This window comes from Nonomuraea sp. NPDC049141, assembly GCF_040648415.1.
In the GTDB taxonomy this organism is placed as follows: domain Bacteria; phylum Actinomycetota; class Actinomycetes; order Streptosporangiales; family Streptosporangiaceae; genus Nonomuraea.
On the sequence record NZ_JBEZDR010000016.1, the window covers coordinates 55203 to 168479 of the forward strand.

The window sequence follows — 113277 nt, forward strand, 5'->3', positions numbered from 1 at the left end:
CCTCGCGGACCTTGTCGCACAGGCTGATCAGGTGATCGAAATGGTGGTGGGCGACCGTATCCAGATGGCGTGGCCGTTGGCCGGCGATGTCGATGCCGTAGTGCTCGCGCAGGACTCGCACGGCGTTGGGGTGCACGTGTGGTTTGGGGTGGCTGCCGGCGCTGGCCGCCTCCACCTGACCGCTGGTGCGGTGGCGGAGCAGGGCCTCGGCGATGGGCGAGCGGGCGCTGTTGCCGGTACAGGCGAACAGCACGCGAGGCCGGGCCGAGAGTTCGGCGGTCGTGGCCGACGGTGGAGCGGGATCGAGGCGCAGCGCCGGGTGCAGGGCGGCACCGGCGGCGGTCAGCGCGTGCGCGCAGCGCTCCAGATCGAGGTGGTAGTAGCTGTCACGGGCGTCGAAGCTGCTCCGGTGGGCGGTGACCAGCCCGGCTCCACGCAGCAGTCGCAGATGGTAGGAGATCAGGTTCTGCGGGTGGCCGAGCAGGTCGACAAGCTCACGGACCCGGTAGTCGCTCGCGGCCAACTCGGTCAGCAGCCGCCACCGCAGCGGGTGGGCGGCCATGCGTACGAACGCCGGGGCCGTGCTATCCGTGGACACCACACTCAGCAGGTTACATCAAACCTGTTTGATGGATTTTCGTCCGGCCCGGCAACCAGGGGCTGTCCGGGCCGGACGTCAGCGCGTCAGTGAGTGGCTGTACCTAGGTCGACCGGCAGGGACAGCGGGCCGATCGTGAAGAACGACGGGGAGTACGGAATGTCGTCGGGGTCGATCGTGAGGCTGAGCTCCGGAAAACGCCGGTACAGCGAGGCGAGCGCCAAACGGCCCTCCATCCGGGCCAGCGGCGCCCCGATGCAGAACCGCGGGCCGTGACCGAAGCCGAGGTGTCCGGTCTGCTCGCGGGTGATGTCGAACTGGTTGGCGCTCTCGCCGTGCTCCGCCGGGTCGACGCCGGTCGCCTGGTAAACCACACCCACGGCGTTGCCTCGCGGGATGTGCACCCCGGCGATGGTCACGTCCTCCGCCGTGAAACGGAAGCTGGTCATCATCACCGAGTGGCGGTAGCGCACGGTCTCCTCGACCACGTCGGCCCACCGGTCCTCGGCCTTGGCGAGCTCCAACTGGCCGGGGTTCTGGGCCAGCGCGACGATGGCGTACCCGAGCAGGTGGACGGTGGTCTCGTGGCCGGCCACGAGCATGATCCACAGTACGCCGACCAGCTCGTCGGTGGTGAGGTGGTCACCCTCGTCGCGGGTCTGAACCAGGCCGGTGGTGAGGTCGTCGCCCGGTTCGCGCTGCTTGCGCTCCACGAGGTCGTGCAGGAAGGCCATGAGGTCGTTCTGCGTCGCGAACGCCACCTCCGGCGGAGTGGTGTGCGCCAGCAGTGTGGCGGTCCACTTTCGCAGCCGGAGCCGGTCCTCGGCGGGCACGCCGAACAGTTCGCAGATCACCCACATCGGCAGCGCCTCGGTGAAGGCGGGAACCAGGTCGACGCCGTCACCGGCGGCCGCCACCTCATCCAGTAAGTCATCGATCATCTGCTGGATCCGCGGCTCCATGGCCTGCACCCGGGCGGGCGTGAACGCCTTGCTGATCAGGCCGCGCAGCCGCCTGTGGTCGCCACCGTCCATCGTGGACAGGTGACCGCCCTGAATGATGGCGCGCAGCGGCCAGTCTTCGGGAATCGAGCCGTCGTGCAGCGCGGGCCAGTGCTGGGGATCCCTGAGGAAGGTCTTGTTGTCGCCGGCGAGGATCTCCCGTACCGCCTTGTGGGTCAGTGCCAGGTAGGCGGGTACGCCCCCCGGGAATTCCACCTCGACCACAGGAGCGATCTCCCGGAACCGGATGCAGGTGTCGAGCGGGTTTTCGCCCATGACCGGGAAGGAGGGGAGGCTAGTCGTCATTTGACCCCTTAGTCAGGAACTCGGTAAATATCCAGTGATCACATCACATAGCGGTTGGGGTCTACAAACAACAGATATCAGTGATCAGTAACGAGATGGTTACCTTGTGTCCACCCTAGAGCTGCCCGCGGTCACGGCTTTCAGCTCGTCCATCGACTCCCGGATGACTTGCGACAAGTCCGACTGGCCGGTCTCGTCGATCCAGCGGGCGAAGGCGATCCTGAAGACGGCGATCCCCGCCTCGGCGGCCAGGCTCGCGGCCGGGTCGGTGATGCCACGCAGGCGCAACGCGTCGGCCAGCGCCGAGGCGAGTGATACGAGCTTGATCAGCTCACGCTCTCGAAGCTCCGCGTTCGCGGCGATGATGGCCTGGCGCCGCTGGGAGTGTTCGCGGCGCTCCTGGAACAGGGCACCGGCGGCCTCCAGGGCCGCGGCTATCGCGTCGATCGGCGCCGCGGAATCAGGCGCGTCGGCGACGGCGTGCACAAAGAGCTCTTGAAGTGCGCCCTGCCCCCCGAACAGAACCTCGCGCTTGTCGGCGAAGTGCCGGAAGAACGTTCGCTCCGTGAGCCCCGCCCGCTTGGCGATCTCGGCGACTGTGGTCTGTTCGTAGCCGCGTTCGCCATAGAGCTCCAGTGCCGCCTGCTCAAGCCTGCCGCGCGCGTTCGGCTCCCATCGCCCCATGCCCAGATCATAGTTGATGACAGTGACTGACATGCCATACAGTGATGTCAGTACCTGACATCGGAGGTTCTCTCATGCATGTTTTCGTCACCGGCGCGTCCGGCTGGATCGGCTCCGCCGTCGTCCCCGAGCTCATCGGCGCGGGCCATCAGGTCACCGGGCTGGCCCGCTCGGACGCCTCGGCCGCCGCCCTCACCGCGGCCGGTGCGCAGGTGCATCGCGCAACGCTTGACGATCTCGACAGCCTGCGCAGTGCGGCTGCCGCGTCGGACGGCGTGATCCACCTCGCGTTCAAGCACGACATCGCCTTCTCGGGCGACTTCCAGGGCGCCGTCGACGCGGATCGGCGCGCTGTCGAGGCACTCGGCGAGGCACTCGCGGGTTCCGATCGGCCGTTCGTGCTCGCCTCCGGGATGCTCGGGCTGGCGCCGGGGCGAGTGGCGACCGAACAGGACGGGCGTGGTCCCGACTCAGGTGCGGCGCAGCCGAGCAGCGGCGCGCAGAGTGCCACCGCGCTGCCGGGCGGCGGTGCGCAGGGCCGGCTGGCCACCGCGCAGTTGACGCTCGCCCTCGCTTCCCGCGGCGTCCGCTCGTCGGTGGTACGACTCCCCCCGACGGTGCACGGCGAAGGAGACTACGGCTTCATGGCGATGCTGGTCGGCATCGCCCGCGACAAGGGCGTATCCGGCTACCCCGGCGACGGGGCCAACCGCTGGTGCGCCGCGCACCGGCTCGATGCCGCGCACCTGTTCCGCCTGGCGCTGGAGAAGGCCCCGGCGGGATCGGTGCTGCACGCCGTCGCCGACCAGGGCGTGCCGATCCGGACCGTCGCCGAAGTGATCGGCCGGCAGCTCGGCATGCCGGTGGCCGCCATCTCTCCCGAGGAGGCGGGCGCGCACTTCGGCTGGCTGGCCGGCCCCCTCTCGGCCGACAGCCCGGCCTCGAGCACGCTGACCCGGGAACTCCTGGGCTGGCAGCCGACTCAACCCGGGCTCATCGACGACCTCGAGAAGGGCCACTACTTTGATCTACCGACTCAGGACTGACGAGACGACCCCCGAAAGCGGACAATAGATACAAATCACCTAGGCGGTCGGGGGAACGCCAATGGTCGACATCGATGTTCCGATCTGGGCCGCGCGTCTGCGGGTCCTGCGCCGGGGACGGCTGTGGAGCCACCGGGAGCTCGGGAGGCGGCTGGCCGACGCGGCGGACGAGACGTCGCGCGATCAACTGCCCGAACCGGAGACGCTCAGCTCGATGATTCGGCTCTGGGAGAGCGGGGAGCGGCGGCCCGACGAGGCGTACGCGCAGCTGCTCTGCCGGGCGTTCGGCGTGGCGGAGTCGGACCTCTTCGTCGGGGACGCGGCAGGCACCACTCTGTGGCACTACCTCACCGGCATTCCGCTGCGGTCGGGGATGTTCACCGCCGAGGAGGAGGAGCGCACCGGCCGGGCGATCGAGGCACCTCAGCGGGCCGACGAAGGAACCGTCCAGTACTTCAAGGCCACCATCGACGCCTACACCCGGGCCGATCTCCGGCCCGCCGACCTGATCCACGTGCTGCGGCCGGTGTTCGCCGGGATCGAGGAGTTCCACCGCGAGGCCGGTCCGCCCGTCCGGCGGGCCTTCCTCATGCTCGCCGCGGAGAACGCGGAGCTGATCAGTCGCATGCACCATGAGGCCGGCGACCCCGACGAGGCGCTGGCGTGGTCGGACGAGGCCATCCGCGATGCGCGTGAGGCGGCGGACGCGCTGCTGGAGGCCTACACGCTCGCCCAGCGGGGCGGTCTTTCCGACATCGGCGATCCCGGCCGGCTCGTCCACCTCGCCGTCGCCGCCCGCGAACGCGCCCACCTGCCGCCGTGGGTGGACGCCCTGTCGCGGGACCACGAAGCGCAAGGTCACGCTCTCGCCGGGGACGTGGACATGTGTCATCGCCGCCTGGAGGAGTCGGCGCAGTCGCTGGAGGAATGCGGCGCCGAGCCGCCCTACCCGACAGAAGCGCACAACGCGCTGTGCGCCGGCTGTCTCGTCGATCTCGGCCAGGCCGGCGGCGCGATCGAGATCCTGGAACACGAACCGCCGAAGACGCAGCCGACCTATGCCGTCGCCTACGCCCTGGCCCGCATGGCCCACGCGTACGCCGACACCCACGAGAGGGAGCGGTCGGCCGAGACGGCCCGTCAGGCTCTTGCCCTGGCCAGGCGGAGCGGCGCGCTGCGAGCACTGCGCGAACTCGCCAGGGTCCAGCTTCCCCGCCAGGACGTGAGGCACAGACGCATCCTGCTGTAGGACGCGCGGGTAATGCGTTCTTTTCTCTTTGCTAGCTCCACCCAGTGAATTACCGGGCTTTGCTGGAAGGAAATAAAGATTTCTCCGGGGGGCCGTCATGGCTCGTTCTCGTATCGTCTTCTCGCTCTCACTGGTCGCGGCCATCGCGCTGGTGGCGCTGGTACTCGGGGTGGTGGGCGGCCGGGCGACAAGCTCGGCCGTACAGGCGTCGGGCGGCGGCAAGGGCGGGGTGGCCAGCGGCAAGAAGATCGACGTGGTCATCAAGGCGAGCGACTCCTCGTTCTGGCAGACGATGATCGCCGGCGCCAAACAGGCGGGTGGGGACTTCGGGCTCAATGTGAGCACCTTCGGCCCGACGTCCGAGACGAACATCGACCAGCAGGTCCAGCTGGTGGAGAACTCCATCTCCCGGGGCGCTGACGGGCTGGTCATCGCGCCCAACTCCTCCAGCGCCCTGAACTCGGCGATCGACCGGGCGCGCAAGGCGGGTCTCAAGGTCATCACCGTGGACAGCCGCGTGACCACCCCCTCGGAGGGGTTCATCGGCACCGACAACGTCAAGGCCGGGATGCAGGCGGGCAAGCGCATGTGCGCGCTGCTCAAGGCGCAGAACAAGACGAGCGGCAGCGTGATGATCGAGTCCTCCGTGGCCGGCATCCAGTCACTCGTCGATCGGGACGCCGGCTTCAAGCAGGGCATCGCGATCAACTGCCCGCAGGTCAAGGTGGCGATGCAGCGCTTCAACAACAACGACATCAACACCGCGGCCTCGCAGGTCAACGACGCGCTGACCGCCAACCCGAACCTGGCGGGGGTGTTCGCGGACAACAACACCTCAGGTGTCGGCGCAGCTCGGGCGATCCAGGACAACCACGCCGCCGAGACCGTCCCCGTCGTGGCCTTCGACTCCGACCCGCAGGAGAACGCCGCGCTGTCCGCCGGCACCATCGACGCGCTGGTGGTGCAGAACCCCTACTTCTTCGGCTACCAGGGCGTCCTGGCCGCCGGGATGGCCACGGTCAACCGCATCCCGCCGCGTGACATCGATCCCGGGGCGGTCGTGGCCGACAAGACGAACATGACCGAACCCGACGTCAAGCAGCTGCTCAACCCGCCGACGATGAAGGCGGAATGATGGCCGATCCCGTCGTCGAACTGCACGGCGTCTCCAAGGCCTTCGGCCCCGTCCAGGCACTCAATGACGTCTCGCTCCGGCTGATCCCCGGCCAGGTGAACTGCCTCGCCGGGGAGAACGGCGCCGGGAAGTCGACCCTGATCCGGGTCCTGACGGGCGCGCTGCGCCGGGACAGCGGCAGCTACGAGATCGACGGCCGGCCGGTCACCACGCCGACCCCGGCATCCGTACGCGCGGCCGGCGTCCAGGCCGTCTACCAGGAGCTCAGCCTGCTGCCCCACCTGTCGGTCGCGGAGAACCTGTTCATGGGCCGCCTTCCCTCGCGTACCGGGATCATCGCCAGGAGCCGGCTGCAGACCCGCGCCAGGAAGGCCCTCGACGAGGTCGGCCTGACGGAGCTCAGCCCGCAGGCGATCGTGGAACGGCTCCCGGCGGCCACCCGCCAGCTCGTGGAGATCGCCAAGGTGCTGACCGCGGACTCCGTCAAGGTGATCGTCTTCGACGAGCCGACCACGGCGCTCACCGAGGCGGAGTCGGAACGACTGCTCCAGCACATCCTGCGGCTGCGCGAGCGCGGTATCGCGATGCTCTACGTGACCCACCGGCTTGAGGAGATGTTCGAGATCGGCGACTGGGTGACCGTCCTGCGGGACGGGGGCCTGTCCGAGGCCGGGCCGATCAGCAGGTACGACGAGGACCGGCTGATCACCGCCATGGTCGGCCGGGAGATCAGCTCGCTCTATCCGGAGACCCACCGGCACGCGGGAACGCCCGCGCTCCAGGTCCGGGGGCTGCGCCGGTTCGACGGCTCGCCGAGCATCGACCTCCACGTCGGGGCCGGGGAGATCCTCGGCATCGGCGGGCTGCTGGGGGCGGGACGGAGCGGGTTGCTGCTGTCCATCTTCGGCGCCGCTCCCATCGTGGCCGGTCAGGTGGAGGTCGGGGGCAAGCCGGTGAAACCGTCCGGGCCGCGCACGATGATGAACGCCGGAGTAGGGCTCCTCACCGAGGACCGAAAGGTGCTGGGCCTGCTGCCGGAGCTGTCGATCCGGGAGAACGTCACCATCGCGAGCCTGCGCAGCGGCTCTCGCCACGGTCTGCTGCCCGGCCGCGAACAGGCCGAAGAGGCGGACCGGCTGCTCGACAGCCTGCGGCTGCGTGCCGGTTCCTACGACCAGCCGGTGTCGACGCTGTCCGGCGGCAACCAGCAGAAGGTCCTGCTCGCCCGATGGCTGCTCACCAAGCCGAAGGTGCTGATGTTCGACGAGCCCACGAAGGGCATCGACGTCGGGGCCAAGGGCGAGCTCTACACCGTCATCGGTGATCTGGCGGCGAGCGGGCTGGGGATCATCGTGGTCTCGTCGTACCTCCCGGAGCTGCTGGGGCTCGCCGATCGCATCCTCGTGCTGCGCGACGGGGCGGTCGCGGGCGAGCTGCCCGGCACCGCCACCGAGGAGGAGGTGCTCCACCTGGCGAGCGGCACCGGAGGCGCCGGGCCTCCGCCCGCCGCGGACGAGCATCCGGCCCCCGCGGACGAGAGTCCGGCCACCGCAGGCGAGAGCACGGGCGACCCAGGAGAGGTGAGCCGAGATGCCTAAGCTGATCTGGCGCGAGCCGATCGAGACCACGACGATCACCAACCGGCCACCCAGCGGCGCAACAGACGAGGCGGCGGCGCTGGAGACGGTGCCGCAGCCCAGGCAGGCGGCCGAGGCGAAGGCCGAGCCCAAGCGACGGGTCATCACGCTGGGAGACATCGCCGGACGGGAGAGCGGCGGGCTCGTCGTGCTGCTCGTGGCGATCGGCGCCCTCACGCTCGCCAGCGACGAGTTCCTCACCGGCAACAATCTGGCCAACCTCGCCCGTCAGGTCGCCATCTTCGGGATCATCGCGGTCGGCCAGCTCCTGGTCATCCTGACCGCCGGGATCGACCTGTCGGTCGGCTCGATTCTCGGCCTGTCCGGCGCCTCCACCGCGCAGTTCCTGGTCGCGGGCATGCCGATCCTGCCGTCGATCCTGCTCGGCGTGGCGATCGGCACCGTGCTCGGGATCGTCAACGGCCTGCTGGTGACCCGGGCCCTGCTGCCGCCGTTCATCGCGACGCTGGGCATGCTCGGCATCGCCCGCGGACTGGTCCTGGTCACCACCGACGCCCAGACTATTCAGGGCGTACCGGACGCATTCCAGGTCATCGCCAACGGCACGATCCTGGGCATCCCCAACCTGCTCATCATCGCCGCGGCGATCACCGCCGTCATGTGGTTCGTGCTCGCCCGGACGGTCTTCGGCCGCTACATCTACGCCGTCGGCTCGAACCCGGAGTCGGCCCGCCTCGCGGGCGTCCCCGTCCGGATGGTGACGATCTCGGTCTACATGATCTCGGGCCTGCTCGCCGGTCTCGGCGGGGTGCTGCTCGCCTCCCGCCTGGGAGCCGGCATCCCCACCGCCGGCACCGGCTTCGAGCTCAACGCGATCGCCGCCTGCGTCATCGGCGGCGCCAGCCTGTTCGGCGCGAAGGGCAGCGCTATCGGCGCCGCCACCGGAGCGCTGATCATGGGCGTGCTCAACAACGGCGGCAACCTCCTGGCGATCAACGCCTTCTACCTCCAGATCGCCATCGGCGTGCTCATCCTCGTCGCGGTCGGGTTCGACCAGCTCAACACCAGGCGGTCAGCCGCGAGCGGCTGACCACGCAAGCCGTATTTAGGACAGCAGATTTAACGATATTGACATCTCCACAAAACGGACTCTAGGTTGTGCGAAACGTTTCGACAACCGTACAGGCCGGTCATCGGCGGCCGGGCACAGGGCCGGAGTGGAATGTCTTCGATACATGACGTGGCCGAGCGGGCGCAGGTGGCGGTCAGCACCGTCTCCGCCGCGCTCAACGGCACCCGCCCGGTGGCCGCGGCGACCAAGCGGCGCATCGAGCAGGCCGCGGCCGAGCTCGGATACCGCCCGAACCTGCTGGCCCGGGGCCTGCAGAGCAAGCGGACGCGCATCCTGGCGCTGCTGTTCCCCGCGCCGCGCAGCGGGTTCGGGCTCACCGAGATGCAGTTCGCCACCGGTGCCGCCGAGGCGGCCAGCGAGCTGGGCTATCACCTGCTGCTCTCGCCCGAGAACGCCGACCCGATCGAGGAGCTGCGCCACCTCACCGGCTTGGGGCTGGTGGACGGCGTACTGCTGATGGAGGTGGGCCTCGACGACGAGCGGCCGGAGTTCCTGTCGGCGGCCGGGGTCGCGTTCAGCATGATAGGGCGGACCCGCGAGCCCGGCTCGATCGACTACGCCGACATCGATTTCGCGGCGACGGCCAGGGACGCCGTGGCGCACGTGGCCGGGCTGGGGCATCGCAAGCTGGCCTTCTTCAACCTGTCGACCGACACGTACGCGGCCCAGTACGGGCCCGCGATCCGGGCCGAGATCGAGTTCGCCGGGGCCGCCCGCGCGGCCGGGATCGGTTACGTGGACGACTTCCGCCCCGGCTCGGCCGAGGAGGGCCGGCAGGCGTTCGAGGAGCTGGTCGCCGCGCATCCCGACGTGACGGCGCTGGCCGTGATGGACGATCACGCGGCGGTCGGCGTGATCGCCGCCGTGGCGGCGCGCGGCTGGCGGATCCCCGCGGACCTGACGCTGCTGCTGGTGCTGTCGTCGGCGCGGGTCGCCGAGATGTTCCACCCCAGGCTCACCACGCTGGAGCCGCCCAGCGCCGAGCTGGGCCGGCTCGGCGCGCAAATGCTCATCGACCGGCTGCAGGGCGACGGCCCGCCACAGCAGCGGCTCGTGCCCTGCCGCCTGGTGATCGGCGACAGCTCCGCACCACCTCGCGAAGAGAGGACACCATGAGGCTGGGAACGCACACGCTGACCGACGGGCGTGGGCTGCTGTTCGGCGGGGACTACAACCCCGAGCAGTGGCCGGAGGAGGTCTGGGCCGAGGACGTCGAGCTGATGAAGGCGGCCGGGGTCAACCTGGTCACCGTCGGCGTGTTCAGCTGGGCGCGGATCGAGCCGGAGCCGGGCGCGCGGGACTTCGGCTGGCTGGACCGGGTGCTCGACCTGCTCGGCTCGGCCGAGATCGCGGTCGATCTGGCCACGCCGACCGCCTCGCCGCCGCCGTGGCTGGGACACCGCTGGCCGGAGACGCTGCCGGTCGACGAGTCGGGGCACCGCCTCTGGTACGGCTCGCGCAACCAGTTCTGCCCGTCGTCGCCGGTCTACCGGGAGCGGGCGCTGGCCATCGTGACCGACTTGGCCGACCGGTACGCCCACCACCCCGCACTGGCGCTGTGGCACGTGGGCAACGAGTACGGCCAGATCTGCCACTGCGACGAGTCCGCGGCGGCGTTCCGCACCTGGCTCCAGGACCGCCACGGCGACCTGGACGCGCTCAACGAGGCGTGGGGCACCACGTTCTGGAGCCAGCGCTACAGCGACTGGGCCGAGATCATCCCCCCGCGCCGCGCCCCGTACCTGATCAATCCCACGCAGCGGCTCGACTGGCAGCGCTTCTGCTCCGACGCGCTGCTCGCCCACTACCAGGCCGAACGCGACATCCTGCGCGGCCGCACCCCCGGCACGCCGGTCACCACGAACTTCATGGGCCTGTTCAAGCCGGTCGACTACTGGTCGTGGGCCGGCGAAGAGGACATCGTCTCCAACGACTGCTACCCCGACCCGGCGGACCCGCTCTCCCCCGCGCGGACCGCGCTCACGCACGACCTGATGCGCGGGCTCGGCCAGGGGCGGCCCTGGCTGCTGATGGAGCAGGCCACCAACGGCGTCAACTGGCGCCCGCACAACCTGCCCAAGCCGCCGGGGCAGTTCCGGCTCGAATCGCTGCAGGCGGTGGCCCGCGGCGCGGACGGGCTCTGCTACTTCCAGTGGCGGGCCTCGCGGTTCGGCGCCGAGCGCTTCCACGCCGCGATGGTGCCGCACGCGGGCCCGGACACGCGCCTGCACGCCGAGGTCCGCGCGCACGGCCAGGAACTCCGCCAGCTCGCCTCCGTGGCGGGCGAGCCGGTGCCGGCGCAGGTGGCGATGGTGTTCGACTGGGCGAGTTGGTGGGCGCTGGAGGAGCGCGGCCGGCCCAGCGACCGCCTCAACGCACCGGACCAGCTCCTGAGCTACTACCTGCCGTTCTGGGAACGCGGCGTGAGCGTGGACCTGGTGCCGCCCTCGGCCGAGCTGAGCGGTTACCCGCTGGTCGTGGTGCCGAATCTCTACCTCGTCAGCGATCAGGACGCCGCCGCCTTGACCGCGTATGTGCATGGCGGCGGCGTGCTGATGGTCGGGCCGTTCTCCGGGATCGTGGATCCGCGGGCGCACGTGCGTACCGGGCGGTTCCCCGCGCCGCTGCGCGAGGTGCTCGGCGCGTCCGGCGAGGAGTGGCTGCCCGCGCCCGATGACCGGCCCGTGCGCTGCCGGTGGACCGGCGGCGAGTTCGCCGCGCACGCATTGACCGGCGGCGCTGAGTTCATCGCGCACACCTGGACCGAACTGGTCGAGGCGGAGGGCGCCGAGACGGTGGCCGAGTTCGTCGAGGGCGATCTCGCCGGGCACCCCGCCGTGCTGCGGCACCGCGCCGGGCAGGGCGTCGCCTGGTACGTGGCGACCATGCCCGAGCCGGCCGCGCTCGGCGCGCTGGCCGGGCGGCTGCTGGCCGACGCGGACGTGCGCGGGGTCCTGCCCGACCTGCCGCCGGGCGTCGAGGCGGTACGCCGCGGCGACGTCCTGTTCCTGCTCAACCATGGCACCGCCACCGTACGGGTGCCGATCCCCCACGCGGCCGATGACCTGCTGACCGGATCCCCCGCGACGGGCCACGTCACGCTCACGCCGCGCGCGGTCGCCGCGCTGCGCCCCCGAGTTCAACCACCGTTTGGAGATCCCCTTGCGTAGAAGAACGTTCCTCGCCTCGTCGGCCGCCACGCTGCTCCTGGCCGGTTGCGGCAGCACCGACGACTCCGGCTCCGATGCCACCGCCCCGGCTCCCTCGCCCATCGCCGGGGACGAGAACGCCGCGGCCTCCCTGGTCTTCTGGAGCTGGGCGGAGAACATCCAGCGCGTCGTCGACCTCTGGAACAAGAAGAACCCCACCCAGCAGGTCACCCTCAGCGGGCAGGCCGCCAGTGACGAGCTGATCGCCAAGTTCCTGACCGCGGTCAAGGCGGGCAACGCGCCCGACGTCCTACAGGCGGAGTACCAGTCGCTGCCGACCCTGATCACCAACAACGCCCTCCAGGACCTGACCAATTCGATCACCCCGGTCAAGTCCGCCTTCCCCGAGGGCACCTGGAACCTGACCTCCTTCGGCGGCGCCACCTACGCGATTCCCGCGGACGTCGGCCCGATGATGCTCTTCTACCGCGCGGACCTGTTCGAGAAGCTGGGCCTTGCGGTGCCGCAGACCTGGGAGGAGTTCGGCGCGCTCGCCGAAACGGTCCGGCAGAAGGACCCCAAGCGCTACCTGACCACGTTCTCCCCCGGCGACGCCGGCTGGGTGGCCGGGTTCGCCCAGCAGGCCGGGGCCAACTGGTGGTCCAACCAGAAGGAGGCGTGGAAGGTCGCCATCGACGACCCGGCCACCCGCAAGGTGCTGAGCTTCTGGGGTGGGCTGGTCAACTCGGGCGCGGTGCTCGGCGACCCGATGTACACCCCGCAGTGGAACAGCCAGATGAACGACGGCACCATCATCGCCTGGCCCAGCGCGGTCTGGGGCTCCGGCGTCCTGGCGGGCGTCGCCCCCTCCAGCAAGGGCAAGTGGAAGATGGCCCCGCTGCCGCAGTGGAGCGCGGGCGAGAACGTCACCGGCTTCTGGGGCGGCTCGTCCACCGCGGTGAGCGCGACCTCCAAGCAGAAGGCGCCGGCGGCGAAGTTCGCCAGGTGGCTGAGCACCGACCCCGAGGCGCTGAAGGTGCTCGTCGAGATCGGCCTCTATCCGGCCGCCACGCTCGGCCAGACCTCCGGCGGGCTCGACGCCGCGCCCGCGTACATGACCGGCCAGCCCGACTACTACGAGTCGGCCTCGAAGATCTCGAAGACGGCGCGCGGCTTCGACAGCTGGGGGCCGAACACCAACGTCACCTACGGCCAGTTCGAGGACAAGCTGCCGACCGCGGTCAAGACCAAGGCCGACCTCGCGGCCGTGGCCACGCAGGTGCAGCAGGCGAGCGTCGCCGACCTGAAGAAGCAGGGCTACCAGGTCGTCGGCGGATGACCGGAAGGCAGAAACGCGCGCCCTACCTGATGGCGGCGCCGGCCGTCATCCTGTTCACGGTCTTCATCGTGGTGCCGATCGGATACGCCATCTGGCTGAGCCTGCACGCCATGCGGGTGCGGGGCGCCGGGTTCGGCATCCGGACCGAGGTGTTCATCGGCCTGGCGAACTACCTGGAGGCGATCCAGGACGCGGCGCTGTACGAGGCGATGCGGCGCATGCTCGGCTACGGCGTGATCATGGTGCCCGCCACCATGGGCCTGGCCCTGCTGTTCGCGCTGCTGCTGGACGCGCCCAGGGTCGGGGGCAAGCGCGCCTCGCGGATCACGATCTTCCTGCCGTACGCGGTGCCGGGCGTCATCGCCAGCCTGCTGTGGGGGTTCATCTACCTGCCGGCGGTCAGCCCGATCAGCGCCGCCCTGAAGGGGGCCGGACTGCCGGCCGCGGACTTCTTCGGCGATGTGTCGATCTTCTTCTCGGTGGCCAACATCGCCGTGTGGGGCTCGGTCGGGTTCAACATGGTGGTGCTCTACACCACGCTGCGGGCCATCCCCAAGGAGCTGTACGAGGCCGCCCGCCTCGACGGCGCCAGTGAGTGGCGGATCGCGCTGCGGATCAAGGTGCCGCTCCTGCGCCCGGCGCTCACCATGACCTCGGTCTTCACCCTGATCGGCATGCTGCAGGTCTTCAGCGAACCGGCCACGCTGCGGCCGATGACCAACGCCATCAGCCAGGACTGGGTGCCCCTGATGCGGATCTACCAGCAGGCGTTCGTGGACAACGACATCTACCTGGGCGCGGCCAGTTCGGTGCTGCTGGCCGGCGCGACGGTGCTGCTGTCGCTGGGCGCGCTGGCCGTCTTCAGGACCCGTAGCGTGAGGAGCGATCGATGAGAGCGCGCACCAAGATCGTGCCCACGCTGATCCTGGCGCTCGGCGGCGTGTACGCCCTGCTGCCCCTGCTGTGGGTGGTGATCGCGGCGACGAAGGGCCCGGAGGAGCTGTTCACCACGTTCTCCGGCTGGCCCAGCTTCAACGGCGGCTTCACCGGGAACATCGCCGCGCTCAGCGCGTACGGCAACGGGCGGTTCTGGCTGTGGATGCTCAACAGCCTCATCTACGCCGGCGGCGGCGCGTTCCTGACCGTGGTCGTGTCGGCCGCGTGCGGGTACGCCCTGGCCAAGTTCCGCTTCGCCGGGCAGCGGCTGATCTTCGGGGCGCTGCTGGCCGGGGTGCTGGTGCCGCAGATCACCCTGGCCATCCCGCAGTACCTGCTGCTGTCGGACATGGGGCTGGTCGGCACCTACTGGTCGGTCATCCTGCCCAGCGTCATCAGCCCGTACAGCATCTATCTGTGCCGCATCTACGCCGCCGCGGCCGTGCCGGACGAGATCCTCGAGGCCGGGCGGGTGGACGGGGCGGGCGAGTTCCGGCTGCTGTGGTCGGTCGGTGTGCCGATCATGACGCCGGGGCTGGTGACGGTGTTTTTGTTGCAGTTCATCGGCATCTGGAACAACTTCCTGCTGCCGTACATCATGTTGGCGAACGACGACCGCTTCCCGCTCACCGTAGGGCTCTACTCGCTGCTCAACCGGGGGGCCTCGCAGCCGGCCCTGTACAGCCTGGTGATCAGCGGCTCGCTGCTGTCGATCATCCCGATCATCGCGCTGTTCCTGTTCCTGCAGCGGTTCTGGCGGCTCGATCTCGTGGCCGGCAGCGTCAAGGGCTGACCACCCCACTCACGGACGGATCATCATGAAGTTCAAAGACGGCTATTGGCGGATGCGTCCCGGGGTGCGGGGCGACTACGCCACCGCGGCCCACGACGTGACCGCGGACGCCGCCTCGCTGCGGGTGCTGGCGCCGACCAGGCCGATCACCCGTCGCGGCAACACCATCGACGGACCGGTCCTGCGGGTGGACCTGTCGTCTCCCATGCCGGACGTGATCAGGGTCCGTACGGTGCACTTCGCGGGGTCCGTACCGGCCGCGCCGGTTTTCGAGGTGCGGGACGAGGCGCCCGCGGTGAAGATCACCGTGGACGGCGAGGAGGCGAGCCTGACCAGCGGCGCCCTGACCGTCAAGGTGCGCAGGGACCTGCCGTGGGAGATGTCGTTCAGCGCGGACGGCCGGGAGCTGACCCGCAGCGCCGGCAAGAGCCTGGGCGTCATGCACGATGCCGACGAACGGCACTTCATGGTCGAGCAGCTGCGGCTGAGCGCCGGGGAGCTGGTGTACGGGCTGGGCGAGCGGTTCGGCGCGCTGGTACGCAACGGGCAGTCGGTCGACATCTGGAACGACGACGGCGGCACCAGCAGCGAGATGGCCTACAAGAACATCCCCTTCTACCTCACCAACCGCGGTTACGGGGTGTTCGTCAACCATCCGGGGCGGGTCTCGTTCGAGGTCGGCTCGGAGACGGTGTCGCGGGTGCAGTTCAGCACCGAGGGCCACGATCTGGAGTACCTGATCATTCACGGGCCGACGCCCGCCGAGATCCTGCGCCGGTACACGGCGCTGACCGGCCGACCGGCGCTGCCGCCCGCGTGGTCGTTCGGGCTGTGGCTGTCCACGTCGTTCACGACCGACTACGACGAGGCCACCGTGGCGTCGTTCGTGGACGGGATGGCCGAGCGGGGGCTGCCGCTGAGCGTGTTCCATTTCGACTGCTTCTGGATGCGGCAGTTCCGATGGTGTGACTTCGAGTGGGATCCCGAGGTGTTCCCGGACCCGGCGGGGATGATCGCCCGGCTCAAGGAGCGCGGGCTGCGGGTCTGCCTGTGGCTCAATCCGTACATCGGGCAGGCGTCCGCGCTGTTCGACGAGGGGGCGGCGGCCGGTCACCTGCTGCGCCGCCCGGACGGCCGCGTCTGGCAGGACGATCACTGGCAGGCGGGGCGGGCGGTGGTGGACTTCACCTCCCCGGCCGCCCGCGAATGGTACGCGGACAAGCTGCGCGGGCTGCTCGACCTGGGTGTGGACGCGTTCAAGACCGACTTCGGCGAGCGCATCCCCACCGACGTGGTCTACGCCGACGGCTCGGACCCCGAGCGGATGCACAACTACTACAGCCTGCTCTACAACCAGACCGTGCACGACGTACTGGCCGAGCGGCGGGGCGCGGGCGAGGCCGTGCTGTTCGCGCGGGCGGCCACGGTCGGCGGGCAGCGGTTGCCGGTGCACTGGGGTGGCGACTGCGAGTCGACGTTCGAGGCGATGGCGGAGAGCCTGCGCGGCGGGTTGTCGCTGGGCCTGGCCGGGTTCGGGTTCTGGAGCCACGACATCGGCGGGTTCGAGGGGCGCCCGGATCCTGCCGTCTTCAAGCGGTGGGTCGCGTTCGGGCTGCTGTCGTCGCACAGCCGGTTGCACGGGAGCGGGTCGTACCGGGTGCCGTGGCTGTTCGACGAGGAGTCGGTCGACGTGCTGCGCTCCTTCACCGAGCGGAAGCTGCGGCTGATGCCCTATCTGTACGGTGTCGCCGTCCAGGCCGTCCAGGAGGGCCTGCCGATGATGCGGGCGATGCACCTGGAGTTCCCCGGCGACCGGGCCTGCGACCATTTGGACGCCCAGTACATGCTCGGGCCCGATCTGCTGGTGGCCCCTGTGCTGTCGGCGGATGGTGAAATTTCCTACTACGTCCCTAACGGCGTGTGGACCCGGCTGCTCGACGGCGAGACCGTCACCGGGCCCGGCTGGCGTACCGAGCGGCACGGGTTCGACAGCCTGCCGCTGCTGGTGCGGCCAGGAGCGGTGCTGGCGACGGGCGCCCGCGCGGACCGGCCCGACTACGACTACGCCGACGGCGTCACCCTGACCGCCTACGAGCTCGCCGACGGCGCGTCCCGTACCGTTACCGTGCCCGCCATGGACGGCGGCACCGGGGCCGTGTTCGAGGTGGCCCGCACGGGCGACCGCGTCCACGCCCGCCGCGTCCAGGGCGCGCCCGCCCCCTGGAACCTCCGGTACGCAGGGGTCCACGCCGCCTCCGACACCGACCACATCGAGATCACCCTCAGCTCGAAGGAGTGACATGCCCACCTTCCCCGAGAACTTCCTGTGGGGCACCGCCACCGCCGCCTACCAGGTAGAAGGCGCCTGGGACGAGGACGGCCGCGGCCCCTCCATCTGGGACACCTTCTCCCACACGCCCGGTCTCGTGACCAACGGCGACACCGGCGACCTGGCGTGCGACCACTACCACCGCCTGGAGGAGGACCTGGACCTCCTCGCCGGACTGGGCGTCGGCGCCTACCGCTTCTCCATCTCCTGGCCACGCGTGCAGCCCGGCGGTCGCGGAGCCGTCAACCGGCCCGGCCTCGACTTTTACTCGCGCCTGGTCGACGGGCTGCTGGCCAGGGACATCGCGCCGGTGGCCACCCTCTACCACTGGGACCTGCCGCAGGAGCTGGAGGACGCGGGCGGCTGGCCACACCGCGACACCGCGCTGCGCTTCGCCGACTACGCCACGCTCATGGGCGAGGCGCTCGGCGACCGCGTCCACACCTGGATCACCCTGAACGAGCCGTGGTGCTCGGCCTATCTCGGCTACGCCTCCGGCGTGCACGCGCCGGCCAGGACCGACCCCGCGGCCGCCCTGGCCGCCGTGCACCACCTGAACCTCGGCCACGGCCTGGCCGTCCAGGCCCTGCGTTCGGTCGCCGACCCGGCCGCGAAAATGTCGGTCACGCTCAACCTGCACCACGTACGCGGCGTGTCCGAGCGCGACGCCGACGCGGTACGGCGCGCGGACGCGCTGGCCAACCGGGCCTTCCTCGGCCCGATGCTGGAGGGCGCCTACCCGCGTGACCTCATCGACGACACCGCCTCGGTCACCGACTGGTCGTTCGTCCACGACGGCGACGAGGCCGCCGCGTGCACGCCGCTGGACCTGCTCGGCGTCAACTACTACAACCCCGTCCTGGTACGCCAGTGGGACGGGGTCAGTTCACGGGAGACCGCCGACGGCCACGCCGACGGCGCCGCCTCCCCGTGGATCGCCTGCGCGGACATCGAGTTCGTCCGCCAGCCCGGCCCGTACACCGAGATGGGCTGGAACATCGACGAGACCGGCCTGACCGAGCTGCTCCTGCGCCTGCACCGCGACTACCCTGACCTGCCCATGATGATCACCGAGAACGGCGCCGCGTTCGCCGACGTCGTGGACGATGACGGCCGGATCAGGGACGAGCGGCGCATCGACTACCTGCACCGCCACCTGACGGCCGTCACCGAGGCGATCGCCGGCGGGGCCGACGTGCGCGGCTACTTCGTGTGGTCGCTGATGGACAACTTCGAGTGGGCGCACGGCTACGCCAAGCGGTTCGGCATCGTCCGCGTGGACCGCGACACGATGGAGCGCACCTGGAAGGACAGCGCGTACTGGTACCGCGACGTGGTCGCCTCGGGCAAGCTGCCGGTGAGCTGAGCCCGGTCACGGCTGGGGTTCCTCGGGCGAAGGGACGCTGAGCGCGAGGATGGCGGTGTCGTCGTCCAGACCGGTGCCGAAGCCTTCGAGCAGATCGGCCAGGGCGGCGACGGCCGCGCTCGCGGTGGTGGGGGCGAGGCCCGTGGCGAAGGCGTGCAGGGCTTCGTCTCCGTAGCGGCCGTCGGGGGTGCCGGTACGGGCCTCCGTCAAACCGTCGGTGTACAACAGCAGTGTGTCGCCAGGCCCCAGGTGGATCACTCTGGAGGTGAACGTGGCGCTGGGCAGGATGCCGATGAGCAGGCCGTCCGGGGTGTGCTGGTAGTCGGCGGTGCCGTCGGCGCGCAGCAGCAGGCACGGAGGGTGGCCGCCGCTGGCCAGCGTGATGGAGAAGCCGTCGCCGTCAGGGGCGAGGATCCCGAAGATCGCGGTGCAGTAGCGGGGGTCGTCACCGCGATACTCCTGGTGCAGGGCGGTGTTGAGGGTGTCCAGTACGGTCACCGGGTCGGAGTCGTAGACCGCGGCCGCGCGCAGGGTGTAGCGGATCAGCGAGGTCACCGCTGCCGCCCCGGCGCCTTTACCGCACACATCTCCCAGGAAGAAGCCCCACCGCTCGGAGCTCAGCGGGAACAGGTCGTAGAAGTCGCCGCCGACCTCGTCGCGGGAGGCGGTGTGGTAGTGGGCGGCGGCCCGCAGGCCGGGCACCCGCGGCAGCGAGGACGGCAACAGGCTGCGCTGCAGGGTCGTGACCAGCCGTTGGAGCCGCTCGCGGTCGCGCTCGGCTTCCTGGCGGGCCCGCAGCAGCTCGCGTTCGTAGGCGCGGCGGTCTGAGGCGTCGAAGATCGTGGTGCGGATGACCTGGGGCCGTCCGTCGGCGCCGGACTTGACCTTGGAGGTGACCAGCACCGGCATTCGTTCGCCGTCGGCGGTCCGCAGTTCCAGGGCCACCCCGCCGACCTCGCCCTGCATCGTCAGCAGCGGTGCGAAATGGGTCTCGTAGTACAGCCGGCCGCCGACGGTGAGCAGGTCGGAGAAGGTTCGGCGGCCGACGAGTTCCTCGCGGGCGTAGCCGAGCCAGCCCAGCAGGGTGGCGTTGACCTTGGCGATCTGGCCGTTCAGGAGGGTGGACAGGTAGCCGCAGGGCGCGTTCTCGTACAGGTCCTCGGCACTGTCCTCCAGCAGCGAGGAGAACACCACCGCCTCCCCCCGCTCGCCGTGCCCGGGCGCGTTCATCACCGAGCGGCGAAGGAGGCGATCGCCTCGATGGTGACCTCCGGAGCGCTGAGCTGCGGGCAGTGACCGGTCGCGGGCAGCGTGACGAGCCGGCTCCCCTCGATCTGAGCATGGACGAACGCGCCGACCTCGCGGGGCGCGATCACGTCCTCCGCGCACTCGATCACCAGCGTCGGCACACTCACCTTGGCCAGCTCGGCCCGGTGATCCGACAGGAACGTCACCCGGGCGAACGCCCGCGCGATCAGCGGATCGGTACGGCAGAAGCTGTTTTTCAGCTCCTCGCTCAGCTCGGGACGGTCCGGATTGCCCATGATCACCGGCGCCATCGCCGCGGACCAGCCCAGATAGTTGCTGTCCAGCGACTCCAGCAGCTCGTCGATGTCGGCCCGGCTGAACCCGCCCCGGTAACCCTCGTCGTCGATGTAACAGGGCGAGGGGACCAGCAGCACCAGTTTGGCGAACCGCTGTGGCTCCTGGATCGCCGCGAGCACGCCCATCATCGCGCTGACCGAGTGACCGACGAAGATCACGTCCGACAGGTCCAGCTCCCGGCAGATCCGCAGGATGTCCTCGGCGTAGCCGTCCAGCGTGGCATAGCGCTCCGGCCGCCAGGCCGACAGATCGGACCGGCCCGCCCCCACATGATCGAACAGCACCACCCGGAAGTCACGGGCCAGCGCCGGCGCCACCAGGCGCCACAGGTTCTGGTCGCAGCCGAACCCGTGGGCCAACATCACCGTGGGCCCATCCGTACGGCCGCTCACCACCACATGGTTCCTGGCTCCGATATCCCCCATAACGGTCACCCTTCCGCCGGCAGGAGAACACTCGCTGGAACCCCCTTGCCCCCGGCAGTGACTTTTCACATCAAACCGGGGACAAGTTACGGTCTCTGACTATCTACCGCGGTCAAGCCGGGAAGTCCTTCGGATTGATGGAACTGGTCCGCGCGGTGCCGCCCTTGACCGGGTTGAGGGTCAGGGTCCAGATGCTCGTCGAGGTAGCGGTCGTGGCGAACTTCAGCCGATCGTTGAACCGCTGGTAAACGGCGTTCCGGCTGAACCTGCCCTTCGACGTGCTGAACCGGGAGCCGGTGGTGAAGTAGACCCGGTACGTCCCGTCCCTGACGTCCTTGACGCTGGCGGTGGATCTGGCGCGAACGTAGATGCTGACCGCCTTGGCCTTGCCCTTGACCAGCGTGACGACCCCGTCCCTGGGGGTACCGTTCTTGATCTTGAGAGTGCCCAGCCCACCGCCGAGGCGGTGGTAAAGGATCTTGCCATTGCCGGGGCGCGCCGCGGCGGTCGTCTGCACCCCCGAAACGACGGCACGCTCACCTGCGGTGGCGGGGGCGGCGACCAGCAGCCCACCGGCCAGCGCGACGGCCGCGACGACACCGGCACGTAACGGGGTTCCTTCGAGAAGTCTCTTCACAGTGAACATCTCCTTGGAGGGCGTACGTTCAGACCGAACATAGAAGAGCCCGGCGCGATCGCCTAGATGCCGGTGAAAGCCTTGAGGGTGGCCGTGCCGCCGGGGTCGCGGTCCGTGCTCACCGGTACCAGAGCCACCTCATCCACCCCGGCCTCGGCGTACGCGGACAACCGCGCACCGACCGTATCCACATCGCCGAGCAGCGCGACCGAGGCGACCAGCTCGTCGGGCACGGCGGCGAGCAGTTCCCGGGGATGCGGCCGGGTGCGGGCGAAGGCGACGACGTCGCCGAAGCCGGCCTCGGCGAACATCTCTCCGTACCCCGGAGCGGGCAGGTAGCCGACGACGGCCCGGCGGATCCGATCGATGGCTTCGCGGTCGGGATCCACGGCGGCGGTGACCCAGGCGGTCACGGAGGTGGCCGGGTTCACCGCACGCAACTGGGCGACCAGCCGCCCGGCCGACGCGGGCGTGATCAGGTTGAGCACCATACGGTCGGCCATGGCGGCGGTCCGGACGGCCGACGGCCCGAAGGCCGCGACGGACAGCCGCGACCGCGGGGCGGGCAGGCGGAGCCGGTAGCCGCTGCTCGCCACGGACGATCCGGCGAAGTCGGAGCGCTCGCCGTCCAGCAACGGGCGGAGGGCCTCGACGGCCTCCCGCAACGCGGTCGCGGATCGAGCGCGCGACCGCCCGTGCCACCCCTCCACGACGAGCGGGCTGGAGGTGCCCACGGCGACGTCCACCTGCCGCCCGGTCAGCCCGGCGACCGAGGCCGCGCCCATGGCGATCATCATCGGATCGCGTACGGCCACCGCCAGCGGCCCGATGGTGAGCCGGATCCGCGTGGTGGCCAGCCCGACGGCGGTGGCCAGCGCGAAGGCGTCGTACGTGGCCATCTCCCCGATCCACAGCGACGGATAGCCCAGCTCATCGGCGGCCCGGGCCGTCAGCAGGGCCTCCTCCGCGGGCCGGTCCTGCCACAACCCAAGAGATACGCCGAGCGAAGGGCTCACCGCAGTTGCTCCGCCCGTACCCAGGTGGCGTGGAAGCCGAGCGGGACCCGCCGCGGCAGCAGCACGCGGGCGATCGGTCCCTCCGCGAGCCGGGCGGCGTGCAGGATCTGCACCTCGGAGCGGCCCTCCCGCTCGTCGGTGACGAAGCTGACCAGGTAGCCGTCGTCCTCGGCGGTCGAGCCGTCGCGCGGGGCGAAGGGCGCTTCGCTGCCGTATCGGCCGGGGCCGTAGCGGTAGGTCTCCTTGGCGCCGGTGACGTTGTCGTAGCGGACCAGGCCGTCGAAGAGGTTGGTCTCGGCGTCGGCCACGGTGACGTTGTAGGCGTACCGCGTGGGGTATCCGGTGGAGCGCGCGTCGATCGAGGGGAACTCGGTGTTCTGGTCGGCGTCCACGTACCCCTCCGACGTGCGTCCCGTCCGCAGGTCGAAGCGGTAGCGGTACATCCGCGCGTCGAGCTTGAGATAGGAGATCATCCGCGCCAGCGGCGAGCCGGTCGTGGAAGGCGTCGGGCGCGAGACCCGGCAGACGTCCAGGGTGATCTCATCGCCCTCTTCCCAGGCGTTGACGACGTGGTAGATGTAGCACGGCTTCGCCTCGAACCAACGAATCGCCCGGCCCCGCCGCGGGATCACGCCGAAGCGCGCGGGCAGCTCCCGGTCGAAGGTCAGCTTGTAGCGCCCCTGCCGGGCGGCGTCGAGGTCCTGGTAGAGCGGCAGGTCCATGAGGATCGCGTGGTCCCGCGTGATCGCCATGTCGTGCGGCAGCCGCGCCCCCGGAAGGTCCAGCTCCACGCAGTGCTCCACTGCGCCGCCGGGTCCGACCACGCCGTAGCGCAGGTACGGCGGGCGCGGCCCGTAGTCGAACCAGAACAGCTCACCGGTGCGCTCGTCCACCTTCGGATGCGCCATGAAGTCACCGTTGAGCGTGTCGAGGAAGGTGTCGACGCCGAGCGTCTCCAGCGAGAGCGGGTCCAGACCGTACGGCGCGCCGCACAGGTACCACGAGGCCAGCACCTTGCCCCGATGGAAGATCAGATCGGTGTTGGCCGTGTCCTTGAAGGGCAGGCCGCGCGCGTTGCCGAACGGGTTGCCCTTCGGGTTCTCCATCACGCCGGTCCAGAGCGACCGGCCGGCGGCGGACTCGGCCTCGAAGGCCCTGGTACGCACCCAGCGGTTGCGGTAGCGGGCCCGGCCGTTCTCGAAGTGCATGGCGTGCACCATGCCGTCGCCGTCGAACCAGTGGTAGCGACCCTTGACCGGGAAGCGGGCGTTGGGCCCGTTGCGTAAGTAGACGCCGTTGAGGTCCGCGGGGATCTGCCCGATCACCGTGAGCTCGTCCGCGGTGACCTCGTCCTGGACCGGTGCGTAGACGCCCAGCAGGTACGGGTTTGACTCGCCGGATTCATCCACCATCACGACACTTTCGGCCATATCTGGAAGCTACGATAAGCGAAGTCAGGAGTCAATTGACGGCGTATTGTTGGGGCCATCACCCCCACGGGAGTCGCGATGACGCATTCCGCCGACCGGATCGCCCGCTACACCGCCAAGGGCTGGTGGACCGGTGACACGATTGACCGGCTCCTCACGACGCAGGTGGCGGCCCGGCCCGGCGACACGGCGATCGTGGACCCGCTCAACAAGCTCGACGGTCCGGTGAAGCGGCTGACCTGGGGGCAGCTCGGCGCGGAGGTGGACCGGGTCGCCGGGGTCCTGCACGCGCGGGGGATCGGCCCCGGCGACGTGGTGGCCGTACAACTCCCGAACAGCGTCGAGTTGGCGGTGAGCTTCCTGGCGATCGTCCGGCTCGGCGCGACCGTCACACCCTTCCCCGTGCAGTACCGCGAGTACGAGCTGGCCCAACTACTACCCCTGTCCGGCGCCGGGCTGCTCATCACCGGCCGGGAGTCCAGAGCGCCGGAGGGCACGCCCACGCTGTCGTGGCCGGGCGACCTGGAGGGCGTGACCGGCGCCGAGGCGCCGCGGCGTGCGGCCGACCCCGCCGAGCGGGTGACGATCTGCTGGACCTCCGGCACCGAGGCCACTCCCAAGGGCGTGCCGAGGTGCCACTACGACTGGCTCGCGGTCGAGGCGATCTGCACGGCCGCACCCGCGCTCACCGGCCAGGACGTGATCCTCAACCCGTTCCCGATGGTGAACATGGCCGGGATCGGCGGCGTCTTCCTGCCGTGGCTGCGGGTCGGCGCCACGCTCGTCCAGCATCACCCCTTCGACCTGTCCACCTTCCTGGCCCAGATCGCGGCCGAGCGGGTCACCTACACCCTGGCCCCGCCCGCGCTGCTCACCCTGCTGCTGCACCAGGAGGCGATCCTGGCCGAGGCCGACATCTCCTCGCTCACCCGCATCGGCTCGGGCTCCGTCCCGCTGCCGCCGCCGATGGTGCGCGGCTGGCAGGACCGGCACGGCATCGCGATCATCAACTTCTTCGGCTCCAACGAAGGCATCGCCCTGCTGTCGGACCCCGCGCACATGCCCGACCCGGAGGTACGCGCCCGCTTCTTCCCCCGTCCCGGAGCGCCGGGGGCACCGGAGTTACTCGACCGCGTACGCACCAAGCTGGTCACTCCGGACGGGAAGGACATCACCGAGCCGGGGATCCCCGGCGAGCTGCGGCTGATCGGCCCCACGGTCTTCGCGGGCTACCTGCCCGGCACGGCCGAGGCGGACCCGTTCGACGAGGACGGCTACCTCAGGACCGGCGACCTGTTCGAGATCGCCGGCGACCAGGGCCAGTACCTGCGCTACATCGACCGCGCCAGGGACATCATCATCCGCGGCGGCATGAACATCGCCCCCGCCGAGCTGGAAGCCCTGCTCGCCGGGCACCCGTCGATCGCCGAGGCGGCGGTCGCCGGCTACCCCGACGACGTGCTCGGCGAGAAGGTCTGCGCGGTCGTGGTCCCCAACGGGGAGATCGACCTGGAGTCGGTCGTCGCCTTCCTCAGGGACAAGGGCATCGCCTCGTACAAGCTCCCGGAGCGGCTGGAGATCGTCGAGGCGCTGCCCCGGAACCCCGTCGGCAAGGTGCTCAAGAGGGAGTTGAAGCTGTGATCCGCTCGGGGATGACGAAGTGCACCTCGGTCCGGCTGAGCGCCTGCCCGCACGACCGGCACCGTAGACAGGGACGGAACGGCTGCCCGCACGCGCGATGGGTGACGCGCAGGTCGGTGTCCGGCGGGCCGGTGTACCAGGTCTGCGCCCAGTCGACGATGAACGCGAAGACCCCGAAGAAGTCCATGCCCTTGTCGGTCAGCCGGTACCGGGGCCGCGTCCCGGGCTCTTCCACGGCGAGCACGCCCAGCTCCGTGAACAGACGCAGCCGGTTGGCCAGCACCGACGGGGCCACGCCGAGCTCCGCCTGGAAGTCGGCGAAGCGCCGTATGCCGAGGAAGGCGGCCGCGAGGATCACCGTGCTCCAGCGGTCGCCCAGCAGCTCGAACGTCTCGGGGAAATAGGACAGCGGGTCGCGCTCGGCCGCGCCGCGGACGGTCCTGCGGTGATGGCGCGGCACCGTCACCTGGGCGAAGGTGGCCGCGCCCCGCACGGTCTCGGTGTCACGGGCGGCGACCGGCGCCCGGCCGCAGCTCGCACAGCCCAGCTCCACGTCGGTACGGTTGCCGCAGACGTCGTGCGTCAACTCCGGCAGCCCCTGGCGTCGCGGCACCCACCTGCGTTCCCAGGACCAGATCTCCACCAGCATCGGCCACAGCTCGACCGCGCGCGCGGTCAGGAGGTACTCGGTGCGGGTACGGCCCTGCTCCCGGTAGGGGACCGGCCGCAGCAGCTCCCCCGCGACCAGCTCCTTGAGCCGGTTGGCCAGCACCGACTCGGACATGCCCAGCTCGTCCCGCCAGTCGGCGAAGCGCCGGACGTGCAGGAGGAAGGCCCGCTGCAGGATCAGCAAGGTCCACTGGTCACTGATCGCCAGCAGCGCCTGCCCGATCGCGCTGGGCCGCTCCGCTCCCGCCACCCGTTCCTCGCCTTCCTGCTCCTTCGACGATAAAGCTATCTCGGCCCGGCGCACGCCCGGCGCTTCGTTCTCCTCAACGACCACCTCCGTTCACAACCGCCCCATAGATTCCGAGACCATGGGATTCAATGACCTGTCCCGGCGGTCCCTGCTCGCCGGCGCGCTGTCCGGGGTCGGGCTCACTGTGCTGGGCGGTACCGCCGCACGGGCGGCGGCTCAGGCACCCCGCCGGGTACTGATCGCCACGAACGAGCCGTGGGGCACCTATCACGCGGCGCCGTTGCTGCCCGTCGAGGCGCCACGCGCGAAGGAGTTCCGCGAGCGGCTACGGGCGATCACCGCCTCGTCGCCCGCCGAGGCGAAGGTGTTCGACGACTACCTGGGCACGCGCCGCCCGATCACGGTCGTGGGCACGCCGCAGACCGACGACCTGCCCAGGCACGTCCCGGAAGAGGGCACCGTCCTGGTGCTCACCAGCGTGACCAAGTCCAGTGGCACCGGCGGTTCCGCCCCCGGCACGGACCTGCTGCTCGCCGCGGCGGAACGCCTCGCGGCGGCCGGCAAGCACATCCTGGTCGGGCTGCACCCGCGCGAGGACCGCTCGCTGTGGGAACGGTACGAGATCAGCGCGGTCCCGTCGGTCCAGGCGGCGGCACGGGCCGAAGCCGCCATCGGCATTCCCGGGACCGTTTTCCCGGTCGTCGCCGCGGTGGGCGTCCCGCTGGTCGGCTGTACGGACCCGCGCCTGCAGATCCCCGACTATCTGCTGAGCGTCTGCACGCACACGATCAGCAGCGCGGACGACGCGGTGACCGCCGTGAAAACGGCCGAGCCCGTCTCGCGGCAAGTGCTCTACGAGGCGGTCGGCCCGGTGGGTGGCTCCGCCAGGCGCCTGTTCAAGGTGTGGCGAAAGGCCGGCTTCCGGGCCCACGCTGCCCCGGTCACCGCCTTCCCGTGAACGTTCGGCGGAGCAGGCGTTCCAGGCTGTTGACCGCCTCGTCCGTGTCGGTGTCCGCGCGACGGGAGATCGCGACGTCGACCATCGGCACCGGCGGCAGCCCCTGCTGCTCGGACGGCCGGACGGCGCCGGGCGGGACGTTGCCGATCAACAGCGCCCCCACGCCGATCCCGGCCGAGACCGCCGCCTGGACGGCGTGCACGCTGGTGCTCTGGAACGCGATCCGCCACCGGCGCCCGTGGCGGCCCAGCGCGTCGAGCACAGGCTGCCGCCACTGGCAGGGCTGGGTGAACAGCACCAGGGGCAGCGGGTCGGTGAACGGGTCGAAGGCCGGAGCGCACGCCCATGTCAACGGCACCTGGCGCTGCCACCGCACCGAAGCGTCCGGCATCACCGACGGGTCGCCGAACACCAGGTCCAGCCGCCCCCGCTCGGCCGGCCTGCGCAGCGCCGCGGCGGGGCCGACGATCACCTCCAGGTCCACCTGCGGATGCAGCGTGGCGAAGTCGGCGAGCGCGGCGGGCAGCGTGGTGATCGCCAGGTCCTCCAGCAGCCCGATCGCCCGCCGTCCCGACGGGGCCGCGCCGCGGCCGTTGATCGAGGTGCGCGCCTCGTCATGCAGGGCCAGCATCCGCTCGGCGTAGGCGAGCAGCGTCTCACCCGCGGGGGTGAGCTTGGCCCCGTGGGGGTCCCGGATCAGGATCCGTTCACCGACGGCCTGCTCCAGGCGCTGGATCCGCTGGCTCACGGCGGGCTGGCTCACCTTCAACGCGGTGGCCGCGCGGGTGATGCTGCCCGCGCGCACGGTCGTCGTGAAGGAGCGCAGGTCGGCGATCTGGAAATCCTTCTCCATAAGCAACCATTATGCCTCCCACGGAATTATCGGCATTCTCAATGAAGAGACGGATCCTTACGCTGACCGCATGACCGGTTACCACCACGTCGACGTCTTCGCCGACCGGCCCTACACGGGCAACAGCCTCGCCGTCTTCGTCGATCCGCCGCCGCTCGACGCGGAGCGGATGCTCCGGGTGACGCAGGAGCTCCGGCACTTCGAGACGATCTTCGTGCGCACGCAGGACGCTCCCGGCGTCGTGCGGGCCCGCGTGTTCGACCTGCTGGAGCAGCTCGACTTCGCCGGGCACCCGGTGCTGGGGGCAGCGGCCGTGCTCCACGAGCTGGCGGGCGCCGAGCCGGGCGAGGAGCGGGCATGGACGTTCGAGCTGAAGGCAGGGACCGTGCGCGTCACCACGTCCGGCGAGCGGCCTGGCCAGGTGTCGGCGCTGCTGGACCAGGGGCGGCCCGTGTTCGCGGCGGAGAAGGCCCCGCTGGAGCGAGCGGCCGCCGCCGAGGCACTCGGCCTGGCCGAGGACGATCTCGACGACGAGCTGCCGCTGGAGATCGTCTCCACGGGCCTGCGCTATCTCGTCGTCGCGGTGCGCGACGGTGACGCGCTGGCCAGGGCCCGCATCCGCCACCCGGACTTCGGCGGATTCCTGGAACGGCTGGGCGCCCAGTTCGCCTATGTCCTCGACGCGGTGGCGGTCGAGGGCAGGCACTGGAACAACGACGGCGTCCTGGAGGACGTCGCCACCGGCAGTGCCGCCGGGTGCGTGGCGGCCTACCTCCTGCGGCACGGGAGGGCCCGCGACGGCCAGGAGCTGTCGCTGGCACAGGGACGCTTCACCGGACGGCCCAGCAGGATCGCCATCACCGCCCACGGGACGGCCGACGACGTGCGTCGCGTCACCGTCGGCGGCGGCGTGGCCGCCGTCGGCACCGGCTCGTTGCGGGTCCTGCCGTGAAGGTGTACGGCGCGGACGCCATCAGGGCCGCCATCGGCCTGGACGAACTCGTCGAACCCGTGGCGCGGGCCTTCGCCGACTTCAGCGAAGGGCTGGGCGAGGCACCGATCACGGTGTTCGCGCCGGCCGGCGACCAGGGCGACGTGCACGTCAAGTCGGCGTGGATGCCAGGCCGGTCCGTGTTCACCGTCAAGGTCGCGGCCTGGTTCGCCGCCCGCGCGGCCGGCGGTCTTTCGCCGTCCAGCGGGTTCGTCGCCGTCCACGACGCGACCACCGGAGACCTGCGCGCCCTGCTCGTGGACGAGCACCACCTCACCGACGTCCGCACCGCCGCGGCGGGAGCGGTGGCGACCCGGCTGCTGGCCCGGCCGGACGCCGCCACCGTGGCGGTCCTCGGCACAGGGGCCCAGGCGCGACTGCAGGTCCTGGCCGCGCGAGCCGTACGCCCGATCGAGCACGTGGTCGTCTGGGGCCGGCGGCCCGACGCGGCGCGGGCCCTGCGCGAGGCGCTACTGGCGGCCGGTCCGCCGCTCACGGTGTCGGTGGCCGACCATCCCAGCGACGCTGTACGGCGGGCCGACGTGATCGTCACCGCGACCGGCAGCCGCCGGCCCATCCTGGAGGGCGCCTGGCTGCGGCCAGGTCAGCACGTCACCGCCGTCGGCGCGGACGACGACACCAAGGCCGAACTCGACCCGGCCTGCTTCCACCGCGCCGACGTGCTGGCCGTCGACAGCCGGGAGAGCACCCCGCTGCACGCGGGAGACCTGCGGGCCTCGGGCAGGGCGCCGGACGTCGAACTCGGCGACCTGCTGCTCGGCCGCCACCCCGGCAGGACGTCCACCTCGCAGATCACCGTCGCCAAGCTCGTCGGCCTGGGCATCCAGGACCTCGCCGCCGCCGAGACCGCGCTCCGCCTGCTCGAACGGGAGACAACCCCGTGATCGCCCGCACCTGGATCGGCCGCGTCCCCGCCCGCCACGTCGAGCTCGTCCCCTCCTTCGTCGTCGAACACCACCACGTCACACACCGGAGCGGAGAACAGTGAACGTCGCCATCACCGGTGGACACGTCGTCCCCGTTGACGGTGCCCCCATCGACGGGGGCACCGTGCTCATCGCCGGCGGCCGCATCACCGCCGTCGGCCCTGCCGCCGACATTCCCGTGCCGGCAGGGACGCCCGTGCTCGAGGCGCGCGGGCAGTGGGTGCTGCCCGGCTTCGTCGAGGCGCACGCGCACATGGGCATCGGCGAGGAAGGAGAGGGTGACCTCGGCGAGGACCTCAACGAGAAGGGCGAGCGCAACGGTGCCCGCCTGCGCGCCCTCGACGGCGTCAACCCCGCTGACCTCGGCTTCCTCGACGCCCTGTCGGGAGGCGTCACCACGGCCGTGATCCTGCCCGGCTCCGCCAACCCCATCGGCGGCCAGGCCGTGGCCGTGAAGACCTGGGGTCGCACCGCCGACGACATGGTCCTGCGCGACCCGGTCGGGGTGAAGAGTGCGCTCGGTGAGAACCCCAAACGTTCGTACGAGGGCTCGACCAGGATGGGCACCGCGGCGGCGATCCGCGACGCCTTCCTGCGGGCGCGTGAGTACCTGGTCAGGCGCGATCCCTTCGACCCGGGGCTGGAGGTGCTGGTCAGGGTGCTCGATCGCGAGTTGCCCTGGCTGCAGCACGTCCACCGGGCCGACGACATCGCCACCGCCGTACGGCTGGCCGACGAGTTCGGCTACCGCCTGGTCGTCAACCACGGCACCGAAGCCCACCTCATGGCGGACCTGCTCGCCGAGCGGGACATCCCCGTGGTCAGCGGGCCGCTGATCGGTACCAGGAGCAAGGTCGAGCTGCGGCAGCGCACCCTGCGCAACCCGGGCGTGCTGGCCGCCGCCGGCGTGCGGGTGGCGATCACCACCGACCACTCCGTCGTCCCGATCCACTTCCTCGTCCACCAGGCGACCTTCGCCGTCAAGGAGGGGCTCGACCGCGACACCGCACTACGCGCCATCACCACCACCCCCGCCATGATCATGGGACTGGACGACCGGGTGGGCGCGTTGCGCCCTGGTCTCGACGGCGACGTGGTGCTGTGGTCGGGCGACCCACTCGACGTGATGAGCCGCGCACTGCGGGTGCTGATCAGCGGGCGCGAGGTCTACCGCTACGACCCGGGTACGGCGAGCGGGATCAGGACCGATCCGTCGACCGTTCAGGAGTCATACCGGCGCCTGGCCTCCTCCACCGCCGGCAGGTGATCGTCCCACCTGCCGTGGACTAACTCGGGCGGAATTCTCGACAACGTGCCACTTACGTGATCTGACGGAGTAAGAGCGCCGACGATCACGAACAGGAGCACCTGGAAATGAGCGATGCGCCACGACTGCACACCGCCGGCACCACACCGCTGAACCGAGCCCGCGACCTGCGCCCGCTGATCGAGCGCGAGGCGGCGGCCCGGCTGGGTGGTCATGGCCACCACCCTGGAGAACGGTACGGCCGGCGCCTACCTGGGCGACGAGGCCGTCGAACGGATCTTCCAGGGCCCGCGGATGCCAGTCTTCGCGGGCCAGGGCACCCGGCCGGGCACCGCCGTACGCGAGAACGGCGGTTTCCGCCTCACCGGTCAATGGGGCTTCGCCTCGGGCATGCCGCACGCACAGTACGTCCACAGCCTGGGCGTCATCGAAGGCACCGGCGAGGCCCGGATCTTCATCACCCCGCTCGAAGACGTCAAGCCGCTCGGCAACTGGGACGTCCTGGGCCTGCGCGCGACAGGCAGCATCGACTACGCCATCGACGGCGCCTTCGTACCGGAATCGCAGACGCACCTCTTCACCCAGGACGAGCCGCTGCGCGGCGGCGCGATCTACCGGCTCGGCGTGCTCGACCAGGCGCTGATCTGCCACTCCGGCTGGGCGCTTGGGGTCGGCCGCCGGCTGCTCGACGAGCTGATCCGCTACACCGGGGCGCGGTCCGGGCGGCCCGGCCAGCTCGCCGGCAGTGACGCCTTCCACGCCGACTTCGCCCGCGCCGAGGCGGCGTTCCGCGCGGCGAAGGCCCTGGTGCACGAGACATGGGACGACACGGAACGCACTCTGGACTCGGGCCGGCGACTCGACGTACGTCAGGAGACGATGGTGCGGCTCGCCCTGAACCACGTCACGTCGACGGTCTCCGAGGTGGCCCGGTTCGTCTACGCCTCGGGCGGCACCTCGGCGCTGCGGGATGGGCTGATCCAGCGGCTGTTCAGGGACGTCCACGCCGGCACCGCGCACATCACCTCGGGCCCGCAGGTGCTGCGGGAGTGCGGCCGTGAACTGGCCGGCCTGGCCCCGGATCAGTCGTGGCTGCTCTTCGCTCTCGAATAACGCGAGACCACCAGCACGACGCCCATGGCCAGCGCCGCCAGCAGGTGCAGGCCGTACCAGTGCAGTTGCCGCAGGAGCACACCGCCGCGCACCTGGTAACTGGTCGTCAGGCCAACTGCCGCGCTCGCTCCATTCGGCATATTTCACCATAAAACGACCAAGGCGGGGATGCGGCAACGGCATCCCCGCCTTGGTCGTTCAGTTCACGCGTCGGCGTTCTGGGCGTTCAGCTCGGCGTCCCGCTTGACCCGCTGGATCTGCGCGTCCGTGACGACGAGGTCACCGAACTGCTTGACCGCCTGGTAGTACGTCCAGGCGAGGCCGTCACAGGTGGACTTGGACAGTCCCGAGTATCCGGCGCACACCTGCTTCATATCGAAATAGAATGCGCTGTCGATGCGATCCTTGTTCGCCGGGAATTGGCTCACGGCCTTGTAGTTTCGATAACCGAAATCGTGTCGCCTGCAGGGCATCCGGAAATCGAAGCCGAGTGGCTGGTCCGGGCTGCTGGAGCACAGGTCGGTGGACCAGTCGAAGGCGTAGTCCGCCCACGCCGCCTGGTTCTGCCAGGCGGCCCGCCAGGAGGCGGCGCTTGCGGCGGTGGGCTGGGAGAATCCGGAGAGTGCGGCGAGTTTCTGCTCCAGAGTCACCGCGTAGGCTGGTAGTGCGAATCCGAGGACGGCGATCAGGGAGAGGGCGACGGAGGCTAACGGCACGAGGGATCGTCTGACCATGAGGACCTGCTTCTCTTGCCAAGGTGCACCTGACGGTCCAACGATGAAGCGAAATGCCGCCTGACGCAGAAGCAGATCCTGCTTAATTTACTCGGAAAAGTTCGCCGACAACGGACCTTTACATCGAGTCGACATTCTGCAAAGGCTCGATCAGGTCCACCGGCGGGGGCCGTTCACAGGTGCTGGTGATGTTCACCGCCGCGCCGGAGTGCGCCGAGGTCAGCAGCGACTCCATGACGTCGAGCACGTGGTACGCCAGTGATCCACTCGTACGAGGTTCCTCGCCCGCGGGGGTAGCCGCGAAGTCGGCCAGGCCCACTCCGCGCCCGGCCCCGACGTAGCCGGCCGCCGCCGGAAGAGTCTGCCAACCGTCCCGCGCCTCCGAGAACAGGACGGACCCATCGAAGTAGTTGGGGTCGGGGACGACGAGCGAGCCCGCCTCTCCGTGTACTTCGATGTTGGGCGCCTTGGTCGCCGTCCCGTCGAAGCTCATCACCAGCGTGGACAGCGCTCCCGAGGTGTGCACGAGCACTCCGGTGACGTGCGTGTCCACCGTCACCGGGATCTCCTCGCCCTGGCGGGGGCCCGAGCCGATGGTGCGCTTGGCCCGCGTGCGGCTGGCCGCGCCGATGACCGACGCTACCGGCCCGAGCAGCGTCACCAGGCTGGTGATGTAGTAGGGGCCCATGTCCAGGAGCGGGCCGCCGCCGGGGGCGTAGTAGAAGTCGGGGTTCGGATGCCAGCGCTCATGGCCGGGTGTCATCATCGTCGCGGTCGCCGCGACGGGTCTGCCGATCAGGCCGTCGTCGATCGCCTTGCGCGCCGTCTGCGTACCGGTGCCCAGAACGGTGTCGGGCGCGCAACCCACGCGGACCTGGGCGACTTCGGCCGCCCGCAGCATCCGCGCGGCGTCCTCGCCGGTCGCGGCAAGGGGCTTCTCGCAATAGACGTCCTTGCCGGCCGCGATGGCCTGGAGCGCGATCTCGGCGTGGGCGGCGGGAATGGTGAGGTTGAGCACGACGCCGACGCGCGGGTCCGCCATCAGCTCCGCCACGCTCAGCACGTCGACCCCCGCATAGGGCCGCACCGCCTCCCTCGCCCGGTCAAGGTCCAGATCGGCCACGGCGACGAGCCGCAACTGCGGCAATCGGTCGATGGTCTGGAGATACTGCGCCGAGATGGCACCGCACCCCACGATGCCCACGTTCACCGGCTGGCCCACAGCATGCCCCTTTCGATGATGGTGCGCACGTTCTCGTCCTGCAGGACGTCAAGGCTGTGCCCCGGGGTCGCGACGAAGATCCGCCCGCTCCCCCACCGCCGGGTCCAGATGGCCGGCGAGGTGACCTCCCGATGCCAGGGGTCCCATGGGCGGACCTTCTGCGTCGTGGTCGCCAGCACGTCGATGTAGTCGTCCGTCAGCACCCAGTACTGCTCGGTCACCAGGCCGAAGTCCGTGATACCCGCCGTGATGGGGTGATCCCCCGCCTCGGGCGGCAGGTTCACGGTGTACGGCACGTAGTTGTCGGCCTGCGAGCCTTCCCGCTCGGCCGGATCCTTGCCCGGATGGCAGGCGAACTGCCCGCCGATGAGATGCAGATAGTCGGAGGAGTTGCGGAAGGAGTCGGCGATGCCACCGTGCCAGCCCGCCATCCCGGTGCCCGACTCGATCGCGGCCCGCAGGCCGTTGAACTCCGCGGGCTCGATCGTGCCCATCGTGTAGCACTGCACGATGAGATCGACATCGGCCATGAACCCGGGATCCGCGTACGGCGCGGGCGACTCCGCCCGGTGCACCTCGAACCCCTGCTTTTCGAGGAAGGGGATGAACAGCTCGGTAGCCGCGACCGGAGCGTGCCCTTCCCAGCCGCCTCGCACCACCAGAGCCTTCCGGCCGTGATCGTCCGTCATGCTTCCACCCATCCGCTCGGCAATGGACGACTCTGATCATCGCATTCCATCCCAAAACGGCCTAAAGGGAGGTCACGGACACCCGGCCATCGGTCCGAAAGTTTCAAGCTTCTTGCCCTCGCTAGCTGAGCCTTCCCAGGTCACTTGCTCGCCAGATTCTACGGTCCACGTGGACTCTTGTCTCTCGAAATATTTTTGCGAATACTCCGAATATTTCGGGCCGCATCGAGAGAACGGGAAGCGGATGAGGATAACCACCAGAGTGCTCGGCGCCGCGATCGCCGCCGCGATATTCGTCGTCGCCTGGCTGACCATGGCCTCGCCGGCGTCGCCGGCCTCACTCACCGAGGTGACCAACTTCGGCACCAACCCCAGCGGCCTGCGCATGCACCTGTACGTACCGAACAACGTCGCGGCCCGGCCGCCGATCCTGGTGGCCGTGCACTACTGCACCGGCTCCGGGCCCGCCTTCTACTCCGGCACCGAGTTCGCCTCGCTGGCCGACAGGTACGGATTCATCGTCATCTACCCCTCCGCCACCAGGAGCGGAAACTGCTTCGACGTCTCCTCGCCGCAGGCGCTCAAGCACGACGGCGGCAGCGACCCGGTGGGGATCGTGTCCATGGTCAAGTACGTCGAGCAGCACAACAACGGCGACCCCGCCCAGGTCTACGTGACCGGCGCGTCCTCGGGCGGCATGATGACGAACGTGCTGCTGGGCGACTACCCCGACATCTTCAAGGCCGGGGCGGCGTTCATGGGAGTGCCGTTCGGCTGCTTCGCCACCACCGACGGCTCCGGCTGGAACAGCGCCTGCGCCAACGGCACCATCATCAAGACCCCGCAGGAGTGGGGTGACCTGGTACGCGGAGCCTTCCCCGGCTACACCGGGGCGCGGCCGCGCATGCAACTGTGGCACGGCACCGAAGACGCCACGCTCCGCTACCCGAACTTCCAAGAAGAGATCAAGCAGTGGACCAACGTCCACGGGCTCAGCCAGACCCCCGCCTTCACCGACCACCCGCAGTCGACCTGGACCCGGACCCGTTACGGCGGCACCGGCACCAACGTCGCCGTCGAGGGCGTCAGCCTCCAGGGCGTCGGGCACAGCCTTCCGCAGGGCGGCATGGCCGCGTCGGTCATCCAGTTCTTCGGTCTGGACGGCGGATCCCCCGGCACCCCGACCCCGACTCCGACGCCCACCCCGACGCCGGGCGGGGCCTGCCGCGTCACCTACACCATGAACACCTGGAACACCGGATTCACCGCGTCCGTCACCATCACCAACACCAGCGCGTCCCCGATCAACACCTGGGCCCTGGCCTTCACCCTCCCCGGCGGGCAGACGGTCACCTCCGCCTGGAGCGCCACCATCTCCCCCTCCAGCGGCCAGGTCACCGCCAGGAACGTCAGCTACAACGGCACCATCGCGGCCGGGGCATCCACCAACTTCGGCTTCCAGGCCACCCACAGCGGTAACACCGGCAAACCCATCTCGTTCGCCCTCAACGGCACAACCTGCGGCATCGCCTGACGTGGTGCGGAGCCGACGGCGTACCTCAGGGAAGCTTGACGAACTTGCCGAGGAACTGCCGGGCCGTGACGGTGTCCAGACGGTAGTCGAAGTTGGTCGCCTTGCAGAAGTCGTCGGCTCCGCTGACGGTGGTGGCGATGAGGAGGTGCGAGGTGGGACCGCCCAGGAAGTTCGGGCCACCCGAGTCGCCGAAGCAGGTGCTTCCGTCGCCCTTGGTGCGGTTCACCGACAGGTCGAGCCACTTGCGGGACAGAGCCTCGAAGGAGATGGAGGTCTGCTGGCGGACATCGGAGTAGGCGAAATGGCGCGCTTTCCGACCCACCGCGCCGTACCCGACGGGGGTGAACTGCGCCGTCTTCAGCTTGTTCTCCGCCTTGAGACGGCTGAGCAGCCCCGCCGCCGGCAAGGAAGCCGGCTTGATGCCCGGGATGGCCGTCTTGAAGATGACGACGGCCATGTCATGAAGCTCAGAGCTGTCCTTGAAGCGCGCGTCCTGCACATAGCGACCGGTGTACGTCTTGTCCCCACGCTGGTACTGGCCGTCGAAGGAGACCCGGGCGGTCTTCTGGCCGCGCTCTCCGCAGTGGGCCGCGGTGAGGAAGACGGTGGGCGAGATGAGCGTTCCGGTGCAGTAGCTCCACGTGCCGTCGGAGTGCGGCTTGCCGGCGATGAGGGCGCCCACCTCCGGATGGACGTTCCCGTCGGCGGAGCCGTGGGTGATGGCCGACGCGGGAGCGGCGATACCCACCATGAATGCCAGAGGAATTAGGACAAAGGGGACAAAACGCATGCGGGAACTGTAAGTTGTGTCCGGCCTCCGCGCCAAAGAATGTGGGAGAAGATTTACCTACGGACTGTCACACACGACGCGCTGCGAGCGGCGCTGCACACCGCTCGCAGTGGAAACCCTGTCGCTAGGACGACCTGGCGAGCATGCCGTGCGGGTCGAGCACGTACTTGCGCGCGGCCCCCTCGTCGAACTCGTGGTAGCCCCGCGGCGCGTCGTCCAGCGGGATCGCCGTGGCGTTGACGTTCTTCGCGATCTGCACCCGGTCGTTCAGGATGGCCATCATGAGCTGACGGTTGTACCTCATGACCGGGCACTGGCCGGTGACGAAGGAGTGCGACTTCGCCCAGCCGAGGCCGATCCGGATGGACAGCGAACCGTGCTTGGCCGACTCCTCGCGCGCACCGGGGTCGCCGGTGACGTACAAGCCCGGGATGCCGAGCGCGCCACCCGCCCGGGTGACGTCCATCAGTGTGTTGAGCACGGTGGCGGGGTGCTCCTCCTCCGATTCGTGTCCGTGACCGCGCGCCTCGAACCCGACGGCGTCGACGGCGCAGTCCACCACCGGCTCGCCGAGAATGTGCTCGATCTGGTCCTTCGGCTCGCCCAGGGCCACGTTGATGGTCTCGCAGCCGAAGGTGTGCGCCTGGTCCAGCCGCTCCTTGTTCAGGTCGGCGACGATGACCACGGCGGCACCGAGCAGGAACGCCGAGGTCGCGGCGGCGAGCCCGACCGGGCCGGCGCCGGCGATGTAGACGGTCGATCCCGGTTTCACCCCCGCGCTCACGCAGCCGTGGAACCCCGTCGGGAAGATGTCCGCGAGCATGGCCAGGTCGAGGATCTTCTCCATGGCCCGGTCCTTGTCCGGGAACTTGAGCAGGTTCCAGTCGGCGTACGGCACCAGGACGTAGTCCGCCTGCCCGCCTACCCAGCCGCCCATGTCGACGTAGCCGTACGCCGAGCCGGGCCGGTCGGGGTTGACGTTCTCGCAGACGCCGGTCTTACCCTCCTTACAGTTGCGGCAACGGCCGCAGGCGATGTTGAACGGCACCGACACGAGGTCACCGATCTTGATGAACTCCACGTCGGGACCGGTGTCGACTACTTCGCCGGTGATCTCGTGGCCGAGGATGAGGCCCTGCGGAGCCGTGGTGCGGCCGCGGACCATGTGCTGGTCACTGCCGCAGATGTTCGTCGCCACCGTTTTGAGGATGGCGGCGTGCGGTAGTTTGCGCCCTACGTTGGCCGGGTTGACACCCGGGCCGTCCATGAGCTCGAATTCGGGATAGTCGGTCTCGCGTACCTCGACCTTGCCTGGACCGTCGTACGACACGCCCCTGTTGCCGGGCATGACGATCCCTCCCTTGTACGAAATGACGGATATTCGTTCGCTCACTTGGTCACGAATCACCTCCTATGTCCGAGGTGCCAGCGGCGGCGGCCTCCGTGCCCCACCCGGTCACGGATCTCTTCGTCGTGCGGCTGCCGGGCCGCCGGGATGTCACCCGCGACACCCTGCGCGGCCTCGGCCATCTCGCTCCGCGGCTCCCGCGCGCCGACGATCTCTCCGGCCGTGCCCTGTTCGGCCGTCTCCGGCAGCTCCCGGAGCGGGCGCGCGACCACGTCGTACACCACGACGGCCAGCACCGCGCCGATGATCGGGCCGGCGACGTAAACGCCGTACAGCGCCCATGGCGCGCTACCGCCGAACAGAGTGGTCGTCAGGTACGGCCCGAACGTACGGGCCGGGTTGACGGAGCCGCCCGTCAGCGGGCCGAGCACGAAGATCTCGCACGCCACGGCCAGTCCGATCATCCAACCGGCCCAGCCGGACGGCGCCCGCCGGTCGACCGCCATCGCCATGATCGTGAGCAGCAGCAGGAACGTCCCCAGTGCCTCCAGCAGAATGCCCTGCCCGTAGCTCACGCCCGGGCCGAGTGCGGTCAACCCGACGCCCTGGGTGACGGCCCGCCGGCCGAACCCGCCCACGATCAGCAGGCCGCCGGCGAACGCGCCGACGAGCTGGGCGACGATGTAGAACGGCACCTCGGCCCACGGGAACCTGCGTCCCGCGGCCAGGGCGATGGTGACCGCCGGGTTGATGTGCGCGCCTGACGTGCTGCCGAACGCGTAGATGACGAGCGCGACCACGATGGCGAACGACAGCGAGATGATGCCCAGCGCGGCATAGTCCAACCGGCCGTTCCCCATGACCAGCGCGGCCACTACGGAGCCGGCACCGAAGAGCACCAGCAACATCGTTCCGATGGCTTCCGCGACGAGACGTCGCGGCAGGTCTCCAACCATCGCAACCCCCCGATGACGATGGTTTATCCCCAAATTCGAATATATACCTGACATCCTGAAAAGGAGCCGTGTCAGAGACAGCGGCGATGGACCTCGTCCACGCGCCGGGTGAGCCCGCTCCGGTCGAGGTGTTCGAGCAGCGGCACCGCGACCCGCCGGCTGGTGTCGAGGGCGCGCCGGGCCTGGCTCACGGTGAAGGGCTGCGGCAGATGGCTCAGCACCTCCGCCGCCCGGGCGTCCGCGCCGGGCAGCAGCACGATCCCGTCGGTGACGCGCAGCAGCCGCCCGGCCCGTACGGCCGCCGCCACCTCCCGCGAGCCCAGCCCCAGTTCGGCCAGCCGCCCGGCCTCCGGCGCCTGGAACGGGTGCGCCGACAGCTCCACCCTCAGCCGCTCGACCGCCCGGGCGACCGGCGCGGGCAGGCCGGAGGGCCCGGTCATGATCCGGCCCTCGGCGAGGGTGAGGGGTGGCCGCACCAGCGCGGCGACCAGTTGCCGGTCGGGCAGGCCGAGCTCGTGGCGGGCGGCTTCGAGGGGCATGCCGGTCTCCAGCGGGTGTTCCACGGCGTACCGCCGCGCCGTAGCCGTGAGCCGCTCGGCCAACTCGGCCCAGTGCTCGGGATCGGCGTACCAGTCCCCGCAGACCGGTCCCGCGCCGGACGTGCCGGTCATCGCGATCAGGTCGGCCGCGCGTAGAAGCCCGTGGATGTGCAGGGCAGAGGCGGCGTTCGGTGCGGCCGACTCCAGCAGCGCGGCGTGCTCCCGCGCCGCACCCCGGCGGTCGAGCGCCGGCGGGCGTACGTCGAGCACGCTCGCCCCCGCCAGCACCCGTACCTCCGCCCGGTCCCGGCCGGGGTCGCGCAGCAGCAGCACGTCTCCGAGGTGCAGCGGGAGCGGACGGGCCAGGCGCAGCCGTACGAGGCGCCCACCGAGCATCCGCACCTCACACCCCACCGCCGCCGACCCGATGTGCGCGATCAGCCGCCGAGGCAGCCGCCGCACGTCCCGAAAATCCCCGACGGGAGAGATCCGGACGTCGACCAGGTCCGTGTACGTCCACCGGCCGGGCGTGACCAGCGCCCGGCCTCGCTCAGGCAGCCCGTGACCACGCAGGTTGACCGCCACCCTGGCGACGCCGGCCACCGAGGACAGGGGCTCCTTCAGAGCCTCCAGCGCCCGCACCCGTACCGACTCCCCACCAAGCGCCAGCTCGTCACCCACCGAGATGGTGCCCGCAGACAGGGTCCCGGTCACCACCGTCCCACTGCCGGTCACGCTGAACGCCCGATCGATCCACAGCCGCACCGGCGCCTCCGGATCAGGCGCGGGAAGCCCGGCGACCAGCCGGTCCAGCGCCTCCCGCAGCTCCCCGAGCCCCTGCCCGGTCCGCCCGCTCACCACCACAGCCTCAAGCACACCAACGGTCAGCCGAGTACGCGCCTGTTCGAGAGCCGTCCCCGGATCGGCGAGGTCCGCTCGGGTGACCACGAGCAGGCAGTGCCGCACGCCGAGCGCCTCCAGCGCCACCACATGCTCCTCGGACTGCGGCATCCACCCCTCATCCGCGGCCACCACGAACATCACCGCCGGCACCGGTCCAACCCCGGCCAGCATCGTCCCGAGAAACCGCTCATGCCCCGGAACATCCACAAAGGCAAGGCGCCGCCCCGAGGGCAGCGTCGTCCACGCGTACCCCAGCTCGATCGTCAGCCCGCGCCGCCGCTCCTCCGCCAGCCGGTCGGGCTCCATCCCGGTGAGCGCCCGCACCAGCGTGGACTTGCCATGGTCGACGTGCCCCGCCGTGGCCACGACGTACATCAGCCGCCCACCCCGAGGATCGCCCGCACCACGTCTTCGTCGCGCTCACCGGGAACAGTACGGAGATCGAGCAGCAACCGCCCGCCCTCGATCCGGCCGACCACCGGCGGCTCACCGGTCCGCAGCGGCGCGGCGAGCCGTTCGGGCAGGCTCACGGCGGCGCTCGGCAGCGTCACGCCGGGCGCCCCGCCACCCCCGACGGCGGCCTGGCTCGGCACCGCCCGCGCGTCGACACCCGCGTCGGCGAGCCGCCCAGCCAGCACCGCGGCCCGGCCACCGAGCGCGGCCGGGTCGGCATTCAACGCCCGCCGAACGGGCACGGCGGGACCGCGGAGCGTGGCCTCCAGCGCGGCCAGCGTCAGCTTGTCGACCCGCAGGGCGCGGGCGAGGGGATGCCGCCTGCACCGTTCGACCAGGTCACGGCGGCCGAGGAGGAGACCCGCCTGCGGTCCGCCGAGCAGCTTGTCGCCACTCGCCGTCACCAGATCCGCCCCGGCCGCCAGTACGGTCGCCGCGTCCGGCTCGGCGGGCAGCAACGGCTCGCGAACGAGCAGGCCGGAACCGATGTCGGCGACAACCGGCACGCCAAGCCCGGTCAGCTCCCCCACCTCGACGGAGCCGGTGAACCCCTCGATTCGGAAGTTCGACGGATGGACCTTGAGCACGCATCCGGTCTCGGGCCCCACGGCCGCCGCGTAGTCCCGGTAGGAGGTGCAGTTGGTGGTACCCACCTCGCGCAGCCGCGCCCCGGTGGAGCCGAGCAGGTCGGGGATGCGGAACCCGTCACCGATCTCCACGAGCTCGCCCCGGCTGATCACGATCTCCCGCCCGGCGGCCAGTACGGTCGCCACCAGAACGAGCGCGGCCGCGTTGTTGTTGACGACGAGCACGTCCTCGGCGGCCGGCACGGCCCGGGCGAGCGCGTCCAGCGCACCCCGCCCGCGACGGGCCCGCGCGCCGCTCTCCAGATCGAACTCCACGTCGGCCGCACCGGCCGCGGCGACCATCGCCTCGATCGCGGCAGACGACAGGGGCGCCCGGCCTAGGTTCGTGTGGACCAGCACGCCGGTCGCGTTGATCACCGCCCGCAGGCTCGCGGCCTGCGGCGGAAGCGCCGCCACCGCCGCGTCGGCGACCTCCTCAGGCCCGATCTCGCCACTCCGCGCCCGCTGCTGCGCCCACGCCACCGCGTCCTTGACGACCGACCGCCCCAGCCGCCCGCCCGCCGCGACCAGCCGAGGATCGGCGAGTACGACATCGGTACGCGGTACGTGCCTTCGTGGGTCCACCATTCGAAAATAAGACGGAGGCGGACGGGAATCGAACCCGCCAGGCCGAGGACCTCGACCTCGTCGGTTTTGAAGACCGCGGGGGCCACCAGGCCCCAGACGCCTCCAAGGGGAAACCTACTCGTTCAGCGGGGTATGAGCTGAAGCGCCACACCCGTACCTGTGAGGACGCCATGACACGATCCACCGAGACGGTCCGGCTGACGCAGTACGCGCACGGTGGCGGCTGCGCCTGCAAGATCCCGCCGGGCGAGCTGGAAGCTGTGGTGGCGGAGCTTCACGCACATGACCCCGGCGCCGCAGGGGAGCTGATCATCGGGCTCGACGACGGGGACGACGCAGCCGTGGTCCGCATCGACGGCGACCGGGCGATCGTGGCCACCGCCGACTTCTTCACCCCCGTCGTGGACGACCCCTACGACTGGGGACGCATCGCGGCGACCAACGCCCTGTCAGACGTCTACGCGGTCGGCGGAGAGCCGCTGGTGGCGGTCAACCTGCTCGGCTGGCCCCGGGAGAAACTCCCCTTGGACCTGGCGAAGGAGGTCCTGCGCGGCGGCTTGGACGTGGCCCGGGCCGCGGCCTGCCACGTCGCGGGCGGCCACAGCGTCGACGACCCGGAACCGAAGTACGGCATGGCCGTCACCGGCCTGGCCGATCCCGCGCGCCTACTGCGCATCAACGGCGGCCGCCCCGGCCTGCCGCTCTCCCTCACCAAACCGCTCGGCATCGGAGTGCTCAACACCCGGCACAAGGCGACAGGCGAGGTGTTCCCGCAGGCGGTCGCGGCGATGACCACCCTGAACCGCGACGCTTCAAGAGCCGCACTGGCCGCCGGAGCGGGATGCGCCACGGACGTGACCGGGTTCGGCCTGCTGGGCCACCTGTACAAGCTGGCGCGGGCGAGCGGCGTCACGGCCGTCGTCGACGTGGCGGCCGTACCGTACCTGGAAGGGGCCCGTGAGGCGGTACGCGACGGCTACATCAGCGGCGGCACCCGCCGCAACCTCGACTGGGTCCGTCCGTGGCTCGACCCCGGCAGCCTTGGCGAGAACGACCTGCTCCTCCTCGCCGACGCCCAGACCTCCGGCGGCCTGCTGGTGGCCGGAGAGATCCCCGGCGCGCCGATCATCGGCGAACTGATCCCCCTGAACGGCCCCCACCTGCAACTCCGCTGACCTTATCCCGCGGTACTCGTGGTTGAGAGAATCTTGGGCAAGGAAGCCTGCACCTGGCCGCCGCCCAAGGCGATCCACGAAAAGCCGACACGTGTGATCAATCTGACATTCCTCTCAATAGCCACGCATTTCATACTGATCTTGCACGTAAACGATCTTTATCCCCCTGGAGACGAAAAGTGCATAAATCGGTATTCACCCTGGTCTCGGCCACCGTCCTGGCCCTGGCCGCCACCGGGATCGCCGTCATAGCGCAACCGACCCCCGCCGAGGCCGCCCGCAAGGAGGTGCAATGCACCGGGACGGACGACGCCACGACCATCAACAACGCCATCAAGGCCTCGAAGGCCGGCGACGAGATCGTGATCTTAGGCCGCTCGGTGACCGCGGACGAGCCGGCCGTGTGCGTCATCAACAAAACCATCGTGCTGCGCGGAGATCGCACGTACCGCGGTGACTCGCGCACCGGCCTGAGGATCAAGCAGGCCGACAGCGTAAACCTGCCCGCCCTGCTGGCTTCGGACACGTGGGACGCGGATCAGGCGTACTCCGGCAACCCCATTCGCGTCGAGCGGCTCACCCTGGACGGCAACCGCGCCAAGAACGCCACCGGGACCGTCGGCCTGATGCTGCGCTCCTGGGGCAGCAGGATCTCGGACATCCAGATCGAGCAGACCTCCTCGGACGCCATCCGTCTGAGCAACCCGTCGAAGAACGGGACGACCATCGACTCCGCCACCAACACGATGGTGAACGGGGTGATCAGCGACGTCTACATCACCGGCTCCGGCGGCGCGGGCGTCAAGGTCCTCGACCCGGACGGCGGCGTGATCACCGACTGGACGTTCACCCGCTCATGGGTACGCGACAGCGGCACCAGCGCCGTCGAATCGGACAACGCCGCCGGCTGGCTCCTCAGCGACCTGCACCTGTACGGCAACGCGAGCAGCGCCCTCGACCTCAACCGCTGCTTCGGCACGTCGATCCAGGGCAACTACATCGAGGACTTCGGCTACAAGGCCACCACTGCGGAGGCGTGGTTGTACGGCATCCGCTGCGTCGTACAGGAGGGGGCGACCACGACGATCTCCAACAACAAGATCCACAACTTCCGCGACGCGGGCAAGACGCCGCCGACGGGCCCCCATTACTACTACATCGCCGTGGATGGGGTGGAGTCGGGCGCCGGGAACGTGGTGGTCACCGGCAACGCCATCCTGGGCAACGGCACCGCCGATCAGACAGGGCTGCAGTACGAGAAGAAGAGCGGCGCGTCGCTGACCGTCGCCTCCACCGGGAACCTCGTCAAGAACGTGACCAAGCCCCTGGTCAAGGCGCCGAACGACGCGACGGTCACGGTGACCGCGGGCCTCTGACCCATCTGCTCTTCACGGCCTCCCGCCACGTGGCCAGCGCGCATGCGGCCGCACACGGCCACCCGCCGCATGCGCGCGGCCCCTGCCGGAGCATGACCCCATCGCGCTGTTCTAGGCGTCGAGGCGCTGCCGCTGCGGAATGACGGTGTATTTCGGGTCGGCGGCCGACGCTCTGCCCGCCTCCAGGATGCCGAACCGAGTACACAGCGCACCCGCCGTCAGGGCGAGACCGGAAAGCGCGGTGAGGGCACGGCCGCGCCCGGCGACCGCCGCGAGCAGCCCGCCACCGGCCGTCAGCACCCGGGCCGAGAGCATCATGCGCCCCGCCTTCCCCACCCGGTACGGCTCGCCGGCCAGCCCGAGCCGACGTTCCATCAGCATGCCCGCGACACTCTCCACGACGGCCCCGACCACCGCCACCACCCGAGCCGGCCCCGCCTCCGCCCGAGGGGTCGCCAGCATGCCCACCGCCCCGGCGCTGGCCAGCGCGCTCCCGGCGAACAAAAACGGCAGCTCCCGATAGGCCTCGTGCCAAGCGGGTACGGCGGTGTCGGCGACCACGACGGCGGTGTAGGTGGCGGTCAGCGGGCCGGTCAGGCCGGTGGCGAGGGCCGCCGCGTCGCCCACGACGGGCAGGATCCCGGTCAGCTCGGTCGAGGCCGCGACCGCCGACAGCCCGCCCTGGGCGGCCAGGAGCCAGGAGCCCAGGCTCATCGGCGAGGTGGGCTTGAACACGCGGAACATGTTGAGGAACCGTGAAGGCCTGCCCAGTTCGGCGATGAGGAACCCGGTTCCGGCGGCGGCGCCGATCGCCGCCGCGACCCGGGCGGTGCGCGCCAGCCGATCGTGCCCGGTGAACCCGGCCATGACCGCCATCACCGACGAAGCCCCCGACAAACCCCCCGCATAGAGATATGTCGGCATATGGGGCTCGTGCCAGACGGGGGCTTTGAGCACCGGCCGCCCGTAGTAAGACCGGAACTCCGCCTCCGGCACCATCGACCGCTCCCGCGTCACCGCCGCACCCCTTTGACCGAACCCACGAAGGCCACCGCCACCGCCCCGGCCAGGGACAGCGCCGCTGCCCCCGCCCAGCGCCACATGTCCGGCAGGTCGCGGGTGGTCACCACGGGATCCGGCGGCAGCCCGTACACCTCAGGCTCGTCCAGCAGGAGGAAGAACGCGCCCGCGCCGCCCACCCCGTCGTCCGGGCTCTCGCCGTACAGCCGGGCCTCGGTGTGCCCGTCGGCGCGCAGCCGTTCCACCCGCTCCTCCGCCCGGTCGCGGAGCTCGTCGAGCGGGCCGAACTGGATCGAGTCGGTCGGGCACGCCTTGGCGCACGCCGGTTCGAGGCCGCCGCGTTGCCGGTCGTAGCACATGGTGCACTTCCACGCCCGTCCGTCACCCTCCCTGCGGTCGATCACGCCGTACGGGCAGGCCGAGACGCAGTAGCCGCAGCCGTTGCAGATGTCCTCCTGGATCACCACCGTGCCGAACTCGGTGCGGAACAACGCGCCGGTCGGGCAGACGTCCAGGCAGGCGGCGTGCGTACAGTGCTTGCACACGTCCGACGACATCAGCCACCGCTCCACGCCGTCATCAGCGCTGTCGCCGGGCGCCCGGACCGACTGCTCGATGAAGGCCACGTGCCGCCAGGTGCTCGCCCCGAGCGCCCCGGTGTTGTCGTACGACGTCGCCTCGAACACGAACCCGTCGTCGGGCAGCTGGTTCCACTCCTTGCAGGCCACCTCGCAGGCCTTGCAGCCGATGCAGACGCTCGTGTCGGTGAAGAAGCCCATCCGCTCAGCCATGGCGGTAACCCTCCAGCAGATCGAGCATCGCCCGGCCCCTCGGCCGCCTGCCGGGCCGTACGTCGCAGGTCATGGCCTTGCCCTCCTGAATGTGGACGTTCGGGTCGAGCACCAGCGGCAGCAGGTCGTTGGCGACGTCGCCGGTCACCAGGCCGCCACCGCCCCAGCCCCAGTGGTACGGCAGGCCGATCTGATGGATCACCCGGCCCTGGATGCGCAGCGGCCGGACCCGGCCGGTGACCAGCACTCTGGCCTCGATCACGGTGCGGGTGGTCACGATCGTCGCCCAGCCGCCGTTGACCAGCCCCACCTCGGCGGCGAGCCGCGGGGACACCTCGCAGAACAGCTCCGGCTGCAGCTCGGCCAGGTAGGCCAGCGGCCGGCTCATGCCGCCCGCCGTGTGGTGCTCGGTGAGCCGGTAGGTGGTCAGCACGTAGGGGAAGCGCGGCGACTCCGGCGGGTTGTAGGGGCTCTCCGGCCGCGAGTAGATCTCGCGGGCGGGGTTGGCCTGCTGGGCGTACAACGGGTTGCCGACCGGCGACTCGTGCGGCTCGTAGTGCGCGGGCAGCGGTCCGTCGGCCAGCCCCGCCGGCGCGTACAGCCAGCCCTTCCCGTCGGACTGCATGATGAACGGGTCGATCCCGGCCAGCGCGGCCTCGGCCTTGGCGCCTTCGGGCGGCACGTAGTCCGGCGGCTTGCCCTTCTCGAAGTCGGGCACGTCGTGGCCGGTCCACTCACCGCGTTCGGTGTCCCACCAGACGTAGGCCTTGCGCTCGCTCCACGGGCGGCCCTCCGGGTCGGCGGAGGCCCGGTTGTAGAGGATCCGCCGGTTGGCCGGCCAGGCCCAGCCCCATTCGGGCGCCACGGGGGACTGCTCCCGCCCCGGCCGGCGCCGGGCCGCCTGGTTGACCTCGTCGGCATAGACCCCGCAGTAGATCCAGCAGCCGCAACTGGTCGACCCGTCCGGCTTGAGCTGGGTGTTGGCCGACAGAGCCCGCCCGTCCGGGCCGACCCCGTTGATCTCGCGGAGCACCGCCGACGCCGAAGGATCCCGGTGCACACCCTCCTCGGGATAGTCCCAGGTCAGCTCGCGCAGCGGCCGGTCGATCTCGTCGCCGGTCAGCCGCTGCCTGACCAGCCTGCCGAGGTGGTAGTAGAACCATAGGTCGCTGCGGCAGTCGCCCGGCGGGTCGAGCGCCTTCTCCCGCCACTGCAGCAGCCGCTGGGTGTTGGTGAACGTGCCTTCCTTCTCCACGTGGCTCGCGGCGGGCAGGAAGAACACCTCGGTGGCGATGTCCTCGGTCCGCATCTCCCCGGTCTCCAGCTCCGGGCCGTCCTGCCAGAAGGTGGCCGTCTCCACCAGCGTCAGGTCGCGTACCACCAGCCAGTCGAGGTTGGCCAGGCCGAGGCGCTGCGCCCGGCCGCCGGAGGAACCTACGGCGGGGTTCTCCCCGATCACGAAGTAGCCCTTCACCGTCCCGTCGATCTGGGCCATCACGGTGGCGTAGTGGCCGTGGTCGCCGGTGAGGCGTGGCAGGTGGTCGAAGCAGAAGTCGTTCTCCTCGGTGGCCGCCTCCCCCCACCACGCCTTGAGCAGGCTCACCAGGTAGGAGCGCCGGTGGCCCCAGAAGCCCTTCTCGCCGCCCTCGCGGGCCAGGTAGTCGGCCAGGCCCTCGTGCCGGTGGGCGTGGGGCATGGACAGGTACCCGGGCAGGAGGTTGAACAGCGTCGGGATGTCGGTCGAGCCCTGGATGCTCGCGTGCCCGCGCAGCGCCAGGATGCCGCCACCGGGCCGGCCCATGTTGCCCAGCAGCAACTGGAGGATCGAGGCGGCGCGGATGTACTGCGCGCCCACCGTGTGCTGGGTCCAGCCGACCGAGTACACCCAGGCGGTGGTGCGCTCCCGGCCGGAGTTCGCGGTGATCGCGTCGGCGAGCTCGGCGAAGTCCGCGCGCGAGATGCCGCACAGCCGCTCGACCAGCTCTGGGGTGTAGCGGGCGAAGTGCCGCCGGAGGATCTGGTAGACGCAGCGCGGATGACGCAGCGTCGGATCCGTCGCCGCGCTGGGATGCGCGGCGGCACCGCCGGAGCCGTAGGTGTCCGCCCCGGCGGCCGCGGCGTGGTGCCGGCCGCCCTCCAGGTGCTCGCCCGGCGCCTGCTCGCCCGTCCCCTCGTACGCCCAGCTGCTCGGGTCGTACGTACGCGTCTCCGGATCGAAGCCGGAGAACAGCCCGTCGAGGTCCTCGGTGTCCCGGAAGTCCTCGGACACGATCGTGGCCGCGTTGGTGTAGGCCAGCACGTACTCACGGAAGTCCAGCTCATTGCGCAACACGTGGCTGATCAGCGCCCCGAGCAGCACGATGTCGCTACCCGCGCGGATCGGCAGGTGGCGGTCGGCCAGCGCGCTGGTCCGGGTGAAGCGCGGATCCACGTGGAACACCTTCGCCCCCCGAGCCCTGGCCTCCACCACCCACTGGAACCCCACCGGATGGCATTCGGCCATGTTGGAGCCCTGGATGACGATGCAGTCCGCACCCGCCAGGTCCTGCTGGAAGGTGGTCGCGCCACCACGCCCGAAGCTGATCCCCAGACCGGGGACGGTGGAGGAGTGTCAAATGCGCGCCTGGTTCTCCACCTGGATCGCGCCGAGGGCGGTGTAGAGCTTCTTCATCAGGTAGTTCTCTTCGTCGTCGAGCGTCGCCCCGCCCAACCCGGCGATGCCCATCGTGCGGCGCACGACCTTGCCCTCATGGGTCTGCTGCCAGGTCTCGCGCCGGGTCCGCACCACCCGGTCGGCGATCATCTCCATCGCGGCGTCGAGGTCGAGCCGCTCCCAACCGGTGCCGTGCGGCCTCCGGTACAGCACCTGGGTCTGGCGCCCGGGATGGGTGACCAACTGCTTGCTCGCCGACCCCTTGGGACACAGCCGCCCGCGCGAGATGGGCGAGTCGGGGTCCCCCTCGATCTGCGTGACGCGGCCGTCCTTGACGTACACGAGCTGACCGCAACCGACCGCGCAGTAGGGGCAGACCGACCGCGCGACCTTGTCGGCCTCTTGAACGCGGGGAGTCAGCGCGTCGGTACGGGCGGAGCGCGCGGCGTCGCCCCTGCCGTCCTCTCCCTTGAGCTGCCGAACCACCGGCCACCGGGAGAACCATCCCCCACCGGACACAATGCGAGCCATGCCCCGATATGTCCGGCCTAACCTCAGGCATGGGTGTTGAATCCAGCGTGCCGCAACCACGATGCTGAGCGCATGCGCGCCAGGGGCAGGGGTCGTCGTAAGGTGCCGCCGGTCACGATCGCGGCGGCGAGCGTCGCGATCAGCCTGGTGGGGAACATGGCGACCAGCACCGTCGAAGTGGACGCGTGGTGGTGGAGCCCGCTCAACTGGCTGCTGACCGGCCTGTTCGGCCTGGTCATCGTGCTACCCGCGCTACGCGAGCGGGACACCGGCCAGGTCGCGCCACTGGAGCCCGCGCTCACAGCTCTCCGGACCATGGTGAAAGACCAGTGGCACAACGAGGCGGTCCGAGTGCTGGCGCTGGAGACGGACCCGATGCCCGTCCAGTGGAACATGATCGACGAGCCGCGCTTCCTCGACGGTCCTGATGGCATCGCCGTCGGCGGGGAGGTGACCTGGTCGGGATCGAGCGACCAGATCGAGGGTCTGGCCGACCGGTTCCGGGGGTCGGGCCGCCGCCTGGTGGTGCTGGGCGGCGCGGGAGCGGGCAAGACGACACTCGCGATCCAGCTCGTCCGCGAACTGGTACGGGACTCCGCCGGCCAGGAGCCGGTGCCGGTGCTGCTGTCGATGAACAGCTGGGACGTCAAGGAGTTCCCGCACTTCGACGACTGGCTGACCGATCGGCTGGAGCAGGGCTATCCGGCGCTGCGCGCGTTCGGCACCGACACGGTGCGCCTGCTCTTCCGCGACGGCAGGATCGTACCGGTCCTGGACGGGCTCGACGAGATGCCCGCCGCCTCGTTGCCGGCGGTGCTGACCGAGCTCAACCAGGCGCTGCCCGCGGAGACACGGCTCGTCATCACCAGCCGCACCACCGAGTACGCCGATGCGGCGCAGGCGCTGGACCGCGCGGCAGTGGTCGAGGCCGAGCCCCTGTCGGCCACGGCCGCCGCCGGCTATCTGAACAAGATCCTCGACCGGACCAAGCCGCATCCCGGCTGGCAACGCGTTCTGGAGCGGCTGCGGGACGGGCCCGTGACGCCGCTGTCGGAGACGGTCTCCAGCCCTCTGGGATTGTGGCTGCTGCGTACCGTCTACGCCGCCGCTCCGGCCACCGACCCGTCCCCGCTGCTGGATCCCGCCCGCTTCGCCACCGCGGCCGCGCTGCGCGCCCACCTGTTCAACCGGCTCATCCCCGCCCTCATCGAGGCCCGGCCGCCCGCGCGGGGGTCCGACGCCGACCTGTTCCGGCCGCACCGCCTCTACCGGCCAGAACAGGTCACCCAATGGCTCAGCCACCTGGCCGAACTCCTCGATCGCACCCCCGCCGAGGCCGACAGCGTGCAGGTGGGCGGCAAGAGCATAGGGGTCAGAGACTTCGCCTGGTGGCGGCTCGCGGCCACCACCCTCCGCCGGCCGCCCCCAGGACCTGGAGTCTTGCTCGCGCTGCTGCTGGCGAGCGCGGCGTGGGGCCTGATCCTGACGACGTTCCTGCTCAAGGACTTCACCTGGTGGTTCGCCGTCGGCGGCATGGGGATCGTGATCGCCTATCGGGAGGGGCCCAGCCACAGCGACCGCGGGACGTGGGCGCACGACCAGCCGGGTTATGTCGACCTCCGTCTCAGACGGCGAACCTTCTCACTGCTCAGCCAACTGCTGTCGGCACTCTCCCTCACCCTCGGAATAGTGATCTGGACGGCGCTGGTGATCGCCGCCGGGTACACGGTGTTCGACCTCGTCACCGGGAAGCCGCTCACGGACGCGCTGGCCGCCACGGTCGCCATGGTGGCGCTGTTCGGGCCCGCGTTGCTGCTCACCTCTCTGACCGACGCCGTGGTGGGCTGGGCCGAGGCGCCGGCCGTGGACGGGCGGGCCAGCACGCCGCTCACGAGCTGGCGTGCGGACCGGAGGCTCAACCTCGTGCGGCTGCTCGTCGGGGGGTTCCTCGGCGCGCTCATCGGCGCGGCCGCGATCGGGGCGGCGGGCGCGTCCCCGATCGAGGTGGCATGGGGAAGCCTGGTCCTGGCCACGGCCGGAGCGGCCTACGGAGCCGTGTCGGGCAAGCAGCACGCGTGGCCGGTCTACGTTCTGGCCACCATTCGCCTGGCACACGGGCGGCAACTGCCACGCCGGCTGATGGCGTTCCTGGACGACGCTCACCGCCTCGGGCTGCTGCGCGCTGTCGGCCCGCTCTACCAGTTCCGGCACGCCGAGTTCCACGACCACCTCGCCGGCCGCCACGAGCCGTCGCCCACCGGCGTGGCCCGGCCTGCCTTCGGCCCCCACCGCCCCGTGCCCCGCCGCGCGGGCCTGGAGCTCACCCCAGTGCTCTCGCGAACGATCGAGACCGCCCGGAAGGTCTCGAGCGTCACGTTCGGTCCGGACGGCGCCGGCCTGGCGTGGACCGGCGAGGGTACGACCACGCTGACGGACCTGACCGGCCGGCCCCAGCGCGTCTTCCGCCACGGCAGTGGCCTGACCGCCGCCCTCGGCCGCCTGTCCAGCGTGGGCTGGACGGCCGCGATCAGCCCCGACGGCCGGCGGCTCGCCGTCACCGGCGAACGCCTCGACCTCAGGACCAGGGATCTCACCGCCGGAAAGATCTGGATCGTCGACTTCGCCACCGGCGCCGAACTCCTGGAGATCACCCACGGCGGCGGCGTGTGGGCGGTGGCCTTCAGCCCTGACGGCGCCCGCATGGCGTCGAGCGGCACCGGAAACACCACCCGGATCTGGGACGCGACCAACGGCGCCGAACTCCTGCGCATCGCCCACCTGGTCGCCCCGACCGGCATCGCGTTCAGCCCCGACGGGACCCGCCTGGCCACCGCCACCTCCGGCGGATGGTCACAGGACCGGCGCTGGGAGGCCGAGATCTGGGACGCCCAGACCGGCGTGGCGCTTCAGCGGCTGTACGAACCGGCCCCCGGCCCCCAGTGGGCCTTCGGGACGCGCGACGTCGCGTTCAGCTCCGACGGCGCCCGTCTGGCCACCGCGGGCCATCACATCACCCGCGTCTGGGACACCGGCTCCGGCGCCGCTCTCGTGACGCTGCCCGAGGAGTCCAGGCACGTCGCGCTCAGCCCTGACGGCACCCTGCTCGCCGCCGCCGGTCCCGGGCCCGACGTCGTGCTCTGGGACGTAGACGCCGACACCGAGGTCCTACGGACAACGCACGGCCAGCGGGCCACCACCGCGGCCTTCAGTCCCGACGGATCCCTGCTCGCGACGGCCGGCGAGGACAAGACCGTCCGTTTATGGGAACTGCGGCAGGGCGTCTGATATATAGATGATCAGTATATATTGATCGCATGAGGCAAATGCAGGAACCCAGCTTCCTGATCTTGACCGCGCTCGCCGCCGGTCCCCAGCATGGGTACGGCGTCATCACCGACGTGGAGCGCATCTCCGACGGCCAGGTCCGCCTGCGCGCCGGCACCCTGTACGCCGCTTTCGACCGTCTCCAGGCGGAAGGACTCATCGCCGAGGACCGGGAGGAGATCGTGGACGGCAGAGTGCGGCGCTACTACCGGCTGACCGGCGACGGCGCGGCCAGGCTGGCGGCGGAGGCCGAGCGGATGCGCCGGCACGCGCGAGCGGCCACCACGCGCCTGCGCGCCGCCGGCGCGGGGGGCACGGTATGAGCCCGTTGGAAGCCCGCTACCGCCGCCTCCTGGCCTGCTACCCACGCGACCACCGAGCCCGGCACGAGGAAGAGATGATCAGCGTGCTGCTGGCCGGGGCGCGGCCGGGCCAAACCCGCCCGGATCCGGCCGACATGGCCGACCTGCTGTGGGGCGCGCTGCGCGTACACGGGCGGCGGGCCTTCGGCCCGGTCTCCGCGCCCGCCTGGCGGGACGGGCTGGCCCTAGCCCTGGCGCTGTGGCCGTTCCTGATGCTGGCCAGCGTGCTGGCGACCGAGTTCGTGGTGGCTGCCGAGGCCCTGCACAACCGCGGCCTCGCCGGCGTGCTGCGACAGCCGACCTGGATCCCGTTCGTCCCCGAGACGGCCGTCGTCGCGGCGCTGCCCGTGCTGGCCGTGCTGTTCGGTCGCCGGTGGATCGCCATGTTGGGCGCAGTCGCGTTCGCGCTTTATCTCTATAAGGCCGGTCACCCGTACCTGCTGGAGCAGGACGCACTGATGTTCCCGAGCCCCGGCCCCGTCTTGCTGGCCGAGGTGTCCGCGGTCGTCATCGCCTTCATCCCCGCGGCGCACCGTGCGATCACGTTCATCCCCTGGCGCGCCTTCCTGCTGTGGGGGCCGCTCGCGCTGGCAGGGCTGACCGCCGGCAAGGCCGTCATGCGCTGGGTGAACGTGATGATCTACCACGACATCATGACCTGGAAGCCCGTGCCCTGGCTCGTCGTGGTGGCGCTGGCGGCCGGATACGCGTGCCGATCGGTCGTGGGGCGACGGGCGGCGCTGCTGCTGTTCCTACCGGTGGCCGTCCTCGGCAACCTCGGCGACCTTCCGTACGTATCCACCCCGACAGCCTTCGCCCAGATCGGCTGCGCGGCCCTGGCCTTCGCCGCCGCGGCGGCCCTGACCTGGCGCCGGAGCGGTCCAGCTACTCCCGTCAGGAGCCGACCTTAGGGGCTTTCACGATCTTTGCGACATGAGTGCAATCGATTTCGACGCCTCCCGATTTTCCTGCTTCGCAGACAAAACCCCAATCTCTTACTATTTCGCCAACGACGCCGGTCAGCAGCCAAAGGAAAACCAGCCCCGATAGGGTGAACGCCGTTGTCAGCATGCCGGGCGTCCCGTCCGTCGCGCCCCGCATCTGCGCGAAGAACACTATGACTCCCATGATCGAGAGCAACAGGCCGCTCGAAAAACCGGCGACCCAATACTTCTTCGCCGCGAGGCGCGAACGCTTGGAAGGAGTACGCCGCTTCTTTACTGTGACCAGGACGCCACAACGGCCGCACTGTGACACGCCCTGATGCGTGAATTCAGGATCCTGCGCCAGCGGTGCGAGGAGCATCGGCATCGCGGTCGGCGTTTCGATGGCATCCGGGCCATAGCCGCCCCTGGACACATACCTGACGTAGCCGAGCTGCCCCCATATCGGTTCCGGCTCCAGGGGAGAGTTCGCCTTGTGTGCCGCCGGACGCGCCATGTCACCCGCCAACCAGTCACGCCCCCTCTAGAACCTCATGGTGGAGTCTGCGGTAAGTGGGACGGCCCGTAAACACCCGCAGGTAGAAGGCCGTCGCCATGGGCAGGTACGTATGACGATGGACATCAGCGGAGGCGGCTTGTCGAATCCGATTGCATACGAGCAAGGCGGCACTCAATATGGACCCGGAATCCCAATGAGAGCCGGTGCTCAGATGGAAAACCATTCGAAATACCCACGAATCAGACATCCTGTTAAGCGGCGGCGTTGGTGGAATCGGCCCGCCGTGAAATGGGCCGGAACCGCCATTGCCACCCCGGTGCTTGTCGGCGTGCTGATCTGGGCGATACAACAGCCGTTCACCCCGTCGCCCCGCCCGAGCGCCACACCGGAGCCTCGCACGCCCTCACCGACCCCTACACGCCCCGCGGGGCCGCCACTGTCAGTCGATCTCGTCCAAGTGGAACATTCGGACCTGCATAACACCTGGATCTTTCCCGAGGCAGTGACCCTCTCAGGTGATCAACTTGCCCAGATCAATGCCCTGCCGGAATATTCAGATGCACAGCACAGATGGTTTCGGCAACAAGGTGGCGTCGACCCGTACAGCACCGACTTCAAGATCGTCGTTCACGGAAACGCAGATCGGCCCGTGCGCATCGTCGGAATGAAGGCGGTCCCGCGCTGCGGCCCACCGCTCACCGGCACATTGTTCGAGAGCCCGAGCGCGGGCAGCGAGGACAGCATAAAAATCGGCCTCGACCTCGATGAAACCGACCCCCGAGGCAAGACACTGGTCAACGACACAGAATGGGGTGGAGATTACTTCCGCGAGAAGACGATCTCCCTCAAACGCGATGAAGAGATCACTTTTCAAGTGACCGCGGCAACACAGAAGCATTACTGCGAGTTCTCGATCGCGCTCGATGTGCTCAGCAACGGCAAACTGATCAATCAGCGCATCGACGACCACGGCAAGCCGTTCAAAGTCAGCGCCCGCAACACCGACTATGCCTCCTACCAGAAGATGTATATCGGCGGAGTAGCCAACGCCGACGGCGACGGCAAGTGGCGCAGCGTGGATCCGCAGACCTACCAGTAGATCGCGTTGACGTTTGACGTCGCCCTCCACACTGGGGCAGGATCTCTCTCCACCGAGATCATCCAGAGGATCCGAGGGGCCTGGCCCGATGACGGTCCGGCAACCTGCCCGAGGGCAAGGTGCCAACGCCAGGAACGATGAGGAGAGTCCCATGAGCCTCCGGCTCGATGTTCCTGTGCTCCACGGATCGTCCGTTCGGCTGGAGCCGCTGGCGATGAGGCACGCGCCGGATCTGGCGCGGGCGGCAGAGGAGGATCGTTCCTCCTACGGTTTCACCTTGGTTCCCCGGGCCACCGAGATCGAGGATTATCTGGCGGCCCAGTTCGCTCGGGTGGCCGACGGGTTGACGCCGTTCGCGCAGGTTCGGGTGCGGGACGGGATGGCGGTGGGATGCACCGCGTTCTGGGATCCCCGGACCTGGCCGGACCGGCAAGACCTGTGCGCCATCGAGGTCGGTTGGACCTGGCTCGCGGCATCGGCGCAGGGCGCCGGGATCAACCTGGAGGCGAAGCTCCTCCTCTTCACCCATGCGTTCGAGACGCTGGGCGTCACGCGCGTCGACCTCAAGACCGACGCGCGCAACGAGAGGTCACGTCGGGCCATCGAGCGCCTCGGCGCGCGCTTCGAGGGGGTGTTGCGTAGCTGGTCGCCGTCCTGGGCGCCCGGCGAAGCGGGGAAGCTGCGAGACTCGGCCATGTTCTCCGTGGTCGCCGCCGAATGGCCGGCCGTCAAGTCGGCGCTGCACACTCGCCTCACCACCGTGAGCGCCGGGTAGTCCCCGTGCATCACGCGATGATCATCGCTACCAGAACGAGGGCCGACCCACCCATCACCACGGCGTGCCGAATGTTCTGGAGGATGGGCATGACCCAGGTGGGAAACCCGCCCTCGGCAGCCTTGAGCAGGGCCCGCACGTCGATGCGCTGAAGCATCGGGTCACCCTTACGGTCGAAGGCGGCCTTCACCGACTTGGCGGCGGTCAGGTTGCTGTACAGGATGAGGAAGTTGCCGGCGAGAACGATCGGCTGGAAGACCCAGGAAAGGGTCTGCCCCCAGTCGCTCCCGGACAGGTTGAGCACGGCCAGCACCGTCATGACCAGGGCGACCGTCACGGGGACGACCGTTTCGTGGCCACTGGCGTCGAAGCTGAGCTTGTTCTCCTCCAGGACGGAGCTGGGCACTCCCTGACGGGTCAGTTCCGCCTCCGCGTTCGCTTTCGCACTGCCCCCGTAGCGGTGGCGCACCAGCGGGATGCTCAGGAAGGCAAGCGCGATGAGCAGTTGCAGTGCCGCGGCGAATGTGATCATGGTGGGTGTTCTCCTCGTCCCGGTGTTCCGTTCTCGATGAAGACGACGATGCCCACCACCACTGAGACCGGGCTGACCGCGCGCTGTCACGAGCCGGCAGCGACTGTCAGCCTGGACGGGTGACAACCGTCAGGGCCGACTTCGGGCAGATCTCCCGGTACGCGACGTCGCCCAGGTAGTGGCTCCACTCCGCTTCGGTGAGCCGGCGGCCCGCGCGCCCGCACACCAGCGCGGCGACCCGTTCGGCTCCGACGGGGATCTCCAGGATGTCGCCGTCGGCCGAGTAGTACAGCGTGCCGCCGTCGGCACTGAAGGTCAGCGAGTCGACATTCTGGATCGTCGCGGGGTCGAAGTCGCCGCCGAGCCGCCGCCTGTTGACGGGGTCCCAGAGCTGGAGTACGCCACCGCTGGCCGCCGCGAGCACGTCCCCGCTCGGTGAGAAGGCCAGGACGCTCGCGGGACCCGCCGCTTTCGGCAGCATGGGACGCAATGCCGTCGGCCCGGAGGGATCCCAGAGCGAGACGCGTCCCGTCTCGTCGTAGGCGATGGCCATGAGACCACGGCTGCTCAGGGCGACACCGTCCCCGCCGGAGGTGGACGTGTCATAGCCCTCCCCGACCAGCTTGCCGGTAGCCACGTCCATGAACCTGCCGGAGCCGGTGGCGAGCCTCTTGCCGTCGGGCAGGTACGGGCCGCCGTCGCTGGTGGTGGGGCTGTCGTGCAGAACCCGGCCGGTGGCCGCGTCGAGCACGGTGAGCCAGTACTTCAGGGTCTGCCCGTCCGGGCCGAGGACGAGCGCGATCGTCCTGCCGTCGGGGCTGAAGACGGCCCGCAACGGTGGGAATCCGTCGACGGCGTGCCGAGAGCGGATCGACCAGATCCGTTTGCGGGTACCGACGTCGACCAGCTCGATCCGGCCGGACTCCGGCGCGATGAGCAGCCGTCTGCCCAGCTCGTCGAACTGCAGCACGGCCAGCATGTCCGGGTCGGCTGGAAAGCGGGCGACCTCCTTGCGCTCGCGCATGTTCCAGAGCCGGACGTACTTGCTGTCAAGGCCGCGGATCGCGGCCCACCTGCCGCCGGGACTGACGATGGCGTCGTCGCCCCCCGTCCTGATCGAGGCGGCGCGCGTGGACAGGTCGACGCTGATCACCGCGTCGTCCATCAGATAGCGCAGGGTCGAGCCGTCGAAACCGACATCGGACAGGTCGCCCTCGGACTGGTACGTGAGCAGCTCAAGGTCGTGGTCGGCGACCTTCCACACCTGGAGCTTGCGTACGTTGAACGCGGCGAGGTAGCGACCGTCGGGGCTGAAACGGAGCCGCGGGAAGTGGCCGACGCAGACGTCACAGGTCCAGACGTCCTTGTTACGACGGCGTCCGGTGGAGGTGTCCAAGAGCACCACCTCGCTGCCCGCGCAGGCCAGGGTGGCGCCGTCGGACGAGAACGCGGCGACCGAGTGCGTCCGGTGGCTGCAGCCCGCGTAGCGATGCTCGGGGGTCCAGCCGGGCAGAGCGTGTTCGGCGAAGCTCTCGCCGGTGAGCAGCAGGTGCTTGCCCGTCGGGTCGATCAGCGGACCCCACCCGTGCAAGGCGGCGATCCTGCCGAACTTCCTGCCGGTGCGCAGGTCCACCAGGTGGTCGAGGTCGTTGTCGTAACTGACCGCGAGGGTTGCCTCGTCCTCGCCGATCGTGACGCCGATCAGCATGCCGCCGGCCGGAAAGAGCTCCTTGAGCAGCCGCTTGCCGGTGGCGAGGTCCCAGACGCCGAGCTCTTCGTGAGTGTAGATCGCCACCAGCCGTCCGGTCCTGCTCAGCACCGGAGCATTGAGCTCCGAGCTGTCTCTCAGCCCCAGCCCCCGCCAGCCGCCCGTCCGCTTGTGCGTGCGGACGTCGTACACGTTGACGCCGCTGTCGCTGACGCTGACCAGCGTCCGGCCATCGCCGCTGAGCGTCCGCCTGGCCACCCCCTTGACCTGGGGGTCGTGGAATGCGGCCGTTTCCTGCTGCTGTAGCGAGGCCATCACCGCTGAGCGGGCCTCGACCTGCGGGGAGACGCGCCAGGCCGCCACGCTGAGCAGCATCGCCAGAACCGGGTCAGTGGTACGCAGCCGGTCCGCCTCAGCCGCCACCTGCTTGGCGGTGACCACGTCGCGCTGACCGGCCGCCTGCTGTCGCTGCCACAGCGCCAGCCCGCTCGCCACCAGCGACACCGCCAGCAAGGCCGCCAGCGCCGTGGTGGTCAGGGCCCGGCGCCTGGCGCGCTTCCTGGTCAGCGCGGTGCCCGCCTGGAGGAAGTCGCGCTCGCGGGGAGTGAGCGTCACGTGGCGGCGGCCGGTGGCCGCCCAGCTCAGTGCCTGTTCCAGGCGGCTGCCCTGGAGCAGGTCGCCGTCGCGCCTGCCGTTGTCGGTCCAGTGCCGGGCCGCGCTGGTGATCTGGCTCAGGACGGCGAGGCCCGTACGGTCGGCGTCCACCCACATGCGCAGCCTGGGCCAGGCTCGCAACAGCGCGGGACGCGACAGCGCGACGGAGTCCTCTTCGGCGGCCACGACGTACGAGAACGTCCGAAGGATGCGCCGGATGGCAGCGACCTCGGGCTCGGGACGCCCGCCGAACAGCTCGTCCTGGGAGACGGTCCTGCCGCTCTCGCGGCCTTCCTCGTCCACGGCGACCAGGCGCAGGAACACCTCGGCGGCCAGCTCACGCTCCTGCGGCCCGAGCGCGCCATAGGCGTCCTCGGCGATGGTGCCGAGCGCCGGGTCGGCCTCGCCCTCCCCGCGCACCCCCTGGGCGGCGCGGCTGCCTTCGGTCAGGAGCCCTCTGGTGTCGCTGCCGTTGCCGCTGACCAGCGCGAGCAGCAGGTCGCGGGAGGCCGGCCTGGTCGCGGGGTCCTTGCGCATCGCGACCGCGACCAGCTCGGCCAGCCGGGGCGGCAGCGCGCTCAGGTCGGGCTGGTGCGACAGCACCCGGTGCATCACGCCGCCGAGGTTGTCGGCGTCGAACGGTTCCTGCCCGGTGGCGGCGTACACCATGATCACGCCCCACGCGAACACGTCAGCCGAAGCGCCCGCCCGCTGCCCGGTGAACACCTCGGGCGCCATGTAGCTGGGCGTACCCGACACCTCTCCGGTCCTGGTGAGCGACATGTCCAGGGTCCGCGCGATGCCGAAGTCGATCACCCGCGGCCCGTCGGGACCGAGCAGCACATTGTCGGGTTTCAGATCACGGTGGATGACGCCCGCCTCATGGATCGCCGTCAGCGCCGTCGCGACCGCCGTCGCCAGCCGGTGCAGATCGTCACCGGTGAACCTACGCCCCTCGCGCACGGCCTGCCGCAGACTCGGCCCCGCCACGTACTCCGAGACGATGTACGGCCTGGGCCCGTCCAGCTCCACGTCCAGCACCCTGGCCGTGCAGAACGAGGCCACCCGGCCCGCGGCGGTCGCCTCCTTGGCGAACCGGTCGCGGCTGTCGTCGCCGCCGGCCGCGTGCAGCATCTTGAGCGCCACCCGGCGCCCGTCCCCGTCGTACGCCTCGTAGACGACCCCCTGCCCGCCCGACCCGATCCGCCCGGCCAGCCAGTAACCCCCGATGTGCTGCGGATCTCCCCCGCTCAGCAATCCCACGGCGGATTAGACGCGCATCGTCACGCGTGAGTTGTCCCACTATCTAGCGCTCCGGAGGAAGCGGGCGCCCCACTCCCGGACATGCGCGGCGAACTCCGGCGGCCCCAGCACCTCGAACTCGGCGCCCACGTTGCCCAGCGCCTGGGTCGGCCAATCGAGGGAGGTCGACGTCATGGTGAGCCGGCAGGTGTCGTGGTCGAGCGGTTCGACGGTGCCCCACTGACCGACCGCCTGCCGTACCCGGGTCGCGGGGGCGTGGACGAGCGCCTCGACCTGGTACGGGGCCGGGACGTTGCTCGCTGTCCGGACGAAGGCCGCGGCGTCCTCGGCCGGGAGCGGACGCGGCCGGAAGCGCGTGCCGGTCGCGGTCGGCTCGGTCAGCCGGTCGAGGCGGAAACTGCGCCAGTCGTGCCGGGACAGGTCGTAGGCGACCAGGTACCAGCGGCCGCCGAGTGCGACGACACGGTGCGGCTCGACCTCGCGGTCGGTGGGGGCGGAGCCTCTGGCCGTGTAGGCGAACCGCAACCGCTCCTGGTCCCGGCAAGCCTGGGCGACCGCGGTGAGCACCCCCGCCGCGACGACCGGCCCGGACGCAGCGACGGAGAGCGTCATCGCCCGCAGGGCGTCCACCCTGGCCCGCAACCGGGGCGGCAGGACTCGTACCACCTTGGTGAGCGCGCGCAGCGACGCCTCCTGCATCCCGGCGATCCCGCTCTGTGCCGCGTCGCCGATGCCCACCGCGAGGGCCACCGCCTCCTCGTCGTCCAGCAGCAGCGGCGGCAGGACGGCACCGGGCGCGAGCTGGTAGCCGCCGTCGGTGCCCCGGGCCGCGCCGACCGGGTAGCCGAGCTCGCGCAGCCGGTCGACGTCGCGGCGCAGCGTCCGCTCGGAGACCCCGAGCCGCTCGGCCAATTCCATGCCGGGCCAGTGGCGGTGGGTCTGCAGCAGCGAGAGCAGTCGGAGGGTCCGTGAGCTGGTGTTCGCCATGTCGCCATCCTCGCTCGACTTCCGGTCAAAAAGTGACCGGAAGCCTCTTTAGTGTCGATCTCGAAGGCCGTACCGACCTAAGGACCAAGAAATGATCAGCCGTGAGATCCAGCTGGCCGCGCAGATCGCCGGCGCACCGGCACTCGACAACTTCACCGTCGCCACGACCGAGGTGGACGGCGAGGTTCTGGTGCGCACCGACCAGGTAGGGCTCGCCGCGACCTACCTGGAGTTGATGCGCGCGGACTGCACCATCCCGGTGCCGGCCTGGCAGCCGGGCCAGCGGGTGGGTGTGGCCGCCATCGGCACCGTCATCCGATCCGACAGCGCCGAGCTCGCGGCCGGCGACCTGGTCCAGTCGATGACCGGCTGGAGCGAGTACTCGGCGGGCCCAGCCGCCCAGTACATCAAGCTTGATCCCATCGCTGACCCCGGCTACTACCTCGGTCAGGGGCCGACCGCCTACTACGGGATGGCCGACGTGGCGGGCGTCGGCGAGGGCGACGTGGTGTTCGTCTCCGGCGCGGCGGGCGGGATCGGCTCGCTGGCCGGGCAGATCGCCAAGTGCCTGGGCGCGGAGCGGGTGATCGGCAGCGCCGGCAGCCCGGCCAAGGTCGACTATCTGGTGAACGAGCTCGGCTACGATGCCGCGTTCGACTATCACGACGGCTCGGCGGTCGACCGGCTCCGCGAGCTCGCGCCCGAGGGCATTTCGGTGTTCTTCGACGTCGTGGGCGGCGAGCAGTATCAGGCCGCGCTGCGGACGGCCAGGCCCGGCGCCCGCTTCGCACTGCGCGGCTCGCTGTCCAGCCAGCTCGGCGACGCGGCCGAGCGCTTTCCCAAGCCCGATCATGCCGCGGCCCAGGCCCGGAGCGTCGAGCTGCTGCCGTTCTCCTGCTACCACACCCCCGACCAGATCGCCGCCTGGCGGGAACACTTCAGCACCTGGCTGGGCGAGGGCCGCTTCGTCTACCCGCAGACGGCCATCAAGGGCGGGATCGAGGACGTGCCGCAGGCGTTCTTGTCCCTGCTCCAGGGGTCCTACCGGGGCAACGTATCGGTGCGGCTGTCGTGACGGCCCTCTCGAGCAGGGCCCTGAACCGGGCCCTGCTGGACCGCCAGTTCCTGCTGGCCCGCACCGATCACACCCCGTTGGAGGTGATCGGGCGCCTGGTCGCACTGCAGGCGCAAGAGCCCAACTGGCCCTACGTCGGGCTGTGGAGCAGGATCCACGGCTTCACCCACTCCCATGCTCACCACGCTGCTGCAGGATCGGAAGGTGGTCCGCTCCGGCCTGCTCCGCAGTACCCAGCACCTCACCGCGGCCGACGACTTCCGGCGGCTGCGGCCGCTGTTGCAGCCCGTGCTCGACCGCACCGCCCGCTCGGCGTACTTCGCCCGCAACAGCGCGGGCCTGGACACCGCCTCGCTGGTCGCCACCGGGCTTGAGCTGCTGGCGGGCGAAGCGACACCGCGAAAGGAGCTGGCCCGACGGCTGGCCGAACGCCACCCAGGCCGCGACGGGCGCATCCTCGCCGGAGAGGTCGAGCTCAGAGCCCCCCTCATCCACAACCCGGCCACCGGCACATGGGGCTCCTGGGGCACCCGGTCGGCCGTCTCCGTCACGCCTGCCGAGACCTGGCTCGGCCGGCCCATGTCCCCGGCGACCGCCAAGCACCTGATCCGCCGCTATCTGGCAGCCTTCGGCCCAGCCGCGACCATGGACGTACAGGCCTGGTCCGGGCTGACCCGCCTCGGCGAGATCGTCTCCGACATGCGCGCCGAACTACGCCACTACCGCGACCCCGACGGCAGGGAACTGATCGACCTGGCCGACGCCGAACTGCCCGATCCCGACACGCCCGCGCCCGTGCGACTGCTGCCCGCCTTCGACAACGCCCTGCTCGGCCACGCCGACCGCACCCGCATCATCAGCCACGAGGACCGAAAGCGCGTCATGCCCGGCCAGGCACAGGTACGGCCCACCTTCCTCGTGGACGGCCACATGCACGGAAGCTGGTCCCTCGAAGGCGACACCCTGCGCCTGACTCCGTTCCGCCCGCTGTCCGCGATCGATCGGACGGCCTTGGAGCAGGAGACGGAGCGTCTGCTGCCGTTCGTGAGAGGCGAGACTGACCGAAAAGCATTTCGGGAAGCAGTACGCGGCAAGTCAGCGCCGACGATGTAACGTTCATAAAATCTTGCCGAAAACCTTTTCGTGAGTCATGGTGTGCGCAAGGCCTATCCAGGGCGTCACTCAGACCCTGCCTGCGCTCATTCCCACGACACGGAGGACGCGTATCGATGAGACGATTACCCGCTGCCATTGCGCCGCTCACCGCCGTCGTAGTCTTTCTGATCATGACGCTGGCCGCCCTGCCGGCCAATGCCGCGACGACCTTCACCTCGACGGCCGTCAACCAGAACGGCGGCAACTGTCTGACCTTGCCCAACAGCTCCACCACCAACGGTGTCCAGCTCACGCAGGCAGCCTGTAACGGCGGCGCCAACCAGAACCTCACCTTCACCCCGGTGAGCGGCACCACCGACCAGTACACCATCGCCACGTCGACCGCCGGCAGGTGCGTGGACGTCTACGGCGCGTCCACCGCCGACAACGCCACGGTCATCCAGTGGACCTGCTCCAGCGCCAACAATCAGAAGTTCCGCCTGGTCCCGGTGACGGTCAGCGGGACCGACAAGACCTTCAGGCTCCAGGCGGTGCACTCCAGCAAGTGCGTCGTGCCCACAGGCGGCTCCTCGGCCGGCAACGCCGCCCTCGTGCAGTTGCCCTGCGACGCGGTGTCCTCGCGGACCTGGCGGTTGCCGAACTACAGCAGCGGTGGGGGCACCACCACACCCCCGGAAAAGACCGTCCGGGTGTACTGGCTGAAGCCGTCCGACGTGGCGTACGACCAGCGGTGGCCGGACGGCATCGCCAACGTCATGCGCGAGGCGCAGCGCTACTACAAGCAGGAGCTGGGCAAGACCTTCACCCTCAACACCACCGTGGTCGAGGTCGTCAACGGCGACCACGTGAAGAGCTGGTACGAGACCACCCCCAACGGGAGCGACCCGTACTGGTGGACCGTGTTCAACATGCAGCAGGAACTGATCAGGAAGCTGAGCCTGAGAGCACCCGACTCGCGCTGGATCAACGTGGGTGAGATCAGCGCGGAAGGCAACGGTGCGGGCGGCGGTGGCGGAGGTGGCTGGGTGATCCTGAACCAGCACGACGCCGACGGCGCCGCGGGCGTGAACGGCCCGATGAACCGCTGGTACGGCGGCATGGTCCACGAACTGGGCCACGCCTTCGGCCTGCCCGACTCGACGTCCACCGACGGGACCCCGATGTCGGCGTCGTTCTACGACTACCCGAACACGCATTTCAGCCAGAGCCAGAAGAATGGGATCTTGAACGGTCCGTACGGCAGCTTCCTGAGCTGACCTCGGACAGACGTATACCGGCCCGACCTCGATCCACGAGGACGGGCCGGTGTCACGGGCAGACCTCCCGGTACGGCACCCCGGGCAGATACCGCTGCCAGTCGGCCCGCGTCAGCCCCGCCCCGCGCGGGCGCAGATCGTGGCGGCCGTCGCCTCGGGGCCGACGGACATGTCGCGCAGCACGCCTTCGCCGTCGAGGGCGTGCAGTCTCGGGCAATCGGAAGGCCGGGCCGGTGATGGCCGGGCAGGGCGCCCCCCGACGCGCACCAGGTCACCACGGCTTCGCCCTCACACCACGACGGTGCCCCCGGCAGACGAGCCGGGAGCACCTCAAGGGACAGGACTACTGGCGTGCGGTGTAGTTGAGCTGGAATCTCGCGGACGTCCACACGGCGCCGGTGACGCGATCGAAGCAGAGGAAGCGAATCCTGCGTGCCGGGGTGCCGGTGGAGGGCTCCGTCGTGTTGAAGTCGTCGGCCAGGTTACAGACCTTGTTGACGGTGCTGCTGCCTGTCGGGATCACCGAGACGGCGCCGAGATTTCCCTGCTGGCGGTCCTGGTTCTGCAGGTAGACCTGGAAGTGGCCCAGGCCGATCTTCTCGAACCACACCCTGCCGGGGACGCCGCCGAAGTCGTTGCGCTGATGGTCGGCGAAGAGCTCCTTGCTCGGCTCGGGCGTGTTGTTGGTGTTGTAGGTGGGGGTGGTGACGTTGGCGTACGACAACGTCAGCTTGCCGAGGGTGTTGACGTCCTCCGCGAAGGTGAGGTTCATGGGGTTGTCGGTGGCAGTGCCGTTCATGTTGTGGCAGCCGACCCGAACCAGCTCGATCTTGTCGTTGCTCGGCTCGGGCGCGTCGCTGGTCACATTGCACACCACTCTGGACAGCCCGGCGTTGACGTCCATGGCACTGACGTTCACCGCGTGCACGCGGGCGGCCCCGGGGTTACGCGGGATGGCGAAGGTGTAGAAGCCTGGCGTCTGCGGAGTAGGCGACAGGTCACGGCGCACGGTGATGGGCCCGGGCAGGCTGCTGAACTGCACGGCTGGAGCAACCGTCGCACCCGGGGAGGTGAGCTGAGCGATGTCGTCTTTGCTCAGCCGCACCGTGTTGAGCCGGCCGCCCTCGCTCCCGTCGCGGTTGTAGGTCACCACCATGGAGAACGGGTCGACCGAGGCGCCGCTGGGGTTGAAGCACTTGATGGTGACCTGCATGACGCCGCTGGAGGCGAGGAACGGGGCGCTCGCAGGCTGGCACACGTCCGTGCCGGACAGGGTGGACTGGGCGTGAACGACGCCGGGCAGGGCGGTGCCGGGGTTGCCCGTCACGCCCAGGCCAGGGAACTGGACCGAGTAGCTTCCCTGCCCGTTGTGCATGACCAGGGCTCCCTGCCCACTGCTGTTGTAGATGTCGCCGGCAGGCAGGGTCCTCCACTGCCCGACCGTGCCGGGGCCGCTGATGTTGGCGTAGCCGGCGGCGACGGGCGGCGCGGCCTGGGCCGTCGCCGGGGCGAATAACGCACCCGCCGTACCGATCAAGGCCAAGGCGGTGGCGGCCAGCTGATGTTTGATCGACATGGGCTTCTCCTGTGAAGTAGTCGTGTTAGTGACGACACCCAGGTTCGCCCGGCCGAGGTTGCCCCCACCTCAGGGCCGAGCCCCAACCCAGACCCAAAGATTTGCGCCTCCACCCCCAAGACGCGGCGCCGGCTTGCCGCGCGGAGCCCGCTACGGACGCTCCCCGTCACGCAGCTCTCGGATCGCGGCCAGCACCTCGGCCCGGTTCCCGGCTGCCTTCATCCATGCAGGCAGCCGCTCCAGCAGCGTCTGCGACCCCGCGGGCGTGGGCCGCTCCCGCTGCGCCGCGGCCACGTACGCCTCCAGCAGCTCCAGATGCGGAACGTTGTACGCCCACAACACCCGCCCACAACACGGCCGCCGTAACCACAACGGCAGCCCGAAGTAGGGGTCGTCCGGCCCGCCGAGCTCCGGCACCACGAGCGGGCCGCCACGGGTGAAGTACGCATCCCCGGCACCGCTTTGCCACCGCCGCGGCCCCCATTCGGCGACGTGGGCGCACCCAGGACAGGTCAGCCGGTGCGGCGCCGTCAGCCAGCCGACGGCGTAGGTATGGCCGTCGCGGTGATCAGGATGTACCGCCACCAGCGCACGTCCGTCGCACCGCGGACACCGGACCAGGATCTCCGTGGCGAAATGCCACAGACGCACACCGGGATCCCGAAACCGACTCCCTTTGGCCCGCTCGACTTCCACAGCACGCATCCTGCCCCGCCCGGCACCCGTGTGTGGGTCGGCCTCCAGGAACACGAATCATGTAATTGATCTGTGACGGATAGTCAATCCTTGTCCCTTCTCCGCCGTGCCGATCTGCGTTCGTCCTATTGCGGTGCGTAATCATCACAGTGATCCGGCAAGGCGGCCGGACCACCTGAGCACACTGGAGAGGGGAATGGGATGAGCGAAGAGCAGGCAGTACGGGCAGCGCAGGCCATCGGGCCGATCAAGCTGATCGCGCCACTGGAGGTCTCCGCACCGGCACCCACACCGGACAGGATGTGGGAACTTCCCGGTGGCACCGCTTGGGTGTACTACGGAGAAGGCCACCAGAACCTGGTCAATCCGGTCATCCTGGCCGACGGCTTCAACACAGGTCCGTCCAACCTGCACGAGTCCTGGCATTTCCTGGAACGGGGTGACTACCCCCTCATCAGCGAGCTGCGCCGCCGTGGCCACGACCTCGTCATCCTCGGCTTCGCCGAGCGCAGCGCGTCGATCCTGGACAACGCGCAGACCGCGATCGCCGCCATCACCCAGACGATCGCCGAACGGTACGGGGACACGCCGCTCACCGTCGGCGGTTTCAGTATGGGTGGCCTGGTCACCCGCTACGCCCTGGCCAAGATGGAGCACGACGGCCTCGACCACCAGACGGCCCTCTACGTCTCCTACGACAGTCCGCATCGGGGCGCGTGGATCCCGATCTCCCTGCAGGCATTCGCACACTTCCTCAGGCTGGGCAACCCCGTCTTCTCCCGCCAGATCAACAGCCCGGCCGCGCGCCAGCTGCTGTTCCGTCACATCTCCGAAGTCGACAGCGAACCCCAGCAGGACAGGCTGCGTAACGAATTCCTCGACCGGTTGAGCGAGGTCGGCTCGTGGCCCAGCATCCCGAGAAAGATAGGGGTCGCCAACGGTTCGGGGAACGGCATCGGCAACGGGGTTCCGGCCGGCGTCGAAGCGCTCAAATGCACCGGCCTGATATTCAACGGCACCGTGCTCTACACCCAGTCCGCCGGGGATGACCAGCAAGTGGCCGCGCTCAGAAGCATCTTCGGCGCCGCCGAGGACATCTATACCAGCGGGCTGCCCGAGCTGGACGGCGCACCAGGCGGGACACTGGAGTCCTTCGGCATTCTGGCCGACGCCCTGAACCAGCACGACCCGGCCGAGGTGTACTACCGCTCCATCTGCTTCGTCCCCGCGGTCAGCGCCGTGGCGATCCGCGACATCGACGACCAGGACGACGTGTACGCCAACATCGGCAGCCTGCCTCCGTCGGAAAGCGAGCTGGACGAGTTCCTCTGCGCGTCCGAGAACGAGGCGCACACCCAGATCACCGAAGAACTCTGCACCTGGATCCTCAGTCGGCTCCCCGAGCCGACGTCACTGTGAGGGCTCCAGCCCACATGAACGGTGTTTCTGCTGACTGAGGGTGTACTTGGTCCCGTGGTTCAACCCTTTGCCGACGCCGGCACCGCGGCGATCGTCTCGTCGTCCTGCGCAGCATGCGCAGGACGACCGTCGCGTATAAGCCAGTAAGGGGTGATCATTGTAGTTATGGCGTTTTCGACGGCATTCACGAAGTTGTTCGGTGTGCAGCACCCCATCGCCCTGGCGCCGATGGGCGGATCGGCCGGTGGTGCGCTGACGGCCGCCGTATCTCGCGGTGGCGGGCTCGGGCTGCTGGGCAGCGCCAACGGGGATCCGGAGTGGTTGGCCCGCGAAGTGCCGATCGTCGCCGAGGGCGCCGCCGGAAAGCCGTGGGGGATCGGTTTCCTGACCTGGCAGATCGATGTCGGGGCGGTCGAGCGGGCGCTGGAGTACTCTCCCCGGGCGGTGATGCTCTCCTTCGGAGACCCGAGCCCGTACACCGAACGCATCCGCCAGGCGGGTACGACACTGATCATTCAGGTCACCGATCTGGAGGAGGCCAGGCGGGCGGTGGACCTGGGCGCCGATGTCATCGTGGCGCAGGGGGTCGAGAGCGGCGGGCATGGCGCTCGGCAGGGGCGCTCCACGCTGCCGTTCGTACCGGTCGTGGTGGACCTGGCGGCACCGGTGCCGGTGCTGGCGGCGGGCGGGATCGCCGACGGCCGCGGCCTGGCCGCCGTACTGGCTCTGGGAGCCGCCGGAGCACTCATCGGCACCCGCTTCCAGGCCACGACCGAGGCGCTGGTGGCCCCCTCGACCGCCAAGGCGATCGTCGAGGGACGCGGGGAGGACACCGAGCGCAACAGCGTGCTCGATATCGCCCGGGGCTCCCGGTGGCCGTCGAAGTACACGGCCCGCACCCTCGGCCACCCCTTCCTTGATCAATGGCGGGGCCGGGAAGCGGAGCTCGCCAACAATGTTCAGGCCAAGCAGGCGTACCAGGACGGCGTGGCACGAGGCGAACTACCCGCACTGCCGATGTGGGCCGGCGAGGCCATCGACCTCATCAACGACCTGCCCTCCGCAGCCGACCTTGTCGGGGCCCTCGCCGCGCAGGCTGAGGACGCACTGGCGCGAGCGGGAAGGCACTGACCGCACAAATTCGGCCTCAAAGAGACGTCGAGCGGGAAATCATCGGCGAGTGAGCCCGGCTGCGTCACAGGACATTAAAGTACCGCTCTTCCGTCTTTCTCCGGTCCGCTCGACCTCACCGCACAGGCTGGCCGCACTTGATCGCTAAGGTGATCGCCGTTATGTCCGGGATGCCATTGCCTGACCAGAGAGAAATGAAGATGGCCATCGAGGAACACCTGATCACGACGACCGCGCGCCTGCTGGAGCAGTGGCTACCGCCCGACTCACGTACTGGCGTTCCCGCATGGCGTGTGCAGATCATCAGCGGCAGTGCTCCCCGCGTGTTCGACGAGGACTGGGAATCGTCGCCGCCACTGACAGAGGTCAGCGAGTACGGCCGGTTCCCGGAGACGTTCGGCGCGGCCGGGGACCGTTTCCCCGTCGAGGCCGAGCTGCTGGAGTTCGAGGAAGGCCTGGACTACTTCTGCGGCCAGCGGGCTTCAGCCGGTCGGCCCGACGAGGCGGCCGCGTACGTCATCGAGGCCCTGACCGAGACCTTGGAGGCGGGTCCCGGACCGCTCGACCGACGCGTCCGGCCGCTGGTGGGTTTCCTGGCCGGTGTGCTGACCCAGTGGGCCTGCGAGCACCTGCTGAGAATCCACGTCGCCGCCGAGCCGGGTGGCGATCGGCTTGACGACGAACTGCACCTCCTCGTACGCGATCACGACGGAAAAGCCTGCCGGCTGTCCGTGGCCCCGGGCACCACAGTGCCGGCCAGCGGACCGGACATGCGGATCACCTGGGACACGACGCTGCTCAGCGAGTTCCTCTGGATGAACAACAACAACGCGGTCGGCTTCGAGGTCACCGTCGAACCGCACGGCCTCGTCCTGGACACCAGTGCCGATGCCACCTTCCGCACCTGGAAGCGGTTCAAAGATGACGACTTTCGACTTCTGGACGGTGCGGCCCTGGCCACCGTACTTGCCGAGACCGAGCAAGCCGCCGCCGACATGGCCCTGGCCGTGTGCTTGAGCGAGGACGACAGCTGGGACGACCCTCAGCCACCCGCGGACCAGCTCGTCATCCCGGTCCTTCGCGATCTCATCGACACGCTCACCAAAAGGGTCGCCGGCGACGACGGGACACCGCTGCTCGCCTACAGCAGCGGCTGGCCGCTGGAGTTTCGCGGTGAAGGCGCCCAACTGGTTCTCGTCGGTCCCGAACTGGTCGCTGTCATCGACGTCGATGACTCATGCTGACCACCGTGTACCGAGCTGCCGATTCCTTTCCGCGGTGGCCGCGGTCTACATGGTCGACGGTCCGGCCCGCCGAAGAGGCCGGTCGAGAGTAGAGAGCTGATCGCCGTGACCATTCCCGCCACCATGCGTGCCCTGCAGCAGACCTCGCTGAAGGGCACGCAGGACGTACGTTTGCTCACCGACGCGCCGGTACCGAGCCCTGGCCAGGGCGAGGTCCTGATCCGGGTCGCCGCCGCCGGCGTCAACTTCGCCGACATCTCGAAGGCCCACGGCACGTTCCTGGACGGCCCGCGGCCACCGTATCTGGCGGGTTTCGAGGCCGCCGGCGAGGTCGTAGCGGTGGGCGAGGCGGTGACCGGCCCACGACCGGGGACTCGCGTCATCGGCATCGGATACGGGGCTTTCGCCGAGTACATGGTCCTGCCCGCGGCCGCGGCGATGCCGGTGCCGGCCGGCTGGACAGCCGAGCAGTCGCTGGGCCTGGCCGTGAACTGGCCCACCGCACTCGCCGCGCTCAAGCCCCTGGGTCACATCACCGCCGGCGAGACCGTGCTGGTCCACGCCGCGGCGGGCGCGACCGGCCAGGCCGCGGTGACCATGGCCAAGCACTACGGCGCGACGGTCATCGCCACCGCCTCGCCGAGCAAGCACGAGACGGTGCTGGCACTCGGTGCCGACCACGTCCTGGACTCCGTCGATGGCGACCTCACCGCCGAGGTGTTGCGGCTGACCGGCGGCGTCGGCGCCGACCTTGTGCTGGAGTCGGCAGGCGGCACCACCTTCGACGCCGGCCTGGCCGCCGCCAAGCGGGTCACCGGCCGTGTCGTCGTCTACGGCGTCGCGGGCGGCGAAGCCGCGATCACCAACTGGGAGCTGGTGTACAAGCACCAGGTTCACATCATCGGCCTCAACGTCGGCGTGCTGATCCAGGCCGCACCCCAGATCTTCGGCGAGCTCATGGCTGAGCTGTCCGCCCTCATCGCCGCCGGCGTCCTCACCCCCGCTCGCCCCACCACGTACGACTTGGCCGACGGCCCAAAGGCCCTCGCCGAACTGGAAACCCGCGCCACAATCGGCAAACTGGCCCTGCTACCGTGACAGCCCGGATGCCCGCTGACCTGGGTTTCGATTCCTTCGCAACCGCGCCCCGGTCGTAATGAGCGACGGTCCCGACCGGCGGGACCGGTCCGGACAAGGAACAGCGCATGCCAAGCAAGGCGCACCTGCAGGAGGCGGCGAACCAGGACCAGTTCGCCGCCGAGACCGAGCGGTTCCGCCGGGAGCTGTTGGCGCACTGTTACCGCATGGTCGGCTCGGCGCATGACGCCGAGGACCTGGTACAGGAGACGTATCTTCGAGCATGGCGTTCCTACGCGGGCTTCGAGGGCCGTGCGTCGATTCGGTCCTGGCTCTACAAGATCGCCACCAACGTCTGCCTGACCGCGTTGGAGCCGCGCCGGATCCGGGTGCTGCCCTCGGGCCTGACAGGCCCGTACGACGGACCCGATCGCCCGCCGAGTCAGGTCGCGCCGGGCGAGGTCTCGTGGCTGGAACCGCTGCCGGACCGATGGATCGCCCCGGCCGCCGACGATCCGGCCGCGGCGGTGGTCGCGCGCGAATCGCTACGGCTGGCGCTCATCGCCGGCCTTCAGTACCTGCCCGCCCGCCAGCGCGCGATCCTCATCCTGCGCGAGGTGCTGGCGTTCTCCGCGGCCGAAACCGCGAAGATCCTCGGCACCACTACCGCGGCGGTGAAGAGTGGTCTGCAGCGCGCCCGGGCACGGCTGGCCGAACTGGCGCCAGAACCCGAGAAACTGCTCGAACCGACCGACCAGCGGGCGCGTGCGCTGCTCGACGGCTACATCGCGGCCTTCGAGCGCTCCGACGCCGGCCTGCTGGAACAAGTGCTGCGGATGGACGCCACGCTGGAGGCGACACCATTCCGCGAATGGCAGGCCGGCCGGGTGAGGTGTATCCACATGCTCGACGCGTACGTGCTGGGCGCGCCGGGCGACTGGCGAATGATCGCCACAACAGCTAACGGCCAGCCCGCCGCCGTCGAGTACTACCGGGACGCGGACGGCGCGTTCCGGGCAAACGGCATTGTGGTGCTGGCCGCAACCGCCACCGGTGTCTCCCGCGTGATCGCGTTCCACGATCCGGCGCTGGTCGTGATGTTCGGCTTCCCAGACGTGCTCACGGACTGAGGTCCTGGGCCCGCATGAGAAGACCGCCGGACCGCGGCGTGTGCCGTGGTCCGGCGGCTGTGGTCACCAGTGCTGCTTGTCCGTTGGCCACGTCCTCTGCGACTGCTGCTGCTTGAGCAGGCTCTCCTCAGGCGTGCCCACGGCGCAGCGGGTGCCGGGCGGAGGCACGGTCAGAGCGATCAGGTACTGGTCGATGATGTCCGTCTGGCACTTGTCCTTGCCGTAGATGCGGTGCCCCCAGCCCTCGTAGGTGAGCAGCACAGCCTTCGGACCGAGTTGCCGCGCCGCGTTGGCGGACCACATGTACGGCGTGGCGGGATCATGCAGCGAGTTTCCGAGCAGGATCGGCGCGCTGCCCGTGTACTTCAACTGGTGCGGCGGGTTGGTCGTCGTGGAGTTGAGGCAGATGGGCAGGTCGTCGATCGGGTACGGGTGGTATCGCACGTCGGGCGCGAGGCGCTTGGAAATCTTCATGTAGAGGGCATACTCGGCGTAGTTCCGCACCCGGAGGTTGTAGTCCTGGCAGAGGATCCGGGTGGGCAGCTCGGCGGTGTCGCCCTCCACGGGCCCCCGGCCCGGCAGCGGCGGGACCCACGACGGCTCGGGCCCGCCGCTCAGCCAGTTGATGACCTCGCTCAGCAGGCGCCAGTCGGGCCCCTCGGTGCCGAGCGCCGCGTTGTAGATGACCTGCAGCTCGGTCATCGGGCGGTCCGGGGCGGTCGGGTAGTACAGCTTGCCGCTCCGGGCCTTGGCCAGCAGATCCCGCCACATCTGACGGACGTCACGCCCGTGCAGGACGCAGCTGGTGTCGGCCTCGCACCATCCCACGAACTGGTCGAAGGCGTCCTCGATGGCGATCGCCTCGGTGCTGAGGAAGCCCGCGACGCCGAGACTGTGGTCCATGTTGCTGTCGAGCGCGAGAGCCCGGATCCGGTTCGGGAACATCTCCGCGTACATCTGGCCCATCAGCGTCCCGTACGAGATGCCGTAGTAGGTCAGCTTCTCCTCGCCGAGGGCGGCGCGGAGGGCGTCCATGTCGCGCGCGACGTTGCGCGAGTCGACGTGGTCGTACAGGGGGCCGGTACGTGCCCGGCAGTCGCGGTGCAGCTTCTTGGTGAAGGCGTCCCAGGCGTTGTACTCGGCCTGGCTCGAGATGACGGTGTGCGGCATCTGGTTGTACACCGAGGCCGAGCAGATCACCGGGTGGCTGCGGCCCACGCCCCGGGGGTCGAAGCCGACGATGTCGAAGCGCTTCTGCAGCTCCTCGGTGTACGAGTCAGGCGCGCCGTACACGGCCTCGACACCCGACCCGCCCGGGCCCCCAGGGTTGATCACCAGGGAGCCGACCCGAGCCGTCGGGTCGGTGGCCTTGCGCCGGGCGATGGCCAGGTCGATGGTCTCGCCGTTCGGCTTGGACCAGTCGATGGGGACGGTCAGCTTGCCGCACTCGGCACTGGGTTCCTCTTCACAGGCCGCCCAGGTGATGCTGCTCTGTCGCGTGGCCGCGGTGGTGCTGCTGGCTTCCGGCTCGGTCGCCGCGGACGCCACAGGAACAGGTAAGACCGCCGCCAATGCCAGAAATGCGGTAGCGAGCAGATTTGTCCTTCTTCGCACGTTGCTCCAATCTTGGTCGGCCTACACGCCCCCCGTTTTACGAGCGTGCGGCCAGCCTCGATCATGGCTTGTGCGGGACGTTGATGTGACTTGCACCCATAAATTGGCACAAAGTACGGCAGGCCCTAGGTACCCGCGGCGGGCCCTTGTCGCGGCCAGTCGGGGGCGAGGTCCTCGGCGAACAGCGGTCGGAGAGCACCGAGAACCGCACCGACGCAGACATCGCGCAGCTGGGTGCGGGTGCAGGTCGCGTGAGTGAGCCAGTCGACGCAGAGCACCTGGACGAAGACCAGCCAGCTCTTCAGGACGCCGGACACAGCCTCGCGGGCGCTCTCGTCCGCGAGTGGGAGTACGGTCAGCAGCCGCGAACGGAGCGCGTCCAGCTCGTTCGTCATGATCGTCTGGATCACCGGGTCGCCCGCGAGGACCCGGTTCGCGGCGAGGACGGCGTTGCGGTTCGCCACGAAGTAGTCGAGATGGACGTCCATGCCCTGGATGAGCTGCTCAACTAGGGAGTCGGCGGAGTCGAGGCGCGTCTCGGCAAGCAGCTGGTCCGCCGCCTGCTGGTAGATGGCTGCGAAGAGAGCGTGCTTGCTGGGGAAGTGACGGTAGAGCAGGGCCCGGGAGACACCGGCCTCTTCGGCGACCTCCTCCATCAGCACGTCGGCGTACGGGTGCGCGGCGAAGAGCCGTGCGCCGACGGCGAGGAGTTGTGCGCGGCGATCGGCGGGGGTGAGTCGCTGGCGAGGAGGCACGCAAGAAGCTTAGTTGACATGGGTCTACTAGTACGTCCACTGTAGTAGACACATGTCAACTAAGCTCCGCCACGACGACTTGGAGGGACTGTGGCCAGGGTTCTGCGCGTACTCACACAGCTGATGGGCTGGGCCTGCGTCGCGATCGGCCTGTTCCACGTGGCACTCGGCAACGCGGCGATCCCCGGCGCCGGTTCCGCCGGCACGACGGTCGACAGCTGGGGCCGGTTCATGGGGGCCAGCTTCGTCGGCTACGGGCTGGCCTGGCTATGGGCCGCGCGGCAGCGTCCGATCCCGGCTCGGGTGGTGCGGTGGCTGGCCGGCGTTTTCCTGCTGGGCGGCGTGGGCCGGCTGCTCTCGCTCGCCGTGCACGGCTGGCCGCAGTGGTTCCAGATCGCGCTGGCGGTGATCGAGCTCAGCCTGCCGCCGGTCTTCTTCTGGCTGGCCGACGCAGAGGAGCGCACCCTGCGCGGCGACGTGGCGTCCGTGCCCGCCGAGCGATGATCTCCGAGCAGCGCAGAGGAAATCAGTTACGTGAAATCGTGACAAGCGTGTGCGGCATGCTGGAACCTGGATAGGTGGCCACCTTCATTGCCATTGCGGGTCTTATATTTGCCGCAGGCAGCTTTGTGTACGCTGCATTGACCTACCACCGCAAAGATCAAAAAGGCTCGACGACCACGGCGCCACAATCGCCTCATTTCGCAGCGCCCCCGGTGCACGATCATGCACAACCGCCAACACAAGGCATCTCTTGGCCCAAACGTGCATATCCGTCGCGGCCGTCTCGCTCCACTAAACGACAGCCACAGTGGGTGTTTGTCAGCGCCTGGATCATGGCCGGGTTGATCATACTTGGAGAGTTGGTGGGCTTCTTAAATCCGGGTCGAGATCTCGGTTGGCTCGGCCTCTCGGCCGCTGGAACTGGCCTTGCTGTCGCCGTCCCCTTGGTCATTCGTCTCGGCAGGACTTCCGACGACGACTACATCGGCACGCTCATCGGGATTTTGTTCTGGGGACTTGTCGTGATCGTCATCAGAAGTTTCTTCCCAGACTTGATGCTCCTGGAGATCACCTGGCCGGGCGGAGTCCTCCGACTGTAGAAGGTCCTTGTCAGCGGAGGCCTCGTTGGCGGGAAGGTTGCCTGCCGCAGTCGCCGTAACCGCTCCAACCGCCCGAGGCCTGGAAGCCGGATCCGGGAGAGCTGATCGTTCCCCTGAAGGAGACGCACTTGCCCCTGGCGTTCGTCTTCACCGGACCCGCGTAGTACTTGAAGTTTCCCGGGTCCTCTTCTTTGTGCGGGGCGGTGAAGATGCCGCTCCGCACGAGGAGGGTCGCCGTGGTCATGGTGGGTGTGCCCACGAAATCCGACTTGATGGTGACGACGCAGTGCTCTCCCGTGTACGGGCTGTAGAGCAAGTAGACATGGCCACGAAGGGTGTTCGTCTGGTCGGTGACCGACATGCGGCCCAGCGCCACCGTGTTGAAACCGCTGCCACACAGTTGCTCGGGGGTGTACCCGCTTGCGGCGTCGGCGGGTGCCGCCAACCCGGCGGTGGCGAGCAGGGTCACTGCGGCGAGTCGCGTGAAGGCGTTTCTGGTCACGAAATCTCCTCTCGCGCCAGATACCCGTGATCTGGCGAAACGTGTCTATCCGGCGTTTTCGAGGCTGGCGGGTCCGCCGGTTGTCCGGAAGCGGCCCTGATCAAATCCGGACAATGAGTTGTCCACGGACAATCGAGTCTGTTGACTTGATCACCGGCGGAGGGAGCGATGGCGGCGATGAACCGCAAGGTGGGCAGGCCCCAGGGCGGCCCTCGTGGCAGCACGCAGCAGGCGAACGCGCTGGCGGAGTTCCTGCTGACGCTCACCGCCGGGATGACCGTCCGCGAGCTCGCCGCGCGGTATCACGTGAGCAAGACGCTCTGGAGCGAGTACCGCTCAGGCCTGAAGATCATCCCGTTGGAGCTGCTGACGCGACTGGTCCAGGACCACCACGCACCGGACGAACGCACCCGCCACGGTCACATGGAGACCGCCGCCCAGCTGCACGCGGCGGCCCTCGAAGCAGCACACCGCGACCCCGTCCCAGTGGCTCCGCCGTCGCGACCCTCGCCGACGATGGCGGCGGTCGAAGATGCGGCGGTCATGGAACCGGCCGCGAGCCCCGAGCCGCCTGAGAGGCGACGCCGTCCACGCCCCCTGTACCTCGTCGGTGGCGGCGCCGCGATCGCGGTTCTCACGGTGCTCGCCCTGCTGCTCGGATGGGGATCTCCGAGTGGGGACGCCGTGTTCGCCGTGGGGCCGGGCGGGGATGGCGTCTTCCGCTGGGATGGTACGGACGCAGCGGGGTGGACCAGAATCGGCGACGGAGCCAAGCGCTTGCACTCCGGGCCCGCCGGTCTGTTCGCGACCGGCACGGACGACCGCCTCTACCGGTATGAGGGCCGGCCCGGCCACTGGTCGCTGATCAGTGAGCCCGGCGGCGACTTCGCGGTCAGCGGCGTTCACGTCTTCCGGCTGGCCGCCGACCACCAGTCCGTCGCCGTGTGGAACGGGCACGGCACGTCATGGACCACGATCGGCGGCCCAGCAGCGCGGCTGTACGGCGGCGAGCCAGGCCTGTTCGCGACCAATCCGGTGGAGGGGTGGATCTTCCGGTATTCGGGCCGCCCCTTCGCCTGGGACCGCGTCGGCACGGCGGGGGCCTCGTTCGCCCTCACTGACCGGCACCTGTACGGCCTGACCCCCGAACGCGCTCTGGTCAACCGCTGGCTCTCAGACGTTCCGTCGGCACCCTGGCCGCCCTGGACGTACGCGGCAGGTCCGGCGGCAGAGCTGTACGGAGGCCCCGCCGGCCTCTTCTCCACCGATCCCTCGCGCACCCGGCTGCGCGTCCTCACTGACGTGACGACCGGCCTCGCGGACCAGAGCTGGCAGGACATCGGCCCGGCCGGCGCGGAGGTGGCGGTCGGCCGGGAGGCGGTGTTCGTGCTGACCGAGGACCGCTCGCGGATCCTGCGCTGGTCCGCCGGCTCCGGAACCTGGCAGCACATCGGCGGACCCGCCCAGACTCTGGCGGCGGGCTAAGTTCGCTGGCTTTACTCCCACTTGTCACGTGTGGTGCAAGTGGGGCGTAAGTGGCGATCAAGCGTTGATCCATATGTTCCTCTCGTTAGGAAAAACCACGACGCATCCGGAGGATCGCTGTGAAGAGCATCAAGAAAATCGCGCTCGTCTCTGCCATCTCTGCCTCCCTGATCACCATCATGGGCGGTGCCGCCAACGCCTCGACGTCCGCGGCCCCCGACTCGATGTACGTGGCCTACGAAGGGCCGGGCTTCACAGGCAGGACACAGGTCATCACCGAGTGCGGCCTGACCAACCTCCGCTACCGCGGGTCATACAAGTGGTACGGCGCCGGCCAGTCCGGCCGAATGCACAACCAGATCAACGCCAGAGGGTCGGTGCACTTCACGCTGCCCACCAACAGCAACGCGCAGCAGAAGACGGGCATCGGCTGGAAGAGCATCTTCAAGGTGTGCTGACGCCGGTTTCACACGATCTGAACTCCGTACAGGCCCAAGGACGTTCTAAGGTGCAGGCGATCCAAGGAGATCCTCGTTGGAAGATCTGTTCCAGTACTTCCCGCTGCTGTTCGTGGCGTTTGGTGCACTGATCATTCTTCGTTCGATCAAGGGAATCATCGACGCCAAGCAGTTCGTCCGGCGGGCGCAGCGGGTGCCAGGCGTGGTCAGCGACGTCCGGACCACGTTCGTGGGGCAGGGTGAGCACCTAAGGGCGAGACAGCGGCCGGTTCTCACCTTCACCACCGTGGAGGGACGGGAAATCACCACCGAGGCGGCGACCACCTCCAACCTCGACATAGGCAACGAGACCGAAGTGCTCTACGACCCGCAGAACCCGACCAGCGCCATGCCCGCGGACGACGCCGGCGGCGGCTACAGCGGAATCGTCATCGGGCTCATCGCGGCCGTCATCGGCCTGGCCTTCTTCTCTGCTTTCTCTAGTTTCTCCGGCTTCTGAGAGGGCGCCTGAGTTCTGCCCCCAGCGGCGATGAGTTTCGCGGTGGTCCCAGGTCTACACGTCACACCGCTCCATCGCACTCGCATCAGGAGGCATCTTGAAGCTTCTTCTCACGTCCGGGGGCGTCACGAACACGAGTATCCGTGATGCGCTGGTCGACCTGCTGGGCAAGCCGATCGCCGACTCCAGTGCCCTCTGCATCCCTACGGCGGAGTATGGCCACCCCATGTGCACGCCGGCCTCAGCCTGGCGTTTCATCGCCGGACAGACCCCGGCACCCATGTGCGACCTGGGCTGGAAGTCTTTGGGCGTCCTCGAGCTCACCGCACTGCCCAGCATCGGCAAGGACCGCTGGGTCCCCTGGGTCCGGGAGGCCGACGTCCTGCTGGTGGACGGCGGCGATGCGACGTACCTGTGCCACTGGATGCGGCAGTCCGGACTGGCGGATCTCCTGCCGTCGCTGCCCGAGACGGTCTGGGTGGGGGTGAGCGCCGGAAGCATGGTGATGACCCCCCGGATCGGTGACTACTTCGTCGAATGGACGCCGCCCACCGGAAGCGACCGCGCCCTAGGGGTCGTCGACTTCTCGATCTTCCCGCACCTGGGACACGAGCTCATGCCGGGAAACACCATGGCCGAGGCCGAGAGATGGGCCGCCGACATCGCGGGTCCGGCGTACGCCATCGATGACCAGACGGCCATCAAGGTGACCGACGGCACCGTCGAGGTCGTCTCCGAGGGCCGCTGGAGGTCCTTTTCCTCGCGGATCCAGACGATCGACGATGACGCGGGGACGGGCACGGTCTTCTCTGGTGATCATTAGGCGTCGAGAACGTCTCGATCTCGACGGTCGTGCCTTGGCCCTGGCGTGTCGGTCACTTTCTCGCTATTCGGAAGCCTCTCGTTCGAGTTCGTACGTCGGGCGCGAAACAGGCATTGAGCCACCTTTCCCTGACTTTTCCCCAAAAACCCGGACCCAGCGAATCCACGCCATCGCAACCCCTAAATCTGAGGATCCTTGCGCAAGCCACTGCGGTGCACGGTTAGAGAAATCCTTTAGCCATGGAGGAATCCGTTGAGCAGCACGAACAAGATCACCCCAGTGGCGTCTCGCACAGCACGGCTGGCAATGACGCTGGGAGCCTCTGCCGTCATCGCTAGTGGCGTCCTCGCCACCCCAGGAGCTACAGCGGAAACCGGCTCCGCAGGGCAACCTGTCGTCGCCGCTCCGCTCCTCGCGAACGCTCTTCCCTCGACCGTTCTACGCAGCAAGGCCGGCAGCGGCAAGTGCATCGGCCTGGGGAACGGCGGCAGCACCGCCAACGGCACCCCGCTGGTGATCTGGGACTGCCACTTCCACCCCGACCAGATCTGGCAGGGCAACAACGACCGCTCCATCCGCACACTCGCCGGCAGCGGCAAATGTGTCGGTCTGGCGAACCGCGGCAGCACCGAGAACGGCACGCCGCTGGTGATCTGGGACTGCCACCTCAACCCCGACCAGCAATGGAGGTTCGCGGCCTTGGGCGGCGACACCTACTCCATCCGCAGCTTCGCCGGCAACAACAAGTGTGTCGGTCTGGCGAACCGCGGCAGCACCGCCAACGGCACCCAGTTGGTGATCTGGGACTGCCACCTCAACCCTGACCAGCGATGGGGTCTGCCCGAGTCTCCTGCGGCCTTCGGATTCGCTTCCTGATCGAGGTTTCGCTATCACGCTCGCCATGAAGGACGAGCGTGACCACAGCGTCGCAGGCAAGGTCGTGTCCCGCTGCCAGCCATCTCCACAGGCCGGCAGCTTCCGAGAAGCCATGTTCTCGGAAGCTCTCCACCCGAGGACTTCCGAGAACGTGGCTGCGAGTAGGAAGCGAGAACGGCATCCGGGCCACGCTCGAATCACGGCCGGCCGCGCTGGAGAAGTCAGTCCAGCGCGGCCGCCTTGCGCAGCAGCACTGAGCGTTCGCGTTGGTTGGCGCACAGCCGGGCCGCCAGCTCCAGCTCGGCGCGCGCCTCCGGTCGCCGGCCGAGGCGGGCCAGCAGCTCCCCGCGTACGGTAGGAACCAGATGCGAACCGGGAAGCCGGTCCAAGGCGATCAGCTCGTCCACGATGGCCAGGGCCTGCGCCGGGCCCGAGGCCATGGCCACGGCGACGGCCCGGTTGAGCTCGACCACCGGCGAGGGCGCGACCCGGCCGAGCGCCTCGTAGAGCACCACGATCCGGTCCCAGTCGGTCGCCTCGACCGAAGGCGCCGACGCGTGGGTGGCGGCGATCGCGGCTTGCAGGCCGTAGGGGCCGAGGCCGCGAGCCGATGCCTTGGCCAGCGCGCCCAGCCCACGGCGGATCGCCGAGAAGTCCCACCGTCGCCGGTCCTGGTCCTCGAGCAGGATCGGCGAACCGTCCGGGCCGGTCCGGGCCGGGAAGCGCGCGGCCGTCAGCTCGCACAGCGCGAGCAGGCCGTGCACCTCCGGCTCGTCCGGCTGCAGCGCGGCCAGCGTGCGGGCCAGCCGGATCGCCTCGTACGCGACGTCGGGGCGCAGCAGCCGGTCGCCCGACGTGGCCGTCGACCCCTCGGTGAAGATCACATAGAGAACGCTGAGCACGCCGCCCAGCCGCTCCCGGCGCTCACCGGCCGGCGGCAGCTCGAACGGCACCCCGGCCGCCGCGATCGTCTTCTTGGCCCGGGTGATGCGGGCCTGCACGGTCGGCACGGGTACGAGGAACGCGCGGGCGATCTCCTCGCTGGACAGGCCGCCGACCACGCGCAGGGTCAGCGCCACCCGGGCCTCCGGAGAGAGCACCGGGTGGCAGCTGATGAACATCAGCGCCAGGATGTCGTCGTCGATCCGGTCGGGATCGATGACCTCGTCAACCATCGAGTCAACTGCCGAGTCGAACGCCGGGTCGGTCGCCAGCAGGGCGTATCGGTCCTGTAGGGCGGTCCGGCGGCGGAGCGCGTCGATCGCCCGCCGCCGGGCCGTGGCCATCAGCCAGCCGACCGGATTGGCCGGAGCGGCGAGCGGCCACGACACCAGCGCCTCGGCCACCGCCTCCTGGGCCGCGTCCTCGGCCAGCCCGAAGTCGCCGGTGAACCGGGTCAGCGCGGCGACGATCCGCGCCGACTCGATCCGCCAGACGGCCTCGACGTCGGCCGTACCCATCAGCGTTGAACCGTGCTGTCCTGCGGGACCTCGTCCTCCCCGGGCACCCGCCGGATCTCGATCTTGGACCCGGGAGCCGCCGGGACCCGCTTGGCCCACTCAACCGCCTCCTGCTTCGAGGCGACGTCGAGCAGGAAGAAGCCCCCGAACAGTTCCTTGGTCTCGCCGTACGGCCCGTCCGTGACCACCGGGACCTCGCCGCTGAAGTCGACCACGACGCCCTGGCCCGGATCGTCCAGCCCTTCGGCCCCGAGGAGAACACCGGCCTTCATCATCTCCTCGATGAACAGGCGGGTCCTGGCAATCCCCTCCTCGATCGAGGCCATCATGGCGGCGTTCGACTCATCGGTGCCCCGCATGATCAGCATGTACTTCGACATCGCGTTCTCCTCGTCCGGCGGGGCCGCCTTTCGGCCCTCACACTCACATGTCGAACGAACGGCCGGCGGATCGACACGGCCCCGGAGAAATCTCTCGCCACAACGCAGCCGATCCTCCGACCCGCGTTACGCCCGTCAGACCGGCCCCTGAGCGATGGCTGACGCGGAAGCCCTGCTGATCAGAAAGCTTAACGTCGCCGCTTTGGGAAGGCGGCGACGCTCACACGGATCTGGGTCACCCAGCTAGGCGACGAACCCGCCTTGAGCGGCTGAACGCGAACAAGGCCTCATCTACCTGAGAATATGATCGGCGGCATGGCATTGAGATTTGTTCAGGTGAACTTCAAGGCTCGGGATGACGCGGCGCTCGGCCGGTTCTGGGCGGAGGCGCTCGGTTGGGGCATGTCCAGCGAGGGACCCGGCGTGACCAACCTCGAGCCCGAGGGCTTCGCCTGGCCGGACCCCGCCGGCTTCTACATCGATTTCGTGACCGTCCCGGACCCCGAAACGGTGAAGTACCGCGCGCACCTCGAACTCGCCACCACCTCCGCGGCCCATCACGCCGAGTTGGTCGCGCGCCTGAAGGACCTCGGCGCTACGCCCGCCGATGTGAGTCAGGACGACGTTCCGTGGACGGTTCTGGCCGACCCGGAAGGAAACGTGTTCCGCGTGCTGGAGCCTCGGGAGATCTACCGGGACACCGGCGCGATCGCCGCCGTGGTGATCGACTGCGCGGACCCGCGGGCCCTGGCCCGGTTCTGGGGCGAGGCGGTGGACCTGACCCTGCACGAAGTGACCGACGATCACGCGATGCTGCGCTCCACCGAAGGCGTCGGGCCGTATCTGGAGCTACGCCGCACATCCGATGTGACGACCGTCCGGAACCGCGTCCATCTCGACCTGCTGCCGTACCCCATTGACGACAAGGACGCGGAGGTGGCCCGGCTGCGGACTCTGGGCGCCACCAACGCCGACGTCGGCCAGGGCAAGGTGTCGTGGACGGTCCTCGCCGACCCGGAGGGCAACGACTTCTGCGTCCTCGGTAAGGGCTGACGCACAGCTACTTCACCTGCGGGTCCTTCAACGGCCTGGAGCCGGCGCAGCTCGCCGAGCGGGCGGTGGGTCGATCGGCGTTGTCGCTCCTGGGCCTTGTACGGCACGCGGCCGAGTCCGAGGGCCGACTACCGGAAGGCGCTGTTTAGCTGGGTCATGGTGTGCTCGACGCGGCTCTTGTCGCCGACGACCACGTAGGTCTCGTAGGTGACCTTGTCTCCCTTGTCCATGGCGCCGCCGGGGCTGGTGACCTGGATGGTGTTCTCGCCGAAGTAGCCGTTGTAGTCCATGGGCGGGCGGGTCATCGTGTAGTAGTAGGCCTTGTCGCCGAGGACTTCGGGCTTGACGTACATGCCGAGGCAGTATGCGTCGTCGTCCGTGCAACGGACCATGGGGTCCTTGCTCGTGTGAGAATCCACGGGCTCGGGCGACAGGCGACCGGTGGCGGGGCTGTAGGAGAAGACCTTCGTGAAGTCCGGCTGCAGGTAGGCGACGAGGACGCCGCTGAAGTGGTCGTGTCGTTCGTCGTCGGAGGTGATCGTGGCGGCGGCGCGGAAGACGTTCTCCAGCGCGGGCGCGTCGTGATCGGGGGCGAGCTCGATCTCGGTCTGCAGCCAGTACGGCGACAGGCCTATGGTGAACGGGACGCGCTCGTCCTGGTGGTCGGCGCTGCGGCAGTTGCCCCAGCCCGGTTTCGGGTCCGCGAGGGTCACGAACATCGCGGGCCTCCCCGCCGTGCGGATGGAGCTGCCGGAGCCGGCCATGGTGTAGAGCGCGCTCGTGCTGGGACCGTGGTAGGGAGGTGGCTGGCCCACGTCGTCCAGGCGACTGCCGGCCTGCGTGGGGTTGTAGCACTCGGTCGCCGCCTCACCCTCCTGCCAGGCGTGGAAGGCGTACTGGAAAGCGGCACCGTGGCCACCGCTGGAGATGAACTCCTTGTCGTTCACCTTGACCGACGCGATCGCACCGGCCAGCGCCGTCGACGTCGTGACCGCCAGCCTGTTGCGCTCGTCGACCAGGACGGACGCCGTGACGTCCTGGAACGTCCGGTCGTAGTTCTTCTTCGTGGCGCATTCGGACTTGTACGTGAGCACGAAGTCGTTGTACGTCGGACTGCTCTGTGGCGGCGCCTCGCACGGGCTCTGCCCGGCGGTCGCTGCCACTGGAGTGACCACCGCCGTCATGACCGTGACCGCGGCCATGGTGAACAACCATCGGCGGGCGGGGCGATGGCTGCGGTAAGAGGAAATGTCAGCTGACACGGAGAGCCCTTCTTGGCAGGGACATGGGGTTCGGGCGCGTGACGATCGGCCCGGCTGGAGTAGATCAGGAGTCGGCCGCTGATCCAGTGGCGAGGAAACCGCGGAGTGCTTCCGCCTCGATCTCCACAGCGTCACGCTCCGCGGCCGACAGACTCGTGAACGCCTCGACCTGCACCTGTCCGTCCCGGAGAGTCCAGACACCACGCCAGAGCCCGTCCACGAGCAAGGTGCCTGTCCTGGCGCCGTTGCCGGGTGGCAGCGGCACTTTCCTCCCGTCCGGGATCACCCGGGATCGGTCTTCGTGTGACAGCAGCAGATTGTCGTATTCGGGCAGGAAGCGTGGCGGCGCGGGCGTGTCCGGGTCAGGCCGCGGCGCATGTGGCAGATCGAACAGCTCGCGCCCGGCCTCGTCACGGAATGTGATCAACTCGATCCGCCTGACGATCTCGCGCAGATGGGTCAGTCCGGACCAACGTTGTACGTCCGCGACGCTCACCGGGCCATATCCGGCGAGATAGCGACGTACCAGTTCCTCCGCTGACGGGCCGGGATCGGGAGACCGGCCGAGGAAACTCTCTGTCGTGCTCCACTTCGACGGCCCCGATCGGCCCCACAGGCCGCGCGGCGGTACCTGCACCAGCGCGAGGTGGTGCGTTGCCGCATATGCGAGGACGGCCGGCTCCACATCCGGCCACCGTTTCGCGAGCGCACGCCCGAGCTCGGCGCGGGTGTGTGGTTTCTCGTCCAGAATCATCCTGGCCAAGCTCAGTAGCTCCGTCTGATCCACCCCGGTGGCGCGGCCGCCGAAGTGGGCGACGAAGTCTCGCGCGTGTACCGACGTGAACAGGTGATACCAGGACAGGCCATCACGGGCGCTGACCAGGTGCACGGTGTTGCGCATCAACTGGGCACGCACGGCTGCCCGATCCGCGATCAGCGTCGTCAGGTCAGCGGCGCGAAACCCGGCCAGCCGGGACCACAGGCCGACGTAAGGAGCGAGCGGCGCCTGCGCCTGCATCCCCGCCAACTGCTCGATCGCATCCAGCGCCGGCAACTCGGCTCGCCGCAGCAGGAACTGGCGAGCCAGCGTGGCCCTGTTCAGGGCACGCTGACTGAGCACGTCGGTCATCGGAGCCCGTCGAAGAAGGCGGACAGGTCTTCGGCCAGCTGCGCCGGCGCCTCCATGGCGGGGAAGTGCCGACCATGCTCGTGCTCCACCCAGTGCACGTCCTCAGCGGGACCGATGAGGCGGCGAGCTGTCGGGTCCGCCCCGAAGACCGAATATCCCTGCGGCACCGTGGGCGGCGTTCCCCAGTCCTGGGAGTGGGCCTGCTCGTACAGGAAGCGCGCCGCGGACACACCCGAGCCGGTGAACCAGTACACACTGATGTTGGTGAGCAGTTGATCCCGGTCGATCGGCAGGTCAGTCCACCGTTCGAAGCATTCCGCGATCCATGCGAGCTGCATGACGGGCGAGTCGGTCAGACCGTACCCCATGGTCTGCGGACGGGTGTTCTGGATGGCCAGGTAGCCGGAGTCGTTCTGGCGGAACTGCTCGATGCGGTCGAGAGCCAGCTTGTCGACCGGGTCGTCCGGGTTCAGTTGGTTCGCGATCCAGGGCATGAAAGTCGCAGTGGCCGCGGCGGTGTAAGGGTCGGTGACCACGTGGATGCCGATGACGTGCTCGCCGTCCAGCCCGCCGACAGCGCCGGAGATGCCGGCACCGACGTCGCCGCCGTGTACGCCATATCGGTTGTAGCCGAGCCGCGCCATCAGCTCCACCCAGGCTCTAGCGGTACGGCCCATCGCCCATCCGGGTTCCCGTAACGGCGTGGAGAATCCAAAGCCCGGCAGCGAGGGGATCACGACGTGGAAGCCCCGGTCCACGAGCTCCGGGATCACCTTTTCGAACTCGACGAACGAGCTGGGGTAGCCATGCGTGATCAACAGGGGGATCGCATCGTCGCGTTCGGACCTGACGTGCAGGAAGTGAATGCGCTGGTCGTCGATCTCTGTGATGAACTGGGGGAAGCGATTCAACCGCGCCTCAGCCGCCCGCCAGTCATACCCGGTGCACCAGTACTCGGCCAGCTCTCTGACCACCTTCAGTGGGATGCCCTGGCTCCACTCGGCCCCCGGCATCTCGTCGGGCCATCGGGTATGGCGCAGCCGGTCGACGAGGCCTTCCAGATCGGCCTGCGGAATGTTAATGCTGAACGATTGGACTCCGGCGTTCATCGTCCTCTTCCTTGCGTTGTTCGCTAAGGGGCAGCGACACGACCATTGTTCCAAATATCACAACACGCGCAATAAGAAAGAGGCCATTTCCAAAATGTCGAAAACGTTCATACGCCAGGTTGGGGTGGTCTGGCTAGGAAGGGCTGGACAGCTCAGAGATGGACAAGCGCAGCCACGCCCAGAGTCTTGAGTTCGGATCGTCCAGATCCAGTTCGAAGTCTTCTGCCAGTCGCGTCATCCGGTAGCGCACGGTGTTGTTGTGCACTTGCAGGCTCGCGGCCATCGCGGAGATGTTGGTGTTGTGGACGAAGTACGCGAGCAGCGTCGGCACGTAGTCGGTGCCGTGCTCCTGGTCATGTCGTCTGAGCCGGTCGATTCCATCGTCGAAGTGCAGGCCGGCGTCGGCGACGAAGTGGCCGATCTTCAACAGGCTGAGCGGGACCCGATGATCTTCGTACATCCCGAAGATGCGTTGGGCATCAGGCCATGCGCCATTCCTGTGCAGCTTGCCCAAGTAGTGCAGCGTCTCCAATGCCTCGTCCTTGGACTGTGCCACCTGCTCGATCTTCGGCGCGATGCTGCCGACGGAGGCGATGAGGGGACCCGTTGTGATGGTGTTCGCGTAGGTGCAGATCTCCTCGATCACCCGCCGTTGCGTTGCTCTGGGGTTCGCGCCGTCGGCGGGCAGTAGGGCGTAGACCACCGAGTCGATGACCGCGCTGTGGCTTGTTCCGAACTGGACGTTGCAGATGGTCGTGATCAGATGCAGCAGCCGTCGGACCTCCCGAACCGCGTCGAGGTTTCCGCGCTCGGGCCGAACGATGCTGAATGCGGCGACCGCGATCTCGTGGGCGACATCCAGCCCCAGTTGGGCGGCTGCGAAGGGAGCGCTGGGCGGATCGTCCACGAGTGTGCGGATCAGATCGCTGCTACGCCGTTGACCAAAGTCAGATTCGGCACGCGCATTGAGCATATGCAGACCCGCCAGGTCTCCCATCCTGTCCAAGGCCTGCAGCGCGGCTGCCCGCTTCTCATCGCCGGGGTCGATGACCCAGATGGACCCGAGCAGTTCTCCGCCTGCCCGCACTGCCAACGCGAGTCGGTCCATCCCCGCGTAGGGGGAGGGCATGAACAATGCGTTGTCAGAGGCGTAGACCTTTTTGAAGCCCGGGTCGAATGCGGGGGGCTCGGGCTCCTGCAGGGTCAGGGTAGTAAGGCGCCGGATCTCGTCGATCGGCTGTCCGGGCAACGTCGAGTAGCCGACGACATTGCCGAACGTGTCCACGATGCTGGCAGCGCCGTCGGTGATCGATGCGATGGCGTTGGCGAATGCGTACAGGTCACCGAGCCGAACCCCTGACACGGTGTCGACCGCGGCTCCTACGACGGCGGATCTCGCGAGGGCGGCCAGACGGGCCCAGTCGGCGTCGTGGGGGGCGACCAGCATCGCCACGCTGTGCCTGTCGGCGGTTGAGCCCAGAAGTGCGAGGTTCGCGCCATACGCCTTCACCACGACGGCCGCGGCGTTTCCCGCGGCAGTTCGCTGCAGGAGTGTGTCGAACTCAGGCGAGCCGTAGGTGCAGCCGACCGCGAGGATGATGCGCCCGTCCAGGCTCGTCCAGTCGTCGACGGGGTCGTAGAGCATGACGTCAGTGACGGGCCGCTCGGTGGTGTCCGAGCGGGGGTTGGCGTGTACGAGGTCGGACTGCATGAGTCTCACACAGTCGGCCAGGCGAACGATCGATGTCGCTTCGTCAGAGTCGTGCGTCACGCTGACCGCCGTCGACTGTCGCGGATGCAGCCCACCGCCAGCCATAGGTTTGGACGCTAGCACAACCAAGGTGCGCAGGCTCTGGACGTTTTCACATTTACCTTGCATGTGGCGAAAGTCATTGTTGTGGCGTGCCAGCCCCACACTCACCAGAGAGGTGCCACGTGAAGTTCAAGGACTTGCGGACCCTGGCCTCGGTACAGGCCCCCGCCAGGTCCGTCTCCGAGCGGCTCGAGAGGAGCTGCTTCAGTGTCGAAGACGTCCGCCGCATCGCGGCCCGCCGGCTCCCCAAGAGCATCTTCGACTACATGGAAGGTGGAGGAGAGGACGAGGCCTCGCTGCGACGCAACCAGGAGGCCTACTCCGACTGGTCGTTCGTCCCGAGGTGGGGCTCTGTCGCGAACCTCGACGTCAGCAGCTCGTTGCTCGGCGGACCGGCTTCCATGCCCCTGTACCTCGCACCCACCGGTGGTACTCGCCTGTTCCACCCCGAAGGCGAGATCGCAGTGGCCCTGGCAGCACAGAAGGCAGGCCTGCCCTTCGGACTCGCGGGCCTGAGCAATACGCCCATGGAGGCCGTCAGCGCTGCCGCACCCTCGTTGCGCCGGTTCTTCAACTTCTCCCTCATGACCGACAAGGGCCTGCTCCAGACACTCGTCGACCGGGTAGGAAGCGCCGGCTACGAAGGTCTGATCATCAACGTGGACTGCCGGGCGATCGGGCACCGCGAGCGCGACCACCGCAATGGATTCACGGCTCCGCCGTCGATCCGCGGCAAGACCTTCATCGAAGGGGCGCTGCACCCTCGATGGGCCCTGCGCTTCCTGGCCAATGACGCGATCGCCTTCCCCAATCTGAGCGGCGAGGTCTCGACCGGCCCGCTCACGAGCACGCCGGACATGTGGCGCTCACTCCTCGCCGGCAGTTACGAGCCAACCGGCTGGAGGGACATCGAGGACCTGCGCGAGCGGTGGCGCGGTCCCATCATCGTCAAGGGCTGTGTCAGCGCCGATGACGCCCTGGTCGCCGCTGGAATCGGCATCGACGCCGTCCAGGTGAGCAACCATGGCGGCCGCCAGCTCGACCACATGGCCGCACCGCTGGACGTCTTGCCGGAGATCGTCGACAAGGCCGCGGGCCGCATGGAAATCATCGTCGACGGTGGCATTCGTCGCGGCACCGATGTGGTGAAGGCCCTCGCGCTCGGGGCCGATGCCTGCGCCATCGGCCGGCCCTACCTCTACGGCGTGGCGGCCGCCGGGCAGCCCGGCGTGGAGCACGTCCTCAACCTGTTTCGCGCCGAAATCACCAGAACGATGATGCTCCTCGGCGTCACAAGCATCAAGGAACTGCGGACCCGAGGCAGGGAGCTGCTGCGACACCGTAGCGACGCGCTCCGCCCCCACGCACGCTCCACAAGCACCCACATTTAGGTCCGCCCTGCAGCACCAAGCACAATGGAAGTCCCAGATGAACAACCTCTTCACCATCAAGCGCCCCAGTCGCCTCCGGGCCGTCGTGGCCACGGCCGCCGTGCTGCCCCTCCTCGCCTCGCTCGCAGCCTGCGGTTCAGGTACCGACAACAAATCGTCGGCGCCGGCGCCGTCCATGGCTGCCGACTCGAAGGCCGCGGGGCTGCTGCCCGACTCGATCAAGTCCAGCAAGGTCCTTCGGGTCGCCATCCCCACCAACGAACCTCCCACGCAGTACTACAAGGAGGGTACGAAGGAGATGACGGGGATCAACCCCGACATCGCTCGCCTCATCGGTGACGCGCTGGGCGTGAAGGTACAGATCGAGGTGGCCAACTTCGACTCCATCATTCCGGGGCTCGCGGCGGGCCGATTCGACATGACGGTCTCGTCGATGACCCCCACCGCGGAGCGGATGAAGGTCCTCGAGTTCGTCGACTACCTCTCCATCGGCAACTCCATCGCTGTCGCGAAGGGCAATCCGGTCGGCATCAAGGACGAGCACGGCTTGTGCGGGAAGCGGGTCGGTTTCCTTACCGCCTCCTACCAGCTGACGACCCACGTTCCCAAGTACAACAAGGAGTGCGCCGGCAAGGGCGAGAAGGACATCGCCACGTTCCAGTACCAGGACACTCGTCAGGCCATCTCCGCCCTCACGAGCGGACGACTCGATGCGGTGCTGGCCGACTCGCCGATCATGGGCTACGCGGCGACGCAGAACCCGCAGATCGAGGTGGTCGCCAACTACGGCGTGGACCCCGTCGGTGTGGGCATGCCGAAGTCCTCGGGCCTGATCAAGGCAGTCGGTCCTGCCGTGGCCGCCGTGATCAAGAGCGCGGGATACACAAAGGTGCTCAGCACGTACGGCATCGAAAGCGCGGCAATCACCGACGCTCGCGTCAACTTTGCTCAGTAGTGGTGCCTGACATGCGGACGAGTGGTGCCACGGACGAGGCGACCACGGTGGTGCCGCTCAAGCACAACGTCCGGCTGGCCGTGGCGATCGTGCTGCTTGTCGTGGCAGCGGCTGTCGCCTTCAGCGTGGCGACCAACGAGAACTACCGATGGGGGGTAGTTCGCTCCTACCTGTTCAACGATCAGATTCTGGCCGGAGCCGGCCTTACGCTCCTGCTGACCTTGGTCTCCATGACAGCCGGCATCCTCCTGGGTACGGTCCTGGCGGTCATGCGTCTCTCAGCCAACCCCATCGTCAGCACGCTGAGTCGCGGCTACATCTGGTTCTTCCGCGGTACGCCGCTGTTGGTGCAACTGATCTTCTGGTACAACATCGCCGCGCTGTACCCCACGATCAGCATGGGAGTCCCCTTCGGAGGGCCTTCCATCGAGATCGCCTCAGCCAACCAGCTCATCACCCCGCTCGGGGCGGCCCTCCTAGGCCTCTCACTCAACGAGGCCGCGTACATGGCGGAGATCATCCGAGGTGGAATCGGATCGGTCGACCGCGGTCAGACCGAAGCCGCACGAGCTCTGGGGATGAGCAGGGGCACACTGATGCGGCGCATCGTGCTCCCCCAGGCGATGCGGGTCGTGCTACCCCCGACGGGCAATCAGGTCATCTCGATGCTCAAGGGCACCTCGCTGGTCAGCGTGCTCGCGATCTCCGACCTGCTCTACTCCGCGCAGATCATCTACGCGGCGAACTATCAGACGATCCCGCTGCTCATCGTCGCCAGCCTCTGGTACCTGCTCATGACGACGATCTTGTCCTTCTTCCAGAACAAGATCGAGCGCCGCTACGGCCGCGGATTCGACACACCACCGCGGCGGGTCCGCCACAAGACGAGGACGGCATCATGAGCACCGCGATGGTGGCGGCTCAGAACGTTCGAAAGAGCCTGGGCTCCACGGAGATCCTCAAGGGCATCAACCTCGAAGTGGCCAAAGGTTCGGTCACCTGTCTGATCGGGCCGTCGGGTTCCGGCAAGACGACCTTCCTGCGGTGCATCAATCACCTGGAGAAGGTCGATGCCGGGCGGCTCTACGTCGACGGGCAGCTCGTCGGCTACACCGAGCGCAACGGGAAGCTCTACGAGAAGAGGGAGCGCGAGACCGCGAAGGCGAGACTCAGCGTCGGCATGGTCTTCCAGCGCTTCAACCTGTTCCCGCACATGACTGTGCTCGCGAACGTCATAGAGGCGCCGATTCAGGTGCAGCGTCGTCCCCGCCAGGAGATCACCGCCGAGGCTCAGACGCTTTTGGACAGGGTCGGGCTCAGGCACCGCGGCGACGCGTACCCCCAAGAACTCTCCGGTGGCCAGCAGCAACGGATCGCCATCGCCCGGGCACTGGCCATGAAGCCGAATCTCATGCTGTTCGACGAGCCCACCTCGGCTCTGGACCCCGAGCTGGTAGGGGAGGTCCTCGACGTGATGCGCGACCTCGCCGAGGGCGGTATGACCATGGTCGTGGTCACCCACGAGCTGGGCTTCGCCAAGCAGGTCTGTGACCAGGTGGTGTTCATGGACGACGGCGTCGTCGTCGAGAGCGGCCCACCCAGCCAAGTGCTCGACCGCCCCCAGCACGAACGGACTCAGGCCTTCTTGTCCAAGGTGCTCTAGCCAGCTCAACGGACACCCCACCCATGGGATCGAGGAACAGACCCGGCAGACCATCGAGAACCTGAAGGCCGTCCTGGCCGCCGGCGGACTCGCTTTGACCGACGTCGTGAATGCAACGCCCCAGGGGTAGTCCGGCCAATCGCCGCCTTGGCAGCACCGGCTCGAACGCCGCACTCACCGAGACCGCGCCCGATGCGGCCTTCCCCTGATCTGAAACGTTCGGAACTGGTGATCTTCAGGGGCATTGTGCTGCTTTCATGGTCGGGTGAGGTATGAAGAGGTGCTGTCCGGCGTACGTGAGCTGTGCGTTGAACATCTGGGGGAACACGTGGGGGGCCAGCTGGCGGCGTTGGCGCGGCCCGGGTTCGATCTGAAGCCTGCGGATGAGGATGCCGCGGCGACTGGGTTGTGCCGGTGGGGCGGCCCGGCGCTGCTGGAGCCAGGCACACCGTGGCCTGTGTACGCGGATGTGCCGCTCAGCCTGTACGCCGTGCTCGATGTCGGTGCGCTCGGCCCATCGCTCGGTGATCAGATCCCGTCGACCGGGTCCGCGCTGCTCAATTTCTTCTTCTTGGATCCAGAGACCGGATCCAGGGAGGTTCCGAAAGATGCCGGCAGCTTCAGCTTTGACGATCCGCGGGTATGCCGGGTCGTGCCTGCTGACCCGCGACGCGCGGTCGAGGTCCCGGCACCGGATCCGGCCCCGAGGTTCGACCCGGTTCGGATACACGCCAACCCTGCCGTCACTTTGCCCTCGATGTCGTCCTATGACTGCGATCCGGTGCTCAGCACCATCGACTACGGAAATGAGATCGAGCAGTCATCGCTTTACCGCGTGGATCCCGGCTGGCTGGTGGTCGACAAGCTCGGCGAGGATGCCTGGCCGCGGTACTGCATGGACGAGCAAGGCATCGAGTGGGGTGGCATCAGCAATCAGGCGTTCGGCTGGCCGCCGATCCGCAGCTACGGCGTTGACCTGTTGAAGGAGCTGTCGCAGGAGGAGCCTTATGCTCACCTGCTCACTCTCGCCGGCACCGACATGTGGGAGTGGGGCGACGGGGGCATCTTGCGGTTTGTCGCCCCGGCCAAAGCACTCCGGGCAGGCGACATGAGCCAGGTGCGAGCCAACCCCGACGGCTGGTAGAACCGCGATCTCGTGACCCGTTGGTGAGCACAGCCGTCTCATTCGGTGAGCTCTGAGAGCGCCGGCCACACCTCCACGGCCGCGAAGGCGCCGGGGAAGGAGCACACCAGCCGGCCGTCCGGGGTGAAGGTCATGGTGCTCACCGGTATCCACCCCGGCCCCGGTTCCGGTCCCAGCGCTGCGAGCGGTTGCCCGCCTGGGTCCAGGAGGTATACGCATCCGCCGTAGTCGACGGCCACGGTCCCGTCCGCCGGATTCAGCGCCGCCACGCAGGTGTGCACCATGTCCTTTCCTGGGATCATGTTCACCCTGTCGTGTCGGGGTATCGTCCCCCAGTTCCCCAGGGGACGCCGACCGTCCAGGCCGCCCACGCACAGTTGACCGTCGGCCGCCAGCACGCGACCGCGTACCGAGTCCGCCAGGACGGTCCGGATCCAGACCCCGTTGTCACTCGCGGGCGAGCTCAAGGCTGGAAATCGGGAGTCGGCGTCCCGCAGCGTCCGGATCGGTACGCCTGTCCGCAGGTCCCAGAGCACGATCGAACGATCCCAGCTCATCGTGATCACATGGCGCTCGTCGTGGGTTACCGCGACCCACATCACCTCTTCTGTGCCCGGCAGCGTGAATCTGCAGGATCCCTGGCGCAAATCCCAGACCCGCGTACCGTCCCGGGCCGCCGTGACCACGATCAGACCCACCGCCGACACCGCCAGGATCGGGTGGCGGTGTCCGGGCAACACCGTGGTTACCGTCCAGCTCGCCACGTCCCAGATCCGGATGCCGTACTCGCCGAAGGCGTGCATGCTCGTGGCCATCAGCCGACCATCTGGGGTCACCGAAAGCGCGGAGACCCCCAGCGAGCCCGACTCCACTCGGACCACTTCACTGGTGGACAGCGAGACGGTGAACAACCGCCCGTAGGCATCGACGACCACACAGGTGTCCCCGTCAGGGAGGACCGCTCGCGCCTCAGGGATGTACGCCTGCTTGATCCTTATCTTGCGAATCGGTGTCAGAACTTCGATCAACGGCTTGCTCCAGGGTCGGTGACAACGCGCCGACCGCTGAGACCCGGACCTCGAAGCGATCTGGCGATCAAGTCCGGCCAACCATAGCGGTCAAGATCGACAGCTGCCTCGGTCTTGTCTCCCTGACGCGTGCCGTTCGCGGAGGCCACCGAGTATCGGCGCCGGGAGCAAAACGCACGAGAACCACCTCCCTGCACGGCGCCTTGCCCGAGCCCGGCCCGCTCCTGGCGGCCTCGGCGACATAGCCGGCGATGTTGTCGGTGAGCTTGCGTCACACACGCAGAACGGTGACCTGTCGACCGGACGGCGTGGTCGCCTGCTCGAAAGCGCCTCGTTCCTTCCAGGCCGCCGCTTCGGGGCGGCGGTCGAAGATCACCAGTACGCCGGTGGTCAGGGTGAGGCGGTCCAGGTATTGGTCGAGCTGGGCGAGCCCGCTGGGTGTCGGGTCGTTCTCGCTTGTTCGCCAGACCTTCAATTCCATGGCCTCCCGTTGCATGAGCCGGTCGCCGTCGGGGCCGGTGTAGGGCCAGCGGACCAGTACGTCCAGGCGTTTGGTGCCGGCGGCGTACTCGCGGTCGAGCTGGCCGCCGCCGTTGACCAGCCGGTGCAGGAAGGCCATGAGGATGATCTGGCAGGCGGCCTCGTGGTAGCCCTCTTGCTGGATGAGCACCTCGCCGTGCTCGCGCCAGAACACGACGAACTCCTCCAGCAGCCGCGGCAGGTCGAAACGGCCGTCCGGGAGCACGAAGCTGTGCGGGTCGGCCATCACGCGCTGTTCCGATGGGTCTCCCAGTACACGCAGGATGACCTCCCGGTAGATCGGGTTGGCCACCTTCAGCGGGGGTTTCTGCTCAACCAGGCCCAGATCCCGGACGTAGGACAGGTCGTCGGAGAAGGTGGGGTCGGCGTCGGGGTGGTTTCCGGCGACGATCGGTTCGATCACCCGCTTGACTCTGGGCTCGTGCAGTCGGGCCACGAGGGAGTCCAGGTGGGTGGCGCGGGCCCGGATGAGCCGCTCTTTGGCCTCATCCACCTGTGTGGTGGTGATGGTGCCGGTCACCCCCATCTTGAAGGTGATCTCGTTGGCGAGGGCGTTGACCAGCCATGGCTGTCCCTGGGTCAGCTCGAAGACCCGGTCCACCGCGTCCTTGGTGAACTCCTGGCCGGTGGCCTGGGCGTGCTGGTCGTAGAGTTCGGTGATCTGGTCGGCGGTGAAGTCGCCCAGACGCAGCGACTCGGCGATGATGTTGAAGGGGCTGGCGGGGTTGGACCGGTCGGGGTCACCGCCCGAGGCGACCTTGTAATCACGCACGTCGCGCAACCCGCACAACACCGCCGACGTCGGAAACGGATGGCCTTCCGGCCGTACGTTGTGACTGTCGCGGAGCTGGCTGAGGATATTGACCATGCTGTTGCCTTGCAGGGCGTCGATCTCATCAAGGAACAGCACCACCCGGCGCGGGCAGCGGCGGCACCACTCGCTCAGTGCCTTACCGAACCGTCTGCCCAGTGTGGCCTGCGGCCAGGAAGCCGGAGGGAGCAGCGCGTCCGGCCATCCCGATCTTTCGGTGGCCTCGCGGAGGGAGTCCAGCAGAATCTGCTCCGTGAGGGCGAGGTCGTCACCGACCCCCTTGGTAGTCTCGCAAGAGAACGTCAGGGCAGCGATGTCGCCTTCGGCGGTCAGCTCGGAGGCCAGGGTGCGCAGCGTGGTCGTCTTGCCGGTCTGCCGGGGCGCGTGCAGCACGAAGTAGCGGTCCATCTCGATGAGCGCCCGTGCTTCGGGGAGCCGTGGTGCGGGGGGCAGCATGTAGTGCCGCTGCGGGTCGCACGGACCGGTGGTGTTGAAGAATTTCGCTCGGAGTGGCCGCATGGTCACATTCTGCCATTACTCGCTCTGTCGATGACGAGATTCCATGTCGGCTGCGCGAGGTGGTAGAGCAGGTGGCGGTGAGCGGGGGCGTCATGTGCAATTCTCGTGTAACGGCACCGATGATCTGGACGCCCCTCATAGAGGATGAGGCTATCTTGTACGGTCGAGTCATGATCGGTGGGATATGTTCTGATTTCTGATCATGTCTGAAGGGATTCGGCTTGATGTCTGTCGAGGAGTCCGAGTGGATCTCGCCAAGTACCCATTGACCGGATTCGAGCACCGCCTGGTCAACGCCGCGTTCTGGTCTACTCGAGGGCCTCGTTGATCTCGCCCGGCGCGCATTAGAACACCGTCCGCGGCGCCAGGCTCATCGCGCCTCGCCGCGCAGGATCCGTTCGTAGAGACTTCTCGCGGCCGCGGTTAACATCCATGCGGTTTCGTGGGCCCGGCGCTCATCGGCTGACAGCGGGAACCTACGGTCCTCTGGGACGTTCTACGATGCAGGCGACCCAAGGAGATCCGCGTTGAGAGATCTGTTCCCGTACCTTCCGCTGCTGTTCGTGGCGTTCGGAGGACTGATCGTTCTCCGTTCGATCAAGGGAATCATCGACGGCAAGCAGTTCGTCCGGCGGGCGCAGCGGGTGCCAGGCGTGGTCAGCGATGTCCGGACCACGTTCGTGGGGCAGGGGGAGCGCTTAAGAGCGACACAGTGGCCGGTTCTGACCTTCACGACCGTGGAGGGGCGGGAAATCACCACCGAGGCAGCGACCCCCTCCGGCCTTGGCATCGGCAACGAGACCGAGGTGCTCTACGACCCGCAGGACCCGACCAGCGCCATGCCCGCGGACGACGCCGACGGCGGCGGCTACAGCGGAATCGTCTTCGGGCTCATCGCGGTCGTCATCGGCCTGTTCTTCTTCGCTGCCTTCTCTCGTATCCCTGGTTCCTCTAGTTTCTCCGGCTTCTGACGGCTGCCCAGATCAAAGCCGTGGCGCGGACCAATGCCGAGACCACCTTCAAGTGACCCAGCCGGCCAGGTGAGTTCGAGGCCCGGGGCCGCGGCGACGAAACGACCTGCGAACGCGATCTCCGCCGGGGATGGGACCGGTGCGACAGAGGCGTCTGTTCAAGCCCCGGGCGCCGACACCACCTCGGCTGACAGGCGGGCCGAAAGTCAGATGAGCACGCGGCGCGCGTCGAACCGGTCGATCAACACCCCCGCCACCGGATTGGCGGCCAGCTTCGCCTGGCCGGACCCCGCCGGCTTCTACATCGATGTCGTGACCGTCCCGGACCCCGAAACGGTGAAGTACCGCGCACACCTCGAACTCGCCACCACCTCTGCGGCCCATCACGCCGAGTTGGTCGCGCGCCTGAAGGATCTCGGCGCTGCACCCGCCGATGTGGGCCAGGGCGACGTCCCGTGGACGGTTCTGGCCGACCCGGAGGGCAACATGTTCCGCGTACGGGAGCCCCGGGAGACCTACCGAGACACCGGGCCAATCGCCGCAGTGGTGGTCAACTGCGCGGACCCGCGGGCCATGGCCCGGTTCTGGGGCGAGGCTGCGGAGTTGACCCTGCACGAGGTGACCAACGATCACGCGATGCTGCGCTCCGCAGAGGGTCGGACCGTATCTGGAGCTACGCCGCACGTCCGACGTGACGACCGTGCGGAATCGCGTCCATCTCGACCTCCTGCCGTACCCCATTGACGACAAGGACGCGGAGGTGACCCGGCTGCGGGCCCTGGGCGCCACCAACGCCGACGTCGGCCAGGGCAATGCAGTCATGGACAGTCCTCGCCGACCCGGAAGGCAACGAGTTCTGCGTCCTCGGCAAGGGCTGACGCAGAGCTTCTTCACCTGCGGGTCGGCCCTGGTCAACGTCAGACTGTGGGTTCGAGTACGGCTTGGATGTCGAGCTGGACGGTGACCTTGTCGCCGACGACGACCTTCTGGCCATCCCCGGCAGCGCCTACGCCGAACTCAGACCGGCGGATCGTCGTCGTTGCCGAGAACCCGATCCGCTGCTCGCCCTGCAGTCCGGTCTCGTCAAGGCCGAGGAACTCGACTTCCATGGCGATGTCGCGCGTGATGTCGCGGATCGTTAGCTTGCCGCAGAGTTCGGGCAGTCCGTCGTTCACGGTCAGGCCGGTACTTTCGAAGATCATATCGGGATACCGGTCGATGTCGAAGAAGTTGGCGGAACGAAGGTCGTCGTCACGCATCCGGACTCCGGTGTTCACCGAGCTCATCGCGATCGTGGCGGTCGCGGAGCAGCCGCTTGACCGTTCGGCGGTCGTCACGAAACCGGTGAACTCCTCGAAGGTCCCGCGCACCTTGCCCATCAGATGGCGAACCGAGAACCCGATGGTGCTGTGTGCCGGATCGATGGTCCAGGTCCCAGCGGGAACCTCATCGAGAGCATCTATCGCCAGCAATGCGGCAGTCATGATTGTTCTCCTCCTCAATGGACTATGCGGTATCGCAAATGTGTGGCGTTGCGACCTTCGAGCCGACGGACCGGCTCCAGCTCGATGTGGCCTCGGCGGCGCACATGTTGACGTCGGTGTAGAACTTCGCGCTGCCAGGTGGCACGTCACCCGCGTCGACGTGGTGGGTCAGCACATGGATCGGTACGCCGTCGTGATGATCGCCTTGCCACCTTCCCGCCAGCTCGAACGTGCGGCGTCCCGAGATCACGGCGCCGGTGGCCAAGGCCTCGCGGTACACCTGCCCGTTGATCCCGGTGGACATCCGCTCGTCAAGCCAGTTGAACAGCCGCCCACCGTCGCGTCCGAGTTCCTGGCCCTTACGGTCGTCCGGTCCGGCGATGAAGCCGTCGACGGACATGGACATGTACAGACGGATCGGCGCGTCACCCATCGGAGTCGCCCCCGTCGTCCGGCCAATCGGCCGCGGTCATGCCGTCGGCGTGGCCGGGAGGCCACTGGACGAGTTCGATCCGGCGGCCGTCCGGGTCGGCGGCAAACGCCGTCTTCAGGCCGTCCTCACTTTCCTGACCTGGGCCGGCGGGCTCGATCCCACGTGAGGCAAGGGCATCCAGAATGTCCGCCATCGACTCGACCTTCACGACGAGGTGGCTCAGATCGGTGCCGCGTTCGACCGGCTTGCCGTCGTGAACGAGCTCGAGGGTGACGAACTCGTCGTCCGGCAGCTTGAGCATCGTGAGATGCCCGATCGGCGTCTCGGGCACGCTCCCGACAACCCCGTAGCCGATGGCCTCATAGAACGCCAGCGACCGTGCGAGGTCGGCCACCCGCAGCCCGACGTGCAATGTCCTCATTGTGACTCCTCCGTCGTGTGCGATCAGCGTCCCGCGACTGCGGTTCTCACGGGTATCCCATATTTCTGGGGTCCGGCTACGCTTGACCATGGTCTACGCCCAGGCGATGCGCGAACGGGTCCGCGACGACCTCGTGCGACTGGTTCACCGCGGGATGCCGGTGGAGCACTACTGGCGCGCGGTGAGCGATGCCCTCAATGCCGCGGTGCCGTCGGAGGGTTCCTGCCTGATGACCATGGACCCGGCCACCATGCTGCCGACCGCGGAGTTCGTCGAGAACGGGCTGCCCGCGGATTCGATCAGTCGGCTCGTCGAGATCGAGTTGTGCGAACCGGACTACACCAAATGGGTCGACATGGCGCGCGCGGGCACAGCGGCGGCGAGCCTGAGCGACGCTACCGCCGGCGATCTCGACCTCAGCCGCCGTCAGCGAGAGGTCCGACGCCCCGGGGGCTATTCCGACGAACTTCGGGTCGTCCTCTCCAGCAGCACCGGCACGTGGGGCGCTCTGACCATGTTCCGCGAGACGGACAGCCCGTACTTCTCGTTGTCCGAGGTTCGGCTCCTTTCATCGCTCACCGGGTTGATCTCGGACGGACTGCGCCGGACGCTCCTGCTGGATGATGCGTGTGCCGACCGCCCTGACGCCGGAATGCTCGTACTGGATCCCCAGGACGGTGTCGACCTCGCTAACCGAGAGGCCGAGCAGTGGGTCGACGAACTCGGAATCGGCGAACGAGTCGGCACCAGGCTGCCGCTCGTGATCCGCTCCGTCGCCGGCCGGGCTCGTGCTATCGCCGACAGGGGGGAGCGGGTTGCCGACGTCGGGCTGGCCCGAGCGCGCGTCCGAACTCGGACGGGCCGTTGGGTGATCGTCCGTGCGTCCCTGTTGGGCGAGGGCCCGCTGGCGCCAGTCGCAGTGCTTCTCGAAGCGGCCCGGCCGGCCGAGATGGCCCCTTTGCTGGCAGACATGTACGGGCTGACCCAGCGAGAGAGGCGGGTCACCGAACTCGTCGCGCAAGGGCTGCCGACCAGACAGATCGCCAACCAGCTTCACATGGCGACTTACACCGTTCAGGACCATTTGAAGTCGATCTTCGCCAAGTCCGGCACCGGTTCCCGGGGTGACTTGGTCGCCCGCCTGTTCTTCGACCAGCGCGCCACGTCCCTGACCGCTCCGTCGGCGACTCCGGACGACGACGCTAGATCGTTGGCCAACCCCCGTAACGACCATGGCGTGATGGGGGCGTGAACCTTCGCGAAACGCGCAGGAGGCAGCACCCAGACGCGCCCGATATCGGAGAGCGGAACAGGGATCTGCTGGTGCCCTGGACTGGTAGGGGAGGTCCTCGACGTGATGCGCGACCTCGCCGAGGGCGGTATGACCATGGTCGTGGTCACCCACGAGCTGGGCTTCGCCAAGCAGGTCTGTGACCAGGTGGTGTTCATGGACAACGGCGTCGTCGTCGAGAGCGGCCCACCCAGCCAAGTGCTCGACCGCCCCCAGCACGAACGGACTCAGGCCTTCTTGTCCAAAGTGCTCTAGCCAGTTCAACGGACACCCCACCCACGACGAGGAGCATGGCCCGTGACCACGCGCCTGATCGGTGCGGCGTGATCAGTAGGGCACAGGCCGGTTGTCCCGCGCCCAGAGCTGCTCCGCCTCCGAGCCCGTCGGGGGCGGGCGCAACCCGTCGATCATCCACAGATCCCGCGGGGTCTCGTCGACGTGGAACTCACAGTGCAGCCCGCGGTCGCCGGTATGCGCGGCCAGCAGGCGACCCAGGGCCTCGCTCATCCGCTCGCGCAGGCCGGAATCCTCAGCATGGCGGGCGATGTGCTCGATCACGACGCGCACGGTGTCGTCCGAAGGTACTCCCCCGACCAGAAACGATGCCCGCGGGACCTCGTGGAAGAGCGTGACGACGTAGAACTTCGGCAGCCCGAAACGGGCATAGAACTGCGTGACATCCTCGGCGAAGCCACGCTTCTGCTCCTCGGAATACGCGCCGACGGGATGATAGACCTGCCACAACGGCATCTGCCCTGCCTCCTTCAGGTTCGACGGCTCAACGCCCGATGGCTACGGTGAGCCCTCCTACCGGGCCGGACAGCACTGCCTTCATCTGCCTGGTGACCTCGTCCACGAGCACCTCGTCGGCACCGCCTTCGATGCCGTCCAGCACCGCGATGGCGACCTCGGCGGGCGATACCTTCGGAACCGGGATCCCCGCCGTCATGTCGGTGTCGGCGAAGCCGAGGTGCACGCCGACGACCTGGGTGCCCTGCGGGGCCAGTTCGACGCGCAGGGAGTTCGTGATCGACCACAGCGCGGCCTTCGAGGCACCGTAGGCCGCCGCGCCGGCACCCCAGGACAACACGGAGTGGATGTCGACCAGCGCCCCACCGCCGTTGGCCGCCAGGACGGGAGCGAAGGTCCGCGCCACGCGCAGCGCGCCGAACACGTTGGTGTCGAACGTGGCGACCACGTCGGCCATGTCCGCCTTCAGCAGCGGCGACGGGATGAGCACGCCGGCGTTGTTGATCACGATGGTCACCTCCCGGGCCTGGGCGGCGAGGGCCGATACCGCGTCCTGATCGGTGACATCGAGGGCAACGGGCAGGATGCGCGGATCATCGCTGGTAGCGGGTTTGCGCGCGGTCACGTAGACCTTCGCCGCTCCGCGCTCCACCAGTGCCTCGGCGAACGCCTTGCCGAGACCGCGCTGGCCACCGGTCACCAGCGCCACGGAATTCTCGATCGCGACCATGGACGGACCTCCTTCTGAATAGAATAGATTATTAGCATCATCTATACCGTGAGGGAAGTGTACCCACCATGCCCCGAGCATCCAAGGCCGAAGCCGCGCGGCACCGTGAGCAGGTGATCGAGGCCACGGCGAAGCTGCTGCGCGCGCACGGCGTCGACAAGGTGAGCGTTCCGCAGGCGATGGCCGCGGCGGGGCTGACCCACGGCGGCTTCTACCGCCACTTCAGCTCCAAGGACGACCTGGTCGCCCAGGCCTGCTCGGCAGCGTTCGCCGAACGAGCCACCGCCCTGGACGACGTCACACAGCACACCACCCCCGGCCGCGCCCGCACCGAATTCCTGGCGGGCTATGTGTCGGCCCTGCACCGCGACAACCCCGCCCTCGGCTGCCCCGGCCCGGCCCTCGCGGTGGACGCCGCCCGCGCCGAACCCGGCGACCCCCTGCGTCAGGCGTTCACCACCGGTTTGCGCGGCATGGTCGACGGGATGCGGCAGCTCGACGACGGGAACGAGGAGGAGGTGCTCGTGGAGTTGTCCACCATCGTGGGAGCCTTGCTGTTGTCACGGGCCTGCGCCGACGACGACCTGTCCGACCGCATCCTCACCGCGGTCCGCGAACATCTCGTGGGTGACGCGAACGGGGAGACAAGCCCCGCCGAGTAACCCGGAACGCCGCGCCCAGCGGCTTGGGTGGCGGTAGGCGGGACGATGTCGCGTGCCCGAGAGGGAGTCAGCGCGGCGCGTAGGCCTTCGGCAGTCGCATGCCGCGGCCGGCCATGATCTGCCGGACGTGGTTCGGGTAGTTCGTGATGATGCCGTCAACGCCCATGTCCATGAGGGCCTCTAGGGTGGCGGGATCGTCGCAGGTCCACGGGATGACCTTCAGGCCCCGGGCGTGCGCCTCCGACACCATCGCCTGATCGGGGTAGAAGCGGAAGCCCGGGTCACCGACCTTCCCACTCTGCGGGAAACCGTAGTTAGGAGAGAGCGCCGTGACGCCAGGGATGGCGGCGGCCGCCTTCACGAAATCGCCTTCGTAGTTGTCGACGTCAATGCCACCGAGCCACGGGGAGGCGCCGGGCTTGCCGATCTGAAGAAAGTCGTAGTTCGTCAGCGCCACCAGCGGCCACGTCGGCGCAAGCCGATGCATTTCCATCAATGCACCCCAGTCAAAGGACTGGATGGTGACCTGGCGCTCGATCCCCGAGGTGTGGATCTCTTCGAAGACCCGGCGGACGAACAGCTCGCGAGGCGCGGTCTGCTCGGGCGCGCCCGCCTCGACCTTGGTCTCGATGTTGAGCGTGACCTGCTTGGCGCGGTAGCTCTTGACGAGGTTCAGGACGTCCTTGAGCTCGACCATCCGGAAGCCCTTGATCTGCTCCTGCTCGGGGAAACCGGGCAACTGCTGATACCCGCAGTCCATGGTCTTGATCTGAGCCAGGGTCAGGTCCTTGATGTACTTTCCGACGTACGGGTACAGCGGATCGCCGGGCGTGACCGGTGCGGTGTCGCGGCACTTCTGAGCGCTGATCTGCCGGTCGTGGTTGACGACGACCTTCTCGTCCGCTGCATTAGGTCTATCTGGCCTCACGACGCTAGATCGCTGGCCAACCCCCGTAACGACCACGGCGTGATGGGGCCGTGAACCTTCGCGGAACGCGTGTTGCCGGTCACTCAAGATGGCGATGAACGCGACATTCACGGTGGTGCTGTTCCCGCATAAGAAGACCCCGCCGGACGCTCCGGGCGGGGTCCTGATGTGCGGGCTGACGGCTTGATGTGCATCTTGCCTGTCGAGGTTCGGGTCTTCATCGGCTCCGGGCGGCGCGGTCAGAGGAGTCCTTGAACCCGGTAAGGGTCTTGGGGCGCGTTGCGTCAATTCCCGTACTGCTTGGTGTCCGGGTGCTCGATGAGCAGGACATGGGCGACCTTGTCGGCAACGGGGCGGTGCCGCATCCCCTTGGGAACGACGAACAGTTCGCCCGCATTCAGCACCGCCGGGTCCCGCCCCTCCAACTGGATCTCGAAGCTGCCGTCCCAGCACAGGAACAGCTCGTCCTCATCGTGGTAGTGCCAGGGGAATTCGCCTTCCAATCGAGCCAGGCGAACGACGGTGGTGTCATTCACCATCGCCAGATTGCGCTGCTGGAAGGGGCCAGGGAGCTGGGTGATGGCGTCAGAAACCGAGACCGCAGCAAGATCACGCAATGCTTCGTGTTGAGTGGTCATGTCACGATCCTTGCCCTCATAGTGGCTCGACAACAGAGCCAATACGCGATAATTGGTCCGCTAAGCGGGCCAATTGTTTGGACACCGCACTCGTGTTCCGAGGCGATGGAGCGGGTGATGTGCGCGAGCCGACCGCTGCGCCGGACGCCCTGCCGCTACCGCGCTGTGGCGGGCTGGGGCGATCGGCGCCGCAGGGCCTCCTTCGTCGGCCCCGTTGGCTCTTCCTTTCAGGCGATCAAGAGCGGGCGTGACGAGCGGATCATCACACGCTGCCGTCCTCGCGCCTGTCCGGTGGGCGGATGGACCCACCCTGGTGGCGGGCGAAGGCGAACGCCGCGGCCGCGAAGCCCACCGCGGTCAGCCCCCAGGCCAGCCCGTCGAGCGCGGCGTTCGGCACGACGGCGGCGAACACGGCGTGCAAGGGCTGGGAGACGATCAAAGCCATCCCGGCCCAGGCGGGAACAGTTCCGCCTCGCCACAGCGCGGCCCCGAGCAGAGCCACGCCGAGGATGTGGCCGAGGACGAACAGCATGGTGGCCGCCGAGACGGCGGGCAGACCTTGCACGTCGTCGAGGAGCCGTGCGGCCGAACCGAGGTCGAGGCCATCGCGGGCCGCTGACAGCGCGACGTGGTCGCTGACCCCTACGGCGTACAGCGAGGAGAAGCCGGCGACGGACAGCACCATCCCGGCCGTCCCCAGCCGGGGGGCGCGCCGGACCGCGAGCAGGCCGATCGCGATCGTCCCCGGCACCAGCGTCAGGGTGGCGGCGAAGGCGAGCCACAGCACCACGCTCTGGGCGTCCTGGTGGACGGCGACCTTGCCGACGAGCCCGGCTGAGTCGTCGGTCGTAGAGTACGGCAAGATGGCCCGCAAGATCGCGACGGCCAGCGGGCCGATCGGGATGAGCAGCGCGAGCGCGGCACGCAGCGGCGGGACGGCCTCGCGCGTGGTCGTGGGCATGGCGGTGGTCATGCAAGAGTCTCCGAGATCGTAGGGGTGGAGGTCAGATGCCAGAAGCGTCCGCCTTCGCCGTTCCCAGGCGCATGGGCCAGGGCCGCCGAGAGGCCCGAAGGATTTCCCGGCCGTCCCAGGAGCGCACACCCACGACAGACGGGCCTGTGCACCTCATCATGTGCTCATGACACCGGGTGATTCCGCCACCTCGCCGGCGCAGGCACGGTGGCCGGTCGTGCTAGCCGCCGGGCTCTTCGGCATCGCCGTTGCCGAGGTCGCCGTCGCCGCGATCGGCAGTGCGGTGGCCGGGATGACCTGGATCGAGGCGTGGGACCACTTCGTCGTGACCAACGCGGCGATGGGCCTGTCGTTTCCGATCGGCGGTGTCCTGGTGGCCTGGCACCGGCCTCGCAACCCGGTCGGCTGGCTGTTGCTGGCCGCCGGGATCGGGCACGCGACGACGGCCGCGATCGTCCCTTTGGCCGAGGCCGGTGTGCGCGACGGTTGGCCCGGCGGACTGATTCGCACGCTCGTCACCGTCGCGGCGTGGGCGTGGCCGTGGTCGATCGGGTTGTGCCTGCCGCTGATCCTGCAGCTCTTCCCCGATGGTCGTCCCGTCTTTCGGCGGCTGATGTGGGCCACCGTGGTGACCTCACCGCTGTTCGCGCTGGAGATGGGCACCAGCCCGGATCCCGTCGTCGACGGATTTTCTGGTTACCTGATCATCCACGCCGACCTTGACCCGCTGTGGACGGCGGTCGAGGTGCGCGGCCTGGCCGCCATGACGGTAGGCCTGGTGGCGCTGGTGGTGCGCTTCCAGCGCGGAGACGAGCGGCGGCGCCGTCAGCTGCTGTGGCTGATGCAGGCGGTGCTGCTCGTCCTGATCGTGCTGGTGCCGTGGGGGGTCCTGCAGAACGCGCCGGTCTACGTCCTGCTCGCGATCCCGCTCATTCCCGCCGCGATGACCGTGGCGATCCTGCGCCACCAGCTGCTCGACATCCGGCTGGTGCTCTCGAGAACGGTGCTGTACGCGCTGCTCACGGCCGTCGTCGTCGCCTCGTACGTCGGCCTGGTGGCTCTGCTCGACAGCGTGATGCGGCGTGAGGCCGGGCTGGGCAGCTCGGCGGCGGTCACCGTGCTGATCGCCGTGGGGTTCAACCCGGTGCGCGTACGCCTCCAGCGCATCGTGGACCGGATCGTGTATGGGGACCGCGCCGATCCCGTACGGGCGGTGTCACGGGTCGGGGCGCGGCTGGACACCGGTCTTCCCGGAGTGCTGGAGGCCGTACAGGAGGCGCTGCGCCTGCCGTTCGCCGCCCTCCGCACCGATGACACCGAGGTGGCGGCCTGCGGCGCACCGCCTGAACTGCTGCACACGATCCCGCTCACCTACGGCGGGGTACGGGTGGGTGAGGTGGTCATCGGTCTGCGTGCCGGTGAGAAACGCCTCGGCGGCCCGGACCGGGCGGTCCTGGAACTGCTGGCGGCGCCGCTGTCGGTGGCGGTGCACGCGGTCGCCCTCTCCGAGCAGTTGCAGCGTTCCCGCGAGGCCCTGGTGGTGACCCGCGAGGAGGAACGGCGGCGCCTGCGCCGCGATCTGCACGACGGCCTGGGCCCTGTGCTGACCGGCGTGACGTTCAAGGCCGATGCCGCAGGCAACCTCCTGGTCACCGACCCCGGCCGCGCCCGGGCGCTCCTAACCGAACTTCGCGCCGAAACCGCTCAGGCCATTGACGACATCCGGCGGCTCGTCTACGACCTTCGGCCGCCGGCCCTGGACGACCTCGGCCTGGCCGGCGCGATCCGGCAACGCGCCGCCCAGCTCGAACGCCCCGGCTTGACGGTACTCGTCGAGGCCGCCGGCCTTCCCGCCCTGCCCGCGGCTGTGGAGGCAGCGGCGTACCGTATCGCGGTGGAGGCCCTCACCAACGCGGTCCGGCACTCCAGCGCTGGCCGAGTGCGTATACGGATCCACGCTGACGGACATCCGGCCGCGGCCGAGCCGGCCGCCCACCACCTGCACGTTGAGGTGGCCGACGACGGAGGTGGGTCCGGCGCGTGGCAGCCGGGAGTCGGCATGCGATCGATGCGCGAGCGCGCCGCCGAACTGGGCGGCACCTGCATCGCGGGCCCCGAGCCCACCGGCGGCCGGGTGACGGCCACGCTACCCTTGGGGGCAACATGATCAGAATTGTGCTGGCCGACGACCACCCAGTGGTGCGCAGCGGCCTGCGCGCGCTACTGGACTCCATCAGCGGCCTGACCGTCGTGGCGGAGGCGGCCGACGGCCACGCCGCCGTACGCGAGGCGGTGACGCACAAGCCCGACGTCCTGGTCATGGACATCCAGATGCCGCATCTGGACGGCATCGAGGCCACCCGCCGGATCGCCCACGCGGCGCCCGAGGTCGCGGTGCTCATGCTCACCATGTACGAGGACGACGACTCGGTGTTCTCCGCGATGCGTGCCGGTGCCCGCGGCTATCTGCTCAAGGGCGCCCAGCAGGACGAGATCGCCCGCGCCATCCACGCCGTCGCCGCCGGCCAGGCCATCTTCGGCCCCGGCGTGGCCCGCCGGGTACTGGGCTTCTTCGCCGCCCCGCCGGCCGTCCAGGACCCCTTTCCCGAGCTCACCGGCCGCGAGCGGGAGGTCCTCGATCTCATCGCCGCCGGCCGTCCCAATGGCGAGATCGCCCGCCACCTGGTCATCGCTCCGAAAACGGTCGCCAACCACATCTCCAGCATCTTCACCAAGCTCCAGGTGGCCGGCCGCGCCGAAGCCATCATCCGCGCCCGCGACGCCGGCCTCGGCCGCCCCTGACGGACGTCTTTCAGCTTCATATGAAGGGCGCGTAGGTGTCGTTGGTCAACACCCTGGAACCAGCCTGTGGGTTGAGCAGATACCGCCTGCTATAGCCGGCGGCAGGGCCGACCCTTGCTCCCCCGGCTTGGACGAACCCCCTTACGCTCCGTCACGCAGCGCTCGGATCGCGGCGAGCACCTCGGCCCGGTTACCGGCCGCCTTCATCCACACTGGCAACCGCTCCAGCAACGTCTGCGACCCCGCTGGCCTGGGCCGCTCCCGCTGCGTCGCAGCCACATACGCCTCCAGCAACTCCAGATGCGGCACGTTGTACGCCCACAACACCCCGGGGCCGACCGTACGGGAACTCCACCAGCGAATCCTCACGACCGATCCCACCCTCGACCCTGCGGCCTGAGGAGCCTTTACGCGATGCCCTGGGCCAGGTCGGGTACTTGAAGTTTCCCGAGTCCTCTTCTCCGTGCGGGTGGTGAAGGCGACGCTCTGCACGAGGAGGGTCAGGTGGCGGGCCTATAGGGACAGGTCGCGGGTCACGTTCACGACTCATCAGGCTGCCGCATGCCACCGACAGATTTCCGCTGGTCCAACGACGTCACAGCGCATTCCTGAAACAGGAATTCCTCGTCTATTCTCTTACTCCGCATACTTCGAAAAACCTTCAAGTATTCAAAAACGCATCAATCGCGGGCTAGGGTAGCGGGAAATCTCTCCCGTGAACGTGGTGGTGATAAATGATGTCTTCACTGCCGGTGGACGCCGACGGGCTGCGCGCATACACCCAAGAGCTGCGCGACAACTTCGTACGCCTGCAGAACGAGTCGCGGGCATTGCACGACGGGGCCCGGGCAGTGCGGGTAACCGGGCGTTCGCCCGACGGGCTGGTCACGGTGACGGTGGGCGCGCGCGGCGACCTCGTACGCCTCGATCTCGATCCGCGGGTGTTCCGGCGGCCGGACTCGGGGGCGCTGGCCGCGGTCATCACGGAGACCATGCACCGGGCGGCGGCCCAAGCTCAGGAGGAGGTCATCGCGATCTTCGAGCCGCTCATCCCTCCAGCTCAGATGCGGGCGCAACTCCAGGGCGACCTCGACGCCGGGCTCTGGCCGCTGAGCGAGAGCCAGGACAGCCCGTGAGGGAGAGGCTGCGGATAGAGCGCGGGCCGGTCGAGGCGGGCCTGGCACGCTGGGACGCCATGGCCGCCGATCTGGACGGCGCGGTCCGGGACGCCGTGGCCCGCATCGAACGACTGCACGTCGCCGCCCCATGGGGCGGCGACTCGGCGGGCAGGGAGTTCCGGCGGGCGTACATGGAGGACGACGGCCCCGACCTGGTGCTCTCCTGGGCAAGGAATATGGTCGGCGAGATCGTCGACACGGGTACGGCAGTACGGCAGAGCGTCGACGGCTCTGTGGAGGCGGAGGCCATGTCGTTCGACAGGAGGAGGGTCTAGCAGCTTGACCACAGCCCATCGGCGCGAGGGCGGGCCGGGGCGGACATGGCCATAGACACCGGTCCAGGGCGCAACATCAGCTCCCCGGTCACCGGCACCCACGGGAGCCCGGACGACACGATCGGCAGCAGCGGGTTCGCCACCGACGTGGAGAAGGCGTGGGGCGAGAGCCTGCCGCCGCTGGCCGACATCCTGCTCGCGTTGATCTCTTCCGGGCAGCTGTGGCCGGAGGGCAGTGAGAGCGAGCAGGCGGCGCTGGCAGTGGCGTGGGCGGACCTGGCGAAATGCTCGGCGACCGCCGCCGAAGCTTGCGGCATCGCGGGCGGCAAGATCCTCGAAGGCTGGCGAGGCCCTGCCGCCGACGCCTTCCGTGGTCAGGTCGAACGCCTCGGCTCCGAGGAGTCGGGGCTGAGTGCGCACGCGCAGGTGGCGTACGCCTTCGCGGTGCAGCACGACGGCTTCGCGCGCGAGACGCAGTACGCCAAGTTGTCGATCAACGCCGGGTTCTGGGTGACCTTGTCGGCCGCCACAGTGGCCGCGCTTGCCACGTTCTTCAGCGCTGGCGCCACCACGCCCCTGCTCGGTCCATACGCCAGGGAGCTGCGCAGGTTCCTTGACCAGGTGTTCAAACGGCTGGACGAGGCCGCGGGCGCCCGCTTCGCCGGGAGAGCCGCCCCCAAGGCCGCAGTGGTGAACGCCACCCGCCTGAGCGGGCTTGGACACGGAAAGGCCCTGCTTGCCAGGGCGATCGGTAGCCACGCGGTGCGGGAGGTGCCGGAGGAGCTCGCAGAAGGCTTGGTGATCGATGGCTACGCCCAGCAACGACAGCGCGACCTGGGCACACGCATGAGGTGGGACGGCCAGCGGACCATGGCCACCATGCTCGGCGACGCCGGCGGCGCCGTGCTCGCCTCCCGGCTCGCCCGGCCGATCTCCAGGTTCGTGAACGGACTTCCGGGGGTCAGAGCCCTGAACGACGTCGCCGGGGACGCTGCGGGCATCCTCAACGCATTCCGCCGCTACCCCGGCCGCGCACTCCAGACCGCGCTCACCAACGGGGCCGTGTCGGTGCCCGCCGGGTTCGTGGCCAGTGGTGTCGTGTACGGCAAAT

Annotated in this window: 104 protein-coding genes, 1 tRNA gene, 2 pseudogenes and 1 riboswitch (2 of these 108 running past the window's edge); of the genes and pseudogenes, 57 read left to right on the plus strand and 50 right to left on the minus strand. The window is 68.9% G+C overall.

Annotated elements, in window-relative coordinates:
- The 3 genes from AB0B91_RS40275 to AB0B91_RS40285 all read right to left on the minus strand — a co-directional run.
- Window positions 1–601 carry the 5' portion of an ArsR family transcriptional regulator gene (locus tag AB0B91_RS40275; RefSeq protein WP_358331650.1) on the minus strand. The gene continues 185 nt to the left of window position 1, outside the view, so the window shows 601 of its 786 coding nt (coding positions 1–601); the start codon lies at window positions 599–601; the stop codon falls past the left edge of the window.
- Between the two features lie 83 nt (window positions 602–684).
- A complete protein-coding gene (locus AB0B91_RS40280) occupies window positions 685–1905 on the minus strand; it encodes a cytochrome P450 (protein ID WP_358331653.1) in 1221 nt (406 codons plus the stop codon).
- A 99-nt stretch (window positions 1906–2004) separates the two neighbouring features.
- Window positions 2005–2589 (minus strand): helix-turn-helix domain-containing protein, encoded by a 585-nt coding sequence (locus tag AB0B91_RS40285; RefSeq protein WP_358331656.1) that lies wholly within the window; start codon window positions 2587–2589, stop codon window positions 2005–2007.
- A gap of 74 nt (window positions 2590–2663) precedes the next feature.
- On the opposite strand from AB0B91_RS40285, the gene AB0B91_RS40290 reads away from it, so the two are divergent.
- From AB0B91_RS40290 to AB0B91_RS40345, 12 genes are all read left to right on the plus strand, one after another.
- Complete coding sequence (locus AB0B91_RS40290) at window positions 2664–3635, plus strand: SDR family oxidoreductase (RefSeq protein WP_358331659.1); 972 nt, start codon at window positions 2664–2666, stop codon at window positions 3633–3635.
- 61 nt (window positions 3636–3696) lie between these two features.
- Window positions 3697–4884: a hypothetical protein gene (locus AB0B91_RS40295; protein WP_358331662.1), complete on the plus strand. Its 1188-nt coding sequence runs from the start codon at window positions 3697–3699 to the stop codon at window positions 4882–4884.
- A gap of 97 nt (window positions 4885–4981) precedes the next feature.
- Window positions 4982–6019 carry an ABC transporter substrate-binding protein gene (locus tag AB0B91_RS40300; protein ID WP_358331665.1) on the plus strand — a complete coding sequence of 346 codons (1038 nt, stop codon included), beginning with the start codon at window positions 4982–4984 and terminating at the stop codon, window positions 6017–6019.
- Window positions 6016–7617 carry a sugar ABC transporter ATP-binding protein gene (locus tag AB0B91_RS40305; RefSeq protein ID WP_358331668.1) on the plus strand — a complete coding sequence of 534 codons (1602 nt, stop codon included), beginning with the start codon at window positions 6016–6018 and terminating at the stop codon, window positions 7615–7617. Before AB0B91_RS40300 ends, AB0B91_RS40305 begins: the two co-directional genes overlap by 4 nt.
- Window positions 7610–8707 carry an ABC transporter permease gene (locus tag AB0B91_RS40310; protein WP_358331671.1) on the plus strand — a complete coding sequence of 366 codons (1098 nt, stop codon included), beginning with the start codon at window positions 7610–7612 and terminating at the stop codon, window positions 8705–8707. Before AB0B91_RS40305 ends, AB0B91_RS40310 begins: the two co-directional genes overlap by 8 nt.
- Before the next feature lie 132 nt (window positions 8708–8839).
- A complete protein-coding gene (locus AB0B91_RS40315) occupies window positions 8840–9865 on the plus strand; it encodes a LacI family DNA-binding transcriptional regulator (protein ID WP_358331674.1) in 1026 nt (341 codons plus the stop codon).
- Window positions 9862–11919: a beta-galactosidase gene (locus tag AB0B91_RS40320; protein WP_358331677.1), complete on the plus strand. Its 2058-nt coding sequence runs from the start codon at window positions 9862–9864 to the stop codon at window positions 11917–11919. Before AB0B91_RS40315 ends, AB0B91_RS40320 begins: the two co-directional genes overlap by 4 nt.
- Entirely contained in the window at window positions 11912–13237 is a 1326-nt protein-coding gene (locus AB0B91_RS40325; RefSeq protein WP_358331680.1) for a sugar ABC transporter substrate-binding protein, read from the plus strand. The genes AB0B91_RS40320 and AB0B91_RS40325 overlap by 8 nt, the downstream gene beginning before the upstream one ends.
- On the plus strand, window positions 13234–14130 hold the full coding sequence (locus tag AB0B91_RS40330; RefSeq protein ID WP_358331683.1) for a sugar ABC transporter permease: 897 nt from the start codon (window positions 13234–13236) through the stop codon (window positions 14128–14130). Before AB0B91_RS40325 ends, AB0B91_RS40330 begins: the two co-directional genes overlap by 4 nt.
- Window positions 14127–14966 carry a carbohydrate ABC transporter permease gene (locus AB0B91_RS40335; protein ID WP_219527979.1) on the plus strand — a complete coding sequence of 280 codons (840 nt, stop codon included), beginning with the start codon at window positions 14127–14129 and terminating at the stop codon, window positions 14964–14966. Before AB0B91_RS40330 ends, AB0B91_RS40335 begins: the two co-directional genes overlap by 4 nt.
- A 25-nt stretch (window positions 14967–14991) precedes the next feature.
- Entirely contained in the window at window positions 14992–17265 is a 2274-nt protein-coding gene (yicI, locus tag AB0B91_RS40340; RefSeq protein ID WP_358331686.1) for an alpha-xylosidase, read from the plus strand.
- A gap of 1 nt (window position 17266) precedes the next feature.
- The gene (locus AB0B91_RS40345; RefSeq protein ID WP_358331689.1) at window positions 17267–18661 is read left to right on the plus strand and encodes a GH1 family beta-glucosidase; all 1395 of its coding nucleotides are present in this window, start codon (window positions 17267–17269) and stop codon (window positions 18659–18661) included.
- A 6-nt stretch (window positions 18662–18667) separates the two neighbouring features.
- Here AB0B91_RS40345 and AB0B91_RS40350 read toward each other — a convergent pair whose 3' ends face one another.
- The 5 genes from AB0B91_RS40350 to AB0B91_RS40370 all read right to left on the minus strand — a co-directional run bounded on the left by AB0B91_RS40350 (window position 18668) and on the right by AB0B91_RS40370 (window position 23774).
- Window positions 18668–19891, minus strand: a complete 1224-nt coding sequence (locus tag AB0B91_RS40350) for a SpoIIE family protein phosphatase (protein ID WP_358331692.1) — start codon at window positions 19889–19891, stop codon at window positions 18668–18670.
- On the minus strand, window positions 19891–20691 hold the full coding sequence (locus AB0B91_RS40355; RefSeq protein ID WP_358331695.1) for an alpha/beta hydrolase: 801 nt from the start codon (window positions 20689–20691) through the stop codon (window positions 19891–19893). The genes AB0B91_RS40350 and AB0B91_RS40355 overlap by 1 nt, the downstream gene beginning before the upstream one ends.
- Before the next feature lie 112 nt (window positions 20692–20803).
- Window positions 20804–21328: a hypothetical protein gene (locus AB0B91_RS40360; protein ID WP_358331698.1), complete on the minus strand. Its 525-nt coding sequence runs from the start codon at window positions 21326–21328 to the stop codon at window positions 20804–20806.
- 62 nt (window positions 21329–21390) lie between these two features.
- A complete protein-coding gene (locus AB0B91_RS40365) occupies window positions 21391–22344 on the minus strand; it encodes an LLM class F420-dependent oxidoreductase (protein WP_358331701.1) in 954 nt (317 codons plus the stop codon).
- Complete coding sequence (locus AB0B91_RS40370) at window positions 22341–23774, minus strand: carotenoid oxygenase family protein (RefSeq protein WP_358331704.1); 1434 nt, start codon at window positions 23772–23774, stop codon at window positions 22341–22343. Before AB0B91_RS40370 ends, AB0B91_RS40365 begins: the two co-directional genes overlap by 4 nt.
- A 78-nt stretch (window positions 23775–23852) precedes the next feature.
- Here AB0B91_RS40370 and AB0B91_RS40375 point away from each other — a divergent pair, with 78 nt between their 5' ends.
- On the plus strand, window positions 23853–25415 hold the full coding sequence (locus AB0B91_RS40375) for a class I adenylate-forming enzyme family protein (protein ID WP_358331707.1): 1563 nt from the start codon (window positions 23853–23855) through the stop codon (window positions 25413–25415).
- On the opposite strand, the gene AB0B91_RS40380 is transcribed toward AB0B91_RS40375, so the two are convergent.
- The gene (locus AB0B91_RS40380) at window positions 25393–26418 is read right to left on the minus strand and encodes a helix-turn-helix domain-containing protein (protein ID WP_358331711.1); all 1026 of its coding nucleotides are present in this window, start codon (window positions 26416–26418) and stop codon (window positions 25393–25395) included. The two genes, AB0B91_RS40375 and AB0B91_RS40380, sit on opposite strands and share 23 nt — an antisense overlap.
- Window positions 26419–26452: 34 nt before the next feature.
- Between AB0B91_RS40380 and AB0B91_RS40385 the strand changes: the two genes are divergently transcribed.
- Window positions 26453–27292, plus strand: coding sequence for a hypothetical protein (locus tag AB0B91_RS40385; RefSeq protein WP_358331714.1), 840 nt, complete (start codon window positions 26453–26455; stop codon window positions 27290–27292).
- On the opposite strand, the gene AB0B91_RS40390 is transcribed toward AB0B91_RS40385, so the two are convergent.
- The gene (locus tag AB0B91_RS40390; protein WP_358331717.1) at window positions 27276–28145 is read right to left on the minus strand and encodes a LysR substrate-binding domain-containing protein; all 870 of its coding nucleotides are present in this window, start codon (window positions 28143–28145) and stop codon (window positions 27276–27278) included. The two genes, AB0B91_RS40385 and AB0B91_RS40390, sit on opposite strands and share 17 nt — an antisense overlap.
- Before the next feature lie 70 nt (window positions 28146–28215).
- Between AB0B91_RS40390 and AB0B91_RS40395 the strand changes: the two genes are divergently transcribed.
- The 4 genes from AB0B91_RS40395 to AB0B91_RS40410 all read left to right on the plus strand — a co-directional run bounded on the left by AB0B91_RS40395 (window position 28216) and on the right by AB0B91_RS40410 (window position 32463).
- Entirely contained in the window at window positions 28216–29097 is an 882-nt protein-coding gene (locus AB0B91_RS40395; protein ID WP_358331720.1) for a PhzF family phenazine biosynthesis protein, read from the plus strand.
- A complete protein-coding gene (locus AB0B91_RS40400; protein WP_358331723.1) occupies window positions 29094–30041 on the plus strand; it encodes an ornithine cyclodeaminase family protein in 948 nt (315 codons plus the stop codon). The genes AB0B91_RS40395 and AB0B91_RS40400 overlap by 4 nt, the downstream gene beginning before the upstream one ends.
- Window positions 30042–30141: 100 nt before the next feature.
- Window positions 30142–31350 (plus strand): amidohydrolase, encoded by a 1209-nt coding sequence (locus AB0B91_RS40405; protein ID WP_358331726.1) that lies wholly within the window; start codon window positions 30142–30144, stop codon window positions 31348–31350.
- A 213-nt stretch (window positions 31351–31563) separates the two neighbouring features.
- Entirely contained in the window at window positions 31564–32463 is a 900-nt protein-coding gene (locus AB0B91_RS40410; protein WP_358331729.1) for an acyl-CoA dehydrogenase family protein, read from the plus strand.
- On the opposite strand, the gene AB0B91_RS40415 is transcribed toward AB0B91_RS40410, so the two are convergent.
- The 4 genes from AB0B91_RS40415 to AB0B91_RS40430 form a co-directional block, all read right to left on the minus strand.
- Complete coding sequence (locus AB0B91_RS40415; RefSeq protein ID WP_358331732.1) at window positions 32433–32603, minus strand: hypothetical protein; 171 nt, start codon at window positions 32601–32603, stop codon at window positions 32433–32435. The genes AB0B91_RS40410 and AB0B91_RS40415 overlap by 31 nt on opposite strands.
- A gap of 63 nt (window positions 32604–32666) precedes the next feature.
- Window positions 32667–33197: a phospholipase gene (locus AB0B91_RS40420; protein WP_358331735.1), complete on the minus strand. Its 531-nt coding sequence runs from the start codon at window positions 33195–33197 to the stop codon at window positions 32667–32669.
- Window positions 33198–33315: 118 nt separating this feature from the next.
- Window positions 33316–34419 carry a Gfo/Idh/MocA family oxidoreductase gene (locus tag AB0B91_RS40425; RefSeq protein ID WP_358331738.1) on the minus strand — a complete coding sequence of 368 codons (1104 nt, stop codon included), beginning with the start codon at window positions 34417–34419 and terminating at the stop codon, window positions 33316–33318.
- Complete coding sequence (locus tag AB0B91_RS40430) at window positions 34404–35108, minus strand: ThuA domain-containing protein (protein ID WP_358331741.1); 705 nt, start codon at window positions 35106–35108, stop codon at window positions 34404–34406. Before AB0B91_RS40430 ends, AB0B91_RS40425 begins: the two co-directional genes overlap by 16 nt.
- Before the next feature lie 244 nt (window positions 35109–35352).
- Here AB0B91_RS40430 and AB0B91_RS40435 point away from each other — a divergent pair, with 244 nt between their 5' ends.
- Entirely contained in the window at window positions 35353–36642 is a 1290-nt protein-coding gene (locus tag AB0B91_RS40435; protein WP_358331744.1) for a PHB depolymerase family esterase, read from the plus strand.
- Between the two features lie 25 nt (window positions 36643–36667).
- On the opposite strand, the gene AB0B91_RS40440 is transcribed toward AB0B91_RS40435, so the two are convergent.
- From AB0B91_RS40440 to AB0B91_RS40465, 6 genes are all read right to left on the minus strand, one after another.
- Complete coding sequence (locus AB0B91_RS40440; protein ID WP_358331747.1) at window positions 36668–37393, minus strand: trypsin-like serine protease; 726 nt, start codon at window positions 37391–37393, stop codon at window positions 36668–36670.
- Between the two features lie 163 nt (window positions 37394–37556).
- Window positions 37557–38780, minus strand: a complete 1224-nt coding sequence (gene fdhA, locus AB0B91_RS40445) for a formaldehyde dehydrogenase, glutathione-independent (RefSeq protein ID WP_358331750.1) — start codon at window positions 38778–38780, stop codon at window positions 37557–37559.
- A 56-nt stretch (window positions 38781–38836) separates the two neighbouring features.
- Window positions 38837–39736, minus strand: a complete 900-nt coding sequence (locus AB0B91_RS40450; RefSeq protein ID WP_358331753.1) for an MIP/aquaporin family protein — start codon at window positions 39734–39736, stop codon at window positions 38837–38839.
- Between the two features lie 71 nt (window positions 39737–39807).
- Window positions 39808–41553 carry a selenocysteine-specific translation elongation factor gene (selB, locus tag AB0B91_RS40455; protein ID WP_358331756.1) on the minus strand — a complete coding sequence of 582 codons (1746 nt, stop codon included), beginning with the start codon at window positions 41551–41553 and terminating at the stop codon, window positions 39808–39810.
- Window positions 41553–42845 carry an L-seryl-tRNA(Sec) selenium transferase gene (gene selA, locus AB0B91_RS40460; RefSeq protein ID WP_358331759.1) on the minus strand — a complete coding sequence of 431 codons (1293 nt, stop codon included), beginning with the start codon at window positions 42843–42845 and terminating at the stop codon, window positions 41553–41555. Before selA ends, selB begins: the two co-directional genes overlap by 1 nt.
- A 12-nt stretch (window positions 42846–42857) precedes the next feature.
- Window positions 42858–42949, minus strand: a tRNA-Sec gene (locus tag AB0B91_RS40465).
- Between the two features lie 66 nt (window positions 42950–43015).
- On the opposite strand from AB0B91_RS40465, the gene selD reads away from it, so the two are divergent.
- Together selD and AB0B91_RS40475 are read left to right on the plus strand one after the other, a co-directional pair.
- Complete coding sequence (gene selD / locus AB0B91_RS40470) at window positions 43016–44020, plus strand: selenide, water dikinase SelD (RefSeq protein WP_358331763.1); 1005 nt, start codon at window positions 43016–43018, stop codon at window positions 44018–44020.
- A gap of 179 nt (window positions 44021–44199) precedes the next feature.
- Window positions 44200–45396 carry a right-handed parallel beta-helix repeat-containing protein gene (locus AB0B91_RS40475; protein ID WP_358331766.1) on the plus strand — a complete coding sequence of 399 codons (1197 nt, stop codon included), beginning with the start codon at window positions 44200–44202 and terminating at the stop codon, window positions 45394–45396.
- Window positions 45397–45507: 111 nt separating this feature from the next.
- On the opposite strand, the gene nrfD is transcribed toward AB0B91_RS40475, so the two are convergent.
- Genes nrfD through fdh form a run of 3 tightly spaced genes read right to left on the minus strand, consistent with a single transcriptional unit; the run spans window position 45508 to window position 50391 of the window.
- Window positions 45508–46413, minus strand: coding sequence for an NrfD/PsrC family molybdoenzyme membrane anchor subunit (gene nrfD, locus AB0B91_RS40480; protein ID WP_358331769.1), 906 nt, complete (start codon window positions 46411–46413; stop codon window positions 45508–45510).
- Window positions 46410–47207 (minus strand): 4Fe-4S dicluster domain-containing protein, encoded by a 798-nt coding sequence (locus tag AB0B91_RS40485; RefSeq protein ID WP_358331772.1) that lies wholly within the window; start codon window positions 47205–47207, stop codon window positions 46410–46412. The genes nrfD and AB0B91_RS40485 overlap by 4 nt, the downstream gene beginning before the upstream one ends.
- Window positions 47200–50391 carry a formate dehydrogenase gene (fdh, locus tag AB0B91_RS40490; RefSeq protein WP_358331775.1) on the minus strand — a complete coding sequence of 1064 codons (3192 nt, stop codon included), beginning with the start codon at window positions 50389–50391 and terminating at the stop codon, window positions 47200–47202. Before fdh ends, AB0B91_RS40485 begins: the two co-directional genes overlap by 8 nt.
- A gap of 72 nt (window positions 50392–50463) precedes the next feature.
- Between fdh and AB0B91_RS40495 the strand changes: the two genes are divergently transcribed.
- The 3 genes from AB0B91_RS40495 to AB0B91_RS40505 are packed head-to-tail and all read left to right on the plus strand — an operon-like array spanning window position 50464 to window position 54988.
- Complete coding sequence (locus tag AB0B91_RS40495; protein ID WP_358331778.1) at window positions 50464–53676, plus strand: NACHT domain-containing protein; 3213 nt, start codon at window positions 50464–50466, stop codon at window positions 53674–53676.
- A 29-nt stretch (window positions 53677–53705) separates the two neighbouring features.
- Entirely contained in the window at window positions 53706–54038 is a 333-nt protein-coding gene (locus AB0B91_RS40500; RefSeq protein ID WP_358331781.1) for a helix-turn-helix transcriptional regulator, read from the plus strand.
- Window positions 54035–54988, plus strand: coding sequence for a hypothetical protein (locus AB0B91_RS40505; protein WP_358331784.1), 954 nt, complete (start codon window positions 54035–54037; stop codon window positions 54986–54988). Before AB0B91_RS40500 ends, AB0B91_RS40505 begins: the two co-directional genes overlap by 4 nt.
- On the opposite strand, the gene AB0B91_RS40510 is transcribed toward AB0B91_RS40505, so the two are convergent.
- Entirely contained in the window at window positions 54972–55517 is a 546-nt protein-coding gene (locus AB0B91_RS40510) for a hypothetical protein (protein WP_358331787.1), read from the minus strand. The two genes, AB0B91_RS40505 and AB0B91_RS40510, sit on opposite strands and share 17 nt — an antisense overlap.
- Before the next feature lie 112 nt (window positions 55518–55629).
- Here AB0B91_RS40510 and AB0B91_RS40515 point away from each other — a divergent pair, with 112 nt between their 5' ends.
- Together AB0B91_RS40515 and AB0B91_RS40520 are read left to right on the plus strand one after the other, a co-directional pair.
- Window positions 55630–56619: a hypothetical protein gene (locus AB0B91_RS40515; protein WP_358331790.1), complete on the plus strand. Its 990-nt coding sequence runs from the start codon at window positions 55630–55632 to the stop codon at window positions 56617–56619.
- A 55-nt stretch (window positions 56620–56674) separates the two neighbouring features.
- Window positions 56675–56763, plus strand: a riboswitch (SAM riboswitch).
- Between the two features lie 7 nt (window positions 56764–56770).
- Window positions 56771–57394, plus strand: a complete 624-nt coding sequence (locus tag AB0B91_RS40520; protein ID WP_358331793.1) for a GNAT family protein — start codon at window positions 56771–56773, stop codon at window positions 57392–57394.
- A gap of 10 nt (window positions 57395–57404) precedes the next feature.
- Here the strand turns inward: AB0B91_RS40520 and AB0B91_RS40525 are convergent, their stop codons facing one another.
- From AB0B91_RS40525 to AB0B91_RS40535, 3 genes are all read right to left on the minus strand, one after another.
- Window positions 57405–57926 (minus strand): hypothetical protein, encoded by a 522-nt coding sequence (locus tag AB0B91_RS40525; protein ID WP_358331796.1) that lies wholly within the window; start codon window positions 57924–57926, stop codon window positions 57405–57407.
- A 106-nt stretch (window positions 57927–58032) separates the two neighbouring features.
- A complete protein-coding gene (locus tag AB0B91_RS40530) occupies window positions 58033–61551 on the minus strand; it encodes a WD40 repeat domain-containing serine/threonine protein kinase (RefSeq protein WP_358331799.1) in 3519 nt (1172 codons plus the stop codon).
- Between the two features lie 39 nt (window positions 61552–61590).
- Entirely contained in the window at window positions 61591–62538 is a 948-nt protein-coding gene (locus AB0B91_RS40535) for a YafY family protein (RefSeq protein WP_358331802.1), read from the minus strand.
- Window positions 62539–62629: 91 nt separating this feature from the next.
- Here AB0B91_RS40535 and AB0B91_RS40540 point away from each other — a divergent pair, with 91 nt between their 5' ends.
- The 3 genes from AB0B91_RS40540 (at window position 62630) to AB0B91_RS40550 (ending at window position 65985) form a co-directional block, all read left to right on the plus strand.
- On the plus strand, window positions 62630–63613 hold the full coding sequence (locus AB0B91_RS40540) for an NADP-dependent oxidoreductase (RefSeq protein WP_358331804.1): 984 nt from the start codon (window positions 62630–62632) through the stop codon (window positions 63611–63613).
- A 174-nt stretch (window positions 63614–63787) separates the two neighbouring features.
- The gene (locus AB0B91_RS40545; RefSeq protein WP_358331807.1) at window positions 63788–64726 is read left to right on the plus strand and encodes a winged helix DNA-binding domain-containing protein; all 939 of its coding nucleotides are present in this window, start codon (window positions 63788–63790) and stop codon (window positions 64724–64726) included.
- Window positions 64727–64899: 173 nt separating this feature from the next.
- Window positions 64900–65985 carry an RICIN domain-containing protein gene (locus AB0B91_RS40550; RefSeq protein WP_358331810.1) on the plus strand — a complete coding sequence of 362 codons (1086 nt, stop codon included), beginning with the start codon at window positions 64900–64902 and terminating at the stop codon, window positions 65983–65985.
- A 111-nt stretch (window positions 65986–66096) separates the two neighbouring features.
- Here the strand turns inward: AB0B91_RS40550 and AB0B91_RS40555 are convergent, their stop codons facing one another.
- The 3 genes from AB0B91_RS40555 to AB0B91_RS40565 all read right to left on the minus strand — a co-directional run bounded on the left by AB0B91_RS40555 (window position 66097) and on the right by AB0B91_RS40565 (window position 68146).
- A complete protein-coding gene (locus AB0B91_RS40555; RefSeq protein ID WP_358331813.1) occupies window positions 66097–66252 on the minus strand; it encodes a hypothetical protein in 156 nt (51 codons plus the stop codon).
- A gap of 76 nt (window positions 66253–66328) precedes the next feature.
- Window positions 66329–67561 carry a hypothetical protein gene (locus tag AB0B91_RS40560; RefSeq protein WP_358331816.1) on the minus strand — a complete coding sequence of 411 codons (1233 nt, stop codon included), beginning with the start codon at window positions 67559–67561 and terminating at the stop codon, window positions 66329–66331.
- A gap of 150 nt (window positions 67562–67711) precedes the next feature.
- The gene (locus AB0B91_RS40565; protein ID WP_358331819.1) at window positions 67712–68146 is read right to left on the minus strand and encodes a hypothetical protein; all 435 of its coding nucleotides are present in this window, start codon (window positions 68144–68146) and stop codon (window positions 67712–67714) included.
- 312 nt (window positions 68147–68458) lie between these two features.
- On the opposite strand from AB0B91_RS40565, the gene AB0B91_RS40570 reads away from it, so the two are divergent.
- The 5 genes from AB0B91_RS40570 (at window position 68459) to AB0B91_RS40590 (ending at window position 74258) form a co-directional block, all read left to right on the plus strand.
- Window positions 68459–69676, plus strand: coding sequence for a hypothetical protein (locus AB0B91_RS40570; RefSeq protein WP_358331822.1), 1218 nt, complete (start codon window positions 68459–68461; stop codon window positions 69674–69676).
- Window positions 69677–69841: 165 nt separating this feature from the next.
- Window positions 69842–70807: a nitronate monooxygenase gene (locus AB0B91_RS40575; RefSeq protein ID WP_358331825.1), complete on the plus strand. Its 966-nt coding sequence runs from the start codon at window positions 69842–69844 to the stop codon at window positions 70805–70807.
- 200 nt (window positions 70808–71007) lie between these two features.
- Complete coding sequence (locus AB0B91_RS40580; protein ID WP_358331828.1) at window positions 71008–72051, plus strand: hypothetical protein; 1044 nt, start codon at window positions 71008–71010, stop codon at window positions 72049–72051.
- 105 nt (window positions 72052–72156) lie between these two features.
- A complete protein-coding gene (locus AB0B91_RS40585) occupies window positions 72157–73149 on the plus strand; it encodes a zinc-binding dehydrogenase (RefSeq protein WP_358331831.1) in 993 nt (330 codons plus the stop codon).
- Window positions 73150–73256: 107 nt separating this feature from the next.
- Window positions 73257–74258 carry an RNA polymerase subunit sigma-70 gene (locus tag AB0B91_RS40590; protein WP_358331834.1) on the plus strand — a complete coding sequence of 334 codons (1002 nt, stop codon included), beginning with the start codon at window positions 73257–73259 and terminating at the stop codon, window positions 74256–74258.
- A gap of 63 nt (window positions 74259–74321) precedes the next feature.
- Here the strand turns inward: AB0B91_RS40590 and AB0B91_RS40595 are convergent, their stop codons facing one another.
- A complete protein-coding gene (locus AB0B91_RS40595) occupies window positions 74322–75806 on the minus strand; it encodes an alpha/beta fold hydrolase (RefSeq protein WP_358331837.1) in 1485 nt (494 codons plus the stop codon).
- Window positions 75807–75997: 191 nt separating this feature from the next.
- A complete protein-coding gene (locus AB0B91_RS40600) occupies window positions 75998–76627 on the minus strand; it encodes a TetR/AcrR family transcriptional regulator (protein WP_358331840.1) in 630 nt (209 codons plus the stop codon).
- Between the two features lie 90 nt (window positions 76628–76717).
- Here AB0B91_RS40600 and AB0B91_RS40605 point away from each other — a divergent pair, with 90 nt between their 5' ends.
- Window positions 76718–77131, plus strand: coding sequence for a DUF4345 domain-containing protein (locus tag AB0B91_RS40605; protein WP_358331843.1), 414 nt, complete (start codon window positions 76718–76720; stop codon window positions 77129–77131).
- A gap of 74 nt (window positions 77132–77205) precedes the next feature.
- Window positions 77206–77730 carry a hypothetical protein gene (locus AB0B91_RS40610; protein WP_358331846.1) on the plus strand — a complete coding sequence of 175 codons (525 nt, stop codon included), beginning with the start codon at window positions 77206–77208 and terminating at the stop codon, window positions 77728–77730.
- Between the two features lie 10 nt (window positions 77731–77740).
- Here the strand turns inward: AB0B91_RS40610 and AB0B91_RS40615 are convergent, their stop codons facing one another.
- Window positions 77741–78232, minus strand: a complete 492-nt coding sequence (locus AB0B91_RS40615) for a hypothetical protein (RefSeq protein ID WP_358331849.1) — start codon at window positions 78230–78232, stop codon at window positions 77741–77743.
- Window positions 78233–78409: 177 nt separating this feature from the next.
- Between AB0B91_RS40615 and AB0B91_RS40620 the strand changes: the two genes are divergently transcribed.
- The 5 genes from AB0B91_RS40620 to AB0B91_RS40640 all read left to right on the plus strand — a co-directional run bounded on the left by AB0B91_RS40620 (window position 78410) and on the right by AB0B91_RS40640 (window position 82373).
- Complete coding sequence (locus AB0B91_RS40620) at window positions 78410–79717, plus strand: hypothetical protein (RefSeq protein WP_358331852.1); 1308 nt, start codon at window positions 78410–78412, stop codon at window positions 79715–79717.
- A gap of 119 nt (window positions 79718–79836) precedes the next feature.
- Window positions 79837–80175 carry a MiAMP1 family antimicrobial peptide gene (locus AB0B91_RS40625; RefSeq protein ID WP_358331855.1) on the plus strand — a complete coding sequence of 113 codons (339 nt, stop codon included), beginning with the start codon at window positions 79837–79839 and terminating at the stop codon, window positions 80173–80175.
- Between the two features lie 76 nt (window positions 80176–80251).
- Window positions 80252–80674 (plus strand): DUF3592 domain-containing protein, encoded by a 423-nt coding sequence (locus AB0B91_RS40630; protein WP_358331858.1) that lies wholly within the window; start codon window positions 80252–80254, stop codon window positions 80672–80674.
- A gap of 97 nt (window positions 80675–80771) precedes the next feature.
- Window positions 80772–81497: a Type 1 glutamine amidotransferase-like domain-containing protein gene (locus AB0B91_RS40635; RefSeq protein ID WP_358331862.1), complete on the plus strand. Its 726-nt coding sequence runs from the start codon at window positions 80772–80774 to the stop codon at window positions 81495–81497.
- A gap of 279 nt (window positions 81498–81776) precedes the next feature.
- Complete coding sequence (locus AB0B91_RS40640; RefSeq protein WP_358331865.1) at window positions 81777–82373, plus strand: RICIN domain-containing protein; 597 nt, start codon at window positions 81777–81779, stop codon at window positions 82371–82373.
- A 221-nt stretch (window positions 82374–82594) separates the two neighbouring features.
- On the opposite strand, the gene AB0B91_RS40645 is transcribed toward AB0B91_RS40640, so the two are convergent.
- Window positions 82595–83833: a sigma-70 family RNA polymerase sigma factor gene (locus tag AB0B91_RS40645; RefSeq protein ID WP_358331868.1), complete on the minus strand. Its 1239-nt coding sequence runs from the start codon at window positions 83831–83833 to the stop codon at window positions 82595–82597.
- The gene (locus tag AB0B91_RS40650) at window positions 83833–84213 is read right to left on the minus strand and encodes a YciI family protein (RefSeq protein ID WP_358331871.1); all 381 of its coding nucleotides are present in this window, start codon (window positions 84211–84213) and stop codon (window positions 83833–83835) included. The genes AB0B91_RS40645 and AB0B91_RS40650 overlap by 1 nt, the downstream gene beginning before the upstream one ends.
- A gap of 315 nt (window positions 84214–84528) precedes the next feature.
- Here AB0B91_RS40650 and AB0B91_RS40655 point away from each other — a divergent pair, with 315 nt between their 5' ends.
- On the plus strand, window positions 84529–85266 hold the full coding sequence (locus AB0B91_RS40655; protein WP_358331874.1) for a VOC family protein: 738 nt from the start codon (window positions 84529–84531) through the stop codon (window positions 85264–85266).
- A gap of 128 nt (window positions 85267–85394) precedes the next feature.
- On the opposite strand, the gene AB0B91_RS40660 is transcribed toward AB0B91_RS40655, so the two are convergent.
- From AB0B91_RS40660 to AB0B91_RS40675, 4 genes are all read right to left on the minus strand, one after another.
- Window positions 85395–86528 carry a hypothetical protein gene (locus AB0B91_RS40660; protein ID WP_358331877.1) on the minus strand — a complete coding sequence of 378 codons (1134 nt, stop codon included), beginning with the start codon at window positions 86526–86528 and terminating at the stop codon, window positions 85395–85397.
- 64 nt (window positions 86529–86592) lie between these two features.
- Window positions 86593–87648: a winged helix DNA-binding domain-containing protein gene (locus AB0B91_RS40665; protein ID WP_358331880.1), complete on the minus strand. Its 1056-nt coding sequence runs from the start codon at window positions 87646–87648 to the stop codon at window positions 86593–86595.
- A 5-nt stretch (window positions 87649–87653) separates the two neighbouring features.
- Window positions 87654–88766 carry an epoxide hydrolase gene (locus tag AB0B91_RS40670; protein WP_358331883.1) on the minus strand — a complete coding sequence of 371 codons (1113 nt, stop codon included), beginning with the start codon at window positions 88764–88766 and terminating at the stop codon, window positions 87654–87656.
- A gap of 133 nt (window positions 88767–88899) precedes the next feature.
- Window positions 88900–90477: a helix-turn-helix domain-containing protein gene (locus AB0B91_RS40675; RefSeq protein ID WP_358331886.1), complete on the minus strand. Its 1578-nt coding sequence runs from the start codon at window positions 90475–90477 to the stop codon at window positions 88900–88902.
- 224 nt (window positions 90478–90701) lie between these two features.
- Between AB0B91_RS40675 and AB0B91_RS40680 the strand changes: the two genes are divergently transcribed.
- The 5 genes from AB0B91_RS40680 (at window position 90702) to AB0B91_RS40700 (ending at window position 95732) form a co-directional block, all read left to right on the plus strand.
- Window positions 90702–91970 (plus strand): alpha-hydroxy acid oxidase, encoded by a 1269-nt coding sequence (locus AB0B91_RS40680; RefSeq protein ID WP_358331889.1) that lies wholly within the window; start codon window positions 90702–90704, stop codon window positions 91968–91970.
- A gap of 37 nt (window positions 91971–92007) precedes the next feature.
- Window positions 92008–92925: a transporter substrate-binding domain-containing protein gene (locus AB0B91_RS40685; RefSeq protein ID WP_358331891.1), complete on the plus strand. Its 918-nt coding sequence runs from the start codon at window positions 92008–92010 to the stop codon at window positions 92923–92925.
- 11 nt (window positions 92926–92936) lie between these two features.
- Window positions 92937–93827 (plus strand): amino acid ABC transporter permease, encoded by an 891-nt coding sequence (locus AB0B91_RS40690; protein ID WP_358331894.1) that lies wholly within the window; start codon window positions 92937–92939, stop codon window positions 93825–93827.
- Window positions 93824–94588, plus strand: a complete 765-nt coding sequence (locus AB0B91_RS40695) for an amino acid ABC transporter ATP-binding protein (protein ID WP_358331897.1) — start codon at window positions 93824–93826, stop codon at window positions 94586–94588. Before AB0B91_RS40690 ends, AB0B91_RS40695 begins: the two co-directional genes overlap by 4 nt.
- 265 nt (window positions 94589–94853) lie before the next feature.
- Window positions 94854–95732: a DUF1963 domain-containing protein gene (locus AB0B91_RS40700; RefSeq protein ID WP_358331900.1), complete on the plus strand. Its 879-nt coding sequence runs from the start codon at window positions 94854–94856 to the stop codon at window positions 95730–95732.
- A gap of 38 nt (window positions 95733–95770) precedes the next feature.
- Here AB0B91_RS40700 and AB0B91_RS40705 read toward each other — a convergent pair whose 3' ends face one another.
- Together AB0B91_RS40705 and AB0B91_RS40710 are read right to left on the minus strand one after the other, a co-directional pair.
- Window positions 95771–96760 (minus strand): hypothetical protein, encoded by a 990-nt coding sequence (locus AB0B91_RS40705; RefSeq protein WP_358331903.1) that lies wholly within the window; start codon window positions 96758–96760, stop codon window positions 95771–95773.
- A 271-nt stretch (window positions 96761–97031) separates the two neighbouring features.
- On the minus strand, window positions 97032–98630 hold the full coding sequence (locus tag AB0B91_RS40710; RefSeq protein ID WP_358331906.1) for an ATP-binding protein: 1599 nt from the start codon (window positions 98628–98630) through the stop codon (window positions 97032–97034).
- A 527-nt stretch (window positions 98631–99157) separates the two neighbouring features.
- Here AB0B91_RS40710 and AB0B91_RS40715 point away from each other — a divergent pair.
- Window positions 99158–99601, plus strand: a complete 444-nt coding sequence (locus tag AB0B91_RS40715; RefSeq protein WP_358331909.1) for a DUF3592 domain-containing protein — start codon at window positions 99158–99160, stop codon at window positions 99599–99601.
- A 273-nt stretch (window positions 99602–99874) separates the two neighbouring features.
- A pseudogene (locus AB0B91_RS40720) lies at window positions 99875–100479 on the plus strand (VOC family protein); the annotation flags it as partial.
- A gap of 39 nt (window positions 100480–100518) precedes the next feature.
- On the opposite strand, the gene AB0B91_RS40725 reads toward AB0B91_RS40720, so the two are convergent.
- The 3 genes from AB0B91_RS40725 to AB0B91_RS40735 are packed head-to-tail and all read right to left on the minus strand — an operon-like array spanning window position 100519 to window position 101939.
- Window positions 100519–101085: a YceI family protein gene (locus AB0B91_RS40725; protein WP_358331912.1), complete on the minus strand. Its 567-nt coding sequence runs from the start codon at window positions 101083–101085 to the stop codon at window positions 100519–100521.
- Between the two features lie 22 nt (window positions 101086–101107).
- Window positions 101108–101518 carry a hypothetical protein gene (locus AB0B91_RS40730; protein WP_358331915.1) on the minus strand — a complete coding sequence of 137 codons (411 nt, stop codon included), beginning with the start codon at window positions 101516–101518 and terminating at the stop codon, window positions 101108–101110.
- The gene (locus AB0B91_RS40735) at window positions 101511–101939 is read right to left on the minus strand and encodes a VOC family protein (protein WP_358331918.1); all 429 of its coding nucleotides are present in this window, start codon (window positions 101937–101939) and stop codon (window positions 101511–101513) included. Before AB0B91_RS40735 ends, AB0B91_RS40730 begins: the two co-directional genes overlap by 8 nt.
- 88 nt (window positions 101940–102027) lie before the next feature.
- Here AB0B91_RS40735 and AB0B91_RS40740 point away from each other — a divergent pair, with 88 nt between their 5' ends.
- Both AB0B91_RS40740 and AB0B91_RS40745 read left to right on the plus strand, forming a co-directional pair.
- Window positions 102028–103191 (plus strand): helix-turn-helix transcriptional regulator, encoded by a 1164-nt coding sequence (locus tag AB0B91_RS40740; RefSeq protein WP_358332262.1) that lies wholly within the window; start codon window positions 102028–102030, stop codon window positions 103189–103191.
- 81 nt (window positions 103192–103272) lie between these two features.
- A pseudogene (locus AB0B91_RS40745) lies at window positions 103273–103485 on the plus strand (ectoine/hydroxyectoine ABC transporter ATP-binding protein EhuA); the annotation flags it as partial.
- Between the two features lie 72 nt (window positions 103486–103557).
- Here AB0B91_RS40745 and AB0B91_RS40750 read toward each other — a convergent pair.
- Together AB0B91_RS40750 and AB0B91_RS40755 are read right to left on the minus strand one after the other, a co-directional pair.
- Window positions 103558–103980: a tautomerase family protein gene (locus AB0B91_RS40750; protein ID WP_358331921.1), complete on the minus strand. Its 423-nt coding sequence runs from the start codon at window positions 103978–103980 to the stop codon at window positions 103558–103560.
- Between the two features lie 28 nt (window positions 103981–104008).
- Window positions 104009–104710: an SDR family oxidoreductase gene (locus AB0B91_RS40755; protein ID WP_358331924.1), complete on the minus strand. Its 702-nt coding sequence runs from the start codon at window positions 104708–104710 to the stop codon at window positions 104009–104011.
- 68 nt (window positions 104711–104778) lie between these two features.
- On the opposite strand from AB0B91_RS40755, the gene AB0B91_RS40760 reads away from it, so the two are divergent.
- A complete protein-coding gene (locus AB0B91_RS40760) occupies window positions 104779–105372 on the plus strand; it encodes a TetR/AcrR family transcriptional regulator (RefSeq protein ID WP_358331927.1) in 594 nt (197 codons plus the stop codon).
- A gap of 67 nt (window positions 105373–105439) precedes the next feature.
- On the opposite strand, the gene AB0B91_RS40765 is transcribed toward AB0B91_RS40760, so the two are convergent.
- From AB0B91_RS40765 to AB0B91_RS40775, 3 genes are all read right to left on the minus strand, one after another.
- Window positions 105440–106411, minus strand: a complete 972-nt coding sequence (locus AB0B91_RS40765) for a glycerophosphodiester phosphodiesterase family protein (protein ID WP_358331930.1) — start codon at window positions 106409–106411, stop codon at window positions 105440–105442.
- Between the two features lie 173 nt (window positions 106412–106584).
- The gene (locus AB0B91_RS40770) at window positions 106585–106938 is read right to left on the minus strand and encodes a cupin domain-containing protein (RefSeq protein ID WP_358331934.1); all 354 of its coding nucleotides are present in this window, start codon (window positions 106936–106938) and stop codon (window positions 106585–106587) included.
- A gap of 262 nt (window positions 106939–107200) precedes the next feature.
- Window positions 107201–107911, minus strand: coding sequence for a hypothetical protein (locus AB0B91_RS40775; protein ID WP_358331937.1), 711 nt, complete (start codon window positions 107909–107911; stop codon window positions 107201–107203).
- A 166-nt stretch (window positions 107912–108077) separates the two neighbouring features.
- Between AB0B91_RS40775 and AB0B91_RS40780 the strand changes: the two genes are divergently transcribed.
- Both AB0B91_RS40780 and AB0B91_RS40785 read left to right on the plus strand, forming a co-directional pair.
- A complete protein-coding gene (locus AB0B91_RS40780) occupies window positions 108078–110078 on the plus strand; it encodes a histidine kinase (RefSeq protein WP_358331940.1) in 2001 nt (666 codons plus the stop codon).
- Window positions 110075–110713 (plus strand): response regulator transcription factor, encoded by a 639-nt coding sequence (locus AB0B91_RS40785; RefSeq protein ID WP_358331943.1) that lies wholly within the window; start codon window positions 110075–110077, stop codon window positions 110711–110713. The genes AB0B91_RS40780 and AB0B91_RS40785 overlap by 4 nt, the downstream gene beginning before the upstream one ends.
- 141 nt (window positions 110714–110854) lie before the next feature.
- On the opposite strand, the gene AB0B91_RS40790 is transcribed toward AB0B91_RS40785, so the two are convergent.
- Complete coding sequence (locus AB0B91_RS40790) at window positions 110855–111082, minus strand: hypothetical protein (RefSeq protein ID WP_358331946.1); 228 nt, start codon at window positions 111080–111082, stop codon at window positions 110855–110857.
- A gap of 365 nt (window positions 111083–111447) precedes the next feature.
- Between AB0B91_RS40790 and AB0B91_RS40795 the strand changes: the two genes are divergently transcribed.
- The 3 genes in view from AB0B91_RS40795 to AB0B91_RS40805 are tightly spaced (at most 45 nt apart) and all read left to right on the plus strand, a layout consistent with a single transcriptional unit that may run on beyond the window.
- The gene (locus AB0B91_RS40795) at window positions 111448–111849 is read left to right on the plus strand and encodes a YbaB/EbfC family nucleoid-associated protein (RefSeq protein WP_358331949.1); all 402 of its coding nucleotides are present in this window, start codon (window positions 111448–111450) and stop codon (window positions 111847–111849) included.
- Window positions 111846–112166: a hypothetical protein gene (locus AB0B91_RS40800; RefSeq protein WP_358331952.1), complete on the plus strand. Its 321-nt coding sequence runs from the start codon at window positions 111846–111848 to the stop codon at window positions 112164–112166. Before AB0B91_RS40795 ends, AB0B91_RS40800 begins: the two co-directional genes overlap by 4 nt.
- 45 nt (window positions 112167–112211) lie before the next feature.
- Window positions 112212–113277, plus strand: the start of a protein-coding gene (locus AB0B91_RS40805; protein ID WP_358331955.1) for a zeta toxin family protein. 2972 nt of this gene lie beyond the right edge of the window; 1066 of the gene's 4038 nt are visible here — the first part of the coding sequence; its start codon is at window positions 112212–112214; its stop codon lies off the right edge, out of view.

What these genes read in the sequence shown, in the direction of transcription:
- AB0B91_RS40280 (WP_358331653.1), bottom strand. Translation starts at nt 1,905, where the DNA reads ATGACGACTAGCCTCCCCTCCTTCCCGGTCATGGGCGAAAACCCGCTC.
- AB0B91_RS40285 (WP_358331656.1), bottom strand. Translation starts at nt 2,589, where the DNA reads ATGGGGCGATGGGAGCCGAACGCGCGCGGCAGGCTTGAGCAGGCGGCA.
- AB0B91_RS40290 (WP_358331659.1), top strand. Translation starts at nt 2,664, where the DNA reads ATGCATGTTTTCGTCACCGGCGCGTCCGGCTGGATCGGCTCCGCCGTC.
- AB0B91_RS40295 (WP_358331662.1), top strand. Translation starts at nt 3,697, where the DNA reads ATGGTCGACATCGATGTTCCGATCTGGGCCGCGCGTCTGCGGGTCCTG.
- AB0B91_RS40300 (WP_358331665.1), top strand. Translation starts at nt 4,982, where the DNA reads ATGGCTCGTTCTCGTATCGTCTTCTCGCTCTCACTGGTCGCGGCCATC.
- AB0B91_RS40305 (WP_358331668.1), top strand. Translation starts at nt 6,016, where the DNA reads ATGATGGCCGATCCCGTCGTCGAACTGCACGGCGTCTCCAAGGCCTTC.
- AB0B91_RS40310 (WP_358331671.1), top strand. Translation starts at nt 7,610, where the DNA reads ATGCCTAAGCTGATCTGGCGCGAGCCGATCGAGACCACGACGATCACC.
- AB0B91_RS40315 (WP_358331674.1), top strand. Translation starts at nt 8,840, where the DNA reads ATGTCTTCGATACATGACGTGGCCGAGCGGGCGCAGGTGGCGGTCAGC.
- AB0B91_RS40320 (WP_358331677.1), top strand. Translation starts at nt 9,862, where the DNA reads ATGAGGCTGGGAACGCACACGCTGACCGACGGGCGTGGGCTGCTGTTC.
- AB0B91_RS40330 (WP_358331683.1), top strand. Translation starts at nt 13,234, where the DNA reads ATGACCGGAAGGCAGAAACGCGCGCCCTACCTGATGGCGGCGCCGGCC.
- AB0B91_RS40335 (WP_219527979.1), top strand. Translation starts at nt 14,127, where the DNA reads ATGAGAGCGCGCACCAAGATCGTGCCCACGCTGATCCTGGCGCTCGGC.
- yicI (WP_358331686.1), top strand. Translation starts at nt 14,992, where the DNA reads ATGAAGTTCAAAGACGGCTATTGGCGGATGCGTCCCGGGGTGCGGGGC.
- AB0B91_RS40345 (WP_358331689.1), top strand. Translation starts at nt 17,267, where the DNA reads ATGCCCACCTTCCCCGAGAACTTCCTGTGGGGCACCGCCACCGCCGCC.
- AB0B91_RS40350 (WP_358331692.1), bottom strand. Translation starts at nt 19,891, where the DNA reads ATGAACGCGCCCGGGCACGGCGAGCGGGGGGAGGCGGTGGTGTTCTCC.
- AB0B91_RS40355 (WP_358331695.1), bottom strand. Translation starts at nt 20,691, where the DNA reads ATGGGGGATATCGGAGCCAGGAACCATGTGGTGGTGAGCGGCCGTACG.
- AB0B91_RS40370 (WP_358331704.1), bottom strand. Translation starts at nt 23,774, where the DNA reads ATGGCCGAAAGTGTCGTGATGGTGGATGAATCCGGCGAGTCAAACCCG.
- AB0B91_RS40375 (WP_358331707.1), top strand. Translation starts at nt 23,853, where the DNA reads ATGACGCATTCCGCCGACCGGATCGCCCGCTACACCGCCAAGGGCTGG.
- AB0B91_RS40385 (WP_358331714.1), top strand. Translation starts at nt 26,453, where the DNA reads ATGGGATTCAATGACCTGTCCCGGCGGTCCCTGCTCGCCGGCGCGCTG.
- AB0B91_RS40390 (WP_358331717.1), bottom strand. Translation starts at nt 28,145, where the DNA reads ATGGAGAAGGATTTCCAGATCGCCGACCTGCGCTCCTTCACGACGACC.
- AB0B91_RS40395 (WP_358331720.1), top strand. Translation starts at nt 28,216, where the DNA reads ATGACCGGTTACCACCACGTCGACGTCTTCGCCGACCGGCCCTACACG.
- AB0B91_RS40410 (WP_358331729.1), top strand. Translation starts at nt 31,564, where the DNA reads ATGGCCACCACCCTGGAGAACGGTACGGCCGGCGCCTACCTGGGCGAC.
- AB0B91_RS40415 (WP_358331732.1), bottom strand. Translation starts at nt 32,603, where the DNA reads ATGCCGAATGGAGCGAGCGCGGCAGTTGGCCTGACGACCAGTTACCAG.
- AB0B91_RS40420 (WP_358331735.1), bottom strand. Translation starts at nt 33,197, where the DNA reads ATGGTCAGACGATCCCTCGTGCCGTTAGCCTCCGTCGCCCTCTCCCTG.
- AB0B91_RS40430 (WP_358331741.1), bottom strand. Translation starts at nt 35,108, where the DNA reads ATGACGGACGATCACGGCCGGAAGGCTCTGGTGGTGCGAGGCGGCTGG.
- AB0B91_RS40435 (WP_358331744.1), top strand. Translation starts at nt 35,353, where the DNA reads ATGAGGATAACCACCAGAGTGCTCGGCGCCGCGATCGCCGCCGCGATA.
- AB0B91_RS40440 (WP_358331747.1), bottom strand. Translation starts at nt 37,393, where the DNA reads ATGGTGGGTATCGCCGCTCCCGCGTCGGCCATCACCCACGGCTCCGCC.
- fdhA (WP_358331750.1), bottom strand. Translation starts at nt 38,780, where the DNA reads ATGCCCGGCAACAGGGGCGTGTCGTACGACGGTCCAGGCAAGGTCGAG.
- AB0B91_RS40450 (WP_358331753.1), bottom strand. Translation starts at nt 39,736, where the DNA reads ATGGTTGGAGACCTGCCGCGACGTCTCGTCGCGGAAGCCATCGGAACG.
- selB (WP_358331756.1), bottom strand. Translation starts at nt 41,553, where the DNA reads ATGTACGTCGTGGCCACGGCGGGGCACGTCGACCATGGCAAGTCCACG.
- selA (WP_358331759.1), bottom strand. Translation starts at nt 42,845, where the DNA reads ATGGTGGACCCACGAAGGCACGTACCGCGTACCGATGTCGTACTCGCC.
- selD (WP_358331763.1), top strand. Translation starts at nt 43,016, where the DNA reads ATGACACGATCCACCGAGACGGTCCGGCTGACGCAGTACGCGCACGGT.
- AB0B91_RS40485 (WP_358331772.1), bottom strand. Translation starts at nt 47,207, where the DNA reads ATGGCTGAGCGGATGGGCTTCTTCACCGACACGAGCGTCTGCATCGGC.
- AB0B91_RS40495 (WP_358331778.1), top strand. Translation starts at nt 50,464, where the DNA reads ATGCGCGCCAGGGGCAGGGGTCGTCGTAAGGTGCCGCCGGTCACGATC.
- AB0B91_RS40500 (WP_358331781.1), top strand. Translation starts at nt 53,706, where the DNA reads ATGAGGCAAATGCAGGAACCCAGCTTCCTGATCTTGACCGCGCTCGCC.
- AB0B91_RS40505 (WP_358331784.1), top strand. Translation starts at nt 54,035, where the DNA reads ATGAGCCCGTTGGAAGCCCGCTACCGCCGCCTCCTGGCCTGCTACCCA.
- AB0B91_RS40510 (WP_358331787.1), bottom strand. Translation starts at nt 55,517, where the DNA reads ATGGCGCGTCCGGCGGCACACAAGGCGAACTCTCCCCTGGAGCCGGAA.
- AB0B91_RS40515 (WP_358331790.1), top strand. Translation starts at nt 55,630, where the DNA reads ATGACGATGGACATCAGCGGAGGCGGCTTGTCGAATCCGATTGCATAC.
- AB0B91_RS40520 (WP_358331793.1), top strand. Translation starts at nt 56,771, where the DNA reads ATGAGCCTCCGGCTCGATGTTCCTGTGCTCCACGGATCGTCCGTTCGG.
- AB0B91_RS40525 (WP_358331796.1), bottom strand. Translation starts at nt 57,926, where the DNA reads ATGATCACATTCGCCGCGGCACTGCAACTGCTCATCGCGCTTGCCTTC.
- AB0B91_RS40535 (WP_358331802.1), bottom strand. Translation starts at nt 62,538, where the DNA reads ATGGCGAACACCAGCTCACGGACCCTCCGACTGCTCTCGCTGCTGCAG.
- AB0B91_RS40540 (WP_358331804.1), top strand. Translation starts at nt 62,630, where the DNA reads ATGATCAGCCGTGAGATCCAGCTGGCCGCGCAGATCGCCGGCGCACCG.
- AB0B91_RS40545 (WP_358331807.1), top strand. Translation starts at nt 63,788, where the DNA reads ATGCTCACCACGCTGCTGCAGGATCGGAAGGTGGTCCGCTCCGGCCTG.
- AB0B91_RS40550 (WP_358331810.1), top strand. Translation starts at nt 64,900, where the DNA reads ATGACGCTGGCCGCCCTGCCGGCCAATGCCGCGACGACCTTCACCTCG.
- AB0B91_RS40560 (WP_358331816.1), bottom strand. Translation starts at nt 67,561, where the DNA reads ATGTCGATCAAACATCAGCTGGCCGCCACCGCCTTGGCCTTGATCGGT.
- AB0B91_RS40570 (WP_358331822.1), top strand. Translation starts at nt 68,459, where the DNA reads ATGAGCGAAGAGCAGGCAGTACGGGCAGCGCAGGCCATCGGGCCGATC.
- AB0B91_RS40575 (WP_358331825.1), top strand. Translation starts at nt 69,842, where the DNA reads ATGGCGTTTTCGACGGCATTCACGAAGTTGTTCGGTGTGCAGCACCCC.
- AB0B91_RS40580 (WP_358331828.1), top strand. Translation starts at nt 71,008, where the DNA reads ATGGCCATCGAGGAACACCTGATCACGACGACCGCGCGCCTGCTGGAG.
- AB0B91_RS40590 (WP_358331834.1), top strand. Translation starts at nt 73,257, where the DNA reads ATGCCAAGCAAGGCGCACCTGCAGGAGGCGGCGAACCAGGACCAGTTC.
- AB0B91_RS40620 (WP_358331852.1), top strand. Translation starts at nt 78,410, where the DNA reads ATGAACCGCAAGGTGGGCAGGCCCCAGGGCGGCCCTCGTGGCAGCACG.
- AB0B91_RS40645 (WP_358331868.1), bottom strand. Translation starts at nt 83,833, where the DNA reads ATGGGTACGGCCGACGTCGAGGCCGTCTGGCGGATCGAGTCGGCGCGG.
- AB0B91_RS40650 (WP_358331871.1), bottom strand. Translation starts at nt 84,213, where the DNA reads ATGTCGAAGTACATGCTGATCATGCGGGGCACCGATGAGTCGAACGCC.
- AB0B91_RS40655 (WP_358331874.1), top strand. Translation starts at nt 84,529, where the DNA reads ATGGCATTGAGATTTGTTCAGGTGAACTTCAAGGCTCGGGATGACGCG.
- AB0B91_RS40670 (WP_358331883.1), bottom strand. Translation starts at nt 88,766, where the DNA reads ATGAACGCCGGAGTCCAATCGTTCAGCATTAACATTCCGCAGGCCGAT.
- AB0B91_RS40675 (WP_358331886.1), bottom strand. Translation starts at nt 90,477, where the DNA reads ATGCAGTCCGACCTCGTACACGCCAACCCCCGCTCGGACACCACCGAG.
- AB0B91_RS40685 (WP_358331891.1), top strand. Translation starts at nt 92,008, where the DNA reads ATGAACAACCTCTTCACCATCAAGCGCCCCAGTCGCCTCCGGGCCGTC.
- AB0B91_RS40690 (WP_358331894.1), top strand. Translation starts at nt 92,937, where the DNA reads ATGCGGACGAGTGGTGCCACGGACGAGGCGACCACGGTGGTGCCGCTC.
- AB0B91_RS40695 (WP_358331897.1), top strand. Translation starts at nt 93,824, where the DNA reads ATGAGCACCGCGATGGTGGCGGCTCAGAACGTTCGAAAGAGCCTGGGC.
- AB0B91_RS40710 (WP_358331906.1), bottom strand. Translation starts at nt 98,630, where the DNA reads ATGCGGCCACTCCGAGCGAAATTCTTCAACACCACCGGTCCGTGCGAC.
- AB0B91_RS40725 (WP_358331912.1), bottom strand. Translation starts at nt 101,085, where the DNA reads ATGACTGCCGCATTGCTGGCGATAGATGCTCTCGATGAGGTTCCCGCT.
- AB0B91_RS40730 (WP_358331915.1), bottom strand. Translation starts at nt 101,518, where the DNA reads ATGGGTGACGCGCCGATCCGTCTGTACATGTCCATGTCCGTCGACGGC.
- AB0B91_RS40735 (WP_358331918.1), bottom strand. Translation starts at nt 101,939, where the DNA reads ATGAGGACATTGCACGTCGGGCTGCGGGTGGCCGACCTCGCACGGTCG.
- AB0B91_RS40740 (WP_358332262.1), top strand. Translation starts at nt 102,028, where the DNA reads ATGGTCTACGCCCAGGCGATGCGCGAACGGGTCCGCGACGACCTCGTG.
- AB0B91_RS40750 (WP_358331921.1), bottom strand. Translation starts at nt 103,980, where the DNA reads ATGCCGTTGTGGCAGGTCTATCATCCCGTCGGCGCGTATTCCGAGGAG.
- AB0B91_RS40755 (WP_358331924.1), bottom strand. Translation starts at nt 104,710, where the DNA reads ATGGTCGCGATCGAGAATTCCGTGGCGCTGGTGACCGGTGGCCAGCGC.
- AB0B91_RS40760 (WP_358331927.1), top strand. Translation starts at nt 104,779, where the DNA reads ATGCCCCGAGCATCCAAGGCCGAAGCCGCGCGGCACCGTGAGCAGGTG.
- AB0B91_RS40770 (WP_358331934.1), bottom strand. Translation starts at nt 106,938, where the DNA reads ATGACCACTCAACACGAAGCATTGCGTGATCTTGCTGCGGTCTCGGTT.
- AB0B91_RS40775 (WP_358331937.1), bottom strand. Translation starts at nt 107,911, where the DNA reads ATGACCACCGCCATGCCCACGACCACGCGCGAGGCCGTCCCGCCGCTG.
- AB0B91_RS40780 (WP_358331940.1), top strand. Translation starts at nt 108,078, where the DNA reads ATGACACCGGGTGATTCCGCCACCTCGCCGGCGCAGGCACGGTGGCCG.
- AB0B91_RS40785 (WP_358331943.1), top strand. Translation starts at nt 110,075, where the DNA reads ATGATCAGAATTGTGCTGGCCGACGACCACCCAGTGGTGCGCAGCGGC.
- AB0B91_RS40795 (WP_358331949.1), top strand. Translation starts at nt 111,448, where the DNA reads ATGATGTCTTCACTGCCGGTGGACGCCGACGGGCTGCGCGCATACACC.